The sequence below is a fragment of the Betaproteobacteria bacterium genome (assembly GCA_016194905.1).
Lineage (GTDB): Bacteria > Pseudomonadota > Gammaproteobacteria > Burkholderiales > JACQAP01 > JACQAP01.
Genome location: JACQAP010000019.1, coordinates 230,685 through 346,027, shown reverse-complemented (window position 1 = coordinate 346,027; position 115,343 = coordinate 230,685). Strand labels below are relative to the sequence as shown.

Genomic DNA, 115,343 nt, shown 5'->3' with positions numbered 1-115,343 from the left:
TCACAAGGGCCAGGTGGAGGTGATCTCGTCGCTCGAGACCGACGGGCGGGCCATTCCCTACGACATTCGTTTCGGGGTATTCGTGGTGTTCGAAGGCGAGACGGAATACATCCGCAACTGTTTCAAGGAATACATGGTGCGCACCGACTCTTCGGGCCGCTATGCCTGCCTGTACAAGCGCTGGCACCTGATCGGCCTGGAAGTAGGGATCTCGGTCGCTTCGGTCGGTCTGCGCGGCGAATCGACTGGCTGCCCCACCGGGTTCCGTGCCGACGTGGTGGCGACCGCCAAGCGCGACCTCCGAGGCGGAGAGATCCTCGACGGTGAAGGCGGTTACACGGTGGTCGGCAAGCTCATGCCGGCCGAGGCGTCGCTCAAAATCGGCGCACTGCCGCTCGGCCTGGCGCACGGCGTGAAAGTGCTCAGGCCTGTTGCAGCCGGCCAGCCAGTGCGCTGGGCCGATGTAGCAGTCGATGAATCCAGTTACGCGGTAAAGGTGCGGCGGGAGATGGAACAGTTGTTTGCGCCGGTGGCGGAGGTGGAGTTGGCGCAGTGAGCGTATTAACAATTCCAGCCTTGCGACGGCAAGATAATGAGGCTTTCACCATCTGTTCAACTTCAAGGAACTGCCATGTCCACGAAAAAGAAGGGGCTGCCGGGATTCATCATCATGTTGCTATCTCTGGCAGGAATAGGTGGCGGAATCGTACTGGAATCGGAAGCGATCGCAGCCGACACGGGAGACAGAACAATGGCCATCGTCCGTCTGTATACCGGAGCGGACAACCAGTCCCATTTCGAGGACGTGCGGATTCCGTTGAAAAGCGGCGGCAAGGTCGGCTTCATCTCGGAGCTGATGAAAGCCACCGGCATTGTGTTCCGCGAGACCGGCGGAGATTACAACTACGATTTTCATACCGCGCCGCGGCGCCAATACGTAGTGAACCTGGAGGGCGAGGTGGAAATCGAAGTGGGTGACGGGACGAAGCGCGTTCTGCGCAGCGGCGACGTCCTGCTCGCCGAAGACACGACCGGACAGGGGCATATTAGCCGGGCCGTGGCGGGAAAGCCGAGGAAGTCGTTGTTCATCACGCTGGACTAGGCAATGAAGCCATTTTGCTTGGCCCAAGCAATCCACTCGACCTCTTCAGTTCTGATAAGCCTTAAATCGTTCTCGTTAATATCGTGATTTTCCGTGAAAATCATCATATTCTCGGTTGACCATCTCGCTGATGGCGCTATGAGTCCATCGCACCCCAAGAAAGCGATGGCGGCACCAATTTGCTGAGTACGAACGTAATTTATTCTCGGGTACTCGGTCCAATCAACGCTAAGCGAATCCAAATCCGCTTTCAGAAGTCGTAATGTTCTTTGGGTGGTTAGTGCCATTTGATGCAGATTTGCTGGCTTCGAGGGCAGAGGATTGAATTGGCTCCAATGAAAAGAGAGTTCGGCCAGTGCCCCCTCTCTCGTGAGGCTCGTGTAGAGAACTGATACACCGCCCTTTGGAACCCAACGTCCCCCATTAACCGAAGGCGTTAGAGGATCAAGGCTCTTCCTAGTGGCACGAAAAACTTCCCCATTAAATTTGATGGCCGCGAAAGAGCTTAAACGATCGAGGAGATCAACGTCATGGATCAATTCTCAAACTCCTTCGATCGATCACGTTCAAACCTTACAAATGCGCGCCCTCGCGCAACTGATCAATTGCGGCAATTATCTCCGCAGTCCTTCCGTCTTGAATAAGTTCGGCTGGTGTTGCGCCATTAAATCTCTTTTGCCGTGAAAAAAGCCAAAGCCTTGCATCTTGTGGCTCATAAAAGTCCGAAAGCTGATCAACTATCCACTCGAGTTCAAGCAACAACTTTTGGGCGTCGGGACGAGGAAATGCCTTCCCCTGATTCCATCGAGAAACTGTTTCTGGTCTTGTTCCCAAAAGATTCGCGACATCAACGGAACGCATCGCACCCTTGCGCTCAATTGCCTCTAGCTTTCTTGCAATTGCATTTGCATTCACATTTACCCCCGTTTTGTAGTTTTAGTGAGTCGATTCATTACTAATCACCTAGACACGCGCTTCCCGAAATGCGCGTGTTTTCGGCAAGAATGCCGGAGGTTGTTTTTGCTCTTTCGTCTCATACTCTCCCAGAGTTACTCTTAAAGTATCTAGCCGTTTTCGTTGTTCGCGCATCTTCTTAGCCATTTTCTCGTCTCGCCACTTGATGTTCGCTGCCGCAAGGGCGTGATCTGTCGTCGGACGAAGATACTTATCGAGAAAGCGCGCGGCTCTTAGTTGTTCGGGTATTTGGCTAAGACTTAACACCTGTTGAATTCTTTGATACATGAAGTGACGCGCCGGATTCTCAAGCATGTCGATAGTTCCTCTCGGACAGCATCGTGTGTCGCGACATCCAAATAACGACTTTGCCCTGGACGAGGTCTCGAGCAACTGATGTGCTTGTTCAGGTTTCAACAATATGTCGAGTTGCGGCACATAGACGCGGTGATGAGAGCCAAAAGCACTCCCGCTTCGAACGCGCCGCCAGCCTCCAGCGTCAAACCTTTCGCCGGATGTAATCCCGTGCGCCAAACCACCGGTGGCTCCAAATGCAAGCAATGACAATCCGACCAAACCACCGGTGAGATCAGAAACAAGTGGCAGACCGATCTCTCTAAAGTCTGCGGCCGCTTCAATATATGAACGCACCGCAGTTGCAGTACTATCGGACCCAAATCCGTCCACCTTTAACCAAATTGCGTTTGCCGGTATTCCGTGAAGAGCATCAATAAGTTGGTGGCGATCGTCGGGATTTCGCAACATCGCATAGGTCAGCGCAAGCGAGTAAACAATAGGGATTCGCGAAGAATTCTTTCGATCCAAGAAATCGCGAAGACGCTTTGTCGCCTCAATATCTATTTCTAACCACTCATCATGGCTTGACCGCAATAGGTGAGTTGGAGCCAAGACCTGAGTGAAACCCCGATCAATGACGAAATCACCAAGCGCCGCAACCATTCGCCTACCGGACGTACCTGAAAAATCCAAAATCGAATGGGGTCGCCCAACTCCCCAAGGTAAATTGCCAATTCCCTCACTGAACCCACCTGGTGTCGCGGACGGCTGAGTTCTCGGATCGAGAATTGCATCAAGCCGTCGACTGATTATCACGTCGAACAATTCCCTATGCCGATCAACGCTGGTCGGATCAAATACTGCGCCAAAGCAAGCAAGGTCACCGGCCGCAGCCAAATTTAGGACTTGGCGATGATCGTTCCTCCCGATTCGTAAATAGTGAGCGAGCAGGTTTGGCGCCGGTCGAACTGCGCGGGGATAGCTTGGAAAATCGTCTGCCATGACATTCTCCTTGATAGAAGACTAGACTATATCATTGACATTTCGATTGAGCAAGATCTTGCGCCCTATTCGGCTTACACTTAAAATATATACATAACTATCTGTATTTAAATAAATATTTTAGATATTGGAATTGGATTATTTCTCAGGTCCCCATTTTCAGATATCAAGATTTCATTCAAAGGGGAAACTTGGAAGGAGAAGCTTTTAGAGGGCATAAATCAGACGTTGTTGGTTGTCTCGGTGTTCCTTTGGGAAGATAAAGTCAATCTAGGGGCATCCGTCGCGGCGAAGACAGCGCAGGTGCCGCATGCCCTCAATCGCGCGGCTGCCGTACCAGGACGTCATTTCTCCATCAATCAACGACACCGTAACCGGTGATTCAACCTCCTCAAGAACCGTCGGAACAAAATAGTGGTTGGCAGCCGCTAGCGTTTGCCGAATTTCGTCGAGGTGGCGTTCACGGAACGCGTAAGGTTCGGAGGAAAGCAGAACGCGATCCACGCGCGACACGAGCGCCGGGGTGAGCTCGATCTTCGGATAGCGATCCCTGCTTTCGATTTCCACCGTATCCCAGCCGACCGCGGCGAGCGTTCGCGAGACGTAGGTGTCGCGCGACACCGTCATCCACGGCGACTTCCAGAGCAGATACAGCACGCGTTCGCGCGGCAGATCCGCACAGGCCCCGACCGCATCGGAGTAGGCCTTTTGAAACGCTTCACACAATTCCGCGGCCCTGCTCTCGCGGCCGAAGATCGCGCCCAACAGGCGATACAACGGCAGATTGTCGAGCGGACCGAGCGGATGGGTCACGATCACATTCGGAACGAAGTTCGCGAGCTGATCGACCGTCGGTTTTTCGTTTTCGTCGATATTCACGATCAGGTGCGTTGGAGCGAGTTCGCGAATCCTCTCGATGTCCACGCTCTTGGTGCCGCCGACCTTCGGCACTGTCTTTATGCTGTCTTTCGGATGAATGCAGAAACCGGTCCGGCCTACGAGCCGGTCGCCCACACCGAGTTCGAACAGCAATTCGGTGACGCTGGGAACGAGGCTGACGATGCGGGCATCGGCTCGCGCCAATGCATGCACGCGTCCGATGGCGTCAACGACACGGGAAGGATTCGTGTTCATTTCCTTATCGACGACTATACGCGCGCGTATCGAAGGTCAGGCCGTGGCCGTTACGATTTTCGCTTCGGCGACCGTTTTTTTCTCGCCCTGGCGGGCTCCTCGACGGAAACCGCGGCGGGCGCCGCCAACAACGGGATCAGGCTTTCCTTCAACGTGCGCAGCACGAAGCTCGACTTGCTGTGCCGTATGCCGGGAATCCGGTACAGGCGCTCGCGCAGCAGCCGCTCGTAATCGCGGGTGTCCTTTACGGCGATGCGGATGTAGTAGTCATAGTCGCCGGACACGAGGTAGGCCTCCATCACCTCCGGAATCTGCTCCAGCATCTTGCCGAAGTCGTACAGCGTTTCATCCGTATGGCTCTCCAGCGTGACCTGCACGATTACGGTTTCCGAAAGTCCGATCGAAGGCGGATCGACGCGCACTGTGTAACCCTGGATCACGCCCTCGCTTTCCATGCGCTTGATGCGCGCCCAGCAGGGGGTTGAAGAAAGGCCTACGCGTTCGCTGATCACCTGCAGGCTGGCGCGGGCATCCTCCTGCAGGACTTTCAGGATCGCCAGATCGAATTTATCGACAGACATTCTTTATATAACCACTTTTCCAGTAAATTATTCTAATAGTAGTCCAATCTGGCAGAAAATAAGATGCCTTTTCTGGAACCCGCCGCGTACGATGCTTCCATGAGCAATCTCGCCCTTCCGTCCACCCTGCCAACCCCCACACAAACGGGAGCGGGTCGGGTTGCCGTCACGGGTGCGAAGTCCCTGCTCGATACGTTGGTCGCGCTCGGGGTGGATACGATTTTCGGTTATCCCGGCGGTGCCGTGCTGCCGGTGTACGACGCGCTTCATGCGGAGCATCGCATCCGCCACGTCCTGGTCCGCCACGAGCAGGCCGCCGTTCATGCGGCGGAAGGTTATGCACGCTCGACCGGCAAGCCCGGCGTCGTGCTGGTGACCTCGGGTCCCGGCGTGAGCAATACGATCACCGGGTTGCTGGATGCGATCTGCGATTCCATTCCGGTGCTTTGCATCAGCGGCCAGGTCGCGACGCACTCGATCGGCACCGATGCGTTTCAGGAATGCGACGCGCTCGGCCTGTCGCGGCCAGTGACGAAATGGAATGCGCAGATCCGCAGCGCGGATCAGGTAGCGGCACTGGTGCGCAAGGCATTCAGCATCGCAACCGAGGGAAGGCCGGGCCCGGTGCTGCTCGATTTCCCCAAGGACATTCAGCTTGCAACCTTCAACACGCCGGCCGAGTCGCCTGAGGAGCAACCGGAATCCAGGCGCAAACCGCTGCGGCGCGGCCGGCTGCGCGACGCCGTGGAACTGCTGAAGAATGCGCGGCGCCCGGTGTTCTACGGCGGCGGCGGGCTGATCAATTCAGGACCCGAGGCCTGCGCTTCTTTCACGCGACTCGTGCAGCGCACGGGTGCGCCGTGTACGTTGACGCTGATGGGACTGGGCGCGTTTCCGGCCTCCGACGGACAGTTTCTCGGCATGCTCGGCATGCACGGCACGCTGGAATCCAATCTCGCGATGCACCACGCCGACCTTGTCGTCTGCGTCGGCGCGCGCTTCGACGACCGGGTCACCGGCAAGCTCAGCGAATTCTGTCCGAGTGCTAAGAAAATCCATCTGGACATCGACGCCTCTTCGATCAACAAGGTCGTCAAGATCGACGTGCCGATGGTCGGCGACTGTCTGGAGCTGCTCGACGCCTTGCATGCCGAACTGGGCGAGCACGTTTTCGAAGCTGAACGGCTGGGCGAATGGTGGAAGACGATCGACCAATGGCGCGCCGAAGATTCTCTGGGGTTCGAAACGCGCGACGATTGCATCGTGCCACAGCAACTGATGCGATCGCTGCAGCAAGCCGTCGCGGGATGCGACGCGATCGTGTCTACCGACGTCGGCCAGCATCAGATGTGGGCTGCGCAGCATTTCCGCTTCGAGCAGCCCAACCGCTGGCTCACCTCGGGCGGGGCCGGCACGATGGGTTACGGTCTGCCCGCGGCGATTGGCGCCCAGGTTGGAAATCCGGACAAGCTGGTCGTTTGCGTCAGCGGCGATGCGTCCGTGCTGATGAATCTGCAGGAACTGTCCACCGCCGTCCAGCATCGCACCGCCGTGAAAGTGGTGTTGTGCAACAACGGTTACATGGGCATGGTGCGCCAGTGGCAGGAACTCAATCACGGCGGCCGCTACAGCCACAGCTACACCGAGGCGTTGCCGGATTTCGTGGCGGTTGCAAAAGGGTTTGGATGGGGCGCGCGGCGCGTAGCCGATCCGGCCGAGCTCGACGCCGCGATTGCGGAATGCCTGGCCTGCGACGGGCCGTTCTTTCTCGACGTGTCCGTTGCACCGCAGGCAAATTGCTTTCCGATGATCGCCGCGAGCAGCGGGCACCACGAAGTAATGTTGAACGAGACGACGATCTACAGGAGCCGGACATGCGGCAAGTTTCCCTCGAAGACAAATACACCTCCGACCAGGACCGCGTCTACCTGACCGGCATCCAGGCGCTGGTACGCCTCGCGCTGGTGCAGCGCCGGCGCGACCTGGCCGCGGGACTCAACACGGCCGGCTTCATCTCCGGCTATCGCGGCTCGCCATTGGGCGGACTCGACCAGGCGCTGTGGAAGGCAGCCAAGCACCTCGAAGCCCACCATGTGAAGTTCCAGCCCGGCGTCAACGAAGAACTCGCCGCCACGGCGGTGTGGGGATCGCAGCAAGTCGAGCTGATCGGCGAGTCGAATTACGACGGCGTCTTTGCGCTGTGGTACGGCAAGGGGCCCGGCGTCGATCGCTGCGGCGACGTGTTCAAACACATGAATTTCGCCGGCACCTCGAAACACGGCGGCGTTCTGCTGGTCGCGGGCGACGACCACGGCGCCTATTCGTCCACGTTGCCGCATCAGAGCGACCATCTGTTTTCCGCATCGATGATTCCGGTCCTGTATCCGTGCAACGTGCAGGAATATGTCGAACTCGGACTGCACGGCTGGGCGATGTCGCGCTTCTCCGGGTGCGCCATCGGCTTCAAGGCGCTGGCCGATACGGTCGAATCGTCCGCTTCGATCGAGGCCGACCCGTTTCGCATCCAGACCCGGCTGCCGGAGGATTTCGTGATGCCGGAAGGCGGACTGAACGGCCGGCTGTCCAGCGATCTGCTCGGCCTGCAGGCGCGCAAGCAGGAAGCGCTGATGCAGGATTACAAGATCTACGCGGCCATGGCATACGCGCGGTTGAATCATCTCAACCGCACCACCATCGATTCGCCCAACGCGCGGCTCGGCATCATCGCTTCAGGCAAGTCGTACATGGACGTGCTGGAAGCGCTGGAGGAACTGGGCATAACCGAGCGCAACGCCGCTGAAATCGGCGTCCGGCTGTTCAAGGTCTCGATGCCATGGCCGCTGGAGCCGGACGGGGTGCGCGAATTCTCGAAGGGGCTGGAAGAAATCCTGGTCGTCGAAGAAAAGCGCCAGATGGTCGAGTACCAGCTCAAGGAGCAGCTCTACAACTGGCATCCCGACGTGCGCCCACGGGTCATCGGCAAGTTCGACGATCAGGGCGAATGGGTGCACCCGCGCGGCGAATGGCTGCTTCCCGCCAAGGCCGATTTCTCCATCGCGCAGATCGCCCGCGTCATCGCCGGGCGCATCGGGCGTTTTCACCAGAGCGATCTGATCAAGGCGCGGCTTGCCTTCCTGGAAGCTAAAGAGGCGGTACTGAAGAAGGCGGTGAACACGCCCGTGCGCCCGCCGTACTACTGCTCGGGATGCCCGCACAATACCTCGACCAAAGTGCCCGACGGCAGTCTGGCGCTGGCCGGCATCGGCTGCCACGTGATGGCGACCGTAATCTATCCGGAGCAAAACAAGAGCCCGACACACATGGGTGGCGAGGGCGCGCCGTGGATCGGCCAGGCGCCGTTCTCGAAGCGCACGCACATCTTTGCCAATCTCGGCGATGGCACCTATTTCCATTCCGGCTCCCTTGCGATTCGGGCCGCGCTCGCCGCGAACGTCAATATCACCTACAAAATCCTGTACAACGATGCCGTGGCGATGACCGGCGGCCAGCCGGTCGACGGACAAATTTCGGTACCGATGATCGCGCAGCAGATGGCGGCCGAAGGTGTCGGGCGCATCGCGGTCGTAACGGAAGACCTCACGCGCTACGAAGATCGTTCGCAATTACCCGCGCTCGTCGCGCTGCATGACCGCAAGGACCTGGAAGCGGTGCAAAAGGAACTCAGGGAATATCGCGGCGTTTCGGTGCTGATCTACGACCAGACCTGCGCGGCGGAAAAGCGCCGGCGCCGCAAGAAGGGGGAGTATCCGAAAGCCACGCAGCGGGTGTTCATCAACGAGGCGGTCTGCGAAGGCTGCGGCGACTGCGGCGTGCAGTCCAATTGCACCTCGATCTTGCCGGTCGAGACCGAATTCGGTCGCAAGCGCGCGATCGACCAGTCGTCCTGCAATCAGGATTACTCGTGCGTCAAGGGCTTCTGTCCGAGCTTTGTCACGATCGAAGGCGGCGCGCCGAAGAAGTCGCGCGCGGCAAAGCAGGCTCTTCCCGCCCAGATCGAGTCCCTGCCCGAAGTGGCCGTGGCGGAACTCAAGGAAACGCCGTACAACATCCTGATCACCGGCATCGGCGGCACCGGTGTCATCACGATCGGCGCCTTGTTGGGAATGGCCGCACACCTGGAAGGCAAAGGGTCGTCGGCGCTGGACATGACCGGCATGTCGCAGAAGAACGGCGCTGTCACTTCCCACGTGCGCATTGCGCGTGCGCCGGAGGACATTCGCGCCCAGCGCATCGCCACCGGCGAAGCGGACCTGATCCTCGGCTGCGACATGCTGACCGCCGGCGCACACGATGCCATCTCCAAGACGCGACCCGGTCGCACGGTGGCGGTCATCAATACGCATCAACAGCCCCCCGGACCGTTTGCGCAGAATCCCGACTGGCAGTTCCCGGCGGAACAGATCCGCGCCCTGATCGACGAATCGGTCGGCGGCCGCGCCCACTTCACCGATGCCACCCGGCTCGCCACCGCGCTGCTGGGCGATTCGATCGCGACCAATCTGTTCATGCTCGGCTTTGCCTTCCAGAAGGGGCTCATTCCGCTGCAGGAGGCCTCCCTCCTGAAGGCGATCGAATTGAACGCCGTCGCCATAGACGCAAATAAACAGGCCTTCAGCTGGGGGCGGCGCGGCGCGGTGAGTCTGGAGCAGGTCGAGAAGATTGCCACGCCGGCCAAACCGGCGATCGTGCAGATGCCGCAGAACCTGGAGACGCAAGTGCGCAGGCGTATCGCCTTCCTGACCGACTATCAGAGCGCCGCCTATGCAAAGCGCTACGAAGCCTTGGTCGACAAAGTCCGGACCGCCGAAGCCGCCATGGGCGCCGGCGATACGCTGACCAAGGCGGTGGCGAAGGCGCTGTTCAAGCTGATGGCGTACAAGGACGAGTACGAAGTCGCCCGGCTCTACACCAGCGGCGATTTCGAAAAGCGGATGAACGACACCTTCGAGGGCGATTTCAAGGTCAAGTACAACCTGGCTCCGCCGCTGCTGGCAAAGCGCGATGCACAGGGGCATCTTGTGAAGGCACAATACGGCGCGTGGATGAAACACGCGTTCAGGTTGCTCGCGAAGTTCAGGGGCCTGCGCGGCACCGCGCTCGACCCGTTTGGTTACACCGGGGAAAGAAAGATGGAGCGGGGCTTGATCCGCGATTATGAATCGCTCGTCACGGAAATGCTGGCGACCCTTTCGCCGAAGAATCATCGGATCGCCGTCGAACTGGCCTGGCTGCCGGAGCGCATTCGCGGTTTCGGCCACATCAAGGAGCGCAATGTTGCCGCGGTTGCGGCGGAGCGCGACCGCTTGTTACAGCAATTCCGCAACGGCACCGGCATGGGACTGGCCGCCTGACGACAAGCGAGAGACGGGAATTTGCGCTAACGTTGATGGATAATAGCCGGCTCATAACCCCGGCCCGACCGGGGTATGCTTTAAGCCGCAGGGAGCGAGAATCATGACCGACTTGAGCCAGCAGCCCGCGAACCAGAAAGGCCGGGCCGCCCATAAGATCCGCTTCGTCACCGCGGCAAGCCTGTTCGACGGCCACGATGCCTCGATCAACATCATGCGCCGCATCCTGCAGGCCAGCGGCGTCGAAGTCATCCATCTCGGCCACAATCGCTCGGTCGACGAAATCGTCAACGCCGCGATTCAGGAAGATGTGCAGGGCATCGCAATCTCCTCGTACCAGGGCGGCCACGTCGAGTACTTCAAATATACGATCGATCTGCTGCGCGAACGCGGTGGCGAGAACATCAAGGTATTCGGCGGCGGCGGCGGCGTAATCGTGGCGCACGAGATCGAAGATCTGCACCGCTATGGCGTCGCCCGCATCTATTCGCCGGAAGACGGTGCAAAGATGGGTCTGCAGGGCATGATCAGCGACATGATCCGCACCGCGGACCGAAATCTCGCCGCCGAGTTGCCAGCTGGACTCGACGATCTGTTTCAAGGCAAACCCCGCGCGCTGGCGCGCATCATCACCGGACTCGAGAACGCAACGCTGCCCGAAGCGCTGCAGAAAAAACTGGTGTCCCGTGCCGCCCGGAATGACGGCGTACCGGTACTCGGCATCACCGGCACCGGCGGATCCGGCAAATCGTCGCTCACCGACGAACTGATTCGCCGTTTTCGCATCGACCAGGGCGACGCGCTCAAGATCGCCGTCATCGCCGTGGATCCGTCGCGACGCAAAACCGGCGGCGCGTTGTTGGGCGACCGCATCCGCATGAACTCGATCAATCATCCGAATATCACCATGCGCTCGCTGGCCACGCGCGACGCGGGCAGCGAAATTGCGGCCTGCCTGCCGGACGTGATCGCCGCCTGCAAGTGCGCCGGCTTCGACCTGGTGCTGGTCGAGACTTCCGGTATCGGCCAGGGCGATGCCGCGATCGTGCCGCATGTCGATTTTTCGCTCTATGTGATGACGCCGGAGTTCGGCGCCGCCAGCCAGTTGGAGAAAATCGACATGCTCGATTTTGCCGATTTCGTTTCCATCAACAAATTCGACCGGCGCGGGGCGCAGGATGCGCTGCGCGATGTCCGCAAGCAGATACAGCGCAATCGCAGCGCCTTCACTGTGCCCACCGATGCCATGCCGGTGTTCGGCACCATCGCATCCAGATTCAATGACGACGGCGTGACTGCGCTCTACCAGAGCATCGTCGCCGAACTGAAGGCGCATGGACTCAAGGCCGCGGACGGCAAGCTCAAACCCACCAACGTGAAATCTTCTTCCGGGCAGAACGTCATCGTTCCGCCGGCACGTGTGCGTTACCTTGCGGAGATCGCTGAGACGGTACGCGGCTATCACGCGGATGTCGCCCAGCAGGCGAAGGCGGCACGCGAACGCCAGCAACTGCGCGAGGCCAGACGCATGCTGGATGCGGCCAAGAAGTCGTCCGCAGATCTCGATCCGCTGATCGCGCAGCGCGACAAGGCGCTCAGTGCCGAAGCCAAGGCGCTGCTGGAGGAATGGCCGCAGATCAAGCAAACCTACTCGGGCGACGAGCAGATCACCAAGGTTCGCGACCGCGAAATCCGCACCACGCTGAAAACGACTTCGTTGTCCGGCACTAGGGTGCCGAAAGTGGCCCTGCCGAAGTTCGAGGACGACGGCGAGATGCTTAGATGGCTGATGCGGGAAAACCTGCCAGGCTATTTCCCCTATACGGCCGGCGTGTTCCCGTTCAAGCGCGAGAACGAAGACCCGACCCGCATGTTCGCCGGCGAAGGCGATCCGTTCCGCACCAACGCGCGTTTCAAATTCCTGTCCCGGGACATGCCGGCCAAGCGCCTGTCGACCGCGTTCGACTCGGTGACGCTATACGGGTTCGATCCGCACGAGCGCCCGGACATCTACGGCAAGGTCGGCAATTCCGGTGTATCGATCGCAACGCTGGACGACATGAAGGTGCTGTATTCCGGCTTCGACCTGTGCGACCCGGCGACATCGGTATCGATGACCATCAACGGCCCGGCGCCGACCATCTTGGCGATGTTCATCAATACGGCGATCGACCAGCAGACCGATAAATTCATCGCGCAGCATGGCCGGCAACCGAACGAACAGGAAACCGCGAAGATCCGCGCCTGGGCGCAGGAGAACGTGCGCGGCACCGTGCAGGCCGACATCCTCAAGGAAGACCAGGGGCAGAACACCTGCATCTTCTCCACGGAGTTTTCGTTGAAGGTCATGGGCGACATCCAGGAATATTTCGTGCGCAACCGGGTGCGGAATTTCTATTCGGTCTCGATTTCCGGTTATCACATCGCCGAGGCCGGCGCGAATCCGATCTCGCAACTCGCTTTCACGCTGTCGAATGGTTTCACCTTCGTCGAGGCCTATCTGGCCCGCGGCATGAACATCGACGATTTCGCCCCGAACCTGTCCTTCTTCTTCTCGAACGGCATGGACCCGGAATACACGGTGTTGGGGCGCGTGGCGCGGCGCATCTGGGCCACGACGATGAAGAACAAGTACGGCGCCAACGATCGCAGCCAGAAGCTGAAATACCACGTACAGACTTCCGGCCGCTCGCTGCACGCGCAGGAAATCGCGTTCAACGACATCCGCACCACACTGCAGGCGCTGATCGCGATCTACGACAACTGCAATTCGCTGCATACCAACGCCTACGACGAAGCGATCACGACGCCGACTGCCGAATCCGTGCGGCGCGCGCTTGCCATCCAGCTCGTCATCAACCGCGAGTGGGGTCTGGCGAAGAACGAGAACCCGAATCAGGGTTCCTTCGTCATCGACGAACTGACCGACCTAGTCGAAGAGGCGGTGCTGCAGGAGTTCGAGCGCCTATCCGAACGCGGCGGCGTGCTCGGCGCCATGGAAACCGGCTACCAGCGCGGCAAGATCCAGGAAGAGTCGATGTACTACGAGCACAAGAAGCACGACGGCTCCTATCCGATCATCGGCGTGAACACCTTCCGCAATCCGGATGCAACAGGGGCCGGCGGCAGCATCCCGCTGCAGCGTTCGACCGAAGAAGAAAAGCAGAGCCAGATCCGCCGTCTGCGTGAATTTCAGGCACGCCACGCCAGCGAAGCGCCGGCCGCTCTGGCGAAGTTGCGCCAGACCGTGATCGACAACGGCAACGTGTTTGCCGAACTCGTGAACGCGGTGCGCGCTTGCTCGCTCGGCCAGATCACCGACGCGTTGTTCGAGGTCGGCGGACAGTACCGCAGGAGCATGTAGGAATGCTCGTTTATGCGCAGGCCTTCGGGCTGTCCCAGCGTGCTGATCGCTTTCCTGCCCGGCGAGCCGGTCAAGAAAGGCGAGGAGTTCAATTCCTTCCAGACTTTTGATCCGGAGGACGTGTGCCTAGAGATCTACTGCAAGAGGAAAAGCTGAGCAACCGACGAACAGCTCGGACAATACATAAATTAAAAAGGGGAAAGAGCCATGAGGATCAGGAAAAACGCCGTTCTGTACTCCTGTGCGGTCGCACTGGCGACCGGCGCTTCGGGTTTGACAGCCGAGGACAATGAGGACGCGCTGCTTGCACGGGCGCAACAGATGTTCAAACCGCTGCCCGCCGACGCGGGCACGCCGCAACGTCCGCTGACGCCGGAGCGCGTAGCGCTGGGCCGGGCGCTGTTTTTCGAGACGCGGGTTTCGAGCGACGGCAAGGGCAGTTGCGGTGGATGCCATAACCCGTATTTCTACGGCACCGACGCGCTGCCGCGTTCGGTCGGCGTGGGCGGCAAAGTCATTCCGCGCAATGCGCCGACCGTATTCAACACCGCTCTGCAATTCGTGCAGCACTACGGCGGCAATCGCGCGGACGTCGAGGAACAGGCAGTCAAGGCCCTGGTAAGCCCGCTGGCTTACGGCAACGCCGATTATGCCGCGGCCGAGGCGCGGTTGCGCGCGCTGCCCGGATACCGCGCGATGTTCGAGAAGGCATTTCCCGGCGAAGCGGAGCCGATGACGGCGCAGAACTGGGGCAAGGCGATCGGCGCATTCGAGCGCACCTTGATTACACCCGCGCCTTTCGATGACTATCTCAAGGGTGACAAGGCGGCACTGGGCGCGCAAGCGAAGCAAGGCCTCGACAAGTTCATGAGCTATGGCTGCTCCGGCTGCCACAACGGCGTCACCGTCGGCGGACAGATGTTCCAGAAGTTCGGCCTCACGCAGGACTACTGGGAACTGACCGGCAGCAAGGAAATCGACTTGTTCAAGGCCCGCGACAAGGGTCGCTTCCAGGACACCAAGAACGAAGCCGACGCCTTCATCTTCAAGGTGCAACAGTTGCGCAATGTCGCCGTCACGCCGCCGTATTTTCACGATGGCTCGGTTGCCGAACTGGGCGACGCGGTCCGCATCATGGGCAAGCTGCAACTCGGCCGCGACCTGACTGACGCCGACGTTTCGGACATCAAGGCCTTCCTGCAAAGCCTGACGGGCGAGGTTCCGGCGCAGTTTGCGGCCGTGCCCTCCTTGCCGGCCGCGGGTTACAAATACTGACGCGAATCCGCACCGACCGAAGCGGGCCCGGTGGCTCGCTTTTTTTGCCTACATCACCGTCGACGCCACCGCAGGCACTTGCACCAACGCGTCGTGAATCAGTTCCAGCGCATGCCGGCATTCGACGCGATCCACCGCACCGCCCAGACAGATGCGCACGGCTTCCGGCGGCTTGCCATCGATCGAGAACGCATCGGCGGCCACCACGCCGACCCCGCGCGAACGCAGGTGGGAAGAAAACTCGATGCGGTTCCAGGGCTCAGGCAGCGACAGCCAGATGTGGAAGGCTTCGGGATGCGTTCTGTAACTGCCTGGGGGCAGCAATCTTGCGGCGAGCTTCTGCCGCTCGACCGACTCACGCCGGATCGCCAGGAGCATCGCTTCCGCGGTGCCGTCGTTGATCCAGTGGGTGGCCAGCGCGGTCGTGACCGCAGAAGCCATGATCGTCGTTGAACGCAGGGCCGAAGAGACGATCTTGGCGCGGCGCAGATCGGGTGCGACAAGATAGGCCACTCGCAAACCGGCGCCGACGCACTTGGCAAGGCCCGATATATAGTAAGTAAGATCCGGCGCGAGCGTGGCCATCGGCATCACTGCGGCGCTCGGCAACATGCCGTAAGCGTCGTCTTCGATGATCGGCACGCTGTAGCGCAGGGCGACGTCGGCGAGTGCCGCGCGGCGAGCCGGTGAAATCACTACGGTGGTGGGATTGAGCAGCGTGGGGTTGCAATAGAGCGCTTTCGGCTGCAGTTCACGGCATGCGGTCTCGAACGCGTGCGCTTCGATGCCTTCGTCGTCCATCGGCAGCGGATGCACGCGGATGCCGAGTTGCGCGGCGATCGCCTTGACTCCGGGATACGTCGTCGCTTCCGCGCAGATCACTTCGCCGGGTCCGACCAACATCGCCATCAACGCCACGAGGGTGCTCTGAATACCCGGGCAGACCAGCACGCGGTCCGCGGTGGCCTCCGGCAATACGCGCTGCAACCAGCACGCGCCCGCGTCACGATCCTCGGGCAATCCGCCGAATTCCTGATAGCGCAACAATGAATAAAGGTCCGTCTGCGCGCGCAGGAATTCGAAGCCTTCGTGCAGTCGATCGAGCACATGCGGATCGTGCGGTTCCGGCGGCAGATTCATGGTCATCTCCAGCAGGCTACCGCGCCGCGCAGGTTGTCTCGCGCTCAACGACCGGATGAACGTCCCGCGTCCGGCGCGCGCATCGATCAACCCGCGCCGGCGCGCTTCGGCGTAGCCGCGCGCGGCCGTCGTGTAGTTGAGCCCGAGATCCCCGGCCAATTCACGCAAAGGCGGCAGGCGATCCTTCGCGGTCAGGCGCCCGCTCTTGATGTCGTTGGCGATGAGTTCGGCAATCGCCTGATAAGCGGGCTTGCCGCTTTCGCGAATGATCTTGGACCAGCGTTTGGCGAATTCGGACATGAGATGAATTTTTCGGCACGCGGCGACCTCCCACGACAAGCATTGATTGGGCCAATGATTGCATGCGTGCTCCACGGGCACAGCCGAACACGGCCGTCGCGTTTCGCACCAACGTAGAACGCGCACACGCACGATTCGCCCCGGTGTTGGGCACGCTATTGCAGCGACGACAGAGCACTGGCGCGCGTGAAATCCGTTTCCGCTGACTCTGATCCGGCATTCCCTTCGCAATAAACAACCAGTTGCGAAACTCTGGCCAATGATTGGAAATTGATCGTATCGGCAACATCGATTATTGGCATGTTGGTTGCGGCTTGGTAAGCAGTCGATTCATTTTCACTCACGCTCAAGGAGATCGCGCCATGCCCGCCGTTCAGAAAGCTGCTCACGCCAAAGGTGACTTCTTTGTCGATTACGAAGAGAAGGTATTCGAGGATGTCAAAGCCAAGCCCGGCGAAAAAGCGCTGGTGACTTTCCACACGGTCGCCTTCGAAGGCTCCATCGGCTTCGTCAATCTTCTGCAGGCAACCCGCTTGAAGCGCAAAGGCTATGACACTTCCGTGCTGTTGTACGGTCCGGGTGTCACGCTGGGCGTGCAACGCGGCTTTCCGACGCTTGGCGACGAAGCCTTTCCCGGACATCTCAATTTCAACAAGCAGCTCACCAAATTTATCGAGGAAGGCGGCAAGGCTTATGCATGCCGCTTCGCATTGCAGGCCTTGTACGGCCACGGCGAACCGTCCCTGATACCGGGCATCCGTCCGATCAGCCCGCTCGACGTCCTCGACCTGGTGCTGCTGCACAAGCGCGACAACGCGGTCGTCATCGACACGTGGACCGTGTGACGCAGCTTCTGCGGAGCCGATGATGTCCTCCAGCGAGGTCGTGCGCGTCGCCGCGGTGCAGATAGCACCGGATCTCGAGTCCGCCGATGGCACGCTTGCGAAAGTGTTGCGCGCCATCGCGGATGCAGCCGGCCGCGGCGCGCGGCTCGTCGTGTTTCCCGAAACCTTGCTGCCTTATTACCCGTATTTTTCCTTCGTGCGGCCGCCGGTTGCCATGGGCGCGGATCACATGCGGCTCTACGAACGCGCGGTGGTAGTGCCCGGGCCGGTGACCGAAGCGGTGGCCGAGAGCGCGCGCCGGCACGGCATCGTGGTCGTGCTCGGCATCAACGAACGCGATCACGGATCGCTGTACAACGCGCAACTCGTTTTCGACGACGACGGCCGCGTCGCGCTCAAGCGCCGCAAGATCACGCCGACCTACCACGAACGCATGGTATGGGGGCAGGGCGATGGCAGCGGACTCAAGGTCGTGGATACCGCCGTGGGACGCGTCGGCGCGCTGGCGTGCTGGGAGCACTACAACCCGCTCGCGCGCTATTCCCTGATGGCGCAGCACGAGGAGATCCACTGCAGCCAGTTTCCCGGATCGATGGTCGGTCAGATTTTCGCCGACCAAATGGAGGTCACCATCCGCCACCATGCGCTGGAATCCGGCTGCTTCGTCGTCAACGCCACCGGCTGGCTGACCGACGAACAGATCGTGTCGATCACGCCGGATGCCGGAATGCAGAAGGCTTTGCGCGGCGGCTGCCACACCGCGATTGTTTCGCCTGAGGGCGTGCATCTCGCGCCACCGTTGCGCGAAGGCGAGGGCATGGTCGTTGCCGACCTGGACAAGTCGCTCATCACCAAACGCAAACGCATGATGGATTCGGTCGGCCACTATGCCCGGCCGGAACTGCTCAGCCTGCACATCGACAACCGCAAGGCGGTGCCGATGTCGTTCGAATTCGAACCTCCCGGGAGTCTCAGTCATGAAAGCGTCAACACCGATGCCGCCATCCAGCCAGCAATTGATGACCGAGTTGCAGTCCTCGGGCTTAAGGCTGGTTGAACCGAACGTCGGCGCGGCCAGCCGCCGCGGCGGCGCCGGACCGTCCGATCACAAGGCCGTCACCATCGGCGGCCGCACGATCATGGTCCCGGTCCATACGACCAGCGCGTGGTCGTCGCCCTTCGTCGCCGATGTTCCAGACGCCAGCGGTTCCAGCGTGCTGACGCGCGCAGGCATCCCGATCGCTCGCATCGATTTTCCGAAGGCGCCGCGTTTCTACGCGCTGCAAACGCTGGACGGTATACCTTATTCCCAGATCGCCACGTTGCATGGCGACGACGTGCTGGCGACGACGGTGTTGCAAACCTGCATCCGCTACGGGAACCGCAAAAAATCCTGCCAGTTCTGCGCCATCGGCCAGTCGCTCGCCGCGGGCCGCACCATTACACGCAAGACGCCCGAGCAGCTTGCCGAAGTGGCGCGCGCCGCGGTGCTGCTCGACGGCGTCAAGCACATGGTGATGACCACCGGAACGCCGAACAAGACCGACCGCGGCGCGCAAATCCTTTGCGAAAGCGTCTTCGCCGTGAAGGCAGCCGTGGATCTTCCGATCCAGGGACAATGCGAACCGCCGGACGACGATCGCTGGTTTGCGCGCATGAAGGCAGCCGGCATCGACGCGCTGGGCATGCACCTTGAAGCCGTCACGCCGGAAGTGCGTGCGCGCATCATGCCAGGCAAGGCAAGCGTTCCGCTGGAACGTTACCTGGATGCGTTTGCAGCAGCAGTGGGCATCTTCGGACGCGGCCAGGTCAGCACCTATATCCTGGCCGGCCTGGGCGATTCCATCGAATCCATTCTCTCAATGAGCGAGAAGCTCATCGCACTGGGCGTCTATCCCTTCGTGGTGCCGTTCGTGCCGATCAGCGGCACCCCGCTGGAAGACCATCCCGCGCCCGAGCCGGCGTTCATGCGCGCCATTCTCGCGCCACTCGGTTCCATGCTCGGTGCCGCCGGCATGCGCTCCAGCGAAATCAAAGCCGGTTGCGGCAAATGCGGCGCCTGCTCGTCGCTGGCAACCTACGAGAGCTGACGCCGATGCTGTTCGAACCGATCGAGGACCATGTCCCCAGCGAATTCCTGGTGAAGCTCGCGCTCGATCCCTGGGAGCTGCGCGACGCGATGCGTCTGAGGAAAGCGGTGTTCTGCCATGAGCAGGGCATCTTTTCGGGCGATGATCGCGATGCGATCGACGACAGTGCCATCACCCTGGTCGCCATTTCCTGCATCGCCGGCGTGCCCGATCAGGTGGTCGGGACAGTGCGCATTCACGAGGAAAAATCCGGCGTCTGGTACGGATCGCGGCTTGCAGTGCATGCGTCGTTCCGCCGAGTCAGTCACATCGGCGCCTCGCTGATCCGGCTTGCCGTGGGGTCCGCTCACGCCCGCGGTTGCGGAACCTTTCTCGCGCACGTGCAGAGCCAGAACGCACGGATGTTCGAGCGCCTGCATTGGCGCACGCTGATGGAAGTACAACTGCACGGCAGGCCACACCATTTCATGCAGGCAGACCTGGCGCACTACCCCCCGCTGCACGAAGGCGCAACCGGTTTCATGGTTGCCGGCGGCAAGGTTGCCGCATGAACCTCGCGCAACTGGCCGGCGAGCTGCGTGCCAGCAAGGGCTTCGCGCACAAGCGCGACATCGCGGACGTGATGTCGTCGCTGGCGCGTTCGCTGCCCGAAGGCATGAAAGCGCTGGCGGCCGGCGTTCCGGTTGGCGACGACTGCGCCGCCATTGCCGATGGCGAGGGTTATCTCCTGTTCGCGATCGAGGGCTTTGTCAACGAGTTCGTCGCCGCCGAACCCTGGTTCGCGGGCTATTGCGGCGTAATGGTCAACATCAGCGACATCGCCGCGATGGGGGGACGGCCGACCGCCATCGTCGACGCGCTCTGGAGCCAGGACGGCGACCACGCCCGGCCCATGCTCGAGGGCATGGCGACCGCTGCCTCTGCCTATGGCGTGCCGATCGTCGGCGGGCACAGCAACACACGCAGCGACCGCAACCAGCTATCGGTCGCAATACTCGGCCGGGCAAAACGCCTGCTGACCAGCTTCGATGCACAACCCGGAGACCGGCTGGTCGTCGCCGTCGATCTGCGCGGCCGCTATCGCGAACCTTATGCCTACTGGGACGCCAGCACGTCGGCCCCACCGGAAAGACTGCGAGCCGACCTGAACCTGCTGCCCCTTCTGGCGGAAGCCGGTCTGTGCCGCGCGGGCAAAGACATCAGCATGGCCGGTGCCGTCGGCACTGCGCTGATGCTGCTCGAATGTTCCGGGCTCGGTGCGGTGATCAATGTGCGAGCCATCCCGCGGCCGGCAGGTGCGCCGTTGTTGCGCTGGCTGACCTCGTTTCCGAGTTTCGGCTACATCCTTGCCGTATCGCCGGCACAGGTGCGGACGGTGGTCGCGCATTTCTTGGCGCGTGACATTGCGTGCGCGGAGGTCGGAATGACCGACGCATCGGGGAAAGTGCGAATCGCCGACGGCGCAATGCAGGAACCGTTGTGGGATTTTCGCGAGAGCCTGCTGATCGGCTGCGGCACGAGCCTTGCGCGCGAGGCCGCCCATGCGCACTGAACGCCGGCTGCGCATAGCGCTGCTCGCCCATTCGACCAATCCGCGGGGCGGCGTGGTGCATGCACTCGAACTCGGCGAGGCCCTGCACGCAGCCGGTCATCATGTTGCGATCCATGCACCGGACGCGAGCGGTCGCGGCTTCTTCCGTCACACCCGTTGCGACGCCGTATCGATTCCGGCGAGACCCGTATCCGGCGGACTCGCCGAATTCGTCGGCCAGCGTATCGACGACTACGTTGACCATTTCACGCGAGCCGGAACCGATCAATGGGACATCCTGCACGCGCAGGATGCCATCAGTGCGAACGCGTTGGTGACACTGCGCGAACGCGGACTCGTAGACAACTTCCTGCGCACCGTGCACCACCTCGATACCTTTGCCGATCCGCGCATCATAGCCTGGCAAAAGCGCGGCTTTGCTTCGGCAACCCGCGTGCTCTGCGTCAGCCGGACATGGCAGGACATCCTGGCGCAAATCCATGGCGTCGCCGCCGAGCAGGTTTCTAACGGTGTGGACACGCAGCGCTTCAGCGCGCGCGCCGATGCTTCCGATGCGCAGGTACGCGCCCGCTATGGACTCGATCCGGTGGGACCGGTCCTGCTGGCGGTCGGCGGAGTCGAAGAACGCAAGAATACCTTGCGGTTGTTCCAGGCCTTCCTCGAAGTCCGCAGGAATTTGCCGCAGGCGCAGCTGGTGATCGCCGGCGGCGCCAGCTTGCTTGATCATGAATCCTACCGCGCGCGATTCGATTCCGCGGTTCGCGCGGGCGGGCTGGCGACCGGTCCCGGCCAACCGCTGGTACTCGCCGGACCGGTTGCGGACGAGGACATGCCTGCCCTGTTCCGCAGCGCCGACGCGCTGGTGTTTCCGTCAGTCAAGGAAGGATTCGGCCTGGTCGTGCTCGAAGCCATGGCGAGCGGTGTCCCGGTCGTAGTCTCGCGCATTGCACCGTTCATCGAGTATCTGCGCGACGGGGACTGTGCCTGGGCGGATCCGTTCAGTGCCGGTTCCATTGCGAGGGCGATAGTCGGTGTCTGCAAGCCTGCCATCGCCGGCGCACTGCGGCGCGCGGGACGCGCCGTGTGCGAAAACTTTACCTGGGCGGCATCGGCCGGACGTCATCTGGAGATCTACGCGGATTTCCCGGCAGACGCCGGATCCGTCCCGTCCCCGGCGGAGCATGTCCATGCCTGAGATGCATTTCCTGGTGCGATGGCCGGACGGATCGGGGCAGCGCTGCTACTCGCCTTCGCTGGTGATCAAGGATTTCTTCGTGCCCGGCCAGTCTTATCCGGTTGCGGAATTCGTCCAGCGCAGCCGCACGGCGCTCGATATCGCCAGCGAGCGCGTGCGGCAGAAGTACGGGTACGGTTGCGGTCATGCGGCTGCGCAGCTCGAGGAAATCGAGCGCATTGCCGCGCAGTTCGACAACCGCTCCGGCGTCCGCGTCACCGTGGAAGCCTTCGAGGAATGAAACCATGAACGATCTGAGCCGTCCTGAAACCTCGCGCCGGCATTGCCCGGTTATCGTCATCGGTGGCGGACAAGCCGGCCTGTCGATGAGTCATTGCCTGAAATCGCGTGGCGTCGACCATCTCGTATTCGAGAAACACCGCATCGCCCACGAATGGCGCGAAAGCCGCTGGGATTCGTTCTGCCTGGTCACGCCAAACTGGCAATGCCAGCTGCCCGGCTTTTCCTATCAGGGCAACGACCCTCACGGATTCATGAAGAAAGACGAGATCGTCAGCTACATCGAAGCCTACGCTGCATCGTTCGATCCCCCGATGATCGAAAACGCGGGCGTCAACTCCATGCGCCGCAGCCCGTCTGGCATGTTCGAACTCGAAACGACGCTGGGTCCGTTCACTTCGGACCAAGTCATCATCGCCATCGGCGGCTATCACGAACCGACCATTCCGCGCATGGCGGAGCGTCTGCCGCATAAGATTACGCAATTGCATTCATCGCAATATCGCAACTCGCAATCGCTACCCGAGGGCGAGGTGATGGTCGTGGGCAGCGGGCAGTCGGGGTGCCAGATCGCGGAAGACCTGCACCTGGCCGGCCGGCGCGTACACCTCTGCACAGGTGGTGCGCCGCGCACTGCCCGCTTTTATCGCGGCAGGGATGTGGTCGACTGGCTGCACGACATGGGCTACTACAAGATGCCGGTGCACGAGCATCCTATGAAGGAGAGCGTTCGCGCAAAGGCCAATCACTACGTGACCGGACGTGACGGTGGCCGCGACATCGACCTGCGGAAATTCGCGGCTGAGGGCATGCGTCTCTACGGGCGGCTGACCGATGTGCGCGGCGCACGGCTCGCGTTCGCCGCCGATCTCGCAAAAAACCTGGATCAAGCGGACGCGGTAGCGGAAAGCATCAAGACCACGATCGACAAATTCATCCAGTCAAAAGGCGTCGATGCGCCGGTCGAGCCGCGCTACACGCCGGTATGGCGACCGGGACAGGAACCGCGCGAAATCGATCTGGCGCATGCCGGCATCACCAGCATCGTCTGGAGCATCGGTTACCGCTCCGATTACCGCTGGATCGAGATCCCGGTTTTCGATGGCCGGGGCTATCCAAGTCACCACCGTGGCGTCACCGCTGCGCAGGGCCTGTATTTTCTTGGCCTGCCATGGCTGTACACGTGGGGATCCGGCCGATTCTCCGGAGTAGCGCAGGACGCACTCCATCTCGCCGATCGGATCCAAGGTCATATTGGTACCCGGTCGAGCACTCCCGGCGATCGGGCCCTGAACGAACTCGCGCTGGGGTCGTAAGCAGAGCCTGCACTCAATCGCCGGGTCCGGAAGAGCCGAAAACCCGCAGCCCTGATTGACGAGCCTGCCGCATAAATAAAACTGGTCTACAACGTCCCGCGGCAGCCCGGGCTTTGGCTCGGGGCAACATCGCGCCGCAAGACACAAGGGCGTGAAGATGATACAAAGGCCAGGGCTGGTCAAAGGCTGGCCCGGGCACGATAAAAAAAAGGAGGAGAGTGTTTGGCGCATTCGGATTCCACGAGCGGCGGAAGCGTTGACACCTTTCCCCTGCTTCTGTTGCAGCATGCAAGGAAGCAGGGGAACCGCACCGCCATCCGCGAGAAGGACCTCGGCATCTGGCAGCGCTGGACCTGGGCGCAGGTCGCCAACGAGGTGCGCGCGCTCGCCTGCGGCCTGGCTGCGCAAGGGTTCCGGCGCGGCATGAACCTCGCCATCATCGGCGACAACCGGCCGCGACTGTACTGGTCGTTTGCCGCGGCGCAATGCCTCGGCGGCGTGCCGGTGCCGATGTACCAGGACGCGGTCGCGCAGGAAATGCTGTTCGTCCTGGACAACGCAGAAATCGAATATGCCATCGTCGAGGATCAGGAACAGGTCGACAAGCTGCTCGAGATCCTGCCGCAGTACCCCAACCTCAAGCACATCTTCTACGACGATCCGCGCGGCCTGCGCAACTACGCCCAGCCGCAACTGATGTCTTACGACCGGCTGCGCGAAATCGGCCGCGAATTCGACCGGCGGGATCCGGGGTTCTTCGAGCGCGCCATCGGTGAAGTCCGGCCCACGGATGTGTGCGTCATGCTCTACACCTCGGGAACCACCGGCAAACCCAAGGGCGTTTGCCATACCCATGCGGGATTCGTCGCCGCGGCACGCGGCGACGTGGAGTTCGACGGGTTCACGCCCGACGACGAAGTGCTTTCCTACCTGCCGATGGCCTGGGTGGGAGACCATCTGTTTTCCTACGCGCAGGCGATGGTGGCGGGCTTCACCGTCAATTGCCCGGAGTCGCCCGAAACGGTGATGACCGACCTGCGCGAAATCGGTCCGACGTATTATTTCGCGCCGCCCCGGGTATTCGAGAACTTGCTGACGACGGTGATGATCCGCATCGACGACGCCGGCCGGATCAAGCGCCACCTGTTCCACTACTTCATGGGCGTAGCGCGCCGCTGTGGGGCGGAGATCATGGACGGCAAGCCGGTTTCGCTGTCCGACCGACTGTTGTATTGGCTCGGCGATCTGTTGATCTATGGGCCGCTCCGAAACGTGCTGGGTATGAGCCGTATCCGGGTGGCCTATACCGGCGGCGCCGCGATCGGGCCGGACCTGTACCGCTTCTATCGCTCGATCGGCATCAACCTCAAGCAGCTCTACGGCCAGACCGAGACCAGCGTCTACGTTTGCAAGCAGCCGACTGGCGCCGCCAAACTCGATTCAGTCGGCCGGCCGTTGCCGGGGGTGGAGATCAAGATAGCCGACAACGGCGAAGTGCTGGTGAAGACACCCGGCATGCTCAAGGAGTACTACAAGCGCCCGGATGCGACCGAGGAATCCATATCGCCCGACGGATATTTCCTGACCGGGGATGCCGGCTTCCTGGACGCCGACGGCGACCTGAAGATCATCGACCGGGCGAAAGATGTGGGAAAATTCGCGGACGGGTCGTTGTTCGCACCCCAGTTTCTCGAGAACAAGCTCAAGTTCTTCCCATACATCAAGGAAGCGGTCTGCTTCGGGGACAAGCGCCAAATGGCATGCGCCTTCGTCAACATCGACATACAGGCGGTGGGTAATTGGGCGGAGAAGCACAACCTGCCCTATAGCGGTTATATCGATCTCGCCGGCAAGCCCGAGGTCTACGACCTGATCCAGCAATGCGTCGAGCAGGTCAATGCCGACCTTGCCAAGGAGCCGCATCTGGCCGGCTCGCAGATCCATCGCTTCCTGGTGTTGCACAAAGAGCTCGATCCGGACGAAGACGAACTCACACGCACCCGCAAGGTGCGCCGCAGCTTTGTCGCGCAAAAGTACGCCATGCTGGTGGATGCGTTGTTCGGCGGCAAGGCCTCGCAGTTCATCCGCACGCAGGTCAAGTTCGAGGACGGCCGCACCGGCAACATCGAGGCCGATGTAAAAATCCGCGACGCCGTCACTTACCCGGCCGCGGCGCAACGCATCCGCGCCTGACTGTGAACGCGAACCCGGCCGACCGCCGTATCGGCGACGTGATCCTGAAGATGGAGAACATCTCGCTCGCCTTCGGCGGCGTCAAGGCACTCAACGAGATCAGTTTCGACGTGCGCGAACACGAGATCCGCGCCATTATCGGGCCCAACGGCGCCGGCAAGAGTTCGCTGCTCAACGTCATCAATGGGGTGTACCACCCTAACGAGGGTACCGTCACCTACAAGGGCAACACGCGCCGGCAGATGCGCCCGCACGAGGCGGCGAGCCAGGGAATCGCACGCACCTTTCAGAACATCGCGCTGTTCAAGGGCATGACGGTGCTGGACAACATCATGACCGGGCGGACGCTGAAGATGCACGCCGGCTTCCTGTCGCAGTGCCTGTACTTCGGCAAGGCGCGCCGTGAGGAGCTTGAGCACCGCAGGATGGTCGAGAACATCATCGACTTTCTGCAAATCGAATCGATCCGCAAGACGCCGGTGGGGCGGCTCGCCTACGGCCTGCAGAAACGGGTCGAACTCGGCCGCGCGCTGGCAGCGGAACCGGAACTGCTGCTGCTCGACGAACCGATGGCCGGCATGAATGTGGAGGAAAAACAGGACATGAGCCGCTTTATCCTCGACGTCAACGACGAATTCGGCACGACGATTGTGTTGATCGAGCACGACATGGGCGTGGTGATGGATCTGTCGGACCGCGTGGTGGTGCTCGACTACGGCCGCAACATCGGCGACGGCACGCCGGACGAGGTTCGCAGCAATCAGGCCGTGATCGATGCCTATCTGGGCGTCGCCCATTAACGGTGAGGCGTGAGGCGAGAAGCGTGAGACGTAACGACAAAAGAATACCCGTTGTGATCCTCGAGGCCATGGACATTCACCACAGCCGGCGCCAGCGCGTGTCGGGTGTTGCACCTTCGCATTTACGCCTTTCGCCTCACGCCTTACCCCCTTACGCCTCACGGACTGACCATGTCTTTTTTTCTTGAGGTGCTGATCGGCGGGCTGATGGCGGGAGTTCTCTACTCGCTGGTGGCCCTGGGATTTGTGCTGATCTTCAAGGCGTCCGGCGTCTTCAATTTCGCCCAGGGTGCGATGGTGCTGTTCGCCGCGCTGACGCTGGTGCGGTTGATGGAAATACTGAAGGGAACGTTTTCTCCATTCCTGCTGGCACTTGCGATAACCATTGCCGTCATGATCGGGCTTGCGCTTGTCATCGAGCGGCTGGTGCTGCGGCCGCTGGTGAACCAGGCTGGCATCAGCCTGTTTATGGCCACCATCGGCATCTCCTATTTCCTGGACGGTTTCGGGCAATCGGTGTGGGGCAGCGACATTTACAAGCTTGATATCGGCATGCCCAAACGTTCGCTGACGCTGTTCGAGTCCGTGTTCGAGGGAGGCGTGCTGGTGCCCGGCGGGGACCTGGTCGCGACGCTGATCGCCGGTCTGCTGGTCGCGGGTCTGGCGATTTTTTTCCAAAAGACCCGCATCGGCCGGGCGCTGCGTGCGGTGGCAGACGATCACCAGGCCGCTCAATCGGTCGGCATTCCGCTCAACTACATTTGGATCATCGTGTGGACGGCTGCGGGCCTGGTCGCGCTGGTGGCCGGCATGGTGTGGGGATCCAAGCTCGGCGTGCAGTTTTCGCTTGCGCTGGTCGCCCTGAAGGCGCTGCCAGTGCTTATTCTTGGCGGGTTCGAATCGATTCTTGGCGCCATCGTGGGCGGGCTCATCATCGGCGCCGGGGAAAAGCTTTCCGAGGTTTACCTCGGACCGCTGGTCGGCGGCGGCATCGAGAACTGGTTTGCCTACGTGCTGGCGCTGCTGTTCCTTCTCGTCAGGCCCGAGGGTCTGTTCGGGGAGAAACATATTGATAGGGTCTGAAAACCGGTGAGGCGAGAGGCGTGAGGCGTAACGACAAAAGAATAGCCGTTGGGATCCAGAAGGCCATGGACATTGACCACAGCCGGCGCCGGCTCATTTCGACTGTTGCACCTTCGCAATTACGCCTCACGCCTCACGCCTAACGCCTAACGCCTCACCATGTTCTACAGAGAAGCGGGACAATTCAAGACTTCCTACGGCGCCGACCAGGCGGTGTTCCCGATCCTTCAGGATCGGGTCTTCATCGCACTCTGGCTTGCGATCGGTTTCATTCTGGTGCCGCTTGTTTCGACCGAGTATCTTTTTCGCGCCATATTCATCCCTTTCCTGATCATGTCGCTCGCGGCGCTCGGGCTCAATTTGCTGGTCGGCTACTGCGGGCAGCTTTCACTCGGAACCGGCGGTTTCATGGCTGTGGGCGCCTACGCCGCCTACAACCTGAGCGTGCGCATCCCGGGCCTGAATCCGCTGGTGGCGTTTCTGCTCGCCGGCGGCGTAACGACGGTGGTCGGCATCGTGTTCGGCATTCCCAGTCTGCGCATCAGGGGTTATTATCTGGCCGTGGCCACCCTGGCCGCGCAATTCTTCCTGGATTGGGTGTTCAGCCGGGTCGCGTGGTTCACCAACAACTCACCATCGGGTTCCATCACCGCACCGCCGATAACGCTGTTCAGCCTCACTTTCGAAACCCCGGTCAAGAAGTACCTGCTGTGCCTTGCAATCCTGGTGTTGTTCGCGGTGGTAGCGAAGAATATCGTGCGCGGCCGCATCGGACGCGTCTGGATGGCGACGCGCGACATGGACGTAGCCGCGGAAATCATCGGCATCCGCCCCATGTACGCGAAACTTTCCGCCTTCGCGGTGAGTTCATTCTTCATCGGCGTGGCGGGTGCGCTCTGGGCATCCGTTCACCTGGGCTCATGGGAACCGCTCGCCTTCGACATCAATCGGTCGTTCAGCATCCTTTTCATGGTCATCATCGGCGGGCTGAGTTCAATCCTGGGCAGTTTGCTCGGGGCCGCCTTCATTACCCTGCTGCCGCTATTGCTCAACCAGCTACCCCAATGGTTCGGCATCGCCATTTCAACGGCGATGATCTCGCACCTGGAATCGATGATCTTCGGGGCTCTGATCGTTTTTTTCCTGATCGTGGAACCCTTGGGATTGGCGCGACTGTGGCACATCGGTAAGGAAAAATTGCGCTTGTGGCCGTTCCCATATTAACTTGACGAACAAGCAAACCACAGCCGGCCGCGGCACCATTCCAAAAGGAGGCAACACCATGGAAAAATTTTTCAGTCTCAAAATCCTAGTGCTGGGAGCCGCCGCGGCGGGCGCGCTCTTGGCGGCGGCGCAGACGTTCGCGCAGGCCAATGAACAGTTCGTCCCGGCGCTCGTTTATCGAAGCGGCCCTTACGCGCCCAACGGCGTTCCCTGGGCGAACGGCTATTCGGACTACCTGACCCTGGTGAACGAGCGCGACGGCGGCATCAACGGTGTGAAGATCGTTTTCGAGGAATGCGAAACTGGCTACTCCACCGACCGCGGCGTGGAGTGCTACGAGCGCCTGAAGGGTAAGGGACCCACCGGTGCGGCTGTGTTCAGCCCGCTCTCCACGGGGATCACCTACGCACTGACGGAAAAGGCGCCAGTGGACAAGATCCCGCTGATTACCATGGGCTACGGCCGCTCCGAATCCGTGGATGGCAGCGTGTTCGCGTGGAACTTCCCGTTGTTGGGCACCTATTGGACTGCCGCCGATGTGATCATCCAGTATATTGGCCAGATTAACGGCGGCCTCGACAAGCTCAAGGGCAAGAAAATCGCACTGGTGTATCACGACTCGCCCTACGGCAAGGAGCCGATCCCGCTGCTTAACGAGCGCGCCAAGCGCCATGGCTTCGAACTGCTCACGATCCCGGTCACGCACCCGGGCGTGGAGCAAAAGGCTGCGTGGTTGCAGGTCCGTCAGAACCGTCCCGATTACGTGCTGCTGTGGGGTTGGGGTGTGATGAACTCCACCGCCATCAAGGAAGCGGTGGCGGTGAACTATCCGCGCGACCATATGATCGGCGTATGGTGGGCCGGCGCGGAGCCAGACGTTCTGCCCGCGGGCGAAGACGCGAAGGGCTACAACTCCATCGCCCTGCAGCACTCGGCAGGCCAAATAGCGGTGCACGCGGACATCCTGAAGAATGTGTACGACAAGGGCAAAGGCGCAGGCAAACGGGAGGAGGTGGGGCACGTGCTCTACAACCGCGGCATGCTCAACGCCATGCTGGTGGTCGAATCGATCCGCACTGCCCAGGGAAAATACGGCAGGAAACCGATGACCGGCGAACAGGTGCGCTGGGGGATCGAGAACCTCAACCTCGACCAGAACCGTATCAAGCAACTCGGTTTTGCCGGCATGCTGCAACCGCTCAAGGTATCGTGCAATGATCACGAGGGTGTGCGCCATGCGCGCATCCACCAGTGGGACGGCGCCAAGTGGAAGTTCGTGTCGGACTGGATCGAAGGCGACAACACGGTGCTGCGCCCGATGGTGGACGAGGCGGCCAAGAAATACGCCAAGGAAAAGAACATCACCCCGCGTGACTGCACAAAGGCGTGAACGAAAGTAATGGGGAAAAGTGTGAATGAGTGAAGGGTTTCCCTTTCCTCCGTCACCTGGGGGAGAGGGCGGGGTGTGGGGGATCACGCATTCACCCTTCACGCATTCACCTACCGATTCAGAACCTGAACATGTCAGCACAAGCTCAAGCCGCCCTCCTGACCGTAAATAACATCGAGGTCATCTACGACCACGTGATCCTGGTGTTGAAGGGAGTGTCCCTCGAGGTGCATGGCGGGCGCATCGTCGCGCTGCTGGGTGCCAATGGCGCGGGCAAATCCACCACGCTCAAGTCAATTTCCAACCTGTTGCGCGCCGAGCGCGGCGAAGTCACCAAAGGTTCGGTGGAATTCGATGGCGAGCGAATCGATCAACGGAATCCCTCAGACGTGGTCAAGCGCGGCATCGTGCAAGTGATGGAAGGGCGCCATTGCTTCGCCCACCTCACAGTGGAGGAAAACCTTCTTACCGGCGCGTTCACCCGCAGCGTGGGTCGCACCGAGATTGCCGCAGACCTTGACAAGGTCTACACCTATTTTCCGCGTCTGAAGCAGCGCCGCGGCAGCCTTGCCGGCTACACGTCAGGTGGCGAACAGCAGATGACCGCGGTGGGCCGCGCGCTGATGGCACGACCGCGCATGATCCTTCTCGATGAGCCTTCGATGGGCCTCGCGCCGCAGATCGTCGAGGAAATCTTCGAGATCGTGCGCAGCCTGAACCAGAACGAAAAAGTGAGCTTTCTTCTTGCGGAGCAGAACACCAACGTCGCGCTGCGTCATGCCGACTACGGCTACATACTCGAGAACGGCCGGGTGGTGTTGGACGGCCCGGCTTCCAATCTCGCCAGCAACGAAGACGTGAAGGAGTTCTATCTCGGCCTGTCGACCGCGGGACGCAAGAGCTTCCGCGACGCCAAACACTATCGCCGCCGCAAGCGCTGGCTGGCGTAAAAACTGTGTTCACCACGGAGGACACGGAGGAAAGGCAACAACGGAAAGACAGGCGCGATATGAAAATCTGGTCCGGTGGCATCATGACCACTGGCGCAAGGTTTTAACACTCGTCTGCCTTGTTTGCCTTTGTTTTTCCTCCGTATCCTCCGTGGTTCAAAAATTTTCTATGACTGACTACTACGACGACCTTGAAACGCGTGACCCGGAAGCGCGCGAGCGCGCGCTGTTCGGCGCGCTGCCCGGGCAGATTCGGCATGCGACAGCCAATGCCGCTTACTTTGCGCGGCTGCTGAGGGACGTCGATCCGAACGCGATCCGCGATCGCAAAGCGCTGGCCGGACTGCCGGTCACGCGCAAATCCGATCTGATTGCATTGCAAAAGGAATCGCCGCCGTTCGCCGGCATGACGGCAACCGCTACCGGCGATCTCGGCAGAGTATTTTCGTCACCCGGTCCGATCTATGACCCGCAGGGTGCGCGCGGAGATTTCTGGCGCTTCGGCCGCGCGTTGTTCGCCGCCGGTTTCCGCCGCGGAGATCTCGTGCACAACACTTTTTCCTATCATTTCACGCCAGCCGGTTTCATGATGGACCTTGCCGCGCAGGCAGTCGGCTGCGCGGTGTTCCCTGCCGGCGTCGGACAGACCGAACTGCAGGTCGCGGCCATTGCCGACCTCAAACCGGACGGTTATGCCGGCACGCCGTCTTTCCTGAAGATCATTCTCGAAAAAGCGGATGAATTGAAAGCGGATGTCACCAGTCTGAAAAAAGCGAGCGTGTCGGGCGAGGCCTTGCTGCCGCCGGTACGCGAAATGCTCAAGACTCGCGGCATCGAGGTGCGGCAAAGCTATGGCACAGCGGATCTGGGATTGATCGCCTACGAAACCGAACCGATGGGCGGACTCGTGGTGGACGAAGGCGTCATTGTCGAGATCCTGCGCCCGGGCACCGGCTATCCGGTTGCCGAGGGAGAAGTCGGCGAAGTCGTCGTCACTACGCTATGCAACGAATATCCGCTGATCCGCTTCGCCACTGGCGATTTGTCGGCAATGGCAGTGGGCGTGAGCGCCTGCGGCCGCACCAACATGCGCATCAAGGGCTGGATGGGTCGCGCCGACCAGACGACCAAAGTGAAGGGCATGTTCGTGCATCCGTCGCAGATCGACCAGGTCGTCAAACGCCATCCCGAAATCCTGAAGGCGCGTCTGACCGTGGAGCACGATGCCGAGCGCAACGATCGCATGCGATTGCGCTGCGAAGTTCGCAGCCGCAACGATGCGCTGTCACAGGCCATCGCCGACAGCGTGCGCGATGTCTGCAAACTGCGCGGCGATGTCGAATTCGCCGACCCTGGCTCACTGCCGAACGACGGCAAGATCATCGAGGACTTGCGCAAATACGATTAACCCTTCACCGCAAAGGCGCGAAGGCGCAAAGGAAACGCGAAGGAGAGCAAGAACAACAATAACGAAAAACTCGGCACAACTGTCACTTTGCCAGGACCATTCCGGATTCAGTCTTGTATTCCTTTGCGTGCCCTCCTTTGCGCCTTCGCGCCTTTGCGGTTCAGTCCTAGGATTTAGAGAGTAACCATGTCCACCCACGCAATCAGCAATTATCCAGTACCGAAACTCGAAGAACTTCCCGACGACGTCCGCGACAAGATGCTCGAGGTCCAGCAAAAGGCCGGGTTCATTCCGAATGTATTCGTGACGCTGGCGCATCGTCCGGACGAGTTTCGCGCCTTCTTCGCGTATCACGACGCGCTGATGCTGAAGGAATCCGGTCTGTCGAAAGCCGAGAAGGAAATGATTGTCGTCGCCACCAGCGGACTCAGCCAGTGCCCGTACTGCGTGATCGCGCACGGCGCCATCCTGCGCATCTACGCGAAGAATCCGCAGATCGCCGACCAGGTGGCGATTCACCATCGCAAGGCCGACCTCACGCCGCGGCAGAAGGCGATGCTGGATTTCGCCTGTAAACTCTCGCGCACGCCCGAGGCGATGACCGATGCGGACCACGACGTCCTGCGCGGCCACGGCTTCAGCGCGGAGGATATTTGGGACATCGGCGGCATCACCGCGTTCTTCGCGCTGTCCAACCGAATGGCGCACCTGATCGACATGCGCCCGAACGACGAGTTCTATTTGCTTGGACGCGCCCCGCCCACCCCGAAATGACGCAACGCAAGCCGTGCCGGGCACGGCTTGCGGCCTGCCCGCGGTGCTATAATTTTTTACCGAATGGAGACCGCAGCACAAACGCTGCAATCCCCCGAAAAACAGCGACAGCAATCTCACCCAAGGTAGAGCCATGGCAGCACTTCCGGATGACGATCCGCAAGAGACAAACGAGTGGCTGGATGCCCTCGACGGAGTCCTGCAGCATGAAGGTCCCGAGCGAGCGCACTACATCCTCGAGCAACTGATCGAGAAGGCGCGGCGCTCAGGCGCCTACCTTCCGTACAGCGCCAATACCGCCTACATCAACACCATCCCGCCCGGTCAGGAGGACCGCTCCCCCGGCGATCACGAACTGGAACATCGCATCCGCTCGTATGTGCGCTGGAACGCCGCGGCAATGGTGTTGCGCGCCAACAAGCAATCCTCGGAGCTCGGCGGCCATATCGCCAGCTTTGCGTCGGCGGCAACGCTGTACGACGTCGGTTTCAATCACTTCTGGCATGCACGGTCGGAAAATCACGGCGGCGACCTGGTGTTCGTGCAGGGGCATTCGGCCCCCGGCGTCTATGCCCGCGCCTTCATGCTCGGCCGGCTGTCGCGGGAGCAGATGGACAGCTTTCGTCAGGAAGTGGACGGCAAAGGCCTGTCTTCCTATCCGCACCCGTGGCTGATGCCGGATTTCTGGCAGTTCCCGACAGTATCGATGGGACTGGGTCCCATCATGGCGATCTACCAGGCCCGCTTCATGAAATACCTTCAGGACCGCGGCCTCGCCAACACCGAGGGGCGCAAGGTCTGGTGTTTCCTCGGCGACGGCGAGATCGATGAGCCCGAATCGATGGGCGCGATCGGCGTGGCCGCGAGAGAGAAACTCGACAACCTCATTTTCGTCGTGAACTGCAATCTGCAGAGGCTGGACGGCCCGGTGCGCGGCAACGGCAAGATCATCCAGGAACTCGAAGCGGATTTCCGCGGTGCCGGCTGGAACGTGATCAAGGTGATCTGGGGCGCCTACTGGGATCCGCTGCTGGCCAAGGACAAGAACGGCACGCTGGTCAAGCGCATGGAAGAAGCGGTCGACGGCGAGTATCAGACTTTCAAATCCAAGGACGGTGCCTACGTGCGCAAGCACTTCTTCGGCAAGTATCCGGAGTTGCTGGAGATGGTGGCCAACATGTCCGACGACGACGTCTGGCGCTTGAATCGCGGCGGCCACGATCCGCACAAGATGTACGCCGCCTATGCCGCGGCGATGAAAACCGTGGGCCAACCGACCGTGATCCTGGCCAAGACCATCAAGGGTTACGGCATGGGCGAAGCCGGCGAAGCGCAGAACATCACCCACCAGCAGAAGAAAATGGGCACGACGTCGCTGAGGGCATTCCGCGACCGCTTCGACCTGCCGGTGCCCGACGACAAACTGGATGAAGTGCCTTACCTGACGTTCGAAGAAGGCTCGCCGGAACTCGACTACATGCGCAAGCGCCGCGAAGCGCTGGGCGGCTACCTGCCCTCGCGCCGGCAAAAGGGCGATACGCTGGAAATCCCGCCGTTGTCCGCCTTCGAGCCGCTGCTGAAGAGCTCGGAGGAACGCGAGTCGTCGTCGACGATGGCGTTCGTGCGCATTCTGAACATCCTGGTGAAAGACAAGAACGTCGGCAAGCGCGTGGTGCCGATCGTACCGGATGAGTCGCGCACCTTCGGCATGGAAGGCATGTTCCGCCAGCTCGCCATCTGGTCCTCGGTCGGGCAGCTGTACACGCCGCAGGACGCCGAACAGTTGATGTTCTACAAGGAGGACAAGCAAGGGCAGATCCTGCAGGAGGGCATCAACGAACCCGGCGCGATGTCGTCATGGATCGCGGCGGCCACGTCGTACTCGAATCACGGCGTGTCCATGATCCCGTTCTACATCTATTACTCCATGTTCGGCTTCCAGCGCGTCGGCGACCTGGCCTGGGCGGCGGGCGACCAGCGTGCGCGCGGTTTCATGCTCGGCGGCACGTCCGGGCGCACCACGCTGAACGGCGAAGGCCTGCAGCACGAGGACGGCCACAGCCACATCCTGTCGTCGACGATTCCGAACTGTATCTCGTACGACCCGACCTACGCTTACGAAGTCGCGGTCATCATCCAGGACGGCCTGCGCCGCATGTTCAAGGAGCAGGAGGATGTTTTCTACTACATCACGCTGCTGAACGAAAATTATGTCCAGCCGGCAATGCCGAAGGGCGTGGAGGAAGGCATCCTCAAGGGGATGTACAGATTGTCCGAAGGCAAGGGCAAGAAGGCTGCACCGCGAGTGCAATTGCTGGGCAGCGGCGCGATTTTGCGCGAAGTCATCGCTGCGCAGGACCTGCTGGAAAAGGATTTTGGCGTCGCGGGGGATGTCTGGAGCTGCCCCAGCTTCAACGAGCTGCGCCGTGAAGGCCTGGATGTGCAGCGCTGGAACCTGCTGCATCCGGAAGACAAGCCGCGCGAAACCTATGTCGGCCGTTGCCTCAATGCAGCGTCCGGTCCGGTGGTGGCCGCGACCGATTACATGAAGCTGTTCGCCGATCAGATCCGTCCGTTCCTCTACAAGCACTATGTCGTGCTCGGAACTGACGGTTTTGGCCGCTCGGATTACCGCCGGCAGTTGCGCAAGTTCTTCGAAGTGGATCGCTACTACGTGACGGTGGCGGCGCTGAAGGCGCTGGCCGACGAAGGCAGCGTTCCGGCCGCGACGGTCGCCAAGGCAATCAAGAAATACGGCATCGATCCCAACAAGCCGAACCCGGTCACGGTATGAAATTCGGTGAATGCGCGAATGAGTCTGCGTTTGTTCACCCTTCACCTTTCACGCCTTTATGGCCAAAGGCCGGTATCCCGCCGAGCGGGGCACACATTCACAGATCCATCATTTACCATTCACTATTCACTGAATAAATTATGGGCAGCCTCAGAGACGTCCTCGTCCCCGATATCGGCGACTTCAAGAACATTCCGGTGATCGAAGTTCTGGTCAAGCCGGGCGATACCGTGAAGGCGGAGGATTCGCTGATCACGCTGGAATCCGACAAGGCGACGATGGAAGTACCGGCGCCGTTCGCCGGTGTGGTGAAGGAATTGAAAATAAGACCCGGCGACAAGGTATCGGAAGGCGCGGCGATCCTCAGCCTGGAAATCAGCGAAGGCGCGGCAGCCCCGGCGCCTGCAGCGGCACCACAGAAACCCGCCGCCGCACCTGCTCCAGCGCCAGCTCCCGCGGCCCAACCGCCGGTGCCGGCCGCCGCAACGCCCGCACCCGCGCCACCGGTCGCCGCACCTGTCGCTGCTGCGATCAACGAAGAAGGATTTTCCCGCGCGCACGCGAGCCCTTCCGTGCGCCGCTTCGCGCGCGAACTCGGTGTCGACCTCGGACGCATCAGGGGCAGCGGGCCCAAAGAACGCATCCTCAAGGAAGATATCGCCGGTTTCGTCAAAACCACGCTGGCACAACCGTCCGGCGGAAGCGGCGGCGAGGCAGGACTGTCGCTCGGATTGCCGGCGTGGCCACAAGTGGATTTCGCGAAGTTCGGCCCGGTGGAAACCCTTGCGCTGTCGCGCATCAAGAAAATTTCCGGCCCGGCCCTGCATCGCAACTGGGTATCCATCCCCCACGTCACGCAGAACGACGAAGCCGACATCACCGAACTCGAAGCCTTCCGCAAGAGCATGGCAGATGAAGCGCAGAAGCAGGGCGTCAAGCTCACGCCGCTCGCCTTCATCATGAAGGCCGTCGTCGCTGCGCTGAAGAACCATCCGGAATTCAATTCTTCGCTCGCGCCCGCGGGCGATGCGCTGATTCTGAAGCGCTACTATCACATCGGTGTCGCAGTCGATACACCGGGTGGGCTGGTGGTGCCGGTGGTTCGCAACGTCGATCAGAAAGGCGTCCTGCAACTGGCGAAGGAACTCGCGGAGACCAGCGCGAAGGCGCGCGACGGCAAGCTGGGGCCGGCCGAGATGCAGGGCGGGACGTTCTCCATATCGAGCCTGGGTGGAATCGGCGGCACACATTTCACGCCGATCATCAATGCTCCCGAAATCGCGATCCTCGGGGTATCGAAGTCGTCGACGAAACCGGTCTGGAAGGACGGACAGTTCGTACCGCGACTGATGATGCCGCTGTCGCTGTCCTACGATCACCGCGCGGTGGACGGCGCGCAAGGCGCGCGGTTCATTACCAACTTGTCAACCACCCTCTCGGATATCCGCCGCGTCCTTTTGTGAACGGTTATCGGCGAACAGCGATCGGTCGAATATAAATGTCGTTTGCGTTCGCTGTTCGCTGTTTATGGTCGAAGACCGGTACCCCTTCAGGGGCGCTGTTCCCTGTTGACCCAGATTGAGTTCATCAACCCCAATCGGCGTACTGGGCGGAACCTTCGATCCGGTTCATTGCGCCCATCTGCGCCTGGCCGAAGAGCTCGCGGACGGCATCGGCCTGTCCAAGGTTCGCTTCATTCCGACCGGCGCGCCGCCGCATCGAGGAACTCCGAAGGTGACCGGGGCTCACAGGATGGAGATGGTGCGCCTGGCGATTGCCGGCAATCCGCGCTTCGAGGCGGACGACCGCGAAATCCGCCGCCAGGGCGTTTGCTACACCTTCGACACGCTGAATGAATTGCGGGCCGAACTTGGCGACCGCCCGCTGTGTCTGTTGATGGGATCGGACGCTTTTTCCGCATTGACCACCTGGCACCGTTGGGAAGAGCTGTTCGACCTGGCCCATATCGTGATCGCGCACCGCCCGGGCTTTTCCCCGCAGCAGTTGCAGTCTTCCCTGCCGGGGCCGCTGCGCAAGATCTACCTGCAGCGGCTGGCCGCTTCCACCGGAATTCTGCGGCGAGACAGTGCCGGGACCGTTTACGCCAGGGAAATCACTGCGTTGGACATTGCCGCGACCCAGATCCGGGGACTGCTGGCCGGCGGCGGGAGTGCGCGCTATCTGGTCCCGGATGCGGTTCTCGATTACATTGAAACCAACCGTCTTTACAAGGAACGCGATGCACGTTGAAGCCGTGAAACAAGCCGCCGTCGAGGCCCTGGAAGAAATCAAGGCCAGGGACATCACCGTCCTCGACGTCAGGAAAATGACGTCCCTGTTCGATTACATGATCGTCGCCACCGCCGAATCGGCGCGCCAGACCAAGGCGCTGGCAAGAAACGTGCAGGAGAAGCTCAGGGAGCTGGGGGTACGCGTCCAGGGTCTGGAAGGCGAAAAGACCGGGGAATGGGTGCTGGTCGACCTGGGCGACATCATCGTGCATGTAATGCAGCCGGAGATTCGCAGCTATTACAACCTCGAGCAATTGTGGGGCGGCAGGCCGCCCTCCCCGCATGCGACCACCTGGAGAAACGCTCCCGGCGCCGAACCGCCGGCCGCCTTGTAAGCCTCCCTTCCGATTGAAGCTGCATATCCTCGCCATCGGCCATAAACCGCCCGCCTGGGTGGTGGCCGGGTTCGAGGACTATGTCCGGCGCATGCCACGCGAGGCGCGCATCGAAGTTACCGAGATCAAACCCGCCCCCCGGAGCGGCCGGGCCCAGTCGGCGGCATCGATTTTCCGGATACTCGCCGTGGAAAAGGCCCGCTTCCTTGCTGCCCTCCCGCCGGGCTGTGTAAGAATAGCGCTGGACGAACGCGGTAAGCAGCTCACCACAGCCGAACTGGCCCGCAAGCTGGCGGCCTGGATGCGGGGGGGAAGCGACGTTGCTTTCATGATTGGCAGTGCCGATGGGCTCGATCAGGAACTGAAAGCCAACGCCGATCTCCTGCTTGCCCTTTCGGCGATGACGCTTCCGCATGCCATGGTGCGGGTGTTGCTCGCCGAACAGCTTTACCGCGCAATGTCGATGATCCGGAACCACCCTTATCACCGGGAATAGCGCCGCCGATTTCGGCGCCGACAAAACCAAGAGCCGAACACACGTGCCGTCGCTGGAAAAACATATCTACCTCGCCTCGCGCAGTGCGCGCCGCCGTGACCTGCTCAAGCAGATGGGCGTGAACTTCGAGATGCTGCTGCTGCGCGAAGGCGCCGGCCGCGATGCCGATTTCGACGAATCGCAGATCGGCAACGAATTGCCGCGCGACTATGTCGTGCGCGTCGCCCGACTGAAGGCGGAAGCAGGCTGGTTGCGCCTGGAGCAGCGACGCCTCATGCGCCACCCGGTGCTGGCGGGCGACACCACGGTCGCTTTCAACGACACCATTCTCGCCAAACCCAAAGACCGCGAGGAAGCGGTGGCCATGCTCAAGCAGCTCTCCGGCACGGTGCATCAGGTCTATACCGCGGTGGCCGTCAAATTCCACGATTCGCTGCAGGAGGCCCTTTCGGTCACCGAAGTGCGCTTGCGCGAGCTTTCCGACGACGAGATCCGACGCTACGTCGCCAGCGGCGACCCGATGGACAAGGCCGGGGCCTACGGCATCCAGGGCAAGGCGTCGATGTTCATCGAATCCATCAACGGCAGCTACAGCGGCGTGGTCGGACTGCCTATGTTCGAAACCTCGCGCCTCTTGACTCATCTCGGCTTCCAGCTGCTGTGAACGAGGAAATCCTGATCAACGTCACCCCGCAGGAAACCCGGGTCGCGGTGATGCAGCAGGGTGTCGTCCAGGAATTGCACATTGAACGCAGCGCCAGCCGCGGCATAGTGGGCAACATCTATGTCGGCGAGGTCAGCCGCGTGTTGCCGGGCATGCAATCGGCGTTCATCCAGATCGGTCTGGACCGCGCCGCTTTCCTGCACGTGGCCGACATCTGGTTCCATCGCCAGAACCATGAAGACGCCAAACCGATCGAACGCATCCTGCACGACGGCCAGAAGCTGCTGGTGCAGGTCATCAAGGATCCGATCGGGACAAAAGGTGCGCGGCTGTCGACGCAGATCAGCATCGCCGGTCGCCTGCTGGTCCATCTGCCGCAGGAATCCCACATCGGCATTTCGCAGCGCATCGAGGACGAAAACGAGCGCGCATTGCTGCGCGAAAAACTGCAGCACCTGATTTCCGCCGATGAAACCGGCGGCTACATCGTGCGCACCATGGCGGAGACCGCCAGCGAAAAAGAGCTTGGCGCCGACATCGAATATCTGCGCAAGCTGTGGTCCGACATCCAGGAAAAATCGCGCACCGTTGCCACGCCGGCGCTGCTTTACCAGGACCTGAGTCTGTCGCTGCGCGTGCTGCGCGATTTCGTCAACGACGAAAGCGGCCGCATCCTGGTGGATTCGCGCGAGACCTTCCAGCGCATGCAGGCGTTTGCGACCGAGTACACATTGTCCTTTGTCGATCGCATCCATCACTACACCGGCGACCGGCCGCTGTTCGACCTGTATGCCGTCGAAGACGAAATAGAGCGGGCACTCGCACGCCGTGTGCCGCTCAAGTCCGGCGGCTATCTGATCATCGACCAGACGGAGGCGCTGACCACGATCGATGTGAATACCGGCGGCTTTGTCGGCGGCCGCAATTTCGACGAGACCATCTTCAAGACCAACCTCGAAGCGTCACAGGTGATCGCGCGCCAGTTGCGCCTGCGCAACCTGGGCGGCATCATCATCATCGACTTCATCGACATGGACAACGAAGTGCACCGCAATGCGGTCATCTCGGAGTTCAAGAAAGCTTTGCTGCCCGATCGCACGCGCATGACGGTGAACGGCTTCACGCATCTCGGACTGGTGGAGATGACGAGAAAGCGCACCCGCGAGAGCCTCGCACATATCCTGTGCGAACCCTGCCCGACCTGTCAGGCGCGCGGCGAGGTCAAAACCGCGCAGACGATTTGCTACGAAATCCTGCGCGAGCTGGTGCGCGAATCACGGCAGTTCGACGCGCGGGAATTCCGCATCCTCGCCTCGCAAAAAGTCATCGACATGTTCCTCGACGAGGAATCGCAGAGCCTGGCGATGCTCGAGGAATTCATCAGCAAGCCGATTTCACTTCAGGTGGAAACGATCTACACGCAAGAGCAGTACGACATCGTTTTGATGTAATAAGAGAAGTACCGCGTGCCGGAAGTCCTGTGCTTTCGCGGTCAGCCTTTTGCTTTTGGATGCAGTATCGGCAACGCCAGACCGCCTGCGACCAAGCCCCAGAACGCCGACCCTATCCCGAAGAGCGTCACGCCCGAGGCGGTAACGAGGAAGGTGACCAGCGCGGCCTCCCGGTCGCGTTCGGCCGCCATCGCAGCCGCGAGACCGTTGCCGATCGTGCCGATCAGCGCAAGGCCCGCTATGGCGGCAACGAGTTCATGCGGAAGCGCGGTGAACAGCGCACCGACCGTCGCGCCGAACAGCCCGATCAGCACATAAATGACTGCCGAACTCGTGAACCCGACCAGAACCGTGACGAAGCCCGCAACGATCGCGGAGAGGGAGAAATCTCTGGTAATAGACATGGGAGGTCAGCGATTGTTCTTGTGTTGTCCGGACAGCAAGCGATCCCGGGCTCATCCCCGTTCTTGCTGCTATGCGACCTTCGCTACTTTCATCTCCGCCGGATCGCGCTGCAGCACGTCGCGAATCTGCGTGAGTTCCTCGACTTGCTTGCCGAGTTGCAGTTGCTGCTGTTCAAGCTGGCGTACGCGTTCCTGGAGCGTATTGATGTCACCCACGACTTTGCGCAGATTTTCAACTTTGCGTTCCAGGAGTTTCTGGTGCTCCTTGAGCTGCAGGGACAACGGCATCAATGCCGAATTGACCCAGGCGTCGAGCTCCAGCCGAAGGTGGCTGAATAATTCGCGCGCATGCGCCACCAGGCCACCGTAGAAGCGGCGCACGAGAAAGTGCTTCTCGGTCATTACATTGACCGGATCCTTGCAGAAGCGCTCGGTGCTCTGATGCAGCGAGTGCATGCGCAGGATGTGGCGCTCGAGATTCAGCACCGGCGGCGTCATCTTCGGAAAGCCGTACATCTTGTGGAATTCGGTGTACACGCCGTCCACGTAGTTGCGGGTTTCGCCGGAGAAGTTGAGGATCTTTTCCGCCTGCCGCGAGAAGGTGTCGAACAGTGCCTGCATGCTGCGCATCAGGCCGGCGGTGGTCCAGCTGCCTTCGATCGCCTCGAGGCTGCGGCTCATCATCTCGTCGAGGCGATCGTCCGCCAATGTACCGATCAGCACATTTCCCTGCTTCAGCACTGTCGCATAGGAGCGCTTGAAGCTCTCCATGTGCCTCAGGTAACCGGCCTTGTCCTGCTCCAGCCTGGCCAGGAGCAGTTTTGCAAGATCCCGATTCTTTCCTGAGAGCTTGGACATCTCCTGCAACTCGCCGCGCGTGCTGGCAAGCTGGGCAGTTGTGCTTTGCAGGGACGTTTCGAGCATGTTGCCGATTTCCCTGGAGACGGCCGCGCGCAGGATCTGTTGTTTCGACGGGATGATTTCCTCCGCCAGCAGGCGCTCCAGCACTTCGATCCGGCTTTTTGCCAGCAGGCTCACATCACCGCGTATGCGCGCAATCAGGCCCTTCTGCGCGGAAAGCGCTATGACATGATCGCGCGGCAGACCGAGAATTCTCGCCGTCTCGACGAGCTGGCGCTCGACGCCTATTTCGATCTGTTCGTCGGACTTCAAATCGTCCCACATCAGGTCGATCTTGTTCAGCACGGCGATGCGGCGCGTGACATAGCTCTGCACGTATTTTTGCCAGACATCGAGATCGGACTTGGTGACCCCCGTATCCATCGCCAGCAGGAACAAGACCGCGTGCGCGCTCGGAATCATGGACAGCGTCAGTTCCGGCTCGGTGCCGAGCGCATTCAGCCCTGGCGTATCGAGGATGACCAGCCCCTTTTTCAGCAGCGGATGCGGGTAGTTGACCAGGGCATGGCGCCAGCACGGAATTTCCACTTTGCCGCCGTACTTCACCACTACGGTCGTGGTCACGAAGTCGGTTTCGTCGAGCAGCCCGAGTGCGCCTGCTTCTTCCACCGCGACCGACTTCACCTGGGCAAGGCTGGACATCGCCGTAGCCATTTCTTCCTGGGAGGCCAGATTGAGCTTGATTTTTACCCACTCGACCGGCTTGTGCTTGAGCGCGGCGATGCTCTCGTCGCTTTTGCGCGACTCGATGGGCAACAGTTTGATGTAAGGCTCTTCACTGGCATCGTAGAAGATTTCGGTCGGGCACATGGTCGTACGGCCGACATCGGACGGCAGCAGGCGTTGCTTGAAGTCGGAGAAGAACATCGCGTTGATCAATTCCGTCTTGCCGCGCGAGAATTCCGCGAGAAAGGCCAGGATCATGCGGTCGTTGCGCAGGCTTTCAACCAGGTCGTAAATGCGCAGGCTGCGCTGGATATCGGCGTGGCCGTGATCTTCCAGCCAGTTCTGATAGGCCTGGATACAATCGCGCAGTTCATCGCGCCACTGCTGGTACGCGGATACCTGATTCTCGAGATCGCTGGTCATGAGTGCAGAAGCTCTTTCACCCGCGCCAGGAGGGAAGCTGCCTGGCCGTAAATTTCGACGGTCTTGGTGCGCCCGTGGCTGCCACGGCGAATCATAACCCGCCCGTCCGGCAGATCAAACTTGTCCGCCAGAAAACCGACGAGCAAGTCATTGGCTTTGCCTTCGACGGCCGGTGCGGCAACGCGCACCTTGAGTCGGCCGCCGTGCAATCCCGCGACCTCGGTGCGCCGGGCATTGGGCTGCACATGCAGGCTTAGCGTCAGCAGGCCGCGATCCGGATCGTAGCGATACCAGGATTCGAGCATGCGGATTGATCACAGCATGCGGGTGAGCGCGAGTTCGAGGGAGGTCACCGGCCACATCAGCACTATCTGACAAATGACCAGCACAAACAGCGGGGAAAGATCCACGCCGCCGATCGGCGGGATGCGGCGCTGGAAAACGCCGAGGAAGGGCCGTGTGAGGCTCGCGAGGATGGACGTCGCCGGGCCGCGGGGAGCAATGAAGGACAGGATGGCCTGCGCGAATACGGCGACCATCAGGATGTAGGTGAACAGTTTCAGCAGGTTCAGCGCCGCCAGCAGCATCAACCCGATTACCGCGGTCCCCACGCCAGGCCCGAGCTGATAACCCTTCAACGCGAGCACGCCGCCGACCAGGAGCAGCTCAGTGAGCCATGCCAGCAGCAGCGTGGACAGGTCGTAACCCCACAACCCCGGAACCACCCGCCGCGTCGGACGCACGATAAAATCAGTAAGCGCAGTGAGAAACTGGGACAGCGGATTGCGTGCTGCTGCGCGTACCGCCTGCAGATAGAACCGCAGCAGCAGCGCCAGCGAAAACAAGCCAAGAAAAGTTTCGAGCAGGAAAATCAACGCCTGGTTCATTTCTTTCGTCGCCTAGTCTTGGCCGAATTCGTCGCCGAGTTCGCTCGAGCGCCTGGCCGCAGCCCGCACGGCTTCCACGATCTTGTTCCTGATGTCGTTGGCTTCCATGTTCTTCAGCGCCGCCTCCGTAGTTCCCGCCTTCGAGGTCACGCGCGCTCGCAACACACTTGCAGATTCGCTGCTGCCAGCCGCGAGTTTCGCCGCACCGGCAAAGGTCTGGACCGCAAGCTCATGAGCCTGCCCGTCGTTCAGGCCCAGCTCTACGGCCGCCTGTTCGAGAGCTTCGATAAAGTAAAAAACATAGGCCGGCCCGCTGCCGGAAATGGCCGTGACAGCATCGATGTCCGACTCGCTTTTCACCCAGACCACACCGCCCACCGCACCGAGAATGTCTTGCGCGCTATCTCTGTCAGACTGCTTGACGGCCGCAGCCGCAAACAATCCGGATACGCCTGACCGGATCAGTGCGGGCGTGTTGGGCATCGCGCGCACGATGCGATCATGGCCATCGAGCCAGCGCGTGAGATCGGTCGTGCGGATGCCGGCGGCGATGCTGATGACCAGTTGCCCGCGCAGGCTGGCACTCAAATTCTTCGCGACCGCGTGCAGCTGCTGCGGTTTCACCGCGAGCAGCACGACATCATCGGTAACTGCGCCGTCGACCGCAGGGGTTGCACTGACGCCGAACCGTTGCTGCAATCGCTGGCGCGCTTCTTCCGATACCTCAACGACACGCAGGTCGCCTGGCCTGAAACCCTGCTGCAACAAGCCGCCGATCAAGGCGGTGGCCATGTTGCCGCCGCCTATGAAAAGTATGTGCATGATTTCGAATCGAAGCGGATTTGCAGCCCCGGAAAATGCGGGCGGCGCGGACGACGTCCGCGCCGCAATGAAAGCCTGTTACTTGGTCTCCGCAATTTTCTTGACGTTCTGCAACCCCGCCTGGTACGCACCGATGATCGCCTTCTTGACGCCGGCGTCATCCTGGCCCGCCGGGGGATTGTCGACCACTTTGCGCTTGAACTTGCCCTTCCAGACCAGCACCGACGACCCTTTTGCCTTGCCTGGCTTCACGGAGATGGTCGACGAATAGTCGGAAACGGGCAGCGGCGAATCGCTGATGATCCGGTATTTGACGAACCGGCTCTTTTCGCTGAAGCCATCGAGTTCCTCGTCGAATTTGCTGCCATCGGTCATCGTAAGCGTACGCACTGATCCCCGCTTGTTGTTCTCGCCGGATTTGATCTCGGTATTCGAGAACGCCGGATGCCACTTGTGCAAGCTGTTCCAGTTCTTCACCAGGCTCCAGACCTTGGCTGGCGGAGCATTGATCTCGACACTTTCCTTTACACCCAGATATCCGGCCTTGGCGGCGAAAGCCATGCCTGGCATCGCCAGCAGCAGACCGGCAGCCATGATCCAGTTCCTTCTGTTCATCTTGTTTCTCCCATGTTCGCAGCAGTAAGCCAACTCGATCCGGTCGCCAAATCCTGCACATCCGGCCGGTCAGTATAGGGGGGCGCCACCATCGCGGGCAAATTGCCCCGGGCCGGAATCAGGGCAGGCGCTCGCCGAAGATTGCCCGGCCGACACGAACCAGGGTCGCACCTTCGGCAATAGCGGCCTCCAGATCATCGGACATGCCCATCGACAGGGTGTCCAGCGGGACTCCGCGGCTGACGGTTTCGTCCCGGAGTTGGCGCAGCAGCCGAAACCGGGCGCGTTGCAATCCAATATCCGGGGTCGGTTCCGGGATGGCCATTAATCCGCGCAGCCGGATTCCCGTCAGGCGCGATGCCGCTTTCGCCAGCGCAAGGACTTCGTCCGGCCGGATACCGCTCTTGGATTCCTCGCCGCTGACGTTGACCTGAATGCAAATTTGCAGCGGCGGCAGGATAGTGGGGCGCGAAAATGACAGGCGTTCGGCGATCTTTAGCCGATCCACACTGTGTACCCAGTGAAATTGCTCGGCGATCTGACGGGTCTTGTTGCTCTGGATCGGCCCGATGAAGTGCCACTCCAGAGGGAGGAGCAGGGGCCCCGCTTGTGGGGAGGAAGCGCCGGAACGCGGAGCCTCGGCACGTGCGACCGAGGAGGCGCTTCCATGCGCCAGCTCCACGGCCTGGCCCAATGCCCCGTCAACGTCTCGCTGGCGCACCCCGGCGGAGGGGCGCACGTCGCCCTCTCGCCGCTCGTCGTCCTGCTTTCCGTGCGCGACGTGCCATTCGAGCCCTAAATCGGCCAATGCCGCAATCTTTCCGACCGCTTCCTGCAGATAGTTCTCGCCAAATGCGACCTGGCCGGCGGCGTGGGCTTCCGCGATGGCAACCGGCGCAAAGGTCTTGCTGACGGCAATCAGCCTGATGTCCCACGGTGACCTGCCGGCCGTAACGGCCGCTGCGTCAATACGGCTGCGTACGGCTTGCAAGCGGGACGCTATTCTTGTCATAATTCCCTTGCATTCTTGACCGTAACCATCGAATGCAGCGAGCATTTTCGATCTGCGCCGAGGCCGCCGGCATGTTTCGTTCCCCATCTAGCCGTCGTCGGAGAATTATAAATGGACATCGCTGAACTCCTCGCTTTTGTGGTCAAGAACAAGGCTTCCGACCTTCACCTGTCGGCCGGATTGCCCCCCATGATCCGGGTGCATGGCGACGTCAGGCGCATCAATCTGCCGCCGATGGAGCACAAGGACGTGCACGCTATGATCTATGACATCATGAACGACGGTCAGCGCAAGTTCTACGAGGAAAACCTCGAGTGCGACTTCTCGTTCGCGATCCCGAATCTGGCGCGCTTCCGCGTCAACGCCTTCGTACAGAACCGCGGCGCGGGCGCGGTGATGCGGACCATTCCGTCCAAGGTATTGACCCTGGAAGAGCTGAAGGCACCCGCGATTTTCAAGGAAATCGCCCAGTACCCGCGCGGCGTGGTGCTGGTGACCGGCCCGACCGGTTCGGGCAAGTCGACCACGCTCGCAGCCATGGTCAACGACATCAACGAGAACGAGATGGGTCACATTCTCACGGTGGAAGATCCGATCGAATTCGTACACGAAAGCAAGAAGTGTCTGATCAACCAGCGCGAGGTCGGGCCGCATACGCTGTCGTTCAACAATGCGCTGCGCAGCGCGCTGCGCGAAGATCCGGACATCATCCTGGTCGGCGAATTGCGCGACCTGGAAACCATCCGCCTGGCGCTGACCGCGGCCGAAACCGGCCACCTGGTGTTCGGGACGCTGCACACGAGTTCTGCCGCAAAGACGGTCGACCGGATCATCGATGTATTCCCGGCGGCTGAAAAGGAAATGGTGCGCGCAATGCTGTCGGAATCGCTGCGCGCCGTGATCTCGCAAACGCTGTGCAAGACCAAGGACGGCACCGGACGTGCGGCGGCGCATGAAATCATGATCGGCACGCCGGCCATCCGCAACCTGATCCGCGAAGCCAAGATCGCGCAAATGTATTCCGCGATCCAGACCGGCCAGAACATAGGCATGCAGACACTGGACCAGAACCTCACCGAAATGATCAAGCGCAACATCATCACGAAGGACGAAGCGCGAGGAAAGGCAGCAAACAAGGATGCGTTCAACTGACCTGCCGGGACGGCGGGCACACCGGACATTAGCCAGGAGTAGCAGATGGAAAAAGATCAGGCCGTCAAATTCATTCACGAACTGTTGCGGGCCATGGTGGCGAAGAAAGCCTCCGACCTGTTCATCACCGCCGGCTTTCCGCCGGCATTCAAGCTCGACGGCAAAATGACGCCGGTGTCGAACCAGAGCCTGACGCCGCAGCACACGCAGGAACTGGCGCGCTCGCTGATGAACGACAAGCAGGCGCAGGAGTTCGAGGCCAGCAAGGAATGCAACTTCGCCGTCAACCCGCCCGGAATCGGCCGCTTTCGCGTCAATGCTTTCGTGCAGCAGGCCCGCGTCGGCATCGTGCTGCGCACCATCACCACGGCAATTCCCAAAATTGACGAACTGGGATTGCCGCCGGTTCTCAAAGACGTGGCGATGACCAAGCGCGGCCTGGTAATCCTGGTTGGAGGAACCGGATCGGGCAAGTCGACGTCGCTTGCCGCGATGATCGGCTACCGCAACGAAAACAGTCACGGCCACATCATCACGATCGAAGATCCGATCGAATACGTGCATGACCACAAGAATTGTCTCGTCACCCAGCGCGAAGTCGGCGTCGATACCGATTCCTGGGAGGCCGCGCTGAAGAACACGCTGCGCCAGGCACCGGACGTGATACTGATCGGCGAAGTCCGCGAACGCGAAACCATGGAACATGCCATCGCGTTCGCCGAAACCGGCCACTTGTGTTTGTGCACGCTGCACGCCAACAGCGCCAACCAGGCGCTGGATCGGATCATCAACTTCTTCCCGGAAGAACGCCGCTCGCAGTTGTTGATGGACTTGTCGCTTAACCTCAAGGCGCTGGTGTCGCAGCGCCTGATCCCGTTGAAGGAGTCCAAGGGTCGTGCCGCCGCGATCGAAATCCTGCTGAACTCTCCGCTGATCTCCGATCTGATCTTCAAGGGCGAGGTGCACGAAATCAAGGAAATCATGAAGAAGTCGCGCGAACTGGGCATGCAGACCTTCGACCAGGCTTTGTTCGACCTGTACGAGGGCGGCAAGATCGGCTACGAGGACGCCATGCGCAATGCCGACTCGATGAACGAACTGCGCCTGCAGATCAAGCTGCACGGCAAGGAAATGAAGGATCGCGACCTCACGTCCGGGGTGGATCACCTGAACATCGTTTAGGGGCGAGGGACTAGGGGCTAGGGGAAACCCGCAAAGCTTCTGACCTTTGGTCCCGCCTTAAGCTTTCCGATCCCTGCTTTTCCCCCTAGCCCCTAGTCCCTGCTGTTCCCTAGCCCCTGCTTTTCCCTCCGCATCGCCCCGGAAACCATCTTGAATTCATACAGCCGGCACTCGAGCGCGCCGTTATAGAGCGGGGTACGTTTCGAGGGTGACAGCCCGATCAGCTTCGGCAGCCGCATGTCGGCGGTGAACAGGTAAGCACGCCAGCCGGCGAATTTCTTCTTCAGCACGTCTCCCATCTGCGGGTAAAACGAAGCCAGGTCGTCCTGCTCGCCGATGCGCACACCGTAAGGCGGATTGGCCACCAGAACGCCTTCCGCGCCCGGCGCGGAAATCTCCAGCATGTTGGCCTGCTTGAGCGAGACGGCGTCGGCAAATCCGGCCGCCGCAAGATTCACGCGCGCCAGTTTCAGCGCATCGCCGTATAGATCGCTGCCGAAAATCGCCGGCAAAGGATTCGGTGCCGGTCGCGCAGCGGCCTCCGCCTTAATCCGGTGCCATTTCGCCTCATCGAAGTTGCGCAGCTTCTCGAAGCCGAACTGGCGACGCGCGCCGGGAGGAATCCCGCGCGCAATCTGCAGAGCCTCGATCAGGAAGGTCCCGCTGCCGCACATCGGGTCGAGCAGCGGCAGGTCAGGGGTCCAGCCGGACAGCTTCAGGATTCCGGCGGCAAGGTTCTCGCGCAACGGCGCTTCCCCGGCGATCTGCCTGGCGCCGCGTTTGAACAGCGGCTCGCCGGAAGTATCGAGATACAGCGTGAAGCGTTCCGTCTCCAGGAAGGCATGGATACGCACATCGGGTTGCGCGGTATCCACGTTCGGGCGAACGCCCGTCTGCGAGCGAAACTTGTCGCAGACCGCATCCTTGATCCGCAACGTGATGAAATCCAGGCTGTTGAGCGGACTGCGTACCGCGGCGACGTTCACGCGTATCGTCAGGGCGACAGCGAACAGTTGCTTCCAGTCGAGCGCATTCACGCCGCGATAAACGTCGTCTTCACTACGATATCGGCCCACGCCGACTTGCCATAGAACACGGCTCGCGATGCGGCTGTGCAGATTGGCAGCGTAGGCAACCGATAGCGGGCCGGAAAAGCCCACCCCGCCTTCCGTTGCGGTGATCTCGCCCGCGCCCAGTTCGGCCAGCTCCCCGGCCAGTACCGCTTCAAGTCCGCGCGGGCACGGTGCGAAAAAACGTTCTTGCTTCAAGAATAGTTACCCAGTCAAACCCTTCACCGCAAAGGCGCGAAGGCGCAAAGAAGTACTCGCAAAGAAGAACAGCAGCAGAAAAACAACAACTGATGCGAAAATCGCCGTCAATGGATTATTGACTGTGCTTTTTCTCATCTTTCGTTTCCTTTGCGTTCTCTTTGCGCCTTTGCGCCTTTGCGCCTTTGCGGTTCAATTTTCTAGAGCCGTAGAAAGACTTCGAATTCGATGCGCTTCCACGGATCGCGGTGTCTGGTCAGCCGCGCGATGCGCGCTTCAAGCTTGTTGCCGCGATCCAGCTGGCGCGCTACCGCGTCGTTCTCGACACGCGGGACGTAACCGAGCATGTGGCCATTCCATTCGACGCGCACCGCACGTGCATCATGCGGATTGTCGGGTTCGCGCACCAGCGTCAATGCATCGCCGACCTTCAACTGATCCCACAGCCACTTGCCTTCGTGAAACTGGAATCCGGCGACGGGCGAGCTTTGTATGAGGATGCGCGTCGCCGGCTGCGCCGCGTGCAGCAAGGTGGCAGCGAAGACCGCAACGACGGTGAAGAGCCACGCAGCCCTGGTCATCGGCATCAGAACGGCTGCAATTCCACCAGCAGGATGATCGCGATCAGTACGACGACCGGAAGCTCGTTCAGCCAGCGATAGAACACGTGGCCGTGACGATTGCGGTCATGCTTGAAATCGATCATCAGCTTCCCGCAGTAGCCGTGATAGAGCACCAGCACAGCCACCAGCGCCATCTTGGCGAAAAGCCAGCCGCCGTAGAAACCGTAACCCAACCACAGCCACAGGCCGAACGCGATCGTCAGCAGAGCGCCCGGTGTCATGATGCCGAAAAACAGTTTGCGCTCCATGACCTTGAAGCGCTCACGGCTTGTCGTATCTTCGCTCACGGCGTGGTAGACGAACAGGCGCGGCAGATAAAACAGGCCGGCGAACCAGGTGACCATGAAGATGATGTGAAACGCCTTGATCCAGAGCATGACGAACCCTTCAGGAAAGCAACCGGCGCCGTGTCAGCACAAGGGCGGCATAGAGCCCGGCAACTGCGTAACCGAGCAACGCCAGGACATGTGTCAACGTACCGGTTGGCACAACGCCGGTCACCAGCGGCCGCGAGATCTGTACGGCGTGGGTAAGCGGCAGCACCGAGGAAACGGCCTGCAAAGCCGGAGGCAACTGATCGGTCGGAAAGAAGACGCCGCACAGCAACACCATTGGCGTGATCAGCAATGTGAAGTAATACAGGAAGAAATCGTAGCTCGGCGAAACCGCGTTCATGACCAGCGCGAGGCTGGCGAATGTCAGTCCGATCAGAAACGCGAGCGGAATGATCCACAGCGTCATCGGCGAATGCGACAAGCCGAGTGCGAAGATGATCAGCAGGATGGCGCAGCCGGACAGGAAGCTTTTGCTCGCCGCCCAGACCGCTTCTGCCAGCAGCACGTCGTCGAGATTGAGTGGCGTGTTCATGATCGCGTCCCAGGTTTTCTGTACGTGCATGCGCGAAAATGCCGAGTAGAGGGCCTCGAACGTCGCAGTGTTCATGGTGCTGTAGCAGACCGTGCCGGCGGCCAGAAAGGTAATATAAGGCAGCCCACCGACTTCGCCGACCAGTTTGCCGAGGCCGAACCCGAGCCCGAGCATATAGAGCATCGGGTCCGCAAGGTTGCCGAGCATCGACGGAATGGCAAGCTTGCGCCACACGTGGAAATTGCGGCGCCATACGTGCACGAAGCGCAAGCTCAATATCGGTAGACGAAAATCTTTCGTTCTCATGGTCACGGCTTCGCCAACGTCAAAACAGAACCTCGTTCACCGCAGTGAAAGCGTTGGTCTTTTCGACAATGCGCTGACAAACGGGTGCGTGAGCATCAGTCCCTCAGGTCGCGACCGGTGAGTTTCAGGAACACGTCCTCGAGATTCGCCGGCCGGTGCAGGTAACGCAGGTCGGGATTGTTCTCCAGCGTCGCGATCAGCGGTTCCGCATGCCGGGTATAGCAGAATACCGTTTCCCCCGCGCGCTCCGCGCGATCGGCCAGTTTGTCGCCATGCGCGGTGGCCCATTCGGCAACGCCTTCGCCGTAAACCTCCAGCACTTGAGGTTCGATGTGGCGGGAAATCAGTTCGCGCGGCGTGCCGGTGGAAATGATGCGGCCGTGATCCATGATGGCGAGCCGGTGGCACAGCCGTTCGGCCTCGTCCATGAAATGCGTAGTCAGGAGAATGGTCTTGCCTTGGTTGACGAGCTGCTTCAACCTGTCCCAGATCATATGACGGGCCTGGGGGTCGAGCCCGGTGGTCGGTTCGTCCAGGAAAAGCAGGTCGGGATCGTTGATCAGCGCTCGCGCCAGCGACAGGCGCCGCTTCATGCCACCGGAGAGCGTCTGGATCTTTGATGTCGCGCGCGCCGCGAGTCCGGCAAATTCCAGAAGATCGGGTATGCGGCCGCGTATCGTCGCCTCCGCCTCGCCGAAATAGCGACCGTACACCAGCAGATTCTCGAATACCGTGAAGTCCGGATCGAGATTGTCGATTTGCGGCACGACGCCCAGCCGGATACGCGCCTCGCGCGCCGCTTTCGGCACCGGAAAACCGAGCAGCGAGATCCGGCCGGCATCCGCATCCGTCAGCCCGAGGCATAGCCGCAAGGTCGTGGTCTTGCCGGCGCCGTTCGGGCCAAGCAGGCCATGGCATTCGCCGGCGTCGAGCGACAGGCTCACGCCGCGCAACACCTCCAGGTCACCGTAGCTTTTGCGCAGTTCGCTGACTTCGAGAAGCGGCATGTCTGTTCAGGTCCGGCAATGCTGTTCGACCAGTCGTTGCAGCGTAACCAGGTTGCCGTGGAAAAAATGGCCGCCACCGGGGAACACGATCACCGGAAGCGTTTGCGGCCGTGCCCAGTCGAACACGTCTTTCAAAGGCACGACATCATCTTCCTCGCCATGCACGACCAGCGTATTTTCCGGCACGTTGCCGACCGGAAAACGCCCCACCGCGGGAGCCGCCAATACCAGATGCCGTGGCGCAAGCCGCTCCGCCACGGCCGCCGCGATGAAACCTCCGAAGGAAAACCCGCCGATCGCGAGTTCGCTTTCGCCGTAAGTACGCCGCCCGTAATCCGCCAACGCGAGGAAATCCTCGATTTCGCCGCGCCCCTCGTCGAATACTCCGTCGCTTGCGCCGACACCGCGAAAATTCAACCGCAACGCGCAGTATCCCAGCGCGACAAAGGCCTTCGCCAGCGTTTGCACGACCTTGTTGTCCAGCGTGCCGCCGTAAAGCGGATGGGGATGGGCGATCAACGCGATGCCACGCCGCGCCGCGCCGGGTTCGCTGACGGCAACCTCGAGCTTTCCCGCCGGGCCGTCGATGGAAAGCTTTTGTGGGGACGCGGGCCTCAAATGCGCAGGCGTTCGACGACACGCCCGTTGACCAGATGCTCCTCGATGATCTCGTCGATGTCGTTCTTGTCCACGTAGGTATACCAGACTTCCTCGGGATAAACCACGATCACCGGCCCTTCCTCGCAACGGTCGAGGCAGCCCGCCTGGTTGATGCGCACCTTGCCTTTGCCGGCGAGCTCGAGGGATTTGACCATTGACTTTGCATAGTCGCGCATTTGCCGTGCGTCATGATTGCCGCAGCAAGCCTCGCCGTTCTGGCGCTGGTTGCAGCAGAAGAACACATGATGGGTGTAGAAACTCACAGGACGATCCTCATGAAGCCGGTGCGCAATTATAAGCCGCGCCGCGCCGGATACTTGTGCGCATTGAGTCCGATTTTCTCGCGCGCCGCGGCAGCCATGTCGATATCGAGCACGTCCGCCAGTCTGACGAGATAGAGCAGCACGTCCGCGATTTCGAGCGCTACGTCGTGCCGGGCGGCCTCGTCGAGATTGGCGCTTTGGGCAACGGTCAGCCACTGGAAATGCTCCATGATCTCGGCAGCCTCGATCGCGACCGACATCGCCAGGTTTTTCGGCGTGTGGTATTGCTCCCAGTCGCGCTCTGCGGAGAACCGGCGCAGGCGTTCGCGCAAATCGTCCAGGCTGTCGGGCGGCGGGCTCGCCGCAGGCACCGGTATCGTCATGACAGGTCCCTTCATTTGCCGGACCGGCCGGAATCCGGCCGGTCCTCGTTGTCGCCGCGCATCAGAAATACGAGAAAGGCAAACGCCAGAAATGGCCACCACGAAGACAATAACCCGGTCATGGCGTTGAATCGCAGGAAATGCCCGCGTTGCAGAATCTGCAAAGCAGCGACAAGATAAGGATTCTCGGGCGCAAGATTCACCAGGAAGAGTCCCGCTGCAAAGCAGATCGCGGCAGCGCGCATTGACCTCACCGGCGGGCACCGTGCCAGCGGCAGCCACAGCATCACGCCCGCAACCAGCCCCAGTGCGGATCCCGGCGTCAGCCACAAGCCGGGATTGCCGGGAATGAACAATGCCATCGACGCTATGGTCTTCAACATCAGCGCGGTCAATATCAGCGCGGCGACCGATGCGGCCGCCGCGGCAAATGAGCGGGCAATCGCGCCGGTCAGGAAGGCCACTCCGGCAAAATTCAGTGCCGCGACACCCGCTTCCAGCAGCAGATAGGCGTCCGCGGAATAGTGCACACCGAAATTGGCGGGAATCAGATGGCGCAGATCACCGTTGCCGAAGAGCCAGATCTCCGCGTTCAGTTGCGTAAGTAGCCAGAGGGCGAGCAGTACGAAGGCGAGGTCGGTGCGTGCGCCAGCCCGGAAATGGGTCTCGCGCAATCGACGCAGCTCTCCCGACAGCAGCCAGCGCTCGCCGCACACACAGGCTATTGCGGCACCCGCCAGCATACCGATGGAATTGGTCAGCACATCAACGTTCGAGGAAATGCGCGTGGGCAGATAGGCCTGCGCAAACTCGATCGACAGGCTCAACAACATTCCAGCAGTGACGCTGAGCACTACCGCGACCCAGCGCGGCACCCGCCCCATCCACGACAAGGTCAGCAGCAGACCGAGCGGCATGTAAGCCAGGATGTTGAGCACAACGTCCGAGACGACGATATAAGACGGCCAGCCGGCAAACAAGAATCGCGTCGCTTCGTCGTTCGGCACGCGCCAATCGGTGAAGGGGTACAAGCTGGCATACACGACGAGCAGAAGGTAAGCTACGGCGAGGTAGGCGACCAGCCTGGAATTGCGCGCGTAACGCGCGGACGGAAAAGGAAGCGAACCGCTCATGTGGTGTAGGCAATGCGCCGGGCCGGGGATCGTCTATCCGCAGCGGGCGGCACAGCATGAGATTCTATGACATCTTCAACGGCGACGCCGACGGACTCTGCGCGCTGCACCAACTCCGGCTCGCCGAACCACGGAAAGCCACGCTGATAACCGGTGTCAAGCGCGACATAGCCCTGCTCGCGCGTTTGACCCCCGAACCCGGCGACGAACTCACCGTGCTCGACGTCTCGCTCGACACCAATCGGGAAGCGCTGCTCGGCGCCCTGCGGATCGGAGCGCGCGTGCGCTATTTCGATCACCATTTCGCCGGAGAAATTCCGCATCACGGCCTGCTCGAAGCCCATATCGACCCCTCTGCGACGGTCTGCACCAGCCTGATCGTCGACCGCCATCTCGGAGGCCGTCATCGCGCATGGGCCGTCGCCGCCGCATTCGGGGACAACCTTCGCGCCCAGGCGTATTCCGCGGCGAGCGCGCTTGGCCTTAAGCACGCCGATGTCGAAACCCTGAGGGAATTGGGCGAATGCCTGAATTACAACGCCTACGGCGCCAATCTCGCCGACCTGCATTTTCATCCGGCGGAGCTTTACCTGCGCATGCAGCCTTACGCAGATCCGCTTGCGTTCTGCGCGCAGACGCCCGAGCTCGATGCATTGCGCCGCGCCAGTGCCGATGATCTGAAGCAGTCGACTGCGTTGCCGATCGAGAATGTGGGCGATGATGCTTTGGTGGTCTTCATGCCGGAAGCCGCATGGAGCCGGCGCGTCGCCGGCACGTTCGCCAACGAATTGTCACGGCGGCACACCGATCGAACGGTGGCATTGCTGGTGCGCAGCGGCGCCGGCTATCAGGTCAGTTTGCGCGCACCCGAACACGGTGGATCGGCGATGCATCTTCTGGCGCAGCAGTTCGAATCGGGAAACGGCAGGGCGCGATCCGCGGGCATCCAGTTTTTGCCGGAGCGTGACGTTGCCAGGTTGTTGGCGCTCCTGCGGCATCCCTTCGCAGGCGCTACGCCGGAATCGGCGGCAGACCCCTGAAAAAACCGTCTGGAAGCGCCACTCGTGCGCTTCCAGACGGGCGGGACGACTACTTGGCCTTGATCTCGGTCCAGATCTTGTTGAGCAGTTGCCGCTCCTTCTTGTTCATGTCCTTCAGCTGCTCGAGCCGTTTGGCGGATTCCGCGTCGGGGAATACGGCCTTAATCGACTTGATCTCCGGCTTGATGAACTGCATCGCCTCGGAATTCGGATTGCCGGAGCCGGTAATGTTGGTTAGCGCGGCCGAGTTCTTGCCCTCGAGCATGAAGTTGATGAACTGGTGGGCAAGGTCGGGGCGCGGCGCCGTCTTCGCGATCACCATCGCATCCAGGGCCAGTACAGCGCCTTCCTTGGGCAGGGCGTGGCGGATGCGGAATTTCTGCTTGGCTTCCTGCGCGCCGGTATCGGCCTGGAAAATATCGTTCGAGTAGCCGTGTACCACCCAGATGTTGCCCGTCGACAACTCCTTGATGTAGCCCTGCGCCATGAACGCCGCCCAGTAGGGCTTGGCCTTGAGGATGGTTTCCTTCGCCTGCTTCCAGTGCGCGGGATCACGGTCGTTGACCGAGTAGCCCAGATACTTCAGCGCCGCCGCCATGACTTCGGCCTGGCTGTCGAGCACGGTCACCTTGCCTTTTATCTTCTGCAGGATTTTGGGATCGAAGATCACAGCCCAGGAGTCCACGGTAATGCCGAGCTCCTTGAGTTTCTGGTCGTTGTAGCCGATCAGCGTAATCGACATCGCGTAAGGCACGGAGTACTTGTTGCCCGGATCGAACTCGGTGTTGAGATAGGTCGGCATCAGGTTCTTGAAGTTCGGCAACTTGCCCTTGTCGAGCGGCTGCAGCCAGCCGGCCTTGGCCATGCCCGCGACGTAATTCGAAGTCGGAACCATCACGTCGTACCCTCTCGCTCCCGCGGCAAGCTTGGCAAGCAGTTCTTCATTGTCACCGTAGAAGTCCTGCACCACCTTGCATTTGCACTGGGCTTCGAAGCTCTTCACCGCGTCCGGGGCGACGTAGTCGTTCCAGTTGTATAAATGCAATTCGTCTGCAGCCAGCGCCGGCAGGGTGGCGAACAACAGCAGGAACAACAGCTTTTTCATGATCGTACTCCGTGTTTGGGGAAGTGGCTTTTTTGCAAATCCGCCAGCGCCAGATTAGGCAAACTCGGGAAACCCGTCCAGCGGCATCCCGGCAGCGGGCTCACTCCGCACGCAATGAGCCGGGCGAGAGTTTGGAGGCGATCAGGATCAGCGCCAAGGTCAGCATCATCAGCAAGGTGGAGATGGCGTTGACCTCGGGCGTTACCGCAATCTTGACCATCGTGTAAATCTGCAGCGGCAGCGTGGTCGAACCGACGCCGGCAGTGAAGAACGTGATTACGAAATCATCGATCGACAACGTAAACGCCATCAGTGCGCCGGCGACCACGCCCGGCATGATCAGCGGCAGCGTCACCAGCCGGAAGGCTTTCCATGGCGTGGCACCCAGGTCGCGCGCGGCCTCGGTCAGGCTCTCGTCCATGCCGGCCAGGCGCGAACGCACGACGATGGCGACGAAACCGATGCAAAACGCAATGTGCGACAGCACGATGGAGACCATGCCGAGCGAGATGTTCAGCAGCACGAAGAAGATCAGCAGCGAGACGCCCATCAGGATCTCGGGGATCGCGATCGGTGCCAGCACCAGCAGCGGCAGCAATCGCGTCCTGAAGCGATACATCGCATAACCCGCCATGGTGCCGAAGACCGTGGATACCGCACTTGCGGAAATGCCGATCAGCAGCGAGTTCCACGCAGCCTTCAGCATCTTCTCGTTGTGGAAGAGCTTTCCGTACCAGGACAGCGTGAAGCCCACCCACTCGGCGTTGAGCCTGGAATCGTTGAAGGAATACGCGACGACGATCACCAGCGGCGCATAGAGAAACGCATACGCAAAGATTGCCGCGGCCCATAATCCGCGCGAGCGCCGGTTCATGTCCGCGATCTCCTTGCCACCCAGGCGGTCAACCCCGCAATGCTTACCGCCATCACCGTCAGCACCATCGACAGCACGCTGCCGAACGGCCAGTCGCGCGTGTCGAGAAACTGCTGCTTGATCACGTTGCCGATCATGATGCCTTCGGTGCCGCCGAGAATATCGGGAATGGCGAAGATGCCCAGCGCGGGAATGAAGACCAGCGCGGCACCGGCGTAGACACCCGGCAACGACAACGGGAACGTAACCCGCCAGAAGCGCCGCCACGCATTGGCGCCGAGATCCTGCGCGGCATCGAGCAGCGCCGGATCGTGTTTTTCCAGGTTGGCGTAGAGCGGTAGCACCATGAACGGCAGGTGCACGTAGACCAGTCCGACAATGACCGCGAACGGCGTATACAGCAGCGTGACCGGCTCGAACCTGAACAGGCCGAGGACGTTGTTGAGGGCGGTTACGAACACCGACTGCGGCCCGAGGATGATCATCCACGCGTAGACGCGGATCAGGAAGTTCGACCAGAACGGCAGGATCACCAGCAGCACCAGCAGGTCGCGGTGTTTCTTCGGGCTGCGCGCGATCAGCATCGCCAGCGGGTAGGCAATGATCAGGCAGACGAGAGTCGTGATCGCCGCGTAGGCGAATGACTTCAGGAACAGTTCGGTATAAAGAAAATCCGAGAAGAAGCGGCCGTAGCTTTCCGTGGTGAGGTCGAGTTGTCCGCCGCCTTCGCCCTCGGCGAAGATGGGCGCCAAGCCGCCGAACTCGCCCGGATTGCGGAACGACGCGACCACCATGATCAGCACGGGAATGGCGAAGAACACCACCAGATAGGCGAGCGGCGGCCCGCCGATCAGCCATTTGTGCAGGCGCGTCTGACTAGCCGCGGACTTCATCGCTCACCACAAAGTCCCGGAGAAAAGAATCTCACTGCCCAACCTCTCCAAACCACGGGCCGCCGTGTTTTTATCTCCCTCTCCGCCTTCGGGGGGAGAGGGCATCGCTGACTCGGCGAATGGATGTTGCCATTGGGGCGGGAAGCGATGCCTGGCGCGCTGCCCGCAAACGGGTGATTTCATCACTAACGTGTCCGCGCGCCGGGGTGAGGTGGGGGGTTCGGCATTTCAATCGTTCAGGAAATGGCCGGCATCGTAACGCCAGCTCACCTGGACATCGTCGCCGGCCTCGAAGAACTTGGTGCGGCCCGCGGTGGAATTGGGCAGCAGCGCTTCGATGCGCATGCCGTTGGCGAGTTCGACGATGTAGATCGTCACGTCGCCGAGATAGAGGAAATCGTGGACTTTGCCGGCAAAGCGGTTGACATCGGGACCGGCGGCAAGATCGCGACCGATCGCAACCTTCTCCGGACGCAGCGCCAGCGCGCCCTTGAGTCCGGGCGCATCGCTTTCGACGTTCAACGCGGCCACGTCACCGATACCGGACAACGCGACGGTCATGCGCTCTCCGGCGCAGGATTTGATTTCACCGTCGAGCAGGTTGCACTGGCCGATGAAATCGGCGACGAAACGATTCCTCGGAAAGCCGTAGATTTTCGACGGTTCGTCGACCTGCTCGACGCGCCCGTGGTTCATGACGGCGATCCGGTGCGACAATGCCAGCGCTTCGCTCTGGTCGTGGGTGACGTAAACGAAGGTGATGCCGACTTCCTTCTGCAGGCCGATCAGTTCCAGCTGCACGCTTTCCTTGAGCTTGGCGTCGAGCGCGGCAAGCGGTTCGTCGAGCAGCAGCAACTTCGGCCGATTGATCAGCGCACGCGCAACCGCCACCCGCTGCTTCTGCCCGCCGGACAATTCGTTCGGATAGCGCTTCTCCATGCCGGTCAGCCGCACGTCCTCGAGCGCCTCCTCGACACGTTTGCCGATCTGTCCCGGGTCTGCGTTGGCCATCTTCAGCGGGAATGCAATGTTCTGCGCGACCGTCATGTGCGGAAACAACGCATAGCTCTGGAATACCGTATGGATGTTGCGCGCTTCCGGCGGGATGCCGGTCATGTCCTTGCCGTCAACGACGATGCTGCCGGCGTCCGGTGCATCGAATCCGGCGATCATGCGCAGCAGCGTGGTCTTGCCGCAACCGGAGGGGCCGAGGAGGGTGAAGAACTCGCCACCTTCGATGCTGATGCTGACATTGTCGACCGCCGTGAAGTCGCCGAAACGGCGGGTCACGTTGCGGATCTCGAGCAGTGCCATCGGGGAAAGACCAGGACGCAAATGAAGCCGCGATTCTAGCAAATGGCGCACCGCGATAAACCGTCGAGCTGCATTTGCGGGATGATAGGATTGACGCACGACGACCCAATCCGGTTGTCTGGCGGTCCGCGCCGAAGCAGAGAACAATTTCCCGGACACCGGAGGAAGACCCAAACAGATGAGGGGAGCGGCGGCATCCACGCCGGGCGACGTGCGCGCCTCCACGTCCAGCCGCTGGCGGCAACTGATTATCGGCATCATCTGCATGTCGATGATCGCCAATCTCCAGTACGGCTGGACGCTGTTCGTCAACCCGATCAACGACAAGTTCCAGTGGGGCAAAGCTTCGATCCAGGTCGCATTTACCATTTTCGTCCTCACCGAAACCTGGCTGGTGCCGGTCGAGGGCTACTTGGTGGACAGGTTCGGCCCGGGACCGGTCACCGTCGTCGCGGGGCTTCTGGTCGGCTTGTCGTGGGTATTGAACTCGGTTGCGGATTCGCTTTTCCTGTTCTATTTGGCTGCCACCGTGGGGGGAATCGGCGCCGGAGCCGTGTACGGCACTTGCGTCGGTCAGGCATTGAAATGGTTTCCCGATCGGCGTGGCCTGGCTGCCGGCCTCACCGCGATGGGATTCGGCGCCGGCTCCGCGCTCACGGTGATTCCGATCGCCTCGATGATCAAGTCGAGCGGCTACCAGGCGACGTTCCTGTACTTCGGCATCGCCCAGGGTCTGGTCGTGTTCGTGCTGGGCTGGTTTTTGCGGAAGCCCGACCCGGGCTTCGGCGCCGCCCGCGAAGCGGACGCCGCGCCTGCGCGGCGCGACTACACGCCGCTGCAGATGGCCGCTACGCCGGTGTTCTGGATCATGTACGCGATGTTCGTGCTGATGGCAGCGGGGGGTCTGATGGCGACGGCCCAGCTAGCGCCGATTGCCAAGGATTTCCAGATTGCCGATATGCCGGTGAGCATCCTCGGCCTGACCCTGCCCGCACTTACTTTTGCACTGTCGATCGACCGCGTGCTTAACGGCGTCACCCGCCCGTTTTTCGGCTGGGTGTCGGATCGTTTAGGCCGGGAGAATACGATGTTCATCGCGTTTTTTCTGGAAGCGGTTGGCATACTCATGTTGAGCCGCTTCGGACATGACCCGGTGGCGTTTGTGTTGCTTACCGGACTCGTGTTCTTCGCGTGGGGAGAGATCTACAGCCTGTTTCCCGCTACCTGCGGCGACACCTTCGGATCGAGATACGCCACAGCCAATGCCGGCCTGCTCTACACGGCCAAAGGCACGGCCTCGCTGCTGGTGCCCCTCACCAGCATCGTAGCCGCGTCCACGGGCGGATGGCATACGATTTTCGTGACCGCAAGCGTGATGAATTTCGTCGCTGCATTCACCGCACTATTTCTACTGAAGCCGCTGCGCGCCGGCATGAGAAAATCATGATTGAAAGGACGGTTGTGACTGCGGGAGGGGGGCAGAGATGCACTGGTTGAGATTCTCGCGGCAGGGCAGAAGCGAATTCGGCATCATGGAAGCAGACGGGGTGCGCGCATGCCGGGGCGACATGTTTTCCGCCTGGGAGAAGACCGACGAACTCATCGCGTTGAACGAAATTCGCTGGGAAACGCCCTGCACGCCGACGAAAATGATTGCGCTATGGAACAATTTTCACGAGGCGTCAGCAAAGCTCTCGCTCGCCGTCCCCAAGGAGCCGTTGTTCTTCGTGAAGAGCGCCAATTCTTTCTGCCCGCACGACGCTACGATTCCGGCGCCGAAGTCCTAATTCCGGCAAAGTGCTCTATGAAGGCGAGCTCGGCATTGTCATCGGCAAACAAGGGAAAGACATTCCGCCGGATCAGGCGGCAAGCCATATCTTCGGATACACCTGCGTAAACGATGTGACGGCTTACGAGTTGTTGAAGTCCGACCCCAGCTTCGCCCAGTGGACGCGCGCCAAGAGTTTCGACGGCTTCGGGCCGTTCGGCCCGGTCATCGCGACCGCAGTAGATCCGGCGGTATTGACCGTGCGCACGCTGGTCAACGGCAAGGAACGGCAGAACTACCCGGTGCGGGACATGATCTTCTCGCCCGAGCAGTTGGTGAGCCTGATTTCCCGGGACCTGACCCTGTTTCCCGGGGACGTAATCTCCTGCGGTACTTCGGTGGGAACGGGGTCGCTCCCGAACGGGGCGACCGTGGATGTGGTCATCGACGGCGTAGGAAGGCTTTCGAACCAATACGCATGAAACATCGCTCGGGGAAATCGCCATGAGAATTGCCATAGTCGGCGCCGGCGCAATCGGCGGATATCTGGGCACGAGGCTTGCCGCCGCCGGCGCGGAAGTCACGTTCATCGCCCGGGGAGCGAATCTCGATGCGATCCGCAGCAGGGGAATGAAGTTAATCCTGGAGGATGGCGCCGAGGTGCACGCGAGCGGCGCCCGGGCCTGCGAGAAAATGAGCGAAGCCGGTCCGCAAGACGTCGTGCTGCTCACCGTCAAGGCACACCAGGTTACCGCGGTCGCCCCGGAGCTGCGGGATCTTTTTCACGAGCAGACCAGCATCGTCACGATGCAGAACGGCATTCCCTGGTGGTATTTCCAGAAACACGGCGGGGAGTACGAGGGCAAACCGGTCCTGGCTGCGGATCCCGGCGGCACGATCGCTCGTCATATCGACCCGGCGCGAATCGTCGGTTGCGTCGTCTATCCGGCGGCGAACCTGATCGCGCCCGGCGTGGTGCAAGTGGTGGAAGGAAATCGATTCACTCTGGGCGAGCTCGACGGCTCGACCACGCCGCGACTGCAGGCGATCGCGGCAAGCCTCATCAAGGCGGGCTTCAAGGCGCCCATCACCAACGAGATCCGCAGCGAGATCTGGCTGAAGCTATGGGGCAATTTGAGCTTCAACCCGATCAGCGCGCTGACCCATGCGACGCTGGTGGATATCTGCCAGTTTGCGCTCACGCGCGATCTCGCCACGCAGATGATGACCGAGGCCGAGACGATCGCGAAAAAGCTGGGAATCACCTTCAGGGTCGGTATCGAAAAACGCATCGCCGGCGCGGAAAAAGTCGGCGCCCACAAGACTTCGATGCTGCAGGACGTCGAACAAGGCCGGCCGATCGAGATCGAAGCGCTGGTCGGGTCGGTGGTCGAACTGGGTTCGTTAACCCGGACGCCGACGCCGCACATCAGCGCGATGTTTGCGTGCGCCAGCCTGCTGGCGAGGACTCTGAATGTCCGGCACGGCAGGCTGACTGTCGCGAACTAGGTTTCGGCCGAGTTCCAACCACCAAATTTATTGCGAGGGTCCTCAGCATGAGCACTTCAGCTTCGACCGTGATCGGATTGCTGGAACGGGGCGCGCCAGGTGCGACCGCCTTGAGCGCACCTGGCGGCGTGCCGCTCACCTATCAATCCTTGCGCAACCTCGCGTCCGACACGCTCACCGCGCTCAATGCCCAGGGGATCGGCAGAAACGACCGCATTGCGATCGTGCTCGACAATGGTCCGGAAATGGCGGCAGCGTTCCTGTGCATTTCCGCCGGCGCCACCGCCGCGCCTTTGAACCCTGCCTACCGTGCGGACGAGTTCGAATTCTATCTATCCGACCTGAAGGCCAAGCTTCTCGTGGTCGGGCGCGAGATGTCTTCGCCCGCAGTCGAGGTGGCGAACCGGCTCGATATTCCGCTCGTCCGGCTCGTCCCCGCGCCCGAAAGAGGCGCGGGCAGTTTCGCCCTGGAATTCCCGAAGGGGTTTGCAACGCGGCGCGCCGAAAAATCCGGTGCGGCTGCGCCGGAAGACACTGCACTGGTGCTGCACACATCCGGCACCACATCGCGGCCGAAGATCGTGCCGCTTTCCCAGCGCAACGTCTGCGCCTCGGCTCACAACGTGAGCCGGACGGTCGCGTTCATTGCGGCCGATCGTGGGCTCAACATCATGCCTTTGTTCCACATTCACGGCCTGATCGCGGGTATTCTGGCGCCGCTGTCGGCGGGTGGCCAGGTCTGCTGCACCACCGGGTTCAACGCCTTGAAATTCTTCTCCTGGATGGCCGAGGTTCGTCCGACCTGGTACACGGCCGTGCCGACCATGCACCAGGCAATACTCTCCCGTGCGGCAAAGAACCTCGATGTCGTCAGGGCCTGCTCGCTGCGCTTCATTCGCTCGTCATCGTCCTCGCTTCCTCCGCAGGTCATCCGGGAGCTTGAAGAGATCTTCGGCGTCCCGGTGATCGAAGCCTATGGGATGACGGAAGCCGCACATCAGATGGCCAGCAACCCGCTGCCGCCCGGCGAGCGCAAACCGGGCACGGTTGGGCAGGCGGCGGGGCCCGAGGTGTGCGTGATCGACACCGAGGGCAATTCGCTGCCACCCGGTGTCGTGGGAGAAATCGCGATTCAAGGCGAGAACGTCATGCCGGGGTACGAGAATAACCCGAAGGCCAACGCCGAAGCCTATGCCAAGTCCTGGTTTCGCACCGGGGATCAGGGCGTCATGGATGCGGAAGGCTACGTCACGATCACCGGGCGCTTGAAGGAAATCATCAACCGGGGCGGGGAGAAAATTTCCCCGCGCGAGGTGGACGAAGTGCTCATGGACCACCCGTCGGTCCAGCAATGCGTCACGTTCTCCGTCCCCCACGACAAGCTGGGTGAGGATGTCGCCGCTGCCGTGGTTCTCCGCGAAGGTGCCGAGGCCAGCGAGAAAGACTTGCGGGAGTTCGCCGCAATACGTCTGGCGGACTTCAAGGTGCCGCGCAAGATACTCATTCTTGCCGAGATCCCGAAGGGAGCGACCGGGAAGCTGCAACGCATCGGCCTTGCCCAGAAGCTGGGCCTTGCGTGACACGGGTTTGCGCCGTTACTTTGTGGCGCCCGTCAGGTCGAGCGCGCCTACCTCGTAGTCGAGTGCGGTACGCGCGATGAGATAGTCGTACCTGGCGCGGCTATTCGCTATTTCCGCGTCGATCGCGCTGAGTTGTGCCTGGTTCAGCTCAACGATCGACGTGATCCCGAGGTTGTAGCGCGATTCGGCGAGGCTCAGAACCTGGGATGCCGCGTCCCGGATATTTTCCGTGATCCCGATATTCTCGTAACCGGACCGCGCATTGAGCCAGGCAACGCGAACCGACCGCAAGACGTTGTTCTGCGCCTCCACCAGATTTTCGGAAAGGGCGAGCGACCTCAGTTGCGCTTGCTGCTGCAACGCCGATATCTTCCCGCCATCGAACAGCGGCACGCTCAAGTTGAGCCCGATCGCCCCGTAGTTTCGCGACAGGCGGTCGTCCCCGTATGGCGTCACGCCGGCCGCAGCGTATAAATTGATTGTCGGATAACTGAGTGCTTTTGCCGCGTCCACGGATTTCTTGGCGGCCTCGCGGTCTGCGCGCAGGCTCGCAAGTTCCGGACGCGCCGCCACGGCCTGTCCAAGCAGCGTATCGATATCGCCGAGCGGCTCGGCGGTCGATTCGTCCGCCAGAGTAAAGCGCCGCGCATCGTGGTAGCCGAGACTGGTGGAAAGTCGGGCAAAAGCCGCGTCCACGGCGTTCTCTGCCTTGAGTTGCAACAGACGCGCCTCGCCCAGATTCACCTGCGCAAACCTGACGTCGAGTTCGGACTTGATCTTGTTCCTGGCCAGCGCCGAGATCTTGTCGAACAAAAGGCTGCGCGCGTCCACAGTCTTTGCCGCAACTCGCAGCACGGACTGGGCTGCGAGAGCGGCAAAGTAGGCGTCGCTGGTTTCTAGAATAACCTGGGCGCGCGTCGCGTTTGCCAGATGTTGCTGCGCCGTCTCCGCGAATTTCGCGCTTTCCACCAAATTGGCCGTGCGGCCGAAGTCCGTGATCAGCTGACTGAGGAACAGCCCGTTGGATTCTCTGCGCAGGATAGTCGGATTGTTTAGGCCTCCCGCCGCAATGCGGGTATCCAGCGTCACCTCTTTGCCATCCTGCGTGGTGGTCTCGCGGTAGGCATCGGCTGCGGTTATGCTTGCCGACAATTGCGGATAGCGCGCGGATTGCACCTGGATCGTGTTCTGCCGAGCCCCCGCAACCGACAGATCCACCGCCCGCACCAGAGGCCGGTTTGCCAGGGCGATCTGTCGCGCCTCTTTCAGAGTCAACGGCTGCTGTTGCTGCTGGGCGATAGATCGCGATGCGGACAGACAAACCAGCAGAACGGCAACCACGCTTGCGACGTGCTTCATGAACGAATCTCCCCCGGCGAAATCAGGTCAGGTGCCTTGCTGCGCGGCAACCGCTGCTTCCTTCCCGCGGTAGGCCAGGTAGTAAGCGGCGGGAACGATGAAGATGGTGGTGACAACCGACACGGTCAGACCACCGATGATCGCCCGCGCCAGTGGCGCATACGCCTCGGTTCCGGTGCCCAGCTTCGCCGCCATCGGAAGCAGGCCGATGATGGTCGCCAGCGACGTCATGAGCACCGGGCGCAGGCGCACGCGGCAAGCAAGCACAACCGCTTCGCGCAGCGGCACGCCGTCTGCACGCAAGTGGCGTGTGAATTCGACGATCAGGATGCTGTTGGAAACGACGATGCCGACCATCATCACAACGCCCATGAGAGACATGACATTCAACGTGGTGCCGGTGAGCAGCATTGTCGCCAGCACGCCCGTCAAGCCGGTCGGGATGGCGAGCAGGATAATCAAGGGATCAAGGAACGACGCGAACTGGGCAACCAGTATGAGATAGACGAGCACTACGGAAAGCAGAAGCCCGAGCCCGAAACTCGAGAACGAGGCCCGCATGCTTTGCACCGTTCCGCGCAGGGTCACCCTTACTCCCTCTGGCAATGCGGTCCGAGCGACGATGTGTTCCACGTCCGCGATCAACTGCCTGATGTCTTCCTTGGCCGGCCCAACATACACATCCACAATCCGACGCAGCTGATAGTGCCCCACTTCCGTCGGTGCCCTGATCACGCCGAGCCTTGCCACCGCATCGAGCCTGACCGGCTCGGACCGGTTGCTCGCCCGGATCGGAATCGCCTTCAGATCGCCGACTGACTGTACCGCCTGTTCCGGGTACTGCACCGTCAGGAGATAGTCGTTGCCGCTGCGCGGATCAACCCAGTAGCTGGGCGCGATCATCGCGTTGGAAGTCAATGCGGTAATGATGTTGCTCACAACTTCCTTCTGGGTCAGACCGAGCTTGGCCGCCTGCACGCGATCGATGTCCATCTGCAGCGAGGGCGCGTCGATGTCTTGCGGAATGAGCACGTCGTTGACTCCGGAAAGCCGTCTGATGGAATCCGCAAGTTTCACGGCCGTGCCATGTGCGGCTTCCAGATTACTTCCGCTGACCTGGACATCGATGGGGGTCGGCAGGCCGAGATTCAGTACCGCGTCCACCAGTCCGCCGGACTGGAAATAGGTCGTGAGTTGCGGCAGGTCGCGTCGGATGCGCGTTCTCACCTTGTCCATGTAATCGTAGCTGCCTACGCGGTGGTTCTCGTTCAGGCTGACCTGCACGAAAGCGGTATGGGACGCAGAATTCGGGGTATACATGGACGAGAATCCGGGAACGGAGCCGATATTCGATACGACCAGCCTCAGGTCCTCGGTGCCGACTTCTTCCCTGACGATATTCTCGATCCGGGCAACGGCCTGTTCTGTGAGGTCCACATTGGTCCCGGTGGGCGTCTTGAGATTTATGACGAACTGGCCGGGATCGGTGCGCGGAAAATAGGCCATTCCCAGGTAGGGCAGCAGGCCCAGGCTGAGCAGGAACAGTCCCAGGAATCCCGCCAGAGTCGCGGCCGGACGCATCAGCGCCACAGCCACGGCGCGGTCGTACTGCTTCAGCATGGCCTGGAACTTCGCATTGAACCAGGCATTGAAGCGCTCCATGCGGGTGCCGGGCTGGACTTTGCCGGCTGCGTGCGCCGGCACTCCCTTGATCCAGTAAGCACAGAAAAGCGGTACCACGGTCATCGCGACGAGGTACGACGCCAGCAGGGACAGGACCACGGCCAGCGCCAGCGCCGTGAAGAGAAACTTGCTCACCCCATACAGAAACACGACCGGAAAGAATACGATCGCCGTCGCCAGCGTTGCCGCCAGCACCGGCAATGCCACTTCCTTTCCGCCTTTCTCCGCGGCGATCAGCGGCGGTTCTCCAAGCTCCATGTGGCGGAAGATGTTCTCCAACACGACCACCGAATTGTCGATCAACCGCGAAAAGGCCAGGGCCAGACCTCCGAGCACCATCGCGTTCACCGAATTGTCCCCGGCTGAAAGCGCTATGAAAGTGGCAAGCGCCGACAGCGGCACCGAAAGGAAAACCGCCGCCGTGGCGCGCATGCTGCCGAGGAAGATCAGAATCATGAGCCCGGTCAGCACCAGGCCGATTGCGCCCTCATGCAGCAGGTTCTCGATCGAAGTCTTCACGAATACCGACTGGTCGAAGATCACGGAGGTGACGAGCGACTTGGGTATGTCAAGAAGATTGGATACGGCGCGCTTTACCCCTTCCACCACCGCGATCGTATTGACGTCCCCGCCCTGCTTGAGCACGGGCAGGTAGACCGAACGCTGGCCGTCCACGCGCACGACGCTGGTCTGGATCTGGGACGCGTCGCGCGCCTTGCCCACGTCGCCCACCATCACCGAGGCGCCATCCACCGTCTTGAGCGGCAACTGATCTATCTCCGGTATCGAGGATATCTGGCTATTGGTGTAGAGGCTGTAGTCATAAGGCCCGATGGCCACGTGCCCCGCCGGCAGGATCAGGTTCGCGTCGTTGACCGACCGGACGACGTCCATGACGCTCAACTCGTGGGCCTCGAGTTTCAACGGATCAACGTAGACCATGATCTGGCGATATCGCCCGCCGAACGGCTGGGGCACCGCCGCACCCGGGATGTTGGCCACCTGATTGCGCACGTTATATTGCGCGAGATCCCGCAACTGGGTTTCGTTGAGCCCCTGGCCCTTCAAGGTAATCAGGCACACCGGCAGGCTCGAGGCGTCGAACTTGAGGACAACGGGCGGAAGGGTCCCGGGTGGCAATCGCCGCAGATTGGCCATCGCCAGATTGGATATCTGCGTGACAGCCGAATCCGCATTGCTCCCGGGCTGGAAGTACACCTTGATCAGACTGACTCCGGGCAGCGAGCGCGACTCGATATGCTCGATGCCGCTGCCGAGGGTAAAGAACCGCTCGAAGCGGCCGGTAATGTCGTTTTCGACCTGCTCAGGCGGCATTCCGGAAAAGAAAGTCGCCACGACGACAACCGGAATGTTGATGTTCGGAAACAGGTCTACCGGCATCCTCACCAGGCTGGTAATGCCGACGACTGCCGTCATCAGACAGGACACGATGACGAAATAGGGAAAGCGGATGGCGAATCGGGACATGGCGATCGTACTGGCTTAGCGCTGAACCCTTACTTCTGGTCGCGGACGAGCAGCTGCGTCATTGCGAATTGCTTTCGGTGGCCAGCTTGGGCTCCGCGGACTGGCCGGGTTGATAGCGACCCTGTCCGCCCAGTACGACCATCTCACCTTCAGTCAGCCCGGAAACAACCTCGATCCGTGTGGGCGTCTCCATCCCGGTCGTGATCTTCCGTTCCTCTATCTTGTGCTGCTTGCCGAGAACGAGAACGGTCGCGGCGGTGTCATTTCTCTCCTGCAAGGACTCGACGGGAATAGATAGCGCCTGCTTGCGGTTTTCCAGTTCCAGCGTTGCGGTCGCATACATTCCGGGCGCCATGCTCAATCCCGGGTTGGGAACATCCACTTCGACGTGCATGGTCCGGGTCTCGGTGGCGATACGGCCGCTGGTCCGAATCACGACAGCGGAGAGAGCCTGTTTGGTGGATTGAATGGAGATTTCGACAGGGGTTCCGACCTTGACTTTCGACACGGCGGATTCCGGAACGGGGAGGATCAGACGCAGCGGGTCGACCTGCGACAGGCTCACCAGAGCCTGACTGCCCGATCCGGTTCCTGCGCCCACCAGTGAGCCGGTATCCGCATAGCGCTTTGTAATGACACCGGCAAACGGAGCGGCAATGCGCGAGTAGGCCACCATCGTCCTGTACTTTGCCTGGTTGGCTCGAGCCTCGCGCTCCGCGGACTGCGCCGCAATCCAGGAGGCGCGAAACGTGTCGTCCCGCGCCTTGGCTTGATCGATCTCCTGCTGGGCGATCAGGTTCGGCTGCTGCTTGATGACTTCGGACAATCGCTCGAAGCTCAGGTGTGCTTCGTCATAAGCCGCCTTTGCCCGAACGACTTCCTGAATAGCGCGTTCCGTCGCGGCAGCGGCCCGCTGCAGGTCGTTGTCGAGTTCGGGAATTTCCAGCACCGCGATCACATCTCCCGTTCTGACCCGGTCGCCCACATCGACCCTCATCTGGCGAACGTACCCCGCCACCCTGGCGTATACGTTGATTTCCTGAAAGGGCAGGAATTCCGCGGAAAGTTTCAGTTGATCGGCAAGGTCCTCGCGCCGGGATGGAGTAACCGAAACAAGAGGGATGGCGCGGGGCCCGACAGCTTCGGAAACCGGCGTTCCGGTTCCGTGTCGCACATACACAATCGCCGCTCCGGCAACAAGCGCTGTCACCAGAAAAGCGGTGGACAACAGCCGACGGCCGCGTTTTGTTCCGGGTTTCTGCGCATCTGATTCCATGGGCTAGGTCCGAACGGCCACGGCGCAAGCAATGCTCGGGCGTGTTGTCATACGCATCGCCATCTGCGTTGTGAAATACCCGGTTGCGCCTTCCGGGTCAAGCGCTACCGCCTTCAAATTTTTTTACATCCTCTTGAGTTGTCCGTGCACGATGTCCAGATGCCGACTTACCCGGCTTCGCAAGTTCTGTAAACCCACGTCTGGCAATCCCTTGGGCGCGATTTTATCCTAGACGCGATTCTGCAATGCCTTTCGTAAATACAACATGGCAGCACGTGATCGAGAGTTTCGGCGCGTTAACGCGACTCGCACAATCGGCGTTGACGCTCGAGAAATGCCGATCGACCTGTCGACCGAAGCAACACACGGTACACGAACGGGAACGATCACAGCGAGTAACGCAACTAGCTGGCCCGGCCCTCAATTATCCCGTAGCTACTGCCTCAATCCCGGTATCGGCCAGATCCGGCGCGCTACATGCGGGAAGCATGCATCCATTTTTGTCCTTTTTGCGACTTTGAATCAGGGTTTATGTCAGTTTGAAATCTTTAAATCAATTTGAAATGTTAGCCCGTTCGTTTGAGTTGCTGCAAAAAAAACGGGCGCCCTATTGGCGCCCGGTGATTTTCCCGGAAGAGTGTCGGTCACTACGACCGAACGGATCAGAACCGCAGCGTCAAGTCAGCCTGAATGATCCGGTACTTGTCGATGGTGCCCACGTTCGACGAGTCGTCGTTGAAGCCACCGGTTCCCATGTTGTCGTTGAGCCGCTTGGCCTGCCCGTAGCGCAGCGTGGTGATGATGCCGTTTGCTGGGCTATAGGCGCCGGCCAGAAAGTAACCGACCACGTTGGTGCGCTCGAAGTAGTCGGAATCCAGCATGTTCTGATCCAATGCAAACTGTTCGGTCCGTTGCCAGTAGCTACGGACTTCCCATGTGCCTTTTTTGGCGGAACTGCCCAGCGTCGGGCCCTGGTTCAGGGACTGCGGCACGCCAGAACTGGCAAGCGAAAGACCGATCATGATCGCCTTGTTCTGGCCGGTGATGTTCGGCGTGGCGCTCAGGCGGGCGCGGTCGTCGCCCTTGGTGTTCCATGCATAGTCGGCGAACACGGCCCCCGAAAGGCTGGACACCGGGAAGCGCACTTCCATCGGGATCTCGACGACCTGCAGGTTCTTGATGCCAAGATCATTGATGGTGCCGCCCGTGCCCTGGAAGTTGCTGTTGAACACGGTTTCGTCCGCGGTCAGGCGATAGTGGTAGTAGTTCAAGGCCGCCTTCGCCGCCGTGCTCTCGGAGAACTTGTAGGCACCCCCCACTTCCGTTGCAAACAGCATGGCCGACTGGCTGGTACCAAATCCAAGGCTGGGGCCGTTCAGCGTTGCACCGTTCCAGGCGCCGGTGCGCTTGCCGATCTGAGAGTAAAGGAACTGCCCGGCCGTGGCGAACAGGGTCGCTTCGTCATTGAGCTTGTAGCTGAACTTTTCGGTCAGGCCCTCCGGGGTGATGTCCGGATCCCATACCATCGCGCTGGTATAGAGGGGGTTGCTCTGACGGCCGACGATCACTTGCGCCCAATCAGTCGGTTTCCAGCCGATAAAGGCAAGGCCGACAGCAACCGCATCGGTGGTCTTGTTTGATTGTGATGCCTTTGAGGTAGCTGGCGTACCGGCAGCATTGTCATCGGCCATCGTCACCCATGCCGACCGGCCATAGGTGCCGGTGTCCAGGCGAATGCCGTAAAAGAAATCGTCGCTTACGTCGCCTCGCAGGCCGACGCGGAGAGCGTAACGCCAGCGTTGGCGCTCCTCGGAAGTCGCGGCGTCGGATGCCGCTCTGGCAATGCGGTTCTCGTAGCGCAACCGCAGGTCACCGTAAAGTTCCATGCTCTTAAGAGCGTCAGGGACCTTGAGCGTTGAGGTAGACGCTCCCTTGGCTCTTTGCTCTTTTTCCACATCGCCGGCATTTTTCAGTGCCTGGGCGCGCCGTTCGGCACGCGCTTCGGTACGCATTTGGTCATAGTCATCGTCGCTCAACACGCCCTTCTCGTGCAGCTTGTCGAGCAGGGTTTCCATGTCGGCAAACGCTGGCGTGACGGCGCCGCCAAACAGGCCGGCTAGCGCCGCTGCCAGAATCAAGCGCTTGGATGCCGTGGTCGTGAGTCCCATTTAATAATTCTCCCAGTTGAAAACTTGCGCACCGAACCATGCAGGTGCCTGACGGGGTCGAATTCTGGGGGTCGAATGTGACAGACAGATGAACGCGAAATGTCCCCCGGATGACGGGGATATTGCCGGGGCCTGGCTCAGACGAACCAGCGGGCTGCTGCGAAAACCAGGATAACCAGTAGAACAGCGAGCATCCAGGCCAGCAGCCGGTTGTGGCGCCGCTGGCTCAACAGCAGGGCCATGACCGCCGTCTGCAGGTTCAGGGAGGAACGATCGGACAGCGCCCGGTGCAGCAGGCGCGGCAACTGCGGCAGCAGTGCGCTCCACTGGGGCGCTTCATTGCGGATGTTCTGCAGCAGGCCGCGCCAGCCCACCTGCTCCGACATCCAGCGCTCCAGATAGGGTTTGGCTGTCGTCCACAGGTCGAGATCCGGTTCGAGATCGCGCCCCAGGCCTTCGATATTCAGCAGCGTTTTCTGCAGCAGGACCAGTTGGGGCTGGATCTCGATGTTGAAGCGCCGCGAAGTCTGGAACAGGCGCAGCAGCACCTTGCCGAAGGAGATTTCCCTGAGCGGCCTGTTGAAAATCGGTTCGCAAACCGCGCGGATGGCCGTCTCGAATTCTTCCATCCTGGTTTCGGAAGGAATCCAGCCCGACTCCATGTGAATCTGCGAGACGCGACGGTAATCGCGACGGAAGAAAGCCAGGAAGTTCTGCGCGAGGTAATTCTTGTCAACCTCGTTGAGCGTACCCATGATGCCGAAGTCGAGCGCAATGTAACGGCCGTCGGACGCCACCAGTATGTTGCCCGGATGCATGTCGGCATGAAAAAACCCGTCGCGGAATACCTGGGTGAAGAAGATCTCCACGCCTGCCCGCGCCAGCTTCGGGACATCGATGCCTTGCGCACGCAACCGGTTCACCTGGCTAATCGGTGTGCCGATCATGCGCTCCATCACCATGACCTCGGACCCGCAGAAGTCCCAGAATATTTCCGGGACGAGCAGCAGCGCCGAATTCTCGAAATTGCGGCGCAGTTGGCTGGCGTTGGCCGCCTCGCGCATCAAATCGAGCTCGTCTTTCAAATGCCTTTCGAACTCTGCCACTACTTCCCTGGGTTTGAGCCGGCGGCCGTCCGCCCAGAGCTTCTCGACCAGACTGGCGGCGACATTGAGCAGCGCGATGTCCTCGACGATCACGGACGCAATTCCGGGCCGCAATACCTTGACGGCGACTTCGCGCCCCCCAGGCAATACAGCCAGATGCACCTGTGCCACCGAAGCGCTGGCAGTCGCTATCGGGTCGAAATGCTCGAAGACTTGGTCGACCGGCAGGCGATAGGTGCGTTCGAGCGTGCGATAGACCCGTTCGACCGGGAACGGCGGCACCCTGTCCTGCAACTTCGCCAGTTCGTCCGCGATATCGAGCGGAAGCAGATCGCGCCGCGTCGACAATACCTGGCCGAACTTGACGAATATCGGTCCGAGCGCTTCCAGCGCGAGGCGCAAGCGTTCGCCGCGAGGACGTTCGAGCCGGCGCCAGAACAATGCCGCCGACAGCAGCGGCCGCAATCCCCGCACGCGCTCGTGGCCGAGGAAGAATTCGTCGAGCCCGTAGCGCAGCGATACACGAATGATTTTCAGCAACCGCAGCAGATGCATGGGGGCTGGCCGCAGTCTCAGTCGCCGCGGACTTGCCGTTGCAGGCGGTCGATGCGTTTGTCGAGACGCTCGACGGCGTCGCGCAGATCGTCGACGCCGCGCACGAACTCGGCGGCTCGCAAGGGCGTGACCAGCAGATGTTTCTCCTCGGTCAGAAATTCGGCGACGTTTCCCGCCAGACTTCTCGCCGCCTGCTTCGGCCACGCGGCGGCCGAGCGCCCGGCTTCGGTCAGGCGATGCGCTGCGATGTCGCCGAACATCCGGCTCAAATCTTCTTCGACGTCCCAGCGCAGATTGGCCGCGACCTTGGAAATGGCCGACGCAAATTCGGTATCGCCCTCCACGTTCGTCTTGCGCCAGGCATTCTCGCCTTCCGCGAGGATTTGCAGCGCGGTGGCATGGGTCAGGCGGATCGTGACTGCTGGCGAAGCGTTCTCCGGCGCAGCGCGCAGCGTTCCGTCGGGATCGACGGCGACCGCGACGCGCAGCGGGAACAGATCGAACACCGCGATCTTGCCGGCGTGCGCGGCGAGGCTCTCCCGCGCCCATGCCGCCGGGGCGAGCAGGTGATTGACGAATGCACTGAAAGGGACAGCGAGCATCGGGTCAGAGTTTGTGGCCGATGTGCAGTGCCACCACGCCCGCGGTCAGGTTGTAGTACTCGACGCGTACGCAGCCGGCCTGCTCCATCATCTGCTTGAGTTCTTCCTGGCCCGGATGCTTGCGAATCGATTCCACGAGATAACGATAGCTGTCTGAATCGCCGGTGACGAGCCTGCCCAGCAGCGGCAGCAGCTTGAACGAATAAGCGTCGTAAGCCGGTCGCAGCGGCTGCCAGACCTGGGAGAACTCCAGCACCAGCACGCGGCCGCCGGTGCGCACGACCCGCAGCATTTCCGCCAGAGCCCTGTCCTTGTGTGTCATGTTGCGCAAGCCGAAGCCGACGATCGCGCAATCGAAATATTCATCCGGCAGCGGCAACCGCTCGGCGTCGCACTGCAAAGCCGGCATCAAGCGGCCGGCATCGATCAGGCGATCGCGCCCGCGTTCGAGCATCCCGCGATTGATGTCCGTCAGCCAGACTTCGCCGCCTTCGCCGACACGGGATGCGAACAACGAAGAGAGGTCACCTGTTCCCCCGGCGACATCCAGAACACGATCGCCAACGCGCACGGCACTCATCTCGACCGCGAAGCGCTTCCACAGGCGGTGCAGTCCGGCCGACATCAGGTCGTTCATGATGTCGTAACGGTTTGCAACCGAACTGAATACGCCGGCGACTTTCTTCGCCTTGTCTTCCTCCGCGATTTCGTGATATCCGAAGTGCGTGGTTTTCTTGTCCATGGAATTCAAGCGCTCACCGCGGAGGATTCTTGTTAGCCAAGAGTTAGAGCTTTTTCCAGCCGGATACGGGCGGCGGTGCCTTGCCTGCCGGCTCGCGGTTCACGCCGGCAAGAGCCATCCTTTCGAGATACCGCTGCCATAGCCGGGGCTGATTTTCGCCAAGGCTGTACAGATAATCCCAGGAGTACAGTCCGGTGTCGTGGCCGTCACTGAAGACCAGCTTGACCGCATAGTTGCCGACCGGCTCGATTGCGGTTATTTCCACTTCCTTTTTACCTTCCTGCAGGACCTCCTGCCCGGGCCCGTGCCCGCGCACTTCCGCCGACGGGGAATACACCCGGAGATACTCGCAGGACAGGCGATAGCTCTTGCCGTCGTCGAAGCTGATCTCCAGCACGCGCGACTTCTGATGCAATTTGATTTCGACGGGACGAGGAGCCCCGGGCTGAAGTCCTGCCATGGTTACTGTCGGAAACGGCGGCTCTCGGAATGGACAATGCACGGTTGCGTCAGGCGCCATCATAGCCGTCAACCGTGCCGGCGTCCCGCAACCATGTCACGAGCTTGTAACATTTGCTTCATAGTATTGCAAACGTAAAAAATCAAGCGGGAAATGTCATTTATGGCAGCCACCATCCTCGTCGTCGAAGACGAACCGGCAATCCAGGAACTGATCGCCTACAACCTGAAGCAGGCGGGCCATCAGCCGTTGCGCGCCGACAATGCCGAGCAGGCACTCCACCTCGTGGCCAATGCCTTGCCTGACTTGGTTCTGCTGGACTGGATGCTGCCCGGACTCTCGGGCATCGAGTTCGCGAGACGATTGCGCGCCGACAAGCGCACCCGCTCGATACCGATCATCATGCTGACCGCGCGCTCCGACGAACAGGACAAGCTGCAAGGTCTGGAGACCGGCGCCGACGATTACATCACCAAGCCTTTTTCACCCCGCGAGTTGAATGCCCGCATCAAGGCGGTGCTGCGCCGGCGTGCCCCGGAGATGACGGACGACATGGTGCAGCTCGGTGGCCTCAAGCTCGATCCGGCCAGCCATCGAGTGACCGGCAACGGCGAACCCGTCGAGCTCGGGCCGACCGAATTCCGATTGCTGCACTTTCTGATGACGCATTCGGAACGCGTGCATTCGCGCACCCAGTTGCTCGACCAGGTCTGGGGCGACCATGTGTTCGTTGAGGAACGCACGGTGGACGTGCACATCCGGCGGCTGCGCAAGGCGCTCGAACCCACCGGACTGGACCGCCTGGTACAGACCGTGCGCGGCACCGGTTATCGTTTCTCCGCAAGCTGATCGAGTCCATGCAGGATTGGTGTCGGAAAATTCTGCGATAATTCCCGCCGATTCATTCGAGGGACGAAGCGCTTGAAGTTCATGTGGGGCAGGCCCCTCTCCACCGTCGTCCTGATCGGCGCGATTGCGCTTGTTTCCTGGCCGATGCTGGGCTCCGGGGGCGCACTGCTGTTTCTCAGCCTGATGCTGCTCGGATTGCTGCTGCATCATCTGCGCAATCTCTCGCTGCTGTACCGGTGGTTGCAAAATCCGCGGTCGCAGAGCATGCCGATGGGATCCGGTGCCTGGGAATATCTGTCTTCCCACATGCTCAGGATGCTCAAGCGCCAGCGGGCTACGGAACAACGGCTCGGCCAGGCGCTGTCGGGCTTTCAGCTTGCGGGCGCAGCGTTGCCGGACGCGGTCGTCATCCTCGACGCCGCCGATCGCATCGAATGGTGCAATCCGAGAGCCGAGGATTATTTCGGCCTAGACAACCAGCGCGACCGCGGTCAGCAGATCACTTACATTCTCAGGCAGCCGCAGTTCGTCGAACATCTGTCGTCGAATCACGCCGGCGAACCGCTGGTGCTGAAAATGTTGCGCCCGGGCGGCGAAATGGTGCTGGCTGTGCAACAAGTGCCTTATGGCGACAGCCGCAAACTGATCCTCGGCCGCGACATCACCCGCTGGGAGCGCCTCGAAACGACACGGCGCGATTTCGTTGCCAACGTTTCGCACGAGTTGCGCACACCGCTCACCGTCGTCGGCGGTTTCCTGGAAACGCTGGACGACATGGACGCACCGGATCCGGAAATGTCGAAACGCGCCATCGAACTGATGCGACAGCAGACCAATCGGATGACGCGACTGGTCGAGGATCTGCTCACGTTGTCGCGGCTCGAGAGCACCCAGAATCCACTGCGGGAAGAAGACGTCAACGTGCCGGAAATGCTGCGTGCGCTGCACGAGGACGCCCAGGTGCTGTCGGCTGGCCGCCACCGGATTCGCGTAAAGCTGGAAAGCGCCGAATGGCTGAAAGGCAATGCCGACGAATTACGCAGTGCTTTCGGCAACCTGATCAGCAACGCCGTGCGCTACACGCCCGAAAGCGGCGAGATCGAAATACGCTGGGAAATGCGCGATGGTCATCCGACGTTCGCCGTGCGCGACACCGGGATCGGCATCGAACCGCAGCATATCGACCGGCTGACCGAGCGCTTCTATCGCGTGGACCGCAGCCGTTCGCGTGAAACCGGCGGTACCGGCCTGGGCCTTGCGATCGTCAAGCACGTGCTGAACCGTCATCAGGCACGATTCGATATCCAGAGCGCGCCGGGCAGCGGCAGTACGTTTTCTGTCGTATTCCCCGATACCCGCCGCCTGGTCACCAGCCACGCACCGCCCGCAAAAGAGTCCGCCTAGCGCTTCGGGCCGAGCAGCTCGCCCAAACGCTGGCGCAGCAATCGATTGAACCCCGCAGGCAGCGGACGCGCGCCATCGCGCACCCGGGTCGACCAGACGGAATTCGGAAAATGCGGATCGTCGGAGAACCTCGGTATGACGTGCCAGTGCAGATGCGGCACGACATTGCCGAAACTGGCGAGATTGATTTTTTCCGGCGCAAGCAGCTCGCGCAGCAATTCCTCGACCGCATAGACGATGCCCATCAGCCGCGCGCGCTCCGCCTCCGGCAAATCCGTCATTTCCTTCGCGTGATCATTCAGGATCACCCGGCAGAATCCGGGGTGATCCGCATCGCCCGCGAGCACCACGCGCGCGAAACCGTCGTCCCAGAGCACTTCGCCGCCGGGAGAGACACAAAGCACACAGTTTTCTGACTTCATGGTTTCCGGATTCGGGGTCGACTCAACGCGCATCGAGTGGGCTCACCACTCCCCGGCCACCGCGATTCAACACATGCGTGTAGATCATCGTCGTCGAAACATCCGAGTGGCCCAGCAGTTCCTGCACGGTCCTAATGTCGTAGCCGGACTGGAGCAGGTGCGTGGCGAAAGAGTATCGCAGGGTGTGCGGCGTGGCGGGTTTTGCCACGCCTGCGTCCCGCAGCGCCTGGCGCATCGCGCGCTGGACATTCTGTTCATCGACGTGATGCCGGCGCCGCAGGCCCGATCGCGGGTCGGTGGAAAGACGATCGGACGGGAACACATACTGCCAGGCCCACTCCCGGGGAGCATTCGGATACTTGCGATCCAGAGCATACGGCAGATAAACCCCGGGCAGTCCTGCGGCCAAGTCCTGAGCATGCAGTTCGCGCACGAGCACCAGATGGGCACGCAGTGGATCGACCAGACTGGACGGCAACATCGTCACCCGGTCCTTGGCACCTTTACCGTCGCGGACCAGGATTTCGCAACTCTCCAAATCGAGATCCTTGACCCGTAGCCTGACCGCCTCCATGATCCGCAAACCCGAGCCGTACAGCAGCCGCGCAATCAGGCCATTGGTGCCATGCATCCTGCCGAGTACCGCATCGACTTCGGTGCGGCTAAGCACCACAGGCAGGCGTTGAGGCCGCTTGGCGTTTTCCACGTTATCCAGCCAGGGCAGTTCCGAGCCGAGCACCTCCTTGTAGAGAAACAACAAGGCACTTTTGGCCTGGTTCTGGGTTGAGGCAGCTACGTTGCGCTGCACGGCAAGGTGGGAAAGGAATGCCTCCACGTGCTCGGGACCGAGTTCGCGCGGGTGGCGACGGTGGTGAAACACCACGAACCGGCGTACCCAATCGACATAGGCCGATTCCGTCCGGATGCTGTAATGCTTCAGGCGGATCTTGTCCCGGACACGGTCCAAGAGTAGGCTTTTCTTCGGTCCGGTGGCATCGGGCGCGTTCATGACCTAATGGGAGGTTTCCCGGGATGAGGACTGTTGATATATCCAGTAGTTATCATGCGCCCCGCCAGATTATCCGTCAAGTTGACGCAAAATATCCCGTCAATGGGATTGCTACTTCTAGTTGGGCCTGACATCGGAGGACGGCATTGCATGAACATAGTGGCCGAAATGGACGAACCAGATCGTTCTATCGTCGAAATGTTTATGCGCGTGCTCGGCATTAACGAACAAGTAGCAATTGCGTTGGTTGTAGCGGGACTGACCATCATTGAGGAAGTGGCCTACATCCCATTGCAAGAACTGTTGGCCGTTGAAGGAGTGGAGAAAAAATTGTTACTTTCTCTGCGGGAACGGGCGCGGCTGCACTTACTTAATGACGTTATGGGTCGCGGTTAGTGGTTTAACGGAGGCCATATGCAAACCCGACCGAACGCAAGCCCAACCCAGCGCTTCAGCGGACGCGGCAAAAAGCGCCGCGTCGCTGAGCTAATTCGTTAGCCATCTGAGGAGTCATCCTATGTACCTTGTGCGTAGTCTATTCGCAGCATTCCTAGCGACTGTTGCTTTAAGCAATTACGCATTTGAGACAGTCCCTACGCCAAAAGAAGCGCGAGCCATTACGGACAAGATCATGGCCAAAGTTGGCGTGAACGACCTGGACGCGGCCATCAAACTGCTAAAACCTTTCACGATCGTGCCTGAAGCCGAAGTCGATGCGACCTTTGGTCAGTTCAAGCTCCAACAGTCCATGATCGCTCAACGATTCGGCGCAAGCCTCGGAACCGAGTTCGTGCGCGAAGAAAAGGTAGGCGAGAGCCTGCTTCGCATCACCCATATTCACCGATTCGACAAGCATGCAATGCGATGGATGTTTTACTTCTATAGAAGCAACAAGGGATGGGTTCTCAACACCTTCCGCTTCGATGACAATATCGTTGCACTGTTTCCTTGAGAACGCAGTGGCTAACTTTTCGCTGGTTCGGACCGTCCGCCTGCTGCGTTCGGCCGCACAGCTTGTTCGTTAGGCACCGCCACTACATTGACCATGAATGACAACGTGCCAGAAGCAGAAGACCTCGACGCGCCTTGGCCAAAGGATGGTGATCGTCTCTTTGTCGAGTCTGCTTGGGCATACGATGCACACGTAGTTTGCGACCCAGGCGAACGTTTCTATCGCCTGCCTATGGGCTACAAGCGCGCCGGTGACCTCCTAGTCGATCAGGCAGCAACTGATGTTGTTGATCGAGCGAACATAATCTACGCAGCGCTCTTCTGCTACAGGCAATCGATCGAACTTTTCTTGAAACGTCTGATTGATGAATTCGGCAAAGGGAAAGAGTATTCACCGAGGTACACGCACGAACTCAACATCCTCTGGGAAAGATTCATGTGCATTGCTAACGAGCGGTCTAGGGGCGAAACGTTGGGCCTGAGTGCCGCGCAAAAGCTTGTTGCTGAGATGCATGAGGCTGATCAAAAGTCAGATGGATTTAGGTTTGCTACGGGTCGCGATGAAGCACCATTTAAGTTCGGTGACAGGGGCATTGATCTGGCGAATCTGCGCGAAGTCATGGAAGGCTTGGAGAATTTCTTTGAGTGCGCCTATCTGGACTTTTCACATCAAGACGACATCGCTTCCGAGTACGAAAGGTGGCAGGGTTGAGCAGCCGGTGCCTAACTTTAGGTGCAGCGGACGCCTATCGGCGCCGCTGACCATGACGTTGGGTGGCAGAGAAATGATCTGGTTCGTTCGCTATCGATTCGACTACCCACCCGAAATAGTTAACCCGCAACAGCGCCTTGTCGAAGCGTTTCAGAAACATGAACTGAAGCATTCAGTGAATGGCGCGCGAATCAAAGTCGAAAAGAAGCTGGGGTTGTTCTTCCGCAACTCTTGGAATCCAATCTTCGTTGGTCGCTTTGCGCATGACGGAGCGCGCAGTTACTTGAGCGGTTACTTCCGCGTTCATTGGTACACGTTGATGTTCAGCGTCTTATTTTTGGGCATGCTCCTGTATCAGCTCCTGGCCGCGTTCCAACAGCCCGAGGTTCGCCCGGGTTATGTGCCTGGCTGGAAGGTTAAAGAAATTGAGTTCATGCTCACCTTCATCGCAGCATTCTTTGGCATCACGTTCATTGGTTGGTTGTTCGGGCTTCCTAATGCGCGTCGCATCCTCGCGGCGATCCGAGAGAGCGCTGCCACCCAACCAGGCGCACCAGCCGACGGGCCTCGTCCTGTGGGCTCGGCCCGCGGCTGAGCGCTGGCGTTAGACGACCCATGACTCAGCAGCTCAAGGCGTACGTCCCAGGAAAGCGCTCTTACGCTGCCTTGACCGGTAGTCTGCTGGCCGCATGGGAAACGATTGCTCCGAGTGTCAATGGAAAGCTGGAGTACTACCCTTGCAGCGTCACGTTGAAGGACGGGCGTACGCTTCTGTGCGTTTATGTGATGAATGCCCAGTCATACATCGATGTCTGGGGCGTATGGCCTCAGGATGACAAGGGCAAGCACCATGTCCGGATAGAAGATTTGGTGTCAATCGCCGAAAGTCCGCTACGGCTTCCTGTCAGACTGGCTAATGAGCTATATCGCGCTGGCGAGTCCGGCATGGGATATTGCTTGTTCACACTTCTCTTTTCAGATGGCAGCAGGCAGGCATATGTCAGCGGGAACGCAGTCGACTTTGTCCATTTGCCCACTGGCAAGACGACCGCAGACATCAGCGCGGTCTTGCCGCATGAGGGCCGGAACGTTCCGCAGAAACAAAGCCCAGAATATTTCTGGTGCCTGTTTGGCGAAGGCGAAAGTGGCGCTCACTCTCAAAGGTTCGCCTAACAAATTAATGCAGCCGACCGGCCAAGAGCGGCCGGCGGCTGATTGAGAACGTTAGAAAGACGCCATGAAACGTCATAGCTATTTGTTGGTCCTATTTCTGCTATTTACTTTCCGAACTGCTTATGCGGACGAACTCTCGATAAGAGACTCGATCCGCAATCAAGCACGAAATGCATTGTTATCGGAAAACTTCCCTGAGCTTGAAAGGCTTTCAATTCTCTATGGCAAAAACGACAAACGAACGCCTAGTGGCGCCCAGAAGATTAGCTTGTTTGATGATGGGTTAAATTTGGCGCTCACTCCACCACCAAACGAAGACGAGAAATATTGTGATCGGATGGAAAAGAAAGTGCTCAATTGGATAGGGGCTTATCCGAAATCACCAGCGGCACGAATTGCGTATGCCCGCGCGCTATCAGCTCATGCGTTTTTCTTTAGAGGAAAAGGTTACGCCAATACGGTTCCCGAGGAGGCTTGGGAACCATTCTTTCGATATGAAAATATCGCTATGGATTACCTCAACAAGAACGAGAGTATCGCTTCCGCAGATACGGGCTGGTATGCCATTAAGATACACATTGCCAAACACTTGGGTTGGAAGCGAGAGAGGATCAACCCCTTTATTGAGGAAGCTCTTAGTAAGAACGTCGATGACGACAGAATCTATTACGCGGTTCTGGATTATCTATTTCCGAAATGGCACGGAGATGCCGATCAGCTAGAACATTTCGTATCTTACGTAGTCACAAAAACGCAAGAGAAAAGAGGCATGGAACTCTACGCGAGGTTCTACGCGGCGGCGTCCCAATTTCAGTATAAGCACGAATTGTTTAGTCAATCAAAGGCCTCCTGGCCAAGAATGAAGATTGGATTTGAGGACTTGCTGAGGCGTTACCCCGACCCGTGGAACGCGAATATCTATGCGCATTTTGCATGTCTCGCAAGAGATAAGGAGAAATCAGTAGAATTGATGAAAATGATTGGCGGTAGTCCCGCGTTAATCGTCTGGGAACCAGACGGCATCGAAGTGTTCACCAGATGTCGAGATTGGGCTTTGTCGTCCTAACCGATCGCTCCAAGGGACGCGCGATAACCTGCGCGCCTCTGAGCTTTGACGTTAGGCCCCATCAAGTGAATCGGTTTGTCTGGCAACCAGGAGATGGAATCGATGCCGCCGCACTCGCGCGGCTCCGAGGCCACTTCAGGCGCCCTAAGGAGCCGATGGGTGAGGCATGGTTCATGGGCGAAGAGCGACGCCTCTTTTGCGAACTACAAGGCGATCTTGCGTCGCTAGCTGCTCGGGAGCTCCAGGCGCCACTTCAGGAGATCGCATCCGGCACCAGTTCCTTCGGCCCGATGCAAGAGTGGCACGACTGGTATCACTACATGCTGGGCCAGCTACTCTCTCGCGGTCACGAGCACTTCGTTAGCTCGCTTCTTGAGTCACTCATCACTGGCTTCGTGGCGCTGTATCCGAACGGCGTGCACTCACCACCCTACCGCCAGTTTCTTGACGACGCGCTCGTTACCCTTGGCCGCTGCATGATGGACGAGAGGTGCTGGAACGGCACAGACATCGTCTTGGGAACGCTGCTCCATCGATCGAACAACAACCCAAACCGCGTCTGGTGCTGGTGGGACGCCAGCGGCGACTTCAGTGCGTCAATGTTCTTCTGCCTGAAGTACTTGCCTAGCCCACTACTTCAGGGTTGGCTGCAGTCGGTTCTGGCGATTCCTTCCCCACATTGGCGGGCCCAGGTCTTGGCTTGGCTGGTGGGCGCGCATGGCATCCTCAACGGACGTATCCAGTGGCCATCCGAGTTCCTTGTCGAAGCTAGGCCTTCCGTCGGTTGGGAGTGGTCCCACTGCCTGAGGGCGGAGCTAGCCGCGGCGGATGCGGCCGAAGCACCTGCAGTGCCGTCTCTCCTGTCCGCGGATTCACGCTCACGGGCACTTCAGGCAGTCGACGCCTACTTCACCGAAGATGTGTATCTCGAGTGGCTCTTGTCGATCTCGAGCGTGCCGTATCTCGAAGCAGAATTAGCTGAGATTCCTTCAACTTTCGAAGGGCTGTACGTTCGTGCGGGATAGGCCTAACCCTTCCTATATGGACTCCTCCCGCGAAACAAGAGAAACGCCGTAGGGTTGTCAACGCGGGAATCGGTTGCAGTCGACTATCCGGCATCTGAAGTGAACCTCTGAGGGCTCGTGCCGACATGGAATCTGCGCACGGGAAGCCACACGTTCTGAGCGATCAAGCTTCGATCAGCAGAGTTATCGGCTTTCTCCCGTGCCGGTCCGACCGTTGTTGCCATGATGGGCGTCGTCTCTCTTACGCAAACCGCGGAAAAAGATTCCTACTCATTCTCAGACACTGCACAGCGGTGATTGAGATGCAGGCAGCGCCTGCCCCCGATACCGTTCCTGCTTGACCCACACCGCCCAGGCGATGCGGGCCAACTTGTTGGCAAGCGCGCACGCGGCCTTGTTGTGATTGGTGCGCGCCTGTACCTCGAGCCCCCAACGCTTCAACCGGTCGATCTCGCGCCCGGCGCGATGCGCCACGGTAGCCGAGCGCAGCACGCTCCTCGCCCCGTGGGTGAGCAGGGTGCGGATATAGCGATCGCCGCGCTTGGAGATGCGGCCCAGATAACGCGTATTGCCCGAAGAGTATTCCCGCGGCGTGAGCCCGAGAAAGCTCGCATAGCGCCGCCCCGAGTCGAAGCTGGCCGGGTTGCCCACGGCGGCCACCATGGCCGTGCTGGTGATCAGCCCGATGCCCGGCACCGTGAGCAGCACCTGGTAGGCGGGGCTGTGTTTAGCGACGTCGGCGAGCTGGGTTTCGAGTTGCGCCATTCTCGCCTCCATGAGCCGGATCTCGTCGAGCATCAGGCGCATGGGGCTACGCAGCATCGCGGGCAATCCCGACTGCTCGTCGGCCAGATAACGCGCCATCTGTGCGAGGCCGGTGGCCGCCCCCTCGGGCACCACCAATCCGAACTCGCGGCAAAAGCCGCGCAGGGTGTTGATGCGCCGGGTGCGCGTGCTCTTCCAGGCTTCGCGCGTGCGGTGCAGCGCCTGGAGAGCCTGCTGCTCGATCGACTTCACCGCCACCGGCTTGATGTCGGCAGCACGAACGGCCTCCAGCAGCGCCGCCGCGTCGGCTGCATCGGTCTTGTTGCGCTTCACATAGGCACGCACGTACTGCGCGGGCAGCAGCTTGACCGTAAAGCCCAGGCCGCCGAGCCAGCGCGCAAAGTGATGCGCGATGCCACAGGCTTCCATGACGACCGTGGCGCACTCACGATTATCGAACCAGCGCTCGAACTGCGAACGCGTAAGGCGGGCGCGTTCGATGATCTTCCAGTGAGAATCGGCCACGGCGACTTCGAAGACGTTCTTTGCCAGATCCACCGCCACGGTAGTAGCATTCATTTTGGATTCCTCCTGTCTGGTTACGCTGACCCATGCCCATGTTTCAGCTTGGCACAATGATGCCGCACAAACAGCGGGAGGAGTCCATCCCATCATTCAAGCGGACCTGCCTTCGGCAGTCCGCTTAAGTCAAACTACAAGGGCTTCTCCAATAGTCAAGTCTGCAAAGCTGCTTTCTGGTTTCTGTCGATGATGCGTGTGCAAGGTGAAGGACTGAGGCTCTACAAACGGTCTTGGTGCAGCGGTTCGATCGGCTGCGGACCCTGATGAAAGACGCGCGTGAGGGCCTCATTCGTTAGCCGGGATCGCCGTAGCGTCCACCTTGGCTTGTATCAGGCACACCTCACGCAGGTCCAACCTTGACTCATCAACATGGACAGACGCGGTGAACGGTATGAAACGCTTTCTAACTCATCGACGAGCTCCTTATCGGGCGAGCGTGGCGGGTGCGATGTTGAGAGGCTCAGGCCATCGACCTGAACGCCTCGCCTTTACTGAGCATGGCCCAAGCCATGCGCGCGTTCTTGGCGGCGATGGCAACCAGTGCCTTGCCGTAGCCGGTGCGCTCTTGTACAGCGAGCGCCCATCGGCTGATGCGATCGGTCTTGCCGGGAGCGTTGGCCAGAACGGATCGTGCGCCCAGGATCAACAAGGTTCGAAGGTAGGCATCCCCCGCCTTGGTGATGCTGCCCAACCTGGGTTTGCCGCCGGTGCTGTACTGGCTGGGCACCAGGCCGAGCCAGGCAGCGAGCTGCCTCCCGTTTTTGAAGTCATGGGCATTGCCCGATGGACGCGGCCAGGGCACTGGCGGGGGTCGGGCCGATGCCGGGCGTGCTCATGAGTCTGCGTGCGCGTTCGTCGGCTTGTGCGTTGAGCTTGACGTGGGCGTCATACTCGGCGATGCGCAGATCGAGCGCATGCAAATGGCTGAGCAAGTCACCGATGGCGCGATTCGCCCAGCCGGGCAAATCCTCCAGGGCCGCGGCAGCCTCGCGACGCACGGTGTTGGCGTTCTGCGGGAGCACGATGCCGAATTCGCAGAGCAGTCCGCGCACGCGGTTGATGGTCGCAGTGCGCTCCTCGATGAAGCCCTGACGCACCCGATGCACGCACAGAGTGCCCTGCTGATCGACGGTTTTGAGAGGGACGAAACGCATCTTCGGACGGGTGGCGGCTTCGCAGATGGCGGCCGCATCAGCAGCATCGTTCTTGCCGCGCTTGCCACTCATGCGATAAGGCGTGACGAACTTGGGGGCAATCAGTTTCGGGGTGTGCCCCAAGGCTGCGAACTGGCGCGCCCAGTGGTGTGCACCCGAACAGGCCTCCATCGCAACAACACATGGGCGCAGCGTGGCGATCAACTCCAACAACTGGTCACGGCGCACCGTGCGCCGCAGCGCCACCTTGCCATTCTCATCGACGCCGTGCACGGAGAACACGTTCTTGGCAAGATCGATACCGACAGTGATAATCGTCATGGACTTCCCCTTTCGAGACAGTTGATGTTTGCGCGAACAACCATCATGGCAGATCGATGCCGCGCAGCCTCTCCGCCGCTTTATCGGGACGGGGAAGTCCCTTTCATTCGTTAGATTTACGCATTCAGCAATATTGATAGACAGTTGAAGATACACGATCGGTAAACGAGTTGCATAAGGGAGATAATGAAATGGAAGCAGCATTTCTTGACGAGCTGATCAAGACTCTCAAAGATCGGTTCTCGAAAAACAAGCGTCGTCACACAGGAATCGACTGGAGCTCAATGCAAGCGAAATTGGAGGCTAGTCCTGAAAAAATCCAAGCACTCTATGAAATGGAACGCACCGGCGGCGAACCGGATGTCGTTGGTTATGATGAAAAGACCAGTGAGTTCATTTTCTGTGATTGTTCACCTGAAAGTCCAATAGGCCGACGCAGCATTTGTTATGACCGCGAGGCTCTCGATTCACGAAAAGAAAACAAACCAAGTGGAAACGCAATCGAAATGGCGTCCTCGATAGGTATTGAGATACTCACGGAACAACAATATCGAGAATTGCAAGAGTTTGGAGAATTCGACAGGAAAACTTCGAGCTGGGTGAATACGCCAGCCAAGATAAGAGATCTTGGTGGTGCGCTCTTCTGTGATCGTCGCTATGATCATGTTTTCGTGTATCACAACGGTGCTGAATCGTACTACGCCGCAAGAGGTTTTCGCGGTCGGATCAAGGTTTAACTCTTGATCGAAATCTAACATCAAGTTCGAGACCGACGGCAAGCAAATGCTTGCTGCGGCTCAACTTGGCGTTGGGCGTCACTTTCTGAATAGGAGGATCGAGAATGCCGAGTAAGTATGTCGTCGTTTCGGGTGTTCTCTTCGGCGTGATAGCGGTGGTTCAAGCTGTGCGGGCTCTGAACCAATGGCCGGTGCAAGTCGCAGGTTTCGACGTGCCAGTGTGGGTTTCCTGGGTTGCAATGGTCGTTGCTGGCAGCTTGTGCGTGTGGGCATTTCGGTCTGGACACAAATAGCATAGTCATGCGCAGCCTGTTCGTAGAATCTGTAGCCGCGGTGCCGCCCAACGGCACAAGGCTGTAGAAAAAGTCCGAAGTCGATCGACACAAGAATTAGACGCGATACGAGCCGCGATTCGATATGCGATACCTCGTAGTTGTTGAAAAAGGCCCCTCTTCCTACGGAGCCCATGTTCCGGATCTTCCTGGCTGCATCGCTGCTGGAGAAACGAAAGAAGAGGTTCTTTCGCTCATTCGGGAGGCCATCGAGTTCCATCTTGAGGACCTCAAGCAGGAGGGGCAGCCAATTCCTACACCTGCTTCGACGAGCGAAATTGTCGAAGTACAAGCCGCATAACTTGCTGCGGCGCTCGCGGGTGAGCGCGACGTTGATATAGCGGCTAAATGGCACTCTGGTCGCGCATCCAACAGCTCTTCGGTCGCAAACCCCGTGTCGAACCGAACGTCCGCGTAACGGATGACGGGTTTGCTCTCGTCGATGCGAAGACCAGGATGTCATTCGCACCGTGCACTGGGCGGACGTCTCAAGGATCCAGACCTATAAAATCGACCTCCTTACCGCCGACTGCATTTGTCTGCTATTCGAATCCCGCTCAGGTCAGGCGCCCGTTCAGGTCTCTGAAGAGTGGGCCGGTTTCCCCGATCTCTTTGGTCCATTGTCTGCCGCATTCCCATCGATTCCGCAAAGTTGGTATATAGAAGTGATGTCGCCCGCATTCGAGGCAAAGCGCACAGTGTTGTATGACGCCAGTGGCATGCACAGTACGGCCGCCGTCTAATACTTTGAAATCGCCAAAGACTACTTCAAATGAGCGAACCGATCCGGACAATCCTCCGTGGTCGGAGAAGATGCTTGGACCGCCGGCACTCAAGCGCGGGCGGGGTCCGCAAAAAGCGCCAACCAAAGTATTAATGTCCGCCCGTCTTGATGCCGACGTTATCGCCTTTTTTAAGGCCATGGGCGGCGGTTACCAAACACGCATCAATGACGAGTTGCGAAAGATGGTGTGAGCGCGCAAGCGGACGCGTTCAAAACCGCCGCGCCGCTTAGCGCGAACCTTGAGGTGGTAGAAAAAGCTTTTTCAGCGATTCTCTTCCTTGCATTGGCAGCGGTCCCCCAGGGGCGAGATTTCGCAGGCGCGAGCTTCTCGATGTTGTGCACCAGGCAGAAGAGCTTCCACTGCGGTTCGACCTTTTGCCTGCCGCGTAGCGTGCGTGAAGCGGTCCAGCCGCTTGTTATGCCGTGCGGTGGCTACCATAGCGGCTTGGCGAGATTCTCCGTGAACGAAGAGAACATGATGTTGAAGCTGATACTGATTCTTTCTTCCCCGCTCGTATTGGCGTCGACGGAGTGCTGCAGGTAGGACGGGAAGATCAGGAGCGTGCCATTGCTCACCCGGACTACGACCTGATCTGTGTTCTCGCCCGTCAGTTCCACGATCGGCGGCCTGAGGATGCCGGTCTGATTTCTCGGATCATGAAGGTTTATGGTGTCCGCGCCCGGGTAAGTGCGAAGGTAATAGATGCCGCTCAGAAAATTATTGGGGTGGCTATGCATCCTGTGGGCAGCACCCTTGGCGAGAACAGTGGCCCAACAAGCGGTGATCTCAAAAGCGTCATAACCGATTCTCAGAAACTTCAGAACCCCCCTGACCGCCTTGTCGACGCAGGAAACGAGGTCCTGCAACTCGTCGAGCCGATGTAACGTTTGCTGCGATTGCCATCCCTGGCCGGAAGCCAGTTTCGGTGCGTCCTGTGCCATTTTCGCGAGCACCGGGAGCATCTTTGCCGCTATGGCTGCCCGCACGCCTTCCTTGACCTGAATCTTCCAGACCAGCGTCGGGAACATCGGAATGACATCCGATGCTTCGAACCACGGATCGCTCTGTCCAACCATAATTCAGGGTGGCCGAGATGCGTTACAGTAGAACGCGCTCGATGCCGCCGTTATTCGCCTTTGCGACATAGTCGGCCATCCAGTTCTCTCCGAGCACATGTCTGGCGATCTCGACGACGATATAGTCGGCCTGCACGCCGGTATCATCGCGGTAGCGCGACAGGCCCTGCAGGCAGGACGGGCAGGACGTCAGGATCTTGACCGGCTCTTCATTACCCTGTGCGCGAATGGCCGCCACCGCCTTCTGCATTTCCTCCTGCTTGCGGAAGCGCACCTGCGTGGAAATGTCGGGACGTGTGACCGCCAGCGTGCCGGATTCGCCGCAGCAGCGATCGTTCAGCTTCACATCCGACCCCATCAGCGCGCTGACGACTTTTGCCGGTTGATAAGTCTTCATCGGCGTGTGGCAGGGATCGTGGTACATGTAGCGCACGCCCGTCACGCCTTCGAGACGGACGTTTTTCTCCAGCAGGTATTCATGAATGTCGAGCAGCCGGCAGCCCGGGAAGATCTTGTCGAATTCGTATTTCTGCAACTGGTCCATGCAGGTTCCGCAGGACACCACCACGGTTTTGATGTCGAGGTAGTTCAGCGTATTGGCGACGCGGTGGAACAGCACGCGATTGTCGGTGCTGATCTTCTGGCCCTTTTCGGCTTCCCCGGCGGAGGTCTGCGGATAACCGCAGCACAGATAGCCTGGAGGCAGCACGGTGACGGCGCCGACTTCGTACAGCATCGCCTGGGTGGCGAGCCCGACCTGGCCGAACAGGCGCTCGCTGCCGCATCCCGGGAAATAGAACACCGCGTCCGAGTCTTCGTTCACCTTTTTCGGGTCGCGGATCACCGGCACCATGCGGGTGTCCTCGATGTCCAGCAAAGCGCGCGAGGTTTTCTTCGGCAAGCCCCCGGGCATCGGCTTGTTGATGATGTGGATCACCTGCGCCTTGATCGACGGCTTGCCAAGCGTCGCCGGCGGATGCTTCACCTGGTCCTGTATCAGGCCGAGCGATTTCCCGGCGCGATAGGCCAGGCGTTGCGCGCGGAAGCCCCACTCGATCATTATCTTGCGCGTGACCTTGATGGTGTTCGGATCGGTGGCGTTCAGGAATAGCATCGACGCGGCGGTGCCCGGATTGAATTTCTTTTTGCCCTGACGGCGCAGGAAATTGCGCATCGCGATCGACACATCGCCGAAGTCGATGTCCACCGGGCAGGGATTCAGGCATTTGTGGCAGACCGTGCAGTGATCGGCGACGTCGGAAAATTCGTCGAAGTGCTTGAGCGACACGCCGCGGCGGGTCTGCTCTTCGTAGAGAAAAGCCTCGATCAGCAGCGACGTGGCCAGGATCTTGTTGCGCGGCGAGTACAGCAGGTTCGCCCTCGGCACGTGGGTCGAGCACACCGGCTTGCACTTGCCGCAACGCAGGCAGTCCTTGATCGAATCGGAAATTTCACCGATCGCGCTCTGCTCCAGGATCAGGCTCTCCAGCTCCAGCAGATTGAAGCTCGGCGTGTAGGCGTTGTCGAGATTGGCGCCGGGCAGCAATTTGCCCTTGTTGAAACGGCCTTCGGGATCCACGCGCTTTTTGTATCGGGCGAAGGCGTCTATTTCATGAGATTCGAGATAATCCAGCTTGGTGATCCCGATGCCATGTTCGCCGGAGATCACCCCGTTCAGGGCTCGCGCCATTTTCATGATGCGTGCGACGGCGACATTGGCTTCGTGCAGCATGGCGTAGTCGTCGGAGTTCACCGGGATATTGGTATGCACATTGCCGTCTCCGGCATGCATGTGCAGGGCCACGAACAACCGGCTCTTCAGCACGCGCTTGTGGATGGCATTGATCTCGGCACGGATCGGATCGAAGGCGCGGCCATCGAAGATCTGCATCAGCAGCTCTCGGACTTCCTTTTTCCATGACACGCGCAGGCTGTGGTTCTGAAGCGCGCGAAAAACAGTGGCTGGTGGCTCGCACCCCTCAAGGGGGTATAGAAGTGAATGGCTGGTGGCTGGTGAAACACCCTCATCCTGCCCGGTCTGGGCCAACCATTTCTGAAAATCAGTCAGCGGCGCGTCGAGATTGTCGAGCAGCCATTGCCAGCGGTTGCGGGTCGTGCGCACCAGATCGGTTGCATTCGCCGCACGGCCGCCGAGCAACTCGTCTTGCGCCAGCTTCTCGGCCTCCTGATGCACGGGCAGTTCGCCCTGGAAAAATTCCTCCAGCGCATCCAGCAGGCGAATCTTGTTCCTGAGCGACAGTTCGATATTGATGCGCTCGATGCCGTCGGAGTAGTCGCCGAGGCGGTCGAGCGGGATGACCACGTCCTCGTTGATCTTGAACGCATTGGTATGTTTGGCAATGGCGGCGGTGCGGGATCGATCCAGCCAGAATTGTTTGCGCGCTTCCGTCGAGACGGCGATGAAGCCCTCGCCGCCGCGGGCATTGGCGATTCTGACCACGGCGGAGGCGGCTTCGCCGACCGCTTTGTCGTCTTCACCGATGATATCGGCCAGCAATACCATTTTCGGCCGGCCTCCGCGCTTGGCTTTGGTGGCGTAGCCGACGGCTTTGACATAGCGTTCGTCGAGATGCTCGAGGCCGGCGAGAATCGCACCGCCGGGGCGGCGGTCCAGATAAGCCTTGATTTCCACGATCGAAGGCACCGAATGTCCGACCTGTCCGTAAAACTCCAGGCAGACGGTGCGCGTGTGCGCCGGCATCTTGTGCAGGATGAAACGCGCGGACGTGATGATGCCGTCGCAACCCTCCTTCTGAATGCCGGGCAGGCCCGCAAGAAATTTGTCGGTCACGTCCTTGCCGAGGCCTTCCTTGCGGAAGCGGCGTCCCGGCACTTCCAGGATCTCGGGTTCACCGCGCGGCATCCTGCCGTCGCGGCCGAAGCGCGTGATCCGAAAGCGCGCCACTCCGGCGTCGTGGATTTTTCCAAGGTTGTGGTCGATGCGCTCGACCAGCATCCACTCGGCCTCCGGCGTCACCATTTTCCATGACGCCAAATTGTCGACGGCCGTGCCCCACAGCACGGCTTTCTTGCCGCCGGCATTCATGGCGACGTTGCCGCCGATGCAGGAAGCATCCGCGGAAGTCGGATCCACCGCGAATATGCGGCCGGCGGCTTCCGCCGCTTCCATGACCCTGCGGGTCACGACACCGGCGCCGCAATGAATGGTCGCCACCGGCTGCGCCAAGCCGGGCAATGGCATCAATTCCACCGCACCCAGCGCTTCCAGCTTCTCGGTGTTGATCACCGCGGAAAGTTTGTCGAGCGGTATCGCGCCGCCGGTATACCCGGTGCCGCCGCCGCGTGGAATGATGGTAAGCCCGAGCTCGATGCAAGCCTGCACGATAGGCTGCACTTCTTCCTCGGTGTCGGGATGGAGCACCACAAAGGGATATTCGACGCGCCAGTCGGTCGCGTCCGTCACATGCGACACCCGCGCCAGGCCGTCGAAAGCGATATTGTCGCGCCGGGTTACACGCGTGAGCCGGCGCAGGACTTTACGCCGCAGCTTCGCCGTATCCTCGAAATCGCGCTCGAATTCGTCCACCGCCTTGTGCGCCGACGCGAGCAACTGTGCGACTTTGCCGGCCACGTTGGCGGCCTCTTCGCCTTCGCCGCGGCGCAGTTCGATCTGGCGTAGGCGGTGGCGCAGCGCCTCGATCAAATCATCGCGGCGCCGGGGATTGTCCAGCATGTCGTCTTGCAAGTAGGGATTGCGGTTGACGACCCAGATGTCACCGAGCACTTCATACAGCATGCGTGCCGAACGTCCGGTGCGACGCTGGCTGCGCAACTCGTCCAGCACCTGCCACATCGGCGCGCCGAGCAGGCGAATCACGATTTCGCGATCGGAGAACGACGTGTAGTTGTAGGGGATTTCGCGAAGCCGGATGCCGGTTGAGGCAAATGGGGGAATCGGTTGCATCTGATTAGGACTTCATGACTGGAGAAGAATTCTACCGCGACGCATCAACCCCGGCATGCGCGTTCAGGCCACAAGCCGGGCAATAATGTAATAACGCCCGAATTTGCCCAGCGCCATGAACAACACCGACCACCCGATGTTGAGCCTCAACCAGCCGGCCGCGACGCACAGTGCATCGCCGATGATCGGTACCCATGACAGCAGCAGTACCGGCGCGCCCCAGCGACGTACCCATTCCAGGGCGCGACCGCCGAGCTTGCGATCCGGGACCAGTCGGCCTATCAGATAGGAACTCGATCCGCCGAGCGTGTTGCCAACTGTCGCGACGGCAAGTGCCGGCCACGGACTGGCCGCACCGCTCGCCAGCACGCCTGCGAATACGACTTCGGATCCGCCGGGCAGCAAAGTCGCCGCGAGAAAGCTGCTGAGGAACAGCGCGCCAAGGCCGAATGATTCGTTCAATTGAACGGCGGGAAAGAGCAGAAACGACAGAAGGAATGGCGCGCCCGGAGGGAGTCGAACCCACGACCTTCGGCTTCGGAGGCCGACACTCTATCCAACTGAGCTACGGGCGCATTGGGACGTAAGTGTACGGGCAAAGGGCATCGGCGTCCATTACCGCACTTTTTGGAGTGAGGTGAATAGCCTATAATTTGCGGCTTCCAAAGGCATAACCGCAAAGGATTTTGCATGTCCGAAGTGCACGTCGAAGAACACTCGTCGCTGATCAAGACGCCGCAGCAACTGATCGTGGTCGTGCTGCTGGCCTTCCTCATACCGGTCATCGGGATCGTGATGATTGCCAGTTTCGCCACCGGCGGACTGAGGGTCGACAGCCGGAGTCCCGATGCCAGTGCGACTGCCGTGGCGGAGCGTCTGCAACCGGTCGGCACCGTGGTGATCGGGGAAGTGCCGGCAGAGCCGACGGCGGGAACACCCGCGGTGAAGTCCGCAAGCGGCGGGGCCGTCAAGACGGCCGCCGCGGGGGGCGCCGGTGCCGGGAAAAAACTCTACGACACCGTTTGCATGGCGTGTCACGCGGCGGGCATCGCCGGGGCACCGAAGACCGGCGACAAGGCCGCCTGGAAACCGCGCATCGCCAGTGGCAAGGAAGCGCTCTACAACAGCGCGCTGCACGGCAAAAATGCGATGCCGGCGAAGGGTGGCCTGGCATCCGCGCCCGATGTCGACGTCAAGGCCGCAGTGGATTACCTGGTGAGCCTGGCGAAGTGAAGCAGTAATTGGTGATCAGTGATTGGTAATTGGCAAGGCAGAATCCAAGGGCGCAGCAATTGCTGCGCCCTTTTGTTTCAATCAACCAGTTTGCTACATTCACCACGCGGTGCCTCTCCATTGGATACCATTCACCGATTATGGGCAACGCCCGGTATCCTTCGGGCACTAATCACCAGTCACCGCTTCTAATGGCTACCTACGCGATAGGCGACCTGCAGGGCTGCTTCGACTCGTTGCAGAAATTGATTGGCGAGATCGGCTTCCGCGAGGCAGACGACCGGCTATGGTTTGTGGGCGATCTGGTGAACCGCGGTCCGCAGTCTCTGGAAATCCTGCGGTTCGTGAAATCGCTGGGGGAACGCGCCGTCAGCGTGCTCGGCAACCACGACCTGCATTTGCTGATGGTCGCCGAGGGGCGTGTGAAACCGCACCGGAAGGACACGCTCGGAGCGATTCTCCATGCACCCGATCGCGACGAGTTGCTGACCTGGCTGCGCGGGCGGCCGCTGATGCACGTTGACGGAGAATACGCGATGGTGCATGCGGGCCTGTTGCCTTCATGGAGCATCGCCCAGGCGCTCGACCTTGCGCACGAAACCGAACACGCGCTGAAAGGATCCGGGTGGCGCGATCTGTTGGCGCAGATGTACGGCAACCTGCCCGATCATTGGGACGACGCGCTGTCGGGCTACGAACGGTTGCGGGTAATCATCAATGCGATGACCCGCCTGCGCATCTGCACACCGGACGGGCACATGGAATTCAGCCACAAGGGCGGGATCGGGGACATTCCGCGGGGCTACGTCCCCTGGTTTGTCGTGCCGGGGCGCAGGAGCGCGGACGCGACCGTCATCTGCGGGCACTGGTCGGCGATCGGCGTGCTGACGGAGAAAAATCTGCTGGCGCTGGATTCCGGCTGTCTGTGGGGACGGCGTCTTACCGCGGTGCGCCTTGAGGACCGGCGGATAGTCCAGGTGACCTGCCCGAAATTGGCAGATTGAGCGCGGCCGCGATCGCGGACTGCGTTAGCGCGGCAAGTTCCCGGCGCGTTTTCCCCGTTGCGTCGATGGCCGGCAGGAAAATCAGCTCGGCCCGAATCGTCTTCTCGGCGAAAATCATTCTCATCGATTCCATCAACGTGGTGTCTCCCACATAACTGGGGTTCACGTTGATGTTGCCCGTTTCGTCGAGATAGCGCAGTGCTACCGGGTAAACCATCGCGCGTTCATCCACGGCCGGCTGCAGTAACGATGCATGAAAGCGGGTAAGTTCCCTGCCGTCGGTTGTCGAGCCCTCGGGAAACACGCCAATTGCGTCGCCTTGCTGAAATGCAGCGTGAATGGATTGATTGATGCGTGCGGCGTGACGATTTTTGCCGCGTTCGATGAATAGCGTACCGGTGCGCGCCGACAGCCAGCCGATCAGCGGCCAGCGACGCACTTCGGATTTGGCGACGAAGCGTACCTGCCAGACGGAATGAATCAGCTGAATGTCGAGCCAGGAAACGTGATTCGCGACCAGCACCGCGGCGCGGTCCGCGATCGCGGGCGGTGCCCCCTGCACAAACGGCTTGACATTGACAATGGCGAGCAAGCGCGCCGACCAGCGGCTTACAGCGCGGTTACGCCGGGAATTTCCGTACAGAGGGAATAGCGCCGCCACCTCGAATACGCCGGCGAAGAGATGAAACAGCAAGGAAACTGCGCGATAGAACCGGACCGGGACCAGTGCCTTCGTGCTATCGGGGAGCGTCATTCTTCAATGCGTGACGCGAGATTCTCCGTTGCCAGAAAGGATTCGCACGCGATCGCCCACGCGGAACCTCTCCCTGGCTTCCTGCACAACGGCAACCACGGCGCCGCTATCGAGCTTGACGGTAACCTCCAGACCCGGCTTTCCGGTTACGCCTTCTTCCGTCGATCCGGCGATGCTGCCGATAGTCGCGCCCACGCCGGATTTCGCCCCCAGCCGGACATCGCGTGCGTCCTCGACAGCACCCATGCGCATGCTCTGCTCCATACGCACCTGCTTCCGGCCGGCGGCGGATTCGGAATTGGCCGACGCGCATCCTTCGAGCAACGCGACCAGCATGACCATGCAAACTTTTCTTTTCACCACAGCGGATTCCTTATTCTTCTTTACCAGGGCGCCCTGCCGAAGACCTCCCGAAAGCGCCGGTTGATTTCGTCGCGGGTGAACTGGTGATTTTGCGCGCCGCGCTGCGCGATCTTGATCGAGCCAAGCAACGAAGCCAACCGTCCGGTAGTCGGCCAATCGAGGTCATTGGCAATCCCGTACAGGAGGCCGGCACGATAAGCGTCTCCGCATCCGGTCGGGTCCACGACCTGAGCCGGTTTTACGGCGGGAATGGTTTCCGATTTGCCGTTCGCGACCACCAACGATCCCTGCGCACCTTGTGTGACCACCAGCGCTGTCACCAGTCTGGACAGTTCCTCGATGCTTTTTCCCGTGCGCTCCTGCAGCAGCTTTGCTTCGTAATCGTTGGCTGCCACGTAATCGGCGTGATTGATGAAGTTCATCAACTCTTCGCCGTTGAACATCGGCAGTCCCTGTCCCGGATCGAAAACGAACGGAATGCCGGCTTCGTGAAATTCGCGGGCGTGCTGCAGCATGCCCTCGCGCCCGTCCGGCGCGACGATGCCCAGACCGACATCGCGCGCTTCCGAAATGTGGTTTTGCTGCGAGAAATTCATCGCGCCCGGATGAAATGCCGTGATCTGATTGTCGTCCAGGTCGGTGGTGATGAAGGCCTGTGCCGTGAAAACGTTGGGCACCTGGCGCACATGCGCCTGGGATAGGCGCAGTTTCTCCATTCGATACGCATAAGGCTGATAGTCCTCGCCGACGGTCGCCATGATCAGCGGATCGCCGCCGAGCATTTTCAGCGAATAGGCGATGTTGCCGGCACAGCCGCCGAACTCCCGGCGCATGTCCGGCACCAGGAACGAAACGTTCAAGATGTGAATCTGGTCCGGAAGAATGTGGTTTTTGAAGTGGTCGCGAAACACCATGATGGTGTCGTAGGCAACGGAACCGCAGATCAGCGTACGCATGATATTCACCCAGGTCTGGTCTTAACGATCGAGCACCAATGCCTTGAAGCCGAGTTCCTTCTGGACGCGCTCGGCAGTACGCCCCGCCTCTTCACGGCTGGAATAAGGCCCGGCATGCACCCGGTAGAGGCCATCCTTCCGGTAAACGTGCATCGAGTCGGACAGCCAGCCCAGATCGATGCGCATCTTGCGCAGAAAGGCGTCGGCATTCTCGGCCACCGAGAACGCGCCGAGTTGCACGTAGATGCCGCCGGACTCGGTGCTGACCGTCGATGCGGCGGGGGCAGGCGCGGATACGGGTTCCGGCGGCGCCGCAAGGACAACAGGCGATACCTCGTTGCCGGGGACGATCGCTTCGACCTCGACCATGCCGCTGCCCCGACCGAGCAGACCAAGACGTTGCGCGGCAATGTATGAAAGATCGATCAGCCTGTCTTCGTGAAAGGGGCCGCGATCGTTCACGCGCACGACTACCGATTTGCCGGTGGCGACATTGGTCACTCGCGCGTAGCTCGGCAGCGGCAGGATGGTATGTGCCGCGGTCATCGCATACATGTCGTACACCTCGCCCGAGGAAGTTTTCTGCCCGTGATAACGCTTGCCGTACCAGCTCGCGACGCCACGCGCCTTGTACGGCGCAAGCTGGGTATAAGGCGTGTAGGCCCGGCCGAGCACTGCATACGGCCGGCTGGTGTATTTGTTGATCGGTTCGACCTTCGGCGTCGGCTCGGGAACCGAATCCAGATTCGCCGGCGGGTTTGGCCCGGGTCCGTCGTCCAGATAATAGCCGCCGGGCTTCGACGTCGCGGGACGCGACGGGGCGCTGCCGCAACCCGCGAGCGTGATGGCGACCAAGGTCGCCATCACGAGGACTCGGGACTCGGGACTCGGGACTAAGTTAGTGGTCTTTGAAGCACGGTGCAGCAAAATTGACATTACGGAATGCATGCGGATTGCGCATTTTTGATGTTTGCTTTTCACTGAGTCCTCAGCCCTGAGTCCCGAGTCCTAGGTCTGTACCAGCCTTCGATGCGTATGGATACTCATCAGCAATCCAATGCCAAATAGTATGGTTACGAGCGAGGTACCGCCGTAGCTGATCAGCGGCAACGGCACGCCGACCACCGGCAGGATTCCGCTGACCATGCCCATGTTGACGAACGCGTAGGTGAAGAATGTCAGTGTGATCGCGCCTGCGAGCAACCGGGTAAACAATGTGGGCGCGTTGGCAGCGATGACCAGACCGCGGCCGATCACCAGCAGGAACAGCACCATCAACACCAGATTCCCGACCATGCCGAACTCTTCGGCATACACCGCGAAAATGAAGTCGGTGGTTCGCTCCGGCAGGAAGTCGAGGTGGGCCTGGGTTCCGTTCAACCACCCTTTGCCGAAAAATCCGCCCGATCCGAGCGCGATGGTCGACTGGATCGTGTGATAGCCGGCACCGAGCGGGTCCTGGGAAGGATCAAGCAGCGTCAATACGCGCTGGCGCTGGTAATCGTGCAGCATCGACCACAGAAAAGGCAGGCTGGCGCCCCCCACCAGCCCAAGTCCAACCAGAATTTTCCAGGACAGCCCGGCCAGGAAGAGCACGTAGAATCCCGCGGCGGTCACCAGCAAAGCGGTGCCGAGATCGGGCTGTCGTGCGATGAGCAGCACCGGCACGATGACGAGCACTGCACCGAGGACGAAGTTGCGCGTCTTCAGGATCGCTTCATAGCGATCGAAATACCATGCCAGCAGCAGCGGGACCGCAATTTTCATCAGTTCCGATGGCTGAATGCGCGTGAATCCGAGATTGAGCCAGCGGCGCGCGCCGTTGACCACTTCTCCGGCGACCGCCACCCCGACCAGAAGGACCAGGCCGACTACGTACAGCGGTAACGCTATCCGCGACAGGTAATGCAGCGGGACATTGGCGGCAATCCACATGATGGTCAGTGCCGCACAGATATTGATGATCTGGCCGGTCACCCGCTCGAAGCTTTCACCCGAGGCGCTGAACAATGTGATCAGTCCCATCACCAGCAACGCCGCCACCAGTCCCATCAGATAACGGTCGATGTGCTTGACCAGGTAGGCCAGCAGTCGGTTAATCATTCTCCTGTTCCTCTTCCTTGGCGATCGGCTTGGGCGGCGGCGGCTCCTTGCCGAGCAGATAGTAGTCCAGCACCTGACGCGCGATCGGCGCTGCCGTGCTGGCGCCGTGACCGCCGTTTTCCACCAGGATCGCCAGCGCGATCTTGGGATCATCCGCCGGCGCGTAGGCGATGAACAGAGCGTGATCGCGATGGCGTTCGTTGACTTTGCTCTCCTCGTACTTCTGGCCTTTCATGCCGATGACCTGCGCGGTGCCGGTCTTGCCGGCAAAAAGATACTTCGCGTTCAGGCCCGCCCATGCCGCCGTGCCGCCGGGCCTGGTAACGTCGATCATCGCATCGCGCACGCGCTTGACGTTTTCGGTCGAGAGCGGAATTTCCGCTCGCGGCTGCGGCTCGATGATCGTAATGGCATCGGTCTGGCTGTCCTGGATCTGCCTGACCACATGCGGGCGGAACACGCGGCCGTCGTTGGCGAGAATCGCCGTGGCAAAAGCGAGTTGCAGCGGCGTGGCGAGCATATAGCCCTGCCCGACGCCGATCGAGATGGTGTCGCCGACGAACCACTTCTGCTGAAAGCGCTTCTGCTTCCATTCCTGCGAAGGCAGCAGGCCGTCCACCTCCCCGTCGATGTCGATGCCGGTGAACTTGCCGAAGCCGAACTGGCCGATGAACTGGTGGATCGCATCGATGCCGAGATCCTGCGCCAGTCCGTAGAAATAGGTGTCGCAGGACTGCACGATGGCCTTGTGCAGGTCCACCATGCCGTGGCCGCCGGCTTTCCAGTCACGGTAGACGTGGCCGCCTCCCCCGCTCAACACGAAGTAGCCCGGATCGCTGATGGTGAAGCCCGGCTTGCGCTTGCCCAGTTCGAGGCCGGTCAGCGCCATGAACGGTTTGAACGTCGACCCCGGCGGATACACTCCCTGCAGCGCGCGGTTGTTGAGCGGATGGTCGGGCGAGTTGTTGAGCGCATCCCAGTTCTGCGGATCGATGCCCTCGACGAACAGGTTCGGGTCGAACCCGGGCTTGGACACCAGCGCCAGCACCCCGCCGGTCGAGGGCTCGATGGCCACCAGCGATCCGCGATGCTCGCCGAACGCCTGCTCGGCCACCTGCTGCAGCCTCGCATCGAGTGCCAGCGTGAGATTGTTGCCCGAAACCGGAAGAATGCTGCGCAGGGTTCGTACTGATTTACCGTTGGCGTCGGTCTCGACATGTTCGTAACCGGTAACCCCGCGCAATTCCGTCTCGTAGCGCTGCTCCAATCCGACCTTACCGATGTAATCGGACGCGCTGTAGTTGGCGGCCGTGCCCTGGTTACGCAGTTTATCGACGTCATTGTCGCTAATGCGCCCGATGTAGCCGACGACATGCGAAGCGATCTCGGCATTCGGGTAATGACGGAATAGCCGGGCATTGATCTCCACGCCGGGAAACCGGTAGTTGTTCACCGCAAAGCGCGCCGCTTCCTCGTCGTTCAGGCGCGTGCGGATCGGGATGCTGGCGAAATCGTGCCCCTCTTCGAGCAGTTTCTGGAAGCGTTTGCGGTCTTTCGGCGTGATCTCCACCAGCCCGGACAGATCCATGATGGTCTGTTCGAGGTCGCCGACCAGCGAGGGCGTTATCTCCAGGGTATAGGCGGCAAAGTTGTGCGCGAGCACGACGCCGTTGCGGTCCAGGATGAGCCCACGATTTGGCACCACTGGAACGATGAAGATGCGGTTCTGTTCGGCGAGCGTGTGGTAGTACTCGTGTTGGATCACCTGCACATAGAAGAAACGTACCAGCAGGACGAAGAAGGCGCACAGCACCGCACCGCCGACGATTGCCAGCCGCAACTGGAAGTAGTACAGCTCGCGCTGGTGATCGCGAAGCTCAACGGTTCGATTCATCGCACGGCGGACCAGGCCAGCATGGTTATGCGACCGTTCACGCCTCGTCCGGATCAGTGCGCTGGCGCAGGGGGATCTTCAGCAGCAGGTCGGTCGCCGGCCATAGCAGCGCGCCGGTGATGCTGGACAGGAAATACCACCAGTCGGGAAAATCGCCGCCGGCCGCCTGGCGAACACCCAGCACAATCAGCTGCATGATCAGCAGGATCGGCAGAACATGCAGAATCTGGTGGCGCATGTCGAACATCGACACGCGCCGATGCAGGGCGATCGCGGCAAACATCATCACCGCGTAGGCGAGAGCATGCTGGCCGAACAGACTGCCGTCGGCAACGTCCATCGCCAAACCCAGCAGCCACGCCGGCAGGAATCCGATCTTGCGCGGCTGGTGAATGCCCCAGTAGAGCAGCACGAGCGCAACGAAGTCCGGACGCAACCCCAGCACCAAGCCCGTCAGCGGCAGAAGATTGATCATCAGCGCGACGAACAGCGTGACCGTTATGTAGAGCGGCTTCACCGGCAGGAGGATCTCTTCGCTGCCGCTCAGCTTGCCGAACATCGGCGAACGCATCATCCGCCTTTCCTCGCTTTCTTGGCCTTGCCGGTTTTCCTGGTATCAGGCGCTGCCGGATACTCGGGCAACGGTGCCAGCCGGGACATCACCAACACTTGCCGGTTGCGATTCGCCCCTGCAGCCGGGGTGCAGGTGATCTTGGCGAACGGATAGGCGGCGTTGCGCTCGATGTTCGACACCACCGCGACCGGCAGGCCGGGCGGATAGACTCCGTCGATGCCTGAAGTGACCAGCACGTCGCCGTTCTCGACGTCCGTGTTGACCGGCATGAAGCGCAGATCGAGGGCGCCGTCGTAGCCGATCCCGAACACGACCGCACGAAGTCCGTTGCGCACCACTTGGACGGGAACCACCTGCTCGCGGTCGGTTATCAGCGCGACTTCGGCAGTCCATGGAAAAGTGCGGGTGACCTGTCCGATGAGTCCCGTATCGTCCACGACGGCGGCGCCTTCCTCGATATCCTGCGAAGAACCCTTGTCGATAATGACCTTGCGGCTGAACGGATCGCGGCCCACATAAAGAATTTCGGCCGCCGTGGACGTCTGCTCGGCGCGCTCCTGCATTTCCAGCAATTGGCGCAGGTGCTGGTTTTCGGCGATCAACGCCTGCTGCGATTGAAGTTGTGCGGCATGGAGGAAATTTTCGTGCGACAGGCGGTCGTTCTCGCGCTGCAGGTAAGACTGGGATACGAAGAAGTTGCTGATGCGCGAAGCGGCCTGGCCGGGCGCATCGGCAAACTCCTGCAAAGGATAGAGGACGACGGCGATGACCTTGCGCATGGCTTCCATGTAGTGGAAGCGGGCGTCGGCGTACAGCAGGATCAGGGACAGGAGGGCGAAGAAACCGAGGCGGGCAAGGAGGCTGGGGCCTCGCTTGAAGAATGGCGGCGGCGTGTATTCCATCTAGCGGCGGGGGTTCTTTTCGGATACCTTCTTTTCAATACCCGCCCGACGGGTGCCCTTGAGGGGTAACCGGAGCCAGGGGATGGCGGCAGCCCCGAAGCCCGCTAAATGACGCCTCACGCCCAGTGCCTCACCCCTGTCAGTCGTTCGTGAAGATGGTCGCCAGTTTGTCGACTTTTTCCAGCGCACGGCCGGAGCCACGCACCACGCAAGTCAGCGGATCGTCGGCGACAATCACCGGCAGCCCGGTTTCTTCCATCAGCAGGCGATCGATATCGCGCAGCAGCGCGCCGCCCCCGGTGAGCACCATGCCTTTTTCCGCAATGTCCGCGCCGAGTTCGGGGGGCGTCTGTTCGAGCGCCGACTTGACCGCGCTGACGATGCTGTTGAGCGGGTCGGTCAGCGCTTCCAGGATTTCGTTGCTCGAGATGGTGAAGCTGCGCGGAATGCCTTCCGCAAGGTTGCGGCCTTTTACCTCCTTCTCGCGAACTTCCGAACCGGGGAAAGCGGAGCCGATCTCCTTCTTGATTTCCTCGGCGGTGGTTTCCCCGATCAGCATGCCGTAGTTGCGGCGAATGTAGTTGATGATCGCCTCGTCGAACTTGTCACCGCCGACCCGCACCGACCCGGAATAGACGATGCCGCCGAGCGAGATCACACCCACTTCCGTGGTGCCACCGCCGATATCCACTACCATTGAGCCAGTGGCTTCCTCGACCGGCAGACCGGCGCCGATCGCCGCGGCCATGGGTTCCTCGATCAGCTCGACTTTGCGCGCGCCGGCGCCGTAAGCCGATTCGCGGATTGCACGGCGCTCGACCTGGGTCGAACCGCAGGGTACGCAGATGACGATGCGCGGGCTGGGCGAGAACAGGCGGGAGTCGTGGACCTTCTTGATGAACTGCTTGAGCATCTGCTCGGTGACGGTGAAGTCGGCGATCACGCCGTCTTTCATCGGCCGGATCGCGGTAATGTTGCCGGGCGTACGGCCGAGCATCTGCTTTGCGGCGAGGCCCACTTCCTGGATCACCTTCTTGCCGTTCGGGCCACCCTCCTGCCGGATCGCCACCACTGAGGGTTCGTTGAGGACGATGCCCTTGCCGCGAACATAGATCAGCGTATTGGCCGTGCCAAGGTCGATTGCCAGATCGTTGGAAAAGTAACCGTTTAGAAATCCGAACATGACTTGATCCGATGTGTTGCCGCAGTGCGGAAAATGAATGCCGTATGATACCCTATCGCTCTGCTGCGGTTAACAAAAAGCGGGAGAAGTCAGGGGGTGTCCGGTATGGACGACAATGCCCGAAAATCCCGCGCCCGAACCCGCTGCAACCGACCAAAAGATTTCCGGAAATGCCACTCACTTCCAGCGACGTCAAGCGCATTGCCCATCTCGCACGTATCGAGATCACCGAGGCGGAAACCGAACAGACGCTTATACAGCTGAACGGGATTTTCCGGCTGATCGAGCAACTGCAATCGGTAAACACCACCGGCATCGAGCCGATGTCGCATCCGCTCGGGGGCAGCCAGCGCCTGCGCGAGGATCTGGCGAGCGACAAACCCGACCGCGAAGCCAACATGAAGAACGCCCCCGCCAGGCAGGACGGACTGTTCCTCGTGCCCCGCGTAATCGAGTAGGGGTACCGGATGTTCGAGAAATCGGTGGCCGAACTCGGTCGCGCGCTGTCCGCCAAACAAGTCTCGGCGGGCGAACTCGCGAAGCTGTACCTCGATCGCATCGAACGCCACAAAGAACTGAACGCCTTTCTGGACGTGCGCCCGGAAGTCACGCTGGTACAGGCCCGGGCTGCCGACGCGCGCATCGCCCGCGGCGAGGCCACGCCGCTCACCGGTGTGCCGATTGCTCACAAGGACATTTTCGTCACGCGCGACTTCGCGTCGACCGCTTCGTCGCGCATGCTCAAGGGCTACATGAGCCCGTTTGACGCAACTGTCGTCGACAACCTAGCCAAAGCCGGCATGGTTTCGCTCGGCAAGCTCAACTGCGACGAGTTCGCGATGGGCTCGTCGAACGAGAACAGCTACTACGGCAACGTGTTGAACCCCTGGGACAAGACCGCCGTTCCCGGGGGGAGTTCCGGCGGCTCCGCTGCGGCGGTGGCGGCGCGCATCGCGCCCGCCGCGACGGCGACCGACACCGGCGGCTCGATCCGCGAACCAGCGGCATTCTCCGGGGTCACCGGCATCAAGCCGACTTATGGGCGCGCGTCGCGCTGGGGCATGATCGCGTTCGCTTCCAGCCTGGACCAGGCCGGCATCATGACCCGTTCTGCGGAAGACGCCGCGCTGATCTTCAATGCCATGCTGGGTTTCGACCCGAAGGATTCGACCAGCGTGGACCGCGCAGGCGAGGACTACACCCGCGACCTGAAGCGCGGCGTAAAGGGCTTGCGCATCGGCGTGCCCAAAGAATTCTTCGGTGACGGATTGCAACCGGACGTCGAGAAGGCGGTGCGCGAGGCACTCCAGGAATACGTCAGGCTGGGCGTGGAGCTGGTGGATATTTCGCTGCCGAACGCGGCACTCGGCATCCCGGTCTATTACGTCATCGCGCCGGCGGAGTGTTCATCCAACCTGAGCCGCTTCGATGGTGTGCGCTACGGCCATCGTGCCGCCCAGTACGGAGACCTCGACGACATGATCAAGAAATCGCGAGCGGAAGGCTTCGGACCCGAACCCCGGCGCCGGATCCTCATCGGCGCTTATGTACTGTCGCACGGCTACTACGACGCCTACTATATCCAGGCGCAGAAGGTACGCCGGATCATCGCCGATGAATTTCAGCAGGCATTCCGCCAATGCGACGTAATCGCCGGCCCGGTGACCACCAGCGTCGCGTTCGGTTTTGGCGAGAAGGCGGCGGATCCCGTCGCCATGTACCTGTCGGATCTTTACACGATTCCCGGCAGCCTAGCGGGCATACCAGGCATGAGCATACCCTGCGGCTTCGGCGCGAAGAACCGTCCGGTCGGGCTGCAACTCATGGCGAACTATTTCGAGGAAGCGAAATTGCTCGGCATCGCGCACCAATATCAGCAAGCGACCGACTGGCACAGGCGTACGCCGGCAGGAATCTAGGAGATGGCTATTTATTTACCTTTGCCCCTTATGGCCGAAGGCCAGTACCCCGTGGGCATCCCTCGGCCCCCGGCCCTGCGCTAGCTTATGAACTGGGAAGTCGTCATAGGACTGGAGACGCACACGCAGTTGTCGACGCAATCGAAGATTTTTTCGAGTGCATCGACCCAGTTTGGTGCCGCACCCAACACCCAGGCCAGCGTCGTGGACTTGGCGTTGCCCGGCGTGCTGCCGGTGCTGAACAAGGGCGCAGTCGAACGCGCAATTCGCTTCGGACTGGCGATCGGGGGCACCATCAATCGCCGCTCGATTTTCGCGCGCAAGAATTATTTCTATCCCGATCTTCCCAAAGGCTACCAGATCAGCCAGTACGAAATTCCCATCGTGCAGGGAGGGAAAATCCCCATCGTTTCCCCGACGCGTGGCGAAATCGAGATACAACTCACGCGCGCGCACCTGGAAGAAGATGCGGGCAAGTCCCTGCACGAGGATTTTGAGGGCATGAGCGGCATCGACCTGAATCGCGCGGGTACGCCGCTGCTGGAAATTGTCTCGGAGCCCGTCATGCACTCGGCAGAGGAGGCGGTTGCCTACGCCAAGGCAATGCACTCGTTGGTGACCTGGATCGACATCTGCGACGGCAATATGGAGGAAGGCTCGTTCCGCTGTGACGCCAATGTTTCGGTGCGGCGTCCCGGTGCGCCGCTCGGCACGCGCCGGGAGATCAAGAATCTGAACTCCTTTCGCTTCCTGCAGCAGGCGATCGAGTACGAGATCAAATGGCAGATCGAGATACTGGAGGACGGCGGCAAGATTCAACAGGCAACCGTGTTGTTCGATGCCGATGCCGGGCAAACGCGCGTAATGCGGACCAAGGAGGACGCACACGACTACCGTTATTTCCCCGACCCCGATCTGTTGCCGCTGGAGATTGCACCGGAATGGATGGATGAAATTAAGGCAGATTTACCTGAACTCCCATGGGAGATAGCTGCCAACTATCAAAAACTTTACGGACTTTCAGCGGCGGTCGCTTCACAACTCACAAGCACTCGTGAGAAGTCTTTATTCTTTGAGAACGCATGTATCCGGAACAGTGACACTGATTTTCCGATCGCATTGCTGGCCAACCTTGCGTTCGTAAAACGTGTCGCAAATTGGGTTGTTGGCGAGGTTTCTCGAAAGCTCAATGAAGACGGGAGAGAGCCGTGGCAGTTCTGGATATCTCCGGAAACGCTTGGACGATTAGTGCTTAGAGAGCATGAAGGGACAATAGCCGCCAAAACTGCGAGGGATCTCTTCAACAGTTTCTGGGATGCAGATCGAGATGCTAGAGCCTGCCGACCAGCGGATGAAATCGATAGTGCGATCGAGGCGCGAGGACTGAAACAGGTTTCTGATGCTGGTGCGATCGAGAAAATTGTCGATGAAGTGATCGCCGCCAACGCGCAACAGGTTGCCGACTACCGCAGTGGAAAGGAAAAGGCCTTCAATTCCCTGGTCGGACAGGTCATGAAGGCAAGCCAAGGCAAGGCGAATCCCGCCCAGGTCAACGAAATACTGAAGAAGAAGCTCGGTTGACTATTGTGGGGCCGCGCCCTTCAACTCGCGGAAACGCTGCTTGTCGGCTTCGTACCTGGCGCGAATCGAATCCGACTGGACTTTCCTCTGCGAGAGATCGGCCTCAAGCCCGGAAATTTCCTTCTGGCTGACATTGACTTCCTCCAGCAGATGGGCGGGCAACGTTTTTTTCTGCGTCGCCAACTCATCTGCCTGTTTCTTCAACTCGGTCAACTGCTGGTTGACCTTGTCCAGCTTGGACTCGATCGATTTAGTCCCTTGCACAGGTAGGGCCAGGCTGCGATCGCGGGCAGCATCGATTTCTTCCTCACTGGTATAGGTCGCCATCAGGGCACGGTCACGCCGCTCCTGCTCCTGCGTGCTTTTCGCTATTGCCGTCACGTCGGCCTTGGGCGGCTGACCGGGCTTGGCGACCTCCTTCTTTTTCATGACCACGCCCTGGCGGTTCAGCTCCACGCTCTGGCCGCAATCCGGGTTCAGCTTGTCCGAGTAGTACACCTTTCCCGCGGTATCGATGCACTTGTACATGCGGGCGTTCCCCTGCTCGGCGTGCACCGGAAGAGCTAGCACGGCGGCAATTAAACAGGCGAGAACGACTATCGGCTTCATGCAATCACTCCATACTCCTTGCGGTATCGCTCCACCGAGTGCAACTGCTGTGCCATATCCCCGCGCGAGCGCAAAAAGGCCGCCAGATCGTCCAGCGTGGCGATGCTGACGACGGGAATGCCGAACTGGTTGCGGACTTCCTGGACGGCGGAAAGGGCGCCGGTGCCGCGCTCCATGCGGTCCAAGGCGATCAGCGCCCCGGCGGGCTGAGCGCCCGCACCCCGGATGATGTCCACCGATTCCCGGACCGAGGTCCCGGCTGATATGACGTCGTCAATGATCAGGACCCGCCCTTTGAGGGGTGCGCCGACCGTCACCCCGCCTTCGCCGTGATCCTTGGCTTCCTTGCGATTGAAGCAGAACGGCAGATTTCGCCCAAATTCGGCAAGCGCCACCGAAGTCGCCGCCACCAGCGGGATGCCTTTATAGGCCGGGCCGAACAGGACGTCGAAGCCGGGATCCGCGGCCAGAACGGCTTTCGCGTAGAATTGCCCGAGCCGTCGCAGCGCATCGCCGTCGTTGAACAGGCCGGCGTTGAAGAAGTACGGCGACGGGCGCCCGGCCTTGGTTTTGAACTCGCCGAAACAGAGAACGCCGCGGGCCACGGCGAATTCGATGAACTCCTGCCTGAAATCACTCATTGACTTATCGTGCGCATCGTCACTCTCAATCTAAACGGCATACGTTCGGCCGTCAATAAAGGCTTCCTCGGCTGGCTTGCGAAGCAGAGCGCGGACGTCGTCTGCGTGCAGGAACTCAAGGCGCAGGACAAAGATCTCACCGACGCGATTCGCAATCCGGACGGATTCCACGGCTATTTCCATTGCGCCGACCGGCCCGGATACAGCGGCGTTGGCATCTACTGCCGCAAAGAGCCCGACCGCCTGGTAGCCGGGATCGGCATTGCAGACATCGACGCCGAGGGCCGCTATCTCGAAGCCCAGTTCGGCAATCTGAGCATCGTATCGCTCTATGTCCCTTCGGGATCGAGTTCTCCGGAACGACTGGCGATCAAGTTCAGCTTCATGCAGCGCTGCATCGATCCGCTGCACAAGCTCGGAAACTGCGGCCGCGAAATCGTCATCTGCGGCGACTGGAACGTCGCGCACAAGGAGATCGACCTCAAGAACTGGCGCTCGAACCAGAAAAACTCCGGCTTCCTGCCCGAGGAACGTCAGTGGTTTTCCGGGGTCATCGACCACCTCGGCTACGTGGACGTGTTCCGCAAGCTCGACGACCGCGCCGAGCAATACACCTGGTGGTCGAATCGCGGCCAGGCCTGGGCAAAAAATGTGGGTTGGCGCATCGATTACCAGCTTGCCACGCCCGGCATCGCCACTAAGGCGACCGCAGCGGCGATCTACAAAACCGAACGCTTTTCCGACCACGCTCCCCTGAGCATCGATTACGACTACGCACTTTGATCGTCTACGGCCGGGCCGCGTTCCCCGCCCGCTGACCGGGAGCCGGACTATCTTCGTTCCACGGCGCGACTTTGAACAGCAGCAGCATTCCCGGCAAGGCGAACAGCACGCATAACATGAAAAAACCGAACCAGCCGAGTTGCTCGACCAGCCATCCGGTCGTCGCATTGAGGAAAGTGCGCGGCACGGCGGCGAGGCTCGTGAATAGCGCAAACTGGGTGGCGGTATAGGCCGGATGGGTGGCTCGCGCGATATAAGCCACGAACGCAGCGGCTCCCAAGCCGACGCCAAGTGCTTCGAACCCGATCACGAGCGCGAGCGCGGTTCGCTCTGACGCGCCGATTTCCGTAAACGGACCGATGCGCGACAACCACGCGAATCCGAGGATCGACACGACCTGGACTACGCCGAACAGCCAAAGTCCACGGTTGATGCCCAGCTTCAGCATCCACAAGCCGCCGAACAATCCACCGATTACGCTCGGCCACAGGCCGGCGTTTTTCGCGATCAGGCCAATGTCGGATTTCGAAAAACCCATGTCGAGGTAAAACGGCGTGGCGAGCGCAGTACACATGCTGTCGCCGAGCTTATAGAGAAAGATGAACCCCAGCACCAGCAATGCGCTGCGCACGCCAGCCCGGCCGATGAATTCGCAAAACGGTTCCACCACGGCTTCGCGCAGCGTTTTCGGCAGCGCAGCCGCTACGGCAGGCTCCGCCACCATCAACGTCATCGCCATGCCCGGCAGCATGAACAGTGCGGTGACGGCAAACACGATCTGCCAGGCAAAGTGATCGGCCAGAATCAGCGACAACGATCCCGGGATCAGTCCCGCGATCCGATACGCGTTGACGTGTACCGCGTTACCCAGACCCAGTTCGGCATTCGACAGCAATTCCCGGCGATAGGCGTCGATCGCTATGTCCTGGGTGGCACTGAGGAAGGCAACCGCCATCGCCGCATAGATCACCCAGGACAACTCGTCGTGCGGCGAGAGCGTGCCCATCCAGGCGATCGTCGCCATCAGCGCGAGTTGCGTCAGCAGCATCCAGCCTCGGCGGCGACCGAGCGCGGGGACCACGTAGCGGTCCAGGAACGGCGCCCAAAGGAATTTCCAGGTGTAGGGAAACTGGATCAGCGCGAATGCGCCGATCACCTTGAGATTGATGCCTTCGGTACGCAGCCACGCCGGCAACAGATTGAGAAGGAGGTAGAGCGGCAATCCCGAACTGAAGCCGGTAAACACGCAGATCAGCATGCGGCGCGTGAAAAGCGCCGAGGCCATGGAAGGTGGCGTCATGCGGGGGATATCAGGTGACCGGGTCCGCCCGATCGAAACGATAAACCGCCAGCGAGCCGCGCAGGTTGGGCATCCAGGTGACCGGGCGGCCCTCGACCATCACGTTTCTTTCGAGAATGCGAATGCGATGGCTGACGCAGAATTTCTCGAAATCGTCGATCGTGAACAGGTGGATATTGGGGGTGTCATACCACTCGTACGGCAGATCCTTGGAGACCGGCATGTTTCCCGAGAGGACCTGCAGGCGGGGGCGCCAATAACCGAAGTTGGGAAAGGTGACGATGCCTTCGCGCCCGACGCGCAGCATCTCGTTGACGATACGCTCGGTATGGCGAATCGCTTGCAGCGTTTGCGACAGGATCACGTAGTCGAATGATCCGTCCTCGAATCCGGAGAGCCCTGACTCGAGGTCGTTCTGCAAAACGTTGACGCCGCTCTTGACGCAGGCCAGCACCCTGGCGTCGTCGATCTCCATGCCGTAACCCGTTACGCCGCGCGCCTCTCGCAGATGACGCAGCAGCGAGCCGTCCCCGCAGCCCAGGTCGAGCACCTTGGCATTCGGCCTGATCCATTTCGCGATCGCGACAAAATCCGGGCGTGCGGAGAACGATGCGGGGGCGCCGGGGATCGTCATGAAGTACTCACCTCCCGGAAGATATTGTCGAAGTAGGCGCGGATCAGATTGTGATAGCGCGCATCGTCCATCAGGAATGCGTCGTGGCCGTGGGGTGCATCGATTTCCGCGTAGCTCACGCTCAACCGGTTGTCCAGCAGCGCCTTGACGATCTCGCGTGAACGCGCCGGCGAGAAGCGCCAGTCGGAGGTGAACGACACGACCAGAAAACTCGCGGTCGCAGGTTCGAGCGCAGCGGACAGGTTGCCGTTTCGCGCTGCCGCCGGATCGAAATAATCGAGTGCCTTGGTAATGCGCAGGTAAGTGTTGGCGTCGAAGCGCTCCGCGAACTTGTCCGCCTGATACCGCAGATAGGATTCGATCTGGAATTCGACGTCGAAATTGAATTTGAAGCCGCCCTCGCGCAGGTCGCGGCCGAATTTCTCGGCCATTGCGTCGTCGGAAAGATAGGTGATGTGACCGATCATGCGGGCGATACGCAGCCCGCGCTTGGGCACGACGCCTTGCGAGTAATAGTTGCCACCGTGAAAGTCCGGATCGGTCGTTATCGCCTGGCGCGCCACCTCGTTGAACGCAATGTTTTGTGCCGAAAGTTTCGGCGCGGCGGCGATCACGACCGAATGTGCCACACGGGCGGGCTGGCTCACGGCCCATTGCATCGCCTGCATCGCCCCCAGGCTGCCACCCATGACGGCGGCGAACCGGTCTATGCCGAGCCGGGTGGCCAGCCGCGATTGCGCTTCCACCCAGTCCTCGACCGTGACCACCGGAAAATCGGCGCCCCAGGGCTTGCCGGTCGCGGGATTGATGCTGGAGGGTCCTGTGGAGCCGTGG

The 115,343-nt window shown here is 60.6% G+C and carries 107 protein-coding genes, 1 tRNA gene and 4 pseudogenes (2 of these 112 cut by a window edge); 55 read left to right on the top strand and 57 right to left on the bottom strand.

What is annotated here, in order from left to right:
• Together HY067_13035 and HY067_13030 are read left to right on the top strand one after the other, a co-directional pair.
• A protein-coding gene (locus HY067_13035; GenBank protein MBI3528879.1) for a Gfo/Idh/MocA family oxidoreductase crosses the window boundary here: on the top strand, positions 1-556 show its 3' portion. Its footprint begins 809 nt before the window's first position; the window shows 556 of its 1,365 coding nt (coding positions 810-1,365); the start codon falls outside the window, past its left edge; the stop codon is at positions 554-556.
• 195 nt (positions 557-751) lie between these two features.
• Positions 752-1,102 carry a hypothetical protein gene (locus HY067_13030; GenBank protein MBI3528878.1) on the top strand — a complete coding sequence of 117 codons (351 nt, stop codon included), beginning with the start codon at positions 752-754 and terminating at the stop codon, positions 1,100-1,102.
• On the opposite strand, the gene HY067_13025 is transcribed toward HY067_13030, so the two are convergent.
• The 5 genes from HY067_13025 to HY067_13005 all read right to left on the bottom strand — a co-directional run bounded on the left by HY067_13025 (position 1,099) and on the right by HY067_13005 (position 5,070).
• Entirely contained in the window at positions 1,099-1,641 is a 543-nt protein-coding gene (locus tag HY067_13025; protein ID MBI3528877.1) for an RES family NAD+ phosphorylase, read from the bottom strand. The genes HY067_13030 and HY067_13025 overlap by 4 nt on opposite strands.
• Before the next feature lie 34 nt (positions 1,642-1,675).
• The gene (locus tag HY067_13020) at positions 1,676-2,017 is read right to left on the bottom strand and encodes a DUF2384 domain-containing protein (protein ID MBI3528876.1); all 342 of its coding nucleotides are present in this window, start codon (positions 2,015-2,017) and stop codon (positions 1,676-1,678) included.
• 48 nt (positions 2,018-2,065) lie between these two features.
• A complete protein-coding gene (locus HY067_13015) occupies positions 2,066-3,355 on the bottom strand; it encodes a hypothetical protein (GenBank protein ID MBI3528875.1) in 1,290 nt (429 codons plus the stop codon).
• A gap of 270 nt (positions 3,356-3,625) precedes the next feature.
• The gene (locus HY067_13010) at positions 3,626-4,489 is read right to left on the bottom strand and encodes an ABC transporter substrate-binding protein (protein ID MBI3528874.1); all 864 of its coding nucleotides are present in this window, start codon (positions 4,487-4,489) and stop codon (positions 3,626-3,628) included.
• A gap of 50 nt (positions 4,490-4,539) precedes the next feature.
• Complete coding sequence (locus tag HY067_13005) at positions 4,540-5,070, bottom strand: Lrp/AsnC family transcriptional regulator (GenBank protein ID MBI3528873.1); 531 nt, start codon at positions 5,068-5,070, stop codon at positions 4,540-4,542.
• 99 nt (positions 5,071-5,169) lie between these two features.
• On the opposite strand from HY067_13005, the gene ilvB reads away from it, so the two are divergent.
• The 5 genes from ilvB to HY067_12980 all read left to right on the top strand — a co-directional run bounded on the left by ilvB (position 5,170) and on the right by HY067_12980 (position 15,081).
• Positions 5,170-7,002 (top strand): biosynthetic-type acetolactate synthase large subunit, encoded by a 1,833-nt coding sequence (gene ilvB / locus HY067_13000; GenBank protein ID MBI3528872.1) that lies wholly within the window; start codon positions 5,170-5,172, stop codon positions 7,000-7,002.
• Complete coding sequence (locus HY067_12995; GenBank protein ID MBI3528871.1) at positions 6,945-10,442, top strand: indolepyruvate ferredoxin oxidoreductase family protein; 3,498 nt, start codon at positions 6,945-6,947, stop codon at positions 10,440-10,442. The genes ilvB and HY067_12995 overlap by 58 nt, the downstream gene beginning before the upstream one ends.
• 103 nt (positions 10,443-10,545) lie before the next feature.
• Complete coding sequence (locus HY067_12990; GenBank protein ID MBI3528870.1) at positions 10,546-13,806, top strand: methylmalonyl-CoA mutase family protein; 3,261 nt, start codon at positions 10,546-10,548, stop codon at positions 13,804-13,806.
• A 12-nt stretch (positions 13,807-13,818) separates the two neighbouring features.
• A complete protein-coding gene (locus HY067_12985) occupies positions 13,819-13,962 on the top strand; it encodes a hypothetical protein (protein ID MBI3528869.1) in 144 nt (47 codons plus the stop codon).
• Positions 13,963-14,013: 51 nt separating this feature from the next.
• Complete coding sequence (locus HY067_12980; GenBank protein ID MBI3528868.1) at positions 14,014-15,081, top strand: cytochrome-c peroxidase; 1,068 nt, start codon at positions 14,014-14,016, stop codon at positions 15,079-15,081.
• A 48-nt stretch (positions 15,082-15,129) separates the two neighbouring features.
• On the opposite strand, the gene HY067_12975 is transcribed toward HY067_12980, so the two are convergent.
• Positions 15,130-16,521 (bottom strand): PLP-dependent aminotransferase family protein, encoded by a 1,392-nt coding sequence (locus HY067_12975; protein MBI3528867.1) that lies wholly within the window; start codon positions 16,519-16,521, stop codon positions 15,130-15,132.
• Positions 16,522-16,676: 155 nt separating this feature from the next.
• Positions 16,677-16,910, bottom strand: a complete 234-nt coding sequence (locus HY067_12970; GenBank protein MBI3528866.1) for a hypothetical protein — start codon at positions 16,908-16,910, stop codon at positions 16,677-16,679.
• Between HY067_12970 and HY067_12965 the strand changes: the two genes are divergently transcribed.
• From HY067_12965 to rng, 23 genes are all read left to right on the top strand, one after another.
• On the top strand, positions 16,884-17,366 hold the full coding sequence (locus tag HY067_12965; protein MBI3528865.1) for an MSMEG_0572 family nitrogen starvation response protein: 483 nt from the start codon (positions 16,884-16,886) through the stop codon (positions 17,364-17,366). The genes HY067_12970 and HY067_12965 overlap by 27 nt on opposite strands.
• A 22-nt stretch (positions 17,367-17,388) precedes the next feature.
• Positions 17,389-18,423 (top strand): Nit6803 family nitriliase, encoded by a 1,035-nt coding sequence (locus HY067_12960; protein ID MBI3528864.1) that lies wholly within the window; start codon positions 17,389-17,391, stop codon positions 18,421-18,423.
• On the top strand, positions 18,386-19,456 hold the full coding sequence (locus tag HY067_12955) for an MSMEG_0568 family radical SAM protein (GenBank protein ID MBI3528863.1): 1,071 nt from the start codon (positions 18,386-18,388) through the stop codon (positions 19,454-19,456). The genes HY067_12960 and HY067_12955 overlap by 38 nt, the downstream gene beginning before the upstream one ends.
• A 5-nt stretch (positions 19,457-19,461) precedes the next feature.
• Positions 19,462-20,007, top strand: a complete 546-nt coding sequence (locus HY067_12950; GenBank protein MBI3528862.1) for a GNAT family N-acetyltransferase — start codon at positions 19,462-19,464, stop codon at positions 20,005-20,007.
• A complete protein-coding gene (locus tag HY067_12945; protein ID MBI3528861.1) occupies positions 20,004-21,008 on the top strand; it encodes a sll0787 family AIR synthase-like protein in 1,005 nt (334 codons plus the stop codon). The genes HY067_12950 and HY067_12945 overlap by 4 nt, the downstream gene beginning before the upstream one ends.
• Positions 20,998-22,203: an MSMEG_0565 family glycosyltransferase gene (locus tag HY067_12940; GenBank protein ID MBI3528860.1), complete on the top strand. Its 1,206-nt coding sequence runs from the start codon at positions 20,998-21,000 to the stop codon at positions 22,201-22,203. The genes HY067_12945 and HY067_12940 overlap by 11 nt, the downstream gene beginning before the upstream one ends.
• On the top strand, positions 22,196-22,483 hold the full coding sequence (locus HY067_12935; protein ID MBI3528859.1) for an MSMEG_0570 family nitrogen starvation response protein: 288 nt from the start codon (positions 22,196-22,198) through the stop codon (positions 22,481-22,483). Before HY067_12940 ends, HY067_12935 begins: the two co-directional genes overlap by 8 nt.
• A 4-nt stretch (positions 22,484-22,487) precedes the next feature.
• Positions 22,488-23,798, top strand: a complete 1,311-nt coding sequence (locus HY067_12930; protein ID MBI3528858.1) for an MSMEG_0569 family flavin-dependent oxidoreductase — start codon at positions 22,488-22,490, stop codon at positions 23,796-23,798.
• A 222-nt stretch (positions 23,799-24,020) separates the two neighbouring features.
• The gene (locus HY067_12925) at positions 24,021-25,991 is read left to right on the top strand and encodes an AMP-binding protein (protein ID MBI3528857.1); all 1,971 of its coding nucleotides are present in this window, start codon (positions 24,021-24,023) and stop codon (positions 25,989-25,991) included.
• 50 nt (positions 25,992-26,041) lie between these two features.
• Positions 26,042-26,791, top strand: coding sequence for an ABC transporter ATP-binding protein (locus tag HY067_12920; GenBank protein ID MBI3528856.1), 750 nt, complete (start codon positions 26,042-26,044; stop codon positions 26,789-26,791).
• Between the two features lie 171 nt (positions 26,792-26,962).
• Positions 26,963-27,874: a branched-chain amino acid ABC transporter permease gene (locus HY067_12915; protein MBI3528855.1), complete on the top strand. Its 912-nt coding sequence runs from the start codon at positions 26,963-26,965 to the stop codon at positions 27,872-27,874.
• Positions 27,875-28,033: 159 nt separating this feature from the next.
• Positions 28,034-29,098, top strand: coding sequence for a branched-chain amino acid ABC transporter permease (locus tag HY067_12910; GenBank protein MBI3528854.1), 1,065 nt, complete (start codon positions 28,034-28,036; stop codon positions 29,096-29,098).
• A gap of 58 nt (positions 29,099-29,156) precedes the next feature.
• Positions 29,157-30,488, top strand: a complete 1,332-nt coding sequence (locus HY067_12905; protein MBI3528853.1) for an ABC transporter substrate-binding protein — start codon at positions 29,157-29,159, stop codon at positions 30,486-30,488.
• A 131-nt stretch (positions 30,489-30,619) separates the two neighbouring features.
• Positions 30,620-31,438, top strand: a complete 819-nt coding sequence (locus HY067_12900) for an ABC transporter ATP-binding protein (GenBank protein ID MBI3528852.1) — start codon at positions 30,620-30,622, stop codon at positions 31,436-31,438.
• A gap of 169 nt (positions 31,439-31,607) precedes the next feature.
• Positions 31,608-32,846: an AMP-binding protein gene (locus tag HY067_12895; GenBank protein MBI3528851.1), complete on the top strand. Its 1,239-nt coding sequence runs from the start codon at positions 31,608-31,610 to the stop codon at positions 32,844-32,846.
• A gap of 186 nt (positions 32,847-33,032) precedes the next feature.
• Positions 33,033-33,620 carry a peroxidase-related enzyme gene (locus HY067_12890; protein ID MBI3528850.1) on the top strand — a complete coding sequence of 196 codons (588 nt, stop codon included), beginning with the start codon at positions 33,033-33,035 and terminating at the stop codon, positions 33,618-33,620.
• Between the two features lie 133 nt (positions 33,621-33,753).
• On the top strand, positions 33,754-36,414 hold the full coding sequence (gene aceE, locus HY067_12885) for a pyruvate dehydrogenase (acetyl-transferring), homodimeric type (protein ID MBI3528849.1): 2,661 nt from the start codon (positions 33,754-33,756) through the stop codon (positions 36,412-36,414).
• Positions 36,415-36,554: 140 nt separating this feature from the next.
• On the top strand, positions 36,555-37,877 hold the full coding sequence (aceF, locus tag HY067_12880) for a dihydrolipoyllysine-residue acetyltransferase (protein MBI3528848.1): 1,323 nt from the start codon (positions 36,555-36,557) through the stop codon (positions 37,875-37,877).
• A 115-nt stretch (positions 37,878-37,992) separates the two neighbouring features.
• Positions 37,993-38,664 carry a nicotinate-nucleotide adenylyltransferase gene (gene nadD / locus HY067_12875; protein MBI3528847.1) on the top strand — a complete coding sequence of 224 codons (672 nt, stop codon included), beginning with the start codon at positions 37,993-37,995 and terminating at the stop codon, positions 38,662-38,664.
• Positions 38,654-39,040, top strand: a complete 387-nt coding sequence (rsfS, locus tag HY067_12870; protein MBI3528846.1) for a ribosome silencing factor — start codon at positions 38,654-38,656, stop codon at positions 39,038-39,040. The genes nadD and rsfS overlap by 11 nt, the downstream gene beginning before the upstream one ends.
• A 13-nt stretch (positions 39,041-39,053) precedes the next feature.
• Positions 39,054-39,536: a 23S rRNA (pseudouridine(1915)-N(3))-methyltransferase RlmH gene (gene rlmH, locus HY067_12865; GenBank protein MBI3528845.1), complete on the top strand. Its 483-nt coding sequence runs from the start codon at positions 39,054-39,056 to the stop codon at positions 39,534-39,536.
• A 43-nt stretch (positions 39,537-39,579) separates the two neighbouring features.
• Positions 39,580-40,200 carry a septum formation inhibitor Maf gene (gene maf, locus HY067_12860; protein MBI3528844.1) on the top strand — a complete coding sequence of 207 codons (621 nt, stop codon included), beginning with the start codon at positions 39,580-39,582 and terminating at the stop codon, positions 40,198-40,200.
• Entirely contained in the window at positions 40,197-41,651 is a 1,455-nt protein-coding gene (rng, locus tag HY067_12855) for a ribonuclease G (protein ID MBI3528843.1), read from the top strand. Before maf ends, rng begins: the two co-directional genes overlap by 4 nt.
• A 41-nt stretch (positions 41,652-41,692) precedes the next feature.
• Here the strand turns inward: rng and HY067_12850 are convergent, their stop codons facing one another.
• The 7 genes from HY067_12850 to HY067_12820 all read right to left on the bottom strand — a co-directional run bounded on the left by HY067_12850 (position 41,693) and on the right by HY067_12820 (position 47,401).
• Positions 41,693-42,055, bottom strand: a complete 363-nt coding sequence (locus tag HY067_12850) for a benzoate/H(+) symporter BenE family transporter (protein ID MBI3528842.1) — start codon at positions 42,053-42,055, stop codon at positions 41,693-41,695.
• 69 nt (positions 42,056-42,124) lie between these two features.
• Positions 42,125-44,065 (bottom strand): dynamin family protein, encoded by a 1,941-nt coding sequence (locus tag HY067_12845; protein MBI3528841.1) that lies wholly within the window; start codon positions 44,063-44,065, stop codon positions 42,125-42,127.
• On the bottom strand, positions 44,062-44,370 hold the full coding sequence (locus HY067_12840) for a YggU family protein (GenBank protein ID MBI3528840.1): 309 nt from the start codon (positions 44,368-44,370) through the stop codon (positions 44,062-44,064). The genes HY067_12845 and HY067_12840 overlap by 4 nt, the downstream gene beginning before the upstream one ends.
• A 9-nt stretch (positions 44,371-44,379) precedes the next feature.
• Positions 44,380-44,952 (bottom strand): YggT family protein, encoded by a 573-nt coding sequence (locus HY067_12835; GenBank protein MBI3528839.1) that lies wholly within the window; start codon positions 44,950-44,952, stop codon positions 44,380-44,382.
• A 12-nt stretch (positions 44,953-44,964) separates the two neighbouring features.
• Complete coding sequence (locus HY067_12830; GenBank protein ID MBI3528838.1) at positions 44,965-45,774, bottom strand: pyrroline-5-carboxylate reductase; 810 nt, start codon at positions 45,772-45,774, stop codon at positions 44,965-44,967.
• Between the two features lie 78 nt (positions 45,775-45,852).
• A complete protein-coding gene (locus tag HY067_12825) occupies positions 45,853-46,389 on the bottom strand; it encodes an SRPBCC family protein (protein MBI3528837.1) in 537 nt (178 codons plus the stop codon).
• Between the two features lie 118 nt (positions 46,390-46,507).
• Complete coding sequence (locus tag HY067_12820; protein MBI3528836.1) at positions 46,508-47,401, bottom strand: YggS family pyridoxal phosphate-dependent enzyme; 894 nt, start codon at positions 47,399-47,401, stop codon at positions 46,508-46,510.
• A gap of 111 nt (positions 47,402-47,512) precedes the next feature.
• Here HY067_12820 and HY067_12815 point away from each other — a divergent pair, with 111 nt between their 5' ends.
• Both HY067_12815 and HY067_12810 read left to right on the top strand, forming a co-directional pair.
• Complete coding sequence (locus HY067_12815) at positions 47,513-48,553, top strand: type IV pilus twitching motility protein PilT (protein ID MBI3528835.1); 1,041 nt, start codon at positions 47,513-47,515, stop codon at positions 48,551-48,553.
• A 45-nt stretch (positions 48,554-48,598) separates the two neighbouring features.
• The gene (locus HY067_12810; protein ID MBI3528834.1) at positions 48,599-49,735 is read left to right on the top strand and encodes a PilT/PilU family type 4a pilus ATPase; all 1,137 of its coding nucleotides are present in this window, start codon (positions 48,599-48,601) and stop codon (positions 49,733-49,735) included.
• A gap of 92 nt (positions 49,736-49,827) precedes the next feature.
• Here the strand turns inward: HY067_12810 and HY067_12805 are convergent, their stop codons facing one another.
• The 9 genes from HY067_12805 to HY067_12765 all read right to left on the bottom strand — a co-directional run bounded on the left by HY067_12805 (position 49,828) and on the right by HY067_12765 (position 56,245).
• Positions 49,828-51,003 (bottom strand): class I SAM-dependent RNA methyltransferase, encoded by a 1,176-nt coding sequence (locus HY067_12805; protein MBI3528833.1) that lies wholly within the window; start codon positions 51,001-51,003, stop codon positions 49,828-49,830.
• A gap of 200 nt (positions 51,004-51,203) precedes the next feature.
• Positions 51,204-51,584, bottom strand: coding sequence for an HIRAN domain-containing protein (locus HY067_12800; GenBank protein MBI3528832.1), 381 nt, complete (start codon positions 51,582-51,584; stop codon positions 51,204-51,206).
• Between the two features lie 5 nt (positions 51,585-51,589).
• Positions 51,590-52,003, bottom strand: coding sequence for a protoporphyrinogen oxidase HemJ (gene hemJ / locus HY067_12795; protein ID MBI3528831.1), 414 nt, complete (start codon positions 52,001-52,003; stop codon positions 51,590-51,592).
• Between the two features lie 10 nt (positions 52,004-52,013).
• Positions 52,014-52,799: an ABC transporter permease gene (locus HY067_12790; GenBank protein ID MBI3528830.1), complete on the bottom strand. Its 786-nt coding sequence runs from the start codon at positions 52,797-52,799 to the stop codon at positions 52,014-52,016.
• A gap of 95 nt (positions 52,800-52,894) precedes the next feature.
• Positions 52,895-53,806, bottom strand: a complete 912-nt coding sequence (locus HY067_12785; protein MBI3528829.1) for an ATP-binding cassette domain-containing protein — start codon at positions 53,804-53,806, stop codon at positions 52,895-52,897.
• A 6-nt stretch (positions 53,807-53,812) separates the two neighbouring features.
• Complete coding sequence (locus HY067_12780) at positions 53,813-54,424, bottom strand: alpha/beta fold hydrolase (GenBank protein ID MBI3528828.1); 612 nt, start codon at positions 54,422-54,424, stop codon at positions 53,813-53,815.
• The gene (locus tag HY067_12775) at positions 54,421-54,729 is read right to left on the bottom strand and encodes a (2Fe-2S) ferredoxin domain-containing protein (GenBank protein ID MBI3528827.1); all 309 of its coding nucleotides are present in this window, start codon (positions 54,727-54,729) and stop codon (positions 54,421-54,423) included. The genes HY067_12780 and HY067_12775 overlap by 4 nt, the downstream gene beginning before the upstream one ends.
• Before the next feature lie 29 nt (positions 54,730-54,758).
• Positions 54,759-55,112, bottom strand: coding sequence for a nucleotide pyrophosphohydrolase (locus HY067_12770; protein MBI3528826.1), 354 nt, complete (start codon positions 55,110-55,112; stop codon positions 54,759-54,761).
• Between the two features lie 11 nt (positions 55,113-55,123).
• The gene (locus HY067_12765) at positions 55,124-56,245 is read right to left on the bottom strand and encodes a VanZ family protein (GenBank protein ID MBI3528825.1); all 1,122 of its coding nucleotides are present in this window, start codon (positions 56,243-56,245) and stop codon (positions 55,124-55,126) included.
• Between the two features lie 56 nt (positions 56,246-56,301).
• Between HY067_12765 and HY067_12760 the strand changes: the two are divergent.
• A pseudogene (locus HY067_12760) lies at positions 56,302-57,222 on the top strand (acetyltransferase).
• 112 nt (positions 57,223-57,334) lie between these two features.
• Here the strand turns inward: HY067_12760 and HY067_12755 are convergent.
• From HY067_12755 to HY067_12740, 4 genes are all read right to left on the bottom strand, one after another.
• Complete coding sequence (locus HY067_12755) at positions 57,335-58,390, bottom strand: spermidine/putrescine ABC transporter substrate-binding protein (GenBank protein MBI3528824.1); 1,056 nt, start codon at positions 58,388-58,390, stop codon at positions 57,335-57,337.
• A 100-nt stretch (positions 58,391-58,490) separates the two neighbouring features.
• Complete coding sequence (locus tag HY067_12750) at positions 58,491-59,264, bottom strand: ABC transporter permease (GenBank protein ID MBI3528823.1); 774 nt, start codon at positions 59,262-59,264, stop codon at positions 58,491-58,493.
• Positions 59,261-60,157, bottom strand: a complete 897-nt coding sequence (locus tag HY067_12745) for an ABC transporter permease (GenBank protein MBI3528822.1) — start codon at positions 60,155-60,157, stop codon at positions 59,261-59,263. Before HY067_12745 ends, HY067_12750 begins: the two co-directional genes overlap by 4 nt.
• Before the next feature lie 228 nt (positions 60,158-60,385).
• Positions 60,386-61,471 (bottom strand): ABC transporter ATP-binding protein, encoded by a 1,086-nt coding sequence (locus HY067_12740; protein MBI3528821.1) that lies wholly within the window; start codon positions 61,469-61,471, stop codon positions 60,386-60,388.
• A gap of 178 nt (positions 61,472-61,649) precedes the next feature.
• Here HY067_12740 and oxlT point away from each other — a divergent pair, with 178 nt between their 5' ends.
• The 4 genes and pseudogenes from oxlT (at position 61,650) to HY067_12720 (ending at position 66,328) form a co-directional block, all read left to right on the top strand.
• Positions 61,650-62,918: an oxalate/formate MFS antiporter gene (oxlT, locus tag HY067_12735; GenBank protein ID MBI3528820.1), complete on the top strand. Its 1,269-nt coding sequence runs from the start codon at positions 61,650-61,652 to the stop codon at positions 62,916-62,918.
• Positions 62,919-62,955: 37 nt separating this feature from the next.
• A pseudogene (locus HY067_12730) lies at positions 62,956-63,721 on the top strand (fumarylacetoacetate hydrolase family protein).
• Between the two features lie 22 nt (positions 63,722-63,743).
• The gene (locus tag HY067_12725; protein ID MBI3528819.1) at positions 63,744-64,748 is read left to right on the top strand and encodes a 2-dehydropantoate 2-reductase; all 1,005 of its coding nucleotides are present in this window, start codon (positions 63,744-63,746) and stop codon (positions 64,746-64,748) included.
• Between the two features lie 47 nt (positions 64,749-64,795).
• Positions 64,796-66,328: an AMP-binding protein gene (locus HY067_12720; protein MBI3528818.1), complete on the top strand. Its 1,533-nt coding sequence runs from the start codon at positions 64,796-64,798 to the stop codon at positions 66,326-66,328.
• A 15-nt stretch (positions 66,329-66,343) separates the two neighbouring features.
• Here HY067_12720 and HY067_12715 read toward each other — a convergent pair whose 3' ends face one another.
• From HY067_12715 to HY067_12680, 8 genes are all read right to left on the bottom strand, one after another.
• On the bottom strand, positions 66,344-67,687 hold the full coding sequence (locus HY067_12715; GenBank protein MBI3528817.1) for a TolC family protein: 1,344 nt from the start codon (positions 67,685-67,687) through the stop codon (positions 66,344-66,346).
• A 27-nt stretch (positions 67,688-67,714) separates the two neighbouring features.
• The gene (locus HY067_12710; protein MBI3528816.1) at positions 67,715-70,858 is read right to left on the bottom strand and encodes an efflux RND transporter permease subunit; all 3,144 of its coding nucleotides are present in this window, start codon (positions 70,856-70,858) and stop codon (positions 67,715-67,717) included.
• A 58-nt stretch (positions 70,859-70,916) separates the two neighbouring features.
• On the bottom strand, positions 70,917-72,134 hold the full coding sequence (locus tag HY067_12705; protein ID MBI3528815.1) for an efflux RND transporter periplasmic adaptor subunit: 1,218 nt from the start codon (positions 72,132-72,134) through the stop codon (positions 70,917-70,919).
• A gap of 662 nt (positions 72,135-72,796) precedes the next feature.
• On the bottom strand, positions 72,797-74,302 hold the full coding sequence (locus HY067_12700) for a putative porin (protein MBI3528814.1): 1,506 nt from the start codon (positions 74,300-74,302) through the stop codon (positions 72,797-72,799).
• A gap of 137 nt (positions 74,303-74,439) precedes the next feature.
• The gene (ubiB, locus tag HY067_12695; GenBank protein ID MBI3528813.1) at positions 74,440-75,963 is read right to left on the bottom strand and encodes a ubiquinone biosynthesis regulatory protein kinase UbiB; all 1,524 of its coding nucleotides are present in this window, start codon (positions 75,961-75,963) and stop codon (positions 74,440-74,442) included.
• A 17-nt stretch (positions 75,964-75,980) separates the two neighbouring features.
• On the bottom strand, positions 75,981-76,565 hold the full coding sequence (locus HY067_12690; GenBank protein ID MBI3528812.1) for a sterol-binding protein: 585 nt from the start codon (positions 76,563-76,565) through the stop codon (positions 75,981-75,983).
• A gap of 4 nt (positions 76,566-76,569) precedes the next feature.
• Positions 76,570-77,307 (bottom strand): bifunctional demethylmenaquinone methyltransferase/2-methoxy-6-polyprenyl-1,4-benzoquinol methylase UbiE, encoded by a 738-nt coding sequence (ubiE, locus tag HY067_12685; GenBank protein ID MBI3528811.1) that lies wholly within the window; start codon positions 77,305-77,307, stop codon positions 76,570-76,572.
• Between the two features lie 43 nt (positions 77,308-77,350).
• Positions 77,351-77,767, bottom strand: a complete 417-nt coding sequence (locus HY067_12680; GenBank protein ID MBI3528810.1) for a DUF971 domain-containing protein — start codon at positions 77,765-77,767, stop codon at positions 77,351-77,353.
• A gap of 162 nt (positions 77,768-77,929) precedes the next feature.
• On the opposite strand from HY067_12680, the gene phoB reads away from it, so the two are divergent.
• Positions 77,930-78,616, top strand: coding sequence for a phosphate regulon transcriptional regulator PhoB (gene phoB / locus HY067_12675; GenBank protein ID MBI3528809.1), 687 nt, complete (start codon positions 77,930-77,932; stop codon positions 78,614-78,616).
• An 81-nt stretch (positions 78,617-78,697) separates the two neighbouring features.
• Positions 78,698-80,020, top strand: coding sequence for a phosphate regulon sensor histidine kinase PhoR (gene phoR / locus HY067_12670; protein MBI3528808.1), 1,323 nt, complete (start codon positions 78,698-78,700; stop codon positions 80,018-80,020).
• On the opposite strand, the gene HY067_12665 is transcribed toward phoR, so the two are convergent.
• Complete coding sequence (locus tag HY067_12665) at positions 80,017-80,442, bottom strand: HIT family protein (protein ID MBI3528807.1); 426 nt, start codon at positions 80,440-80,442, stop codon at positions 80,017-80,019. The genes phoR and HY067_12665 overlap by 4 nt on opposite strands.
• A 22-nt stretch (positions 80,443-80,464) precedes the next feature.
• Entirely contained in the window at positions 80,465-81,451 is a 987-nt protein-coding gene (locus HY067_12660) for an integron integrase (protein MBI3528806.1), read from the bottom strand.
• A gap of 150 nt (positions 81,452-81,601) precedes the next feature.
• Here HY067_12660 and HY067_12655 point away from each other — a divergent pair, with 150 nt between their 5' ends.
• The 7 genes from HY067_12655 to HY067_12625 all read left to right on the top strand — a co-directional run bounded on the left by HY067_12655 (position 81,602) and on the right by HY067_12625 (position 86,378).
• Positions 81,602-81,847: a hypothetical protein gene (locus tag HY067_12655; protein ID MBI3528805.1), complete on the top strand. Its 246-nt coding sequence runs from the start codon at positions 81,602-81,604 to the stop codon at positions 81,845-81,847.
• A 121-nt stretch (positions 81,848-81,968) separates the two neighbouring features.
• A complete protein-coding gene (locus tag HY067_12650) occupies positions 81,969-82,403 on the top strand; it encodes a hypothetical protein (GenBank protein MBI3528804.1) in 435 nt (144 codons plus the stop codon).
• 93 nt (positions 82,404-82,496) lie between these two features.
• Positions 82,497-83,114, top strand: coding sequence for a hypothetical protein (locus HY067_12645; GenBank protein MBI3528803.1), 618 nt, complete (start codon positions 82,497-82,499; stop codon positions 83,112-83,114).
• 73 nt (positions 83,115-83,187) lie between these two features.
• Positions 83,188-83,709 carry a hypothetical protein gene (locus tag HY067_12640; GenBank protein ID MBI3528802.1) on the top strand — a complete coding sequence of 174 codons (522 nt, stop codon included), beginning with the start codon at positions 83,188-83,190 and terminating at the stop codon, positions 83,707-83,709.
• A 20-nt stretch (positions 83,710-83,729) separates the two neighbouring features.
• A complete protein-coding gene (locus HY067_12635) occupies positions 83,730-84,287 on the top strand; it encodes a hypothetical protein (protein ID MBI3528801.1) in 558 nt (185 codons plus the stop codon).
• Between the two features lie 64 nt (positions 84,288-84,351).
• Entirely contained in the window at positions 84,352-85,353 is a 1,002-nt protein-coding gene (locus HY067_12630) for a hypothetical protein (GenBank protein ID MBI3528800.1), read from the top strand.
• A 155-nt stretch (positions 85,354-85,508) separates the two neighbouring features.
• Positions 85,509-86,378 (top strand): hypothetical protein, encoded by an 870-nt coding sequence (locus tag HY067_12625; GenBank protein MBI3528799.1) that lies wholly within the window; start codon positions 85,509-85,511, stop codon positions 86,376-86,378.
• Between the two features lie 345 nt (positions 86,379-86,723).
• On the opposite strand, the pseudogene HY067_12620 reads toward HY067_12625, so the two are convergent.
• A pseudogene (locus tag HY067_12620) lies at positions 86,724-87,722 on the bottom strand (IS110 family transposase).
• A 463-nt stretch (positions 87,723-88,185) separates the two neighbouring features.
• Positions 88,186-89,200: pseudogene (locus HY067_12615) on the bottom strand (IS110 family transposase).
• Positions 89,201-89,391: 191 nt separating this feature from the next.
• Here HY067_12615 and HY067_12610 point away from each other — a divergent pair.
• The 3 genes from HY067_12610 to HY067_12600 all read left to right on the top strand — a co-directional run bounded on the left by HY067_12610 (position 89,392) and on the right by HY067_12600 (position 91,244).
• Positions 89,392-89,937 (top strand): DUF4256 domain-containing protein, encoded by a 546-nt coding sequence (locus HY067_12610; GenBank protein MBI3528798.1) that lies wholly within the window; start codon positions 89,392-89,394, stop codon positions 89,935-89,937.
• A gap of 417 nt (positions 89,938-90,354) precedes the next feature.
• Complete coding sequence (locus tag HY067_12605) at positions 90,355-90,570, top strand: type II toxin-antitoxin system HicB family antitoxin (protein MBI3528797.1); 216 nt, start codon at positions 90,355-90,357, stop codon at positions 90,568-90,570.
• A gap of 512 nt (positions 90,571-91,082) precedes the next feature.
• Complete coding sequence (locus HY067_12600; GenBank protein ID MBI3528796.1) at positions 91,083-91,244, top strand: BrnA antitoxin family protein; 162 nt, start codon at positions 91,083-91,085, stop codon at positions 91,242-91,244.
• 241 nt (positions 91,245-91,485) lie between these two features.
• On the opposite strand, the gene HY067_12595 is transcribed toward HY067_12600, so the two are convergent.
• The 4 genes from HY067_12595 to HY067_12580 all read right to left on the bottom strand — a co-directional run bounded on the left by HY067_12595 (position 91,486) and on the right by HY067_12580 (position 96,651).
• A complete protein-coding gene (locus HY067_12595) occupies positions 91,486-92,130 on the bottom strand; it encodes a 2OG-Fe(II) oxygenase family protein (GenBank protein ID MBI3528795.1) in 645 nt (214 codons plus the stop codon).
• A 22-nt stretch (positions 92,131-92,152) separates the two neighbouring features.
• Complete coding sequence (locus HY067_12590) at positions 92,153-96,076, bottom strand: FAD/FMN-binding oxidoreductase (protein ID MBI3528794.1); 3,924 nt, start codon at positions 96,074-96,076, stop codon at positions 92,153-92,155.
• 63 nt (positions 96,077-96,139) lie between these two features.
• Positions 96,140-96,538 (bottom strand): DedA family protein, encoded by a 399-nt coding sequence (locus tag HY067_12585; GenBank protein MBI3528793.1) that lies wholly within the window; start codon positions 96,536-96,538, stop codon positions 96,140-96,142.
• A gap of 36 nt (positions 96,539-96,574) precedes the next feature.
• Positions 96,575-96,651, bottom strand: a tRNA-Arg gene (locus tag HY067_12580).
• A gap of 115 nt (positions 96,652-96,766) precedes the next feature.
• Between HY067_12580 and HY067_12575 the strand changes: the two genes are divergently transcribed.
• Both HY067_12575 and HY067_12570 read left to right on the top strand, forming a co-directional pair.
• The gene (locus HY067_12575) at positions 96,767-97,309 is read left to right on the top strand and encodes a cytochrome c5 family protein (GenBank protein ID MBI3528792.1); all 543 of its coding nucleotides are present in this window, start codon (positions 96,767-96,769) and stop codon (positions 97,307-97,309) included.
• Between the two features lie 191 nt (positions 97,310-97,500).
• On the top strand, positions 97,501-98,313 hold the full coding sequence (locus tag HY067_12570) for a symmetrical bis(5'-nucleosyl)-tetraphosphatase (protein MBI3528791.1): 813 nt from the start codon (positions 97,501-97,503) through the stop codon (positions 98,311-98,313).
• Here HY067_12570 and HY067_12565 read toward each other — a convergent pair.
• From HY067_12565 to HY067_12525, 9 genes are all read right to left on the bottom strand, one after another.
• Positions 98,249-99,067, bottom strand: a complete 819-nt coding sequence (locus HY067_12565; protein MBI3528790.1) for a 1-acyl-sn-glycerol-3-phosphate acyltransferase — start codon at positions 99,065-99,067, stop codon at positions 98,249-98,251. The genes HY067_12570 and HY067_12565 overlap by 65 nt on opposite strands.
• 3 nt (positions 99,068-99,070) lie before the next feature.
• Complete coding sequence (locus tag HY067_12560; protein ID MBI3528789.1) at positions 99,071-99,409, bottom strand: hypothetical protein; 339 nt, start codon at positions 99,407-99,409, stop codon at positions 99,071-99,073.
• A 41-nt stretch (positions 99,410-99,450) separates the two neighbouring features.
• On the bottom strand, positions 99,451-100,386 hold the full coding sequence (locus HY067_12555) for a carbohydrate kinase family protein (GenBank protein MBI3528788.1): 936 nt from the start codon (positions 100,384-100,386) through the stop codon (positions 99,451-99,453).
• Between the two features lie 21 nt (positions 100,387-100,407).
• Positions 100,408-101,322 carry a septal ring lytic transglycosylase RlpA family protein gene (locus tag HY067_12550; protein ID MBI3528787.1) on the bottom strand — a complete coding sequence of 305 codons (915 nt, stop codon included), beginning with the start codon at positions 101,320-101,322 and terminating at the stop codon, positions 100,408-100,410.
• 72 nt (positions 101,323-101,394) lie between these two features.
• On the bottom strand, positions 101,395-102,489 hold the full coding sequence (gene rodA, locus HY067_12545; protein MBI3528786.1) for a rod shape-determining protein RodA: 1,095 nt from the start codon (positions 102,487-102,489) through the stop codon (positions 101,395-101,397).
• Positions 102,482-104,383 carry a penicillin-binding protein 2 gene (gene mrdA / locus HY067_12540; protein ID MBI3528785.1) on the bottom strand — a complete coding sequence of 634 codons (1,902 nt, stop codon included), beginning with the start codon at positions 104,381-104,383 and terminating at the stop codon, positions 102,482-102,484. The genes rodA and mrdA overlap by 8 nt, the downstream gene beginning before the upstream one ends.
• 37 nt (positions 104,384-104,420) lie before the next feature.
• Positions 104,421-104,942 carry a rod shape-determining protein MreD gene (gene mreD, locus HY067_12535; GenBank protein MBI3528784.1) on the bottom strand — a complete coding sequence of 174 codons (522 nt, stop codon included), beginning with the start codon at positions 104,940-104,942 and terminating at the stop codon, positions 104,421-104,423.
• A gap of 11 nt (positions 104,943-104,953) precedes the next feature.
• Positions 104,954-105,859 carry a rod shape-determining protein MreC gene (mreC, locus tag HY067_12530; GenBank protein MBI3528783.1) on the bottom strand — a complete coding sequence of 302 codons (906 nt, stop codon included), beginning with the start codon at positions 105,857-105,859 and terminating at the stop codon, positions 104,954-104,956.
• Between the two features lie 139 nt (positions 105,860-105,998).
• Positions 105,999-107,042 carry a rod shape-determining protein gene (locus HY067_12525; protein MBI3528782.1) on the bottom strand — a complete coding sequence of 348 codons (1,044 nt, stop codon included), beginning with the start codon at positions 107,040-107,042 and terminating at the stop codon, positions 105,999-106,001.
• A gap of 170 nt (positions 107,043-107,212) precedes the next feature.
• On the opposite strand from HY067_12525, the gene gatC reads away from it, so the two are divergent.
• From gatC to gatB, 3 genes are all read left to right on the top strand, one after another.
• Positions 107,213-107,500 carry an Asp-tRNA(Asn)/Glu-tRNA(Gln) amidotransferase subunit GatC gene (gene gatC, locus HY067_12520; protein ID MBI3528781.1) on the top strand — a complete coding sequence of 96 codons (288 nt, stop codon included), beginning with the start codon at positions 107,213-107,215 and terminating at the stop codon, positions 107,498-107,500.
• Positions 107,501-107,509: 9 nt separating this feature from the next.
• A complete protein-coding gene (gene gatA / locus HY067_12515) occupies positions 107,510-108,961 on the top strand; it encodes an Asp-tRNA(Asn)/Glu-tRNA(Gln) amidotransferase subunit GatA (GenBank protein MBI3528780.1) in 1,452 nt (483 codons plus the stop codon).
• Positions 108,962-109,048: 87 nt separating this feature from the next.
• Entirely contained in the window at positions 109,049-110,542 is a 1,494-nt protein-coding gene (gene gatB, locus HY067_12510; GenBank protein ID MBI3528779.1) for an Asp-tRNA(Asn)/Glu-tRNA(Gln) amidotransferase subunit GatB, read from the top strand.
• Here gatB and HY067_12505 read toward each other — a convergent pair whose 3' ends face one another.
• Complete coding sequence (locus HY067_12505) at positions 110,543-111,151, bottom strand: hypothetical protein (GenBank protein MBI3528778.1); 609 nt, start codon at positions 111,149-111,151, stop codon at positions 110,543-110,545.
• Positions 111,148-111,792, bottom strand: coding sequence for an orotate phosphoribosyltransferase (pyrE, locus tag HY067_12500; GenBank protein MBI3528777.1), 645 nt, complete (start codon positions 111,790-111,792; stop codon positions 111,148-111,150). Before pyrE ends, HY067_12505 begins: the two co-directional genes overlap by 4 nt.
• A gap of 9 nt (positions 111,793-111,801) precedes the next feature.
• Here pyrE and xth point away from each other — a divergent pair, with 9 nt between their 5' ends.
• Positions 111,802-112,575: an exodeoxyribonuclease III gene (gene xth, locus HY067_12495; GenBank protein MBI3528776.1), complete on the top strand. Its 774-nt coding sequence runs from the start codon at positions 111,802-111,804 to the stop codon at positions 112,573-112,575.
• 4 nt (positions 112,576-112,579) lie between these two features.
• On the opposite strand, the gene HY067_12490 is transcribed toward xth, so the two are convergent.
• The 3 genes in view from HY067_12490 to HY067_12480 are tightly spaced (at most 10 nt apart) and all read right to left on the bottom strand, a layout consistent with a single transcriptional unit that may run on beyond the window.
• A complete protein-coding gene (locus HY067_12490; protein MBI3528775.1) occupies positions 112,580-113,875 on the bottom strand; it encodes an AmpG family muropeptide MFS transporter in 1,296 nt (431 codons plus the stop codon).
• A 10-nt stretch (positions 113,876-113,885) separates the two neighbouring features.
• Positions 113,886-114,509, bottom strand: coding sequence for a methionine biosynthesis protein MetW (metW, locus tag HY067_12485; protein ID MBI3528774.1), 624 nt, complete (start codon positions 114,507-114,509; stop codon positions 113,886-113,888).
• Positions 114,506-115,343, bottom strand: the 3' portion of a protein-coding gene (locus HY067_12480) for a homoserine O-acetyltransferase (protein MBI3528773.1). The gene runs 305 nt beyond the window's last position; only the last 838 of its 1,143 coding nucleotides appear in the window; the start codon falls outside the window, past its right edge — the gene reads right to left on this strand; it ends in the stop codon at positions 114,506-114,508. The genes metW and HY067_12480 overlap by 4 nt, the downstream gene beginning before the upstream one ends.

Excerpts from the sequence above, each read along its gene's own strand:
- HY067_12900 (MBI3528852.1), top strand. The coding sequence starts at position 30,620 with ATGTCAGCACAAGCTCAAGCCGCCCTCCTGACCGTAAATAACATCGAG.
- HY067_13005 (MBI3528873.1), bottom strand. The coding sequence starts at position 5,070 with ATGTCTGTCGATAAATTCGATCTGGCGATCCTGAAAGTCCTGCAGGAG.
- HY067_12680 (MBI3528810.1), bottom strand. The coding sequence starts at position 77,767 with ATGGCAGGACTTCAGCCCGGGGCTCCTCGTCCCGTCGAAATCAAATTG.
- HY067_12725 (MBI3528819.1), top strand. The coding sequence starts at position 63,744 with ATGAGAATTGCCATAGTCGGCGCCGGCGCAATCGGCGGATATCTGGGC.
- HY067_12745 (MBI3528822.1), bottom strand. The coding sequence starts at position 60,157 with ATGAAGTCCGCGGCTAGTCAGACGCGCCTGCACAAATGGCTGATCGGC.
- HY067_12560 (MBI3528789.1), bottom strand. The coding sequence starts at position 99,409 with ATGGTCATGCTGGTCGCGTTGCTCGAAGGATGCGCGTCGGCCAATTCC.
- metW (MBI3528774.1), bottom strand. The coding sequence starts at position 114,509 with ATGACGATCCCCGGCGCCCCCGCATCGTTCTCCGCACGCCCGGATTTT.
- HY067_12610 (MBI3528798.1), top strand. The coding sequence starts at position 89,392 with ATGGAAGCAGCATTTCTTGACGAGCTGATCAAGACTCTCAAAGATCGG.
- HY067_12950 (MBI3528862.1), top strand. The coding sequence starts at position 19,462 with ATGCTGTTCGAACCGATCGAGGACCATGTCCCCAGCGAATTCCTGGTG.
- HY067_12820 (MBI3528836.1), bottom strand. The coding sequence starts at position 47,401 with ATGACAAGAATAGCGTCCCGCTTGCAAGCCGTACGCAGCCGTATTGAC.
- HY067_12635 (MBI3528801.1), top strand. The coding sequence starts at position 83,730 with ATGACTCAGCAGCTCAAGGCGTACGTCCCAGGAAAGCGCTCTTACGCT.
- HY067_12720 (MBI3528818.1), top strand. The coding sequence starts at position 64,796 with ATGAGCACTTCAGCTTCGACCGTGATCGGATTGCTGGAACGGGGCGCG.
- HY067_12830 (MBI3528838.1), bottom strand. The coding sequence starts at position 45,774 with ATGCACATACTTTTCATAGGCGGCGGCAACATGGCCACCGCCTTGATC.
- gatA (MBI3528780.1), top strand. The coding sequence starts at position 107,510 with ATGTTCGAGAAATCGGTGGCCGAACTCGGTCGCGCGCTGTCCGCCAAA.
- HY067_12895 (MBI3528851.1), top strand. The coding sequence starts at position 31,608 with ATGACTGACTACTACGACGACCTTGAAACGCGTGACCCGGAAGCGCGC.
- HY067_13010 (MBI3528874.1), bottom strand. The coding sequence starts at position 4,489 with ATGAACACGAATCCTTCCCGTGTCGTTGACGCCATCGGACGCGTGCAT.
- HY067_12905 (MBI3528853.1), top strand. The coding sequence starts at position 29,157 with ATGGAAAAATTTTTCAGTCTCAAAATCCTAGTGCTGGGAGCCGCCGCG.
- HY067_12800 (MBI3528832.1), bottom strand. The coding sequence starts at position 51,584 with ATGACCAGGGCTGCGTGGCTCTTCACCGTCGTTGCGGTCTTCGCTGCC.
- HY067_12755 (MBI3528824.1), bottom strand. The coding sequence starts at position 58,390 with ATGAAAAAGCTGTTGTTCCTGCTGTTGTTCGCCACCCTGCCGGCGCTG.
- HY067_12550 (MBI3528787.1), bottom strand. The coding sequence starts at position 101,322 with ATGTCAATTTTGCTGCACCGTGCTTCAAAGACCACTAACTTAGTCCCG.
- HY067_12960 (MBI3528864.1), top strand. The coding sequence starts at position 17,389 with ATGTCCTCCAGCGAGGTCGTGCGCGTCGCCGCGGTGCAGATAGCACCG.
- HY067_12965 (MBI3528865.1), top strand. The coding sequence starts at position 16,884 with ATGCCCGCCGTTCAGAAAGCTGCTCACGCCAAAGGTGACTTCTTTGTC.
- HY067_12790 (MBI3528830.1), bottom strand. The coding sequence starts at position 52,799 with ATGAGAACGAAAGATTTTCGTCTACCGATATTGAGCTTGCGCTTCGTG.
- phoB (MBI3528809.1), top strand. The coding sequence starts at position 77,930 with ATGGCAGCCACCATCCTCGTCGTCGAAGACGAACCGGCAATCCAGGAA.
- HY067_12640 (MBI3528802.1), top strand. The coding sequence starts at position 83,188 with ATGATCTGGTTCGTTCGCTATCGATTCGACTACCCACCCGAAATAGTT.
- HY067_12915 (MBI3528855.1), top strand. The coding sequence starts at position 26,963 with ATGTCTTTTTTTCTTGAGGTGCTGATCGGCGGGCTGATGGCGGGAGTT.
- HY067_12690 (MBI3528812.1), bottom strand. The coding sequence starts at position 76,565 with ATGCTCGCTGTCCCTTTCAGTGCATTCGTCAATCACCTGCTCGCCCCG.
- HY067_13030 (MBI3528878.1), top strand. The coding sequence starts at position 752 with ATGGCCATCGTCCGTCTGTATACCGGAGCGGACAACCAGTCCCATTTC.
- aceE (MBI3528849.1), top strand. The coding sequence starts at position 33,754 with ATGGCAGCACTTCCGGATGACGATCCGCAAGAGACAAACGAGTGGCTG.
- HY067_12815 (MBI3528835.1), top strand. The coding sequence starts at position 47,513 with ATGGACATCGCTGAACTCCTCGCTTTTGTGGTCAAGAACAAGGCTTCC.
- HY067_12940 (MBI3528860.1), top strand. The coding sequence starts at position 20,998 with ATGCGCACTGAACGCCGGCTGCGCATAGCGCTGCTCGCCCATTCGACC.
- HY067_13015 (MBI3528875.1), bottom strand. The coding sequence starts at position 3,355 with ATGGCAGACGATTTTCCAAGCTATCCCCGCGCAGTTCGACCGGCGCCA.
- HY067_12565 (MBI3528790.1), bottom strand. The coding sequence starts at position 99,067 with ATGACGCTCCCCGATAGCACGAAGGCACTGGTCCCGGTCCGGTTCTAT.
- HY067_12975 (MBI3528867.1), bottom strand. The coding sequence starts at position 16,521 with ATGTCCGAATTCGCCAAACGCTGGTCCAAGATCATTCGCGAAAGCGGC.
- HY067_12955 (MBI3528863.1), top strand. The coding sequence starts at position 18,386 with ATGACCGAGTTGCAGTCCTCGGGCTTAAGGCTGGTTGAACCGAACGTC.
- gatC (MBI3528781.1), top strand. The coding sequence starts at position 107,213 with ATGCCACTCACTTCCAGCGACGTCAAGCGCATTGCCCATCTCGCACGT.
- HY067_12590 (MBI3528794.1), bottom strand. The coding sequence starts at position 96,076 with ATGCAACCGATTCCCCCATTTGCCTCAACCGGCATCCGGCTTCGCGAA.
- HY067_12600 (MBI3528796.1), top strand. The coding sequence starts at position 91,083 with ATGCTTGGACCGCCGGCACTCAAGCGCGGGCGGGGTCCGCAAAAAGCG.
- HY067_12700 (MBI3528814.1), bottom strand. The coding sequence starts at position 74,302 with ATGGGACTCACGACCACGGCATCCAAGCGCTTGATTCTGGCAGCGGCG.
- ubiB (MBI3528813.1), bottom strand. The coding sequence starts at position 75,963 with ATGCATCTGCTGCGGTTGCTGAAAATCATTCGTGTATCGCTGCGCTAC.
- HY067_12840 (MBI3528840.1), bottom strand. The coding sequence starts at position 44,370 with ATGCTCGAATCCTGGTATCGCTACGATCCGGATCGCGGCCTGCTGACG.
- gatB (MBI3528779.1), top strand. The coding sequence starts at position 109,049 with ATGAACTGGGAAGTCGTCATAGGACTGGAGACGCACACGCAGTTGTCG.
- HY067_12655 (MBI3528805.1), top strand. The coding sequence starts at position 81,602 with ATGAACATAGTGGCCGAAATGGACGAACCAGATCGTTCTATCGTCGAA.
- HY067_12705 (MBI3528815.1), bottom strand. The coding sequence starts at position 72,134 with ATGGAATCAGATGCGCAGAAACCCGGAACAAAACGCGGCCGTCGGCTG.
- HY067_12990 (MBI3528870.1), top strand. The coding sequence starts at position 10,546 with ATGACCGACTTGAGCCAGCAGCCCGCGAACCAGAAAGGCCGGGCCGCC.
- oxlT (MBI3528820.1), top strand. The coding sequence starts at position 61,650 with ATGAGGGGAGCGGCGGCATCCACGCCGGGCGACGTGCGCGCCTCCACG.
- HY067_12575 (MBI3528792.1), top strand. The coding sequence starts at position 96,767 with ATGTCCGAAGTGCACGTCGAAGAACACTCGTCGCTGATCAAGACGCCG.
- HY067_12625 (MBI3528799.1), top strand. The coding sequence starts at position 85,509 with ATGGGTGAGGCATGGTTCATGGGCGAAGAGCGACGCCTCTTTTGCGAA.
- HY067_12980 (MBI3528868.1), top strand. The coding sequence starts at position 14,014 with ATGAGGATCAGGAAAAACGCCGTTCTGTACTCCTGTGCGGTCGCACTG.
- HY067_12850 (MBI3528842.1), bottom strand. The coding sequence starts at position 42,055 with ATGTCTATTACCAGAGATTTCTCCCTCTCCGCGATCGTTGCGGGCTTC.
- HY067_12555 (MBI3528788.1), bottom strand. The coding sequence starts at position 100,386 with ATGCGTACGCTGATCTGCGGTTCCGTTGCCTACGACACCATCATGGTG.
- HY067_12525 (MBI3528782.1), bottom strand. The coding sequence starts at position 107,042 with ATGTTCGGATTTCTAAACGGTTACTTTTCCAACGATCTGGCAATCGAC.
- HY067_12750 (MBI3528823.1), bottom strand. The coding sequence starts at position 59,264 with ATGAACCGGCGCTCGCGCGGATTATGGGCCGCGGCAATCTTTGCGTAT.
- pyrE (MBI3528777.1), bottom strand. The coding sequence starts at position 111,792 with ATGAGTGATTTCAGGCAGGAGTTCATCGAATTCGCCGTGGCCCGCGGC.
- rsfS (MBI3528846.1), top strand. The coding sequence starts at position 38,654 with ATGCACGTTGAAGCCGTGAAACAAGCCGCCGTCGAGGCCCTGGAAGAA.
- HY067_12715 (MBI3528817.1), bottom strand. The coding sequence starts at position 67,687 with ATGAAGCACGTCGCAAGCGTGGTTGCCGTTCTGCTGGTTTGTCTGTCC.
- aceF (MBI3528848.1), top strand. The coding sequence starts at position 36,555 with ATGGGCAGCCTCAGAGACGTCCTCGTCCCCGATATCGGCGACTTCAAG.
- HY067_12710 (MBI3528816.1), bottom strand. The coding sequence starts at position 70,858 with ATGTCCCGATTCGCCATCCGCTTTCCCTATTTCGTCATCGTGTCCTGT.
- HY067_12570 (MBI3528791.1), top strand. The coding sequence starts at position 97,501 with ATGGCTACCTACGCGATAGGCGACCTGCAGGGCTGCTTCGACTCGTTG.
- HY067_12785 (MBI3528829.1), bottom strand. The coding sequence starts at position 53,806 with ATGCCGCTTCTCGAAGTCAGCGAACTGCGCAAAAGCTACGGTGACCTG.
- ilvB (MBI3528872.1), top strand. The coding sequence starts at position 5,170 with ATGAGCAATCTCGCCCTTCCGTCCACCCTGCCAACCCCCACACAAACG.
- HY067_12605 (MBI3528797.1), top strand. The coding sequence starts at position 90,355 with ATGCGATACCTCGTAGTTGTTGAAAAAGGCCCCTCTTCCTACGGAGCC.
- mrdA (MBI3528785.1), bottom strand. The coding sequence starts at position 104,383 with ATGAATCGAACCGTTGAGCTTCGCGATCACCAGCGCGAGCTGTACTAC.
- ubiE (MBI3528811.1), bottom strand. The coding sequence starts at position 77,307 with ATGGACAAGAAAACCACGCACTTCGGATATCACGAAATCGCGGAGGAA.
- HY067_12945 (MBI3528861.1), top strand. The coding sequence starts at position 20,004 with ATGAACCTCGCGCAACTGGCCGGCGAGCTGCGTGCCAGCAAGGGCTTC.
- HY067_12810 (MBI3528834.1), top strand. The coding sequence starts at position 48,599 with ATGGAAAAAGATCAGGCCGTCAAATTCATTCACGAACTGTTGCGGGCC.
- HY067_12995 (MBI3528871.1), top strand. The coding sequence starts at position 6,945 with ATGCGGCAAGTTTCCCTCGAAGACAAATACACCTCCGACCAGGACCGC.
- mreD (MBI3528784.1), bottom strand. The coding sequence starts at position 104,942 with ATGTTCGGCAAGCTGAGCGGCAGCGAAGAGATCCTCCTGCCGGTGAAG.
- HY067_12825 (MBI3528837.1), bottom strand. The coding sequence starts at position 46,389 with ATGAACAGAAGGAACTGGATCATGGCTGCCGGTCTGCTGCTGGCGATG.
- HY067_12650 (MBI3528804.1), top strand. The coding sequence starts at position 81,969 with ATGTACCTTGTGCGTAGTCTATTCGCAGCATTCCTAGCGACTGTTGCT.
- HY067_12910 (MBI3528854.1), top strand. The coding sequence starts at position 28,034 with ATGTTCTACAGAGAAGCGGGACAATTCAAGACTTCCTACGGCGCCGAC.
- HY067_12665 (MBI3528807.1), bottom strand. The coding sequence starts at position 80,442 with ATGAAGTCAGAAAACTGTGTGCTTTGTGTCTCTCCCGGCGGCGAAGTG.
- HY067_12930 (MBI3528858.1), top strand. The coding sequence starts at position 22,488 with ATGAACGATCTGAGCCGTCCTGAAACCTCGCGCCGGCATTGCCCGGTT.
- HY067_12660 (MBI3528806.1), bottom strand. The coding sequence starts at position 81,451 with ATGAACGCGCCCGATGCCACCGGACCGAAGAAAAGCCTACTCTTGGAC.
- HY067_12630 (MBI3528800.1), top strand. The coding sequence starts at position 84,352 with ATGAAACGTCATAGCTATTTGTTGGTCCTATTTCTGCTATTTACTTTC.
- HY067_12765 (MBI3528825.1), bottom strand. The coding sequence starts at position 56,245 with ATGAGCGGTTCGCTTCCTTTTCCGTCCGCGCGTTACGCGCGCAATTCC.
- rodA (MBI3528786.1), bottom strand. The coding sequence starts at position 102,489 with ATGATTAACCGACTGCTGGCCTACCTGGTCAAGCACATCGACCGTTAT.
- HY067_12835 (MBI3528839.1), bottom strand. The coding sequence starts at position 44,952 with ATGAACCAGGCGTTGATTTTCCTGCTCGAAACTTTTCTTGGCTTGTTT.
- HY067_12920 (MBI3528856.1), top strand. The coding sequence starts at position 26,042 with ATGGAGAACATCTCGCTCGCCTTCGGCGGCGTCAAGGCACTCAACGAG.
- HY067_12935 (MBI3528859.1), top strand. The coding sequence starts at position 22,196 with ATGCCTGAGATGCATTTCCTGGTGCGATGGCCGGACGGATCGGGGCAG.
- HY067_12845 (MBI3528841.1), bottom strand. The coding sequence starts at position 44,065 with ATGACCAGCGATCTCGAGAATCAGGTATCCGCGTACCAGCAGTGGCGC.
- HY067_12985 (MBI3528869.1), top strand. The coding sequence starts at position 13,819 with ATGCGCAGGCCTTCGGGCTGTCCCAGCGTGCTGATCGCTTTCCTGCCC.
- hemJ (MBI3528831.1), bottom strand. The coding sequence starts at position 52,003 with ATGCTCTGGATCAAGGCGTTTCACATCATCTTCATGGTCACCTGGTTC.
- HY067_12505 (MBI3528778.1), bottom strand. The coding sequence starts at position 111,151 with ATGAAGCCGATAGTCGTTCTCGCCTGTTTAATTGCCGCCGTGCTAGCT.
- HY067_12490 (MBI3528775.1), bottom strand. The coding sequence starts at position 113,875 with ATGACGCCACCTTCCATGGCCTCGGCGCTTTTCACGCGCCGCATGCTG.
- phoR (MBI3528808.1), top strand. The coding sequence starts at position 78,698 with ATGTGGGGCAGGCCCCTCTCCACCGTCGTCCTGATCGGCGCGATTGCG.
- HY067_12740 (MBI3528821.1), bottom strand. The coding sequence starts at position 61,471 with ATGGCACTGCTCGAGATCCGCAACGTGACCCGCCGTTTCGGCGACTTC.
- mreC (MBI3528783.1), bottom strand. The coding sequence starts at position 105,859 with ATGGAATACACGCCGCCGCCATTCTTCAAGCGAGGCCCCAGCCTCCTT.
- HY067_12645 (MBI3528803.1), top strand. The coding sequence starts at position 82,497 with ATGAATGACAACGTGCCAGAAGCAGAAGACCTCGACGCGCCTTGGCCA.
- HY067_12890 (MBI3528850.1), top strand. The coding sequence starts at position 33,033 with ATGTCCACCCACGCAATCAGCAATTATCCAGTACCGAAACTCGAAGAA.
- HY067_12595 (MBI3528795.1), bottom strand. The coding sequence starts at position 92,130 with ATGGTTGGACAGAGCGATCCGTGGTTCGAAGCATCGGATGTCATTCCG.
- HY067_12770 (MBI3528826.1), bottom strand. The coding sequence starts at position 55,112 with ATGACGATACCGGTGCCTGCGGCGAGCCCGCCGCCCGACAGCCTGGAC.